Annotated in this window: 102 protein-coding genes, 1 tRNA gene and 2 riboswitches (2 of these 105 running past the window's edge); of the genes, 37 read left to right on the top strand and 66 right to left on the bottom strand. The window is 71.1% G+C overall.

Annotated elements, in window-relative coordinates; all coding sequences use genetic code 11:
- The 3 genes from J3486_RS19605 to J3486_RS19595 all read right to left on the bottom strand — a co-directional run.
- A protein-coding gene (locus J3486_RS19605; RefSeq protein WP_207821805.1) for an ABC transporter permease crosses the window boundary here: on the bottom strand, window positions 1-664 show its 5' portion. 161 nt of this gene lie to the left of the window's left edge; only the first 664 of its 825 coding nucleotides appear in the window; its start codon is at window positions 662-664; its stop codon lies off the left edge, out of view.
- Window positions 661-1671 (bottom strand): ABC transporter ATP-binding protein, encoded by a 1011-nt coding sequence (locus tag J3486_RS19600; protein ID WP_207821803.1) that lies wholly within the window; start codon window positions 1669-1671, stop codon window positions 661-663. The genes J3486_RS19605 and J3486_RS19600 overlap by 4 nt, the downstream gene beginning before the upstream one ends.
- A 370-nt stretch (window positions 1672-2041) precedes the next feature.
- Window positions 2042-3274, bottom strand: a complete 1233-nt coding sequence (locus J3486_RS19595) for an NYN domain-containing protein (RefSeq protein WP_207821801.1) — start codon at window positions 3272-3274, stop codon at window positions 2042-2044.
- A 256-nt stretch (window positions 3275-3530) separates the two neighbouring features.
- Between J3486_RS19595 and J3486_RS19590 the strand changes: the two genes are divergently transcribed.
- Window positions 3531-3695, top strand: a complete 165-nt coding sequence (locus J3486_RS19590) for a hypothetical protein (RefSeq protein ID WP_207821799.1) — start codon at window positions 3531-3533, stop codon at window positions 3693-3695.
- Between the two features lie 92 nt (window positions 3696-3787).
- On the opposite strand, the gene dnaE is transcribed toward J3486_RS19590, so the two are convergent.
- Entirely contained in the window at window positions 3788-7333 is a 3546-nt protein-coding gene (gene dnaE, locus J3486_RS19585) for a DNA polymerase III subunit alpha (protein WP_207821797.1), read from the bottom strand.
- 186 nt (window positions 7334-7519) lie between these two features.
- Here dnaE and J3486_RS19580 point away from each other — a divergent pair, with 186 nt between their 5' ends.
- From J3486_RS19580 to J3486_RS19560, 5 genes are all read left to right on the top strand, one after another.
- Window positions 7520-8851, top strand: coding sequence for a DUF2252 domain-containing protein (locus J3486_RS19580; RefSeq protein WP_207821795.1), 1332 nt, complete (start codon window positions 7520-7522; stop codon window positions 8849-8851).
- A 141-nt stretch (window positions 8852-8992) separates the two neighbouring features.
- Window positions 8993-9685, top strand: a complete 693-nt coding sequence (locus J3486_RS19575) for a hypothetical protein (protein ID WP_229378220.1) — start codon at window positions 8993-8995, stop codon at window positions 9683-9685.
- A 55-nt stretch (window positions 9686-9740) separates the two neighbouring features.
- Window positions 9741-10559, top strand: a complete 819-nt coding sequence (locus J3486_RS19570; RefSeq protein ID WP_207821791.1) for a thioredoxin domain-containing protein — start codon at window positions 9741-9743, stop codon at window positions 10557-10559.
- 88 nt (window positions 10560-10647) lie between these two features.
- Window positions 10648-12327, top strand: coding sequence for an alkaline phosphatase (locus J3486_RS19565; RefSeq protein ID WP_207821789.1), 1680 nt, complete (start codon window positions 10648-10650; stop codon window positions 12325-12327).
- A 302-nt stretch (window positions 12328-12629) separates the two neighbouring features.
- Window positions 12630-13631 carry a zinc metalloprotease gene (locus J3486_RS19560; protein WP_207821787.1) on the top strand — a complete coding sequence of 334 codons (1002 nt, stop codon included), beginning with the start codon at window positions 12630-12632 and terminating at the stop codon, window positions 13629-13631.
- 5 nt (window positions 13632-13636) lie between these two features.
- Here the strand turns inward: J3486_RS19560 and J3486_RS19555 are convergent, their stop codons facing one another.
- Window positions 13637-14206 (bottom strand): dienelactone hydrolase family protein, encoded by a 570-nt coding sequence (locus tag J3486_RS19555; RefSeq protein ID WP_207821785.1) that lies wholly within the window; start codon window positions 14204-14206, stop codon window positions 13637-13639.
- A gap of 69 nt (window positions 14207-14275) precedes the next feature.
- On the opposite strand from J3486_RS19555, the gene J3486_RS19550 reads away from it, so the two are divergent.
- Window positions 14276-15370 carry a mechanosensitive ion channel family protein gene (locus J3486_RS19550; RefSeq protein ID WP_207822008.1) on the top strand — a complete coding sequence of 365 codons (1095 nt, stop codon included), beginning with the start codon at window positions 14276-14278 and terminating at the stop codon, window positions 15368-15370.
- Here J3486_RS19550 and J3486_RS19545 read toward each other — a convergent pair.
- Both J3486_RS19545 and J3486_RS19540 read right to left on the bottom strand, forming a co-directional pair.
- The gene (locus tag J3486_RS19545; protein ID WP_207821784.1) at window positions 15367-16119 is read right to left on the bottom strand and encodes an SDR family NAD(P)-dependent oxidoreductase; all 753 of its coding nucleotides are present in this window, start codon (window positions 16117-16119) and stop codon (window positions 15367-15369) included. The two genes, J3486_RS19550 and J3486_RS19545, sit on opposite strands and share 4 nt — an antisense overlap.
- 54 nt (window positions 16120-16173) lie before the next feature.
- Window positions 16174-17760, bottom strand: a complete 1587-nt coding sequence (locus tag J3486_RS19540; protein WP_207821781.1) for a Na+/H+ antiporter — start codon at window positions 17758-17760, stop codon at window positions 16174-16176.
- Between the two features lie 287 nt (window positions 17761-18047).
- Here J3486_RS19540 and J3486_RS19535 point away from each other — a divergent pair, with 287 nt between their 5' ends.
- Both J3486_RS19535 and J3486_RS19530 read left to right on the top strand, forming a co-directional pair.
- The gene (locus J3486_RS19535; protein WP_207821779.1) at window positions 18048-20357 is read left to right on the top strand and encodes a hypothetical protein; all 2310 of its coding nucleotides are present in this window, start codon (window positions 18048-18050) and stop codon (window positions 20355-20357) included.
- 80 nt (window positions 20358-20437) lie between these two features.
- A complete protein-coding gene (locus J3486_RS19530; RefSeq protein ID WP_307804865.1) occupies window positions 20438-21061 on the top strand; it encodes a hypothetical protein in 624 nt (207 codons plus the stop codon).
- A 2-nt stretch (window positions 21062-21063) separates the two neighbouring features.
- Here the strand turns inward: J3486_RS19530 and J3486_RS19525 are convergent, their stop codons facing one another.
- The 4 genes from J3486_RS19525 to J3486_RS19510 all read right to left on the bottom strand — a co-directional run bounded on the left by J3486_RS19525 (window position 21064) and on the right by J3486_RS19510 (window position 24371).
- Window positions 21064-21534: a GNAT family N-acetyltransferase gene (locus tag J3486_RS19525; RefSeq protein ID WP_207821777.1), complete on the bottom strand. Its 471-nt coding sequence runs from the start codon at window positions 21532-21534 to the stop codon at window positions 21064-21066.
- Entirely contained in the window at window positions 21531-22472 is a 942-nt protein-coding gene (locus J3486_RS19520) for an RluA family pseudouridine synthase (protein WP_207821775.1), read from the bottom strand. The genes J3486_RS19525 and J3486_RS19520 overlap by 4 nt, the downstream gene beginning before the upstream one ends.
- Window positions 22473-22535: 63 nt before the next feature.
- On the bottom strand, window positions 22536-23114 hold the full coding sequence (gene lspA, locus J3486_RS19515; RefSeq protein WP_207821773.1) for a signal peptidase II: 579 nt from the start codon (window positions 23112-23114) through the stop codon (window positions 22536-22538).
- A 126-nt stretch (window positions 23115-23240) separates the two neighbouring features.
- On the bottom strand, window positions 23241-24371 hold the full coding sequence (locus J3486_RS19510; protein ID WP_207821771.1) for a TraR/DksA C4-type zinc finger protein: 1131 nt from the start codon (window positions 24369-24371) through the stop codon (window positions 23241-23243).
- 627 nt (window positions 24372-24998) lie between these two features.
- Here J3486_RS19510 and ileS point away from each other — a divergent pair.
- Entirely contained in the window at window positions 24999-28169 is a 3171-nt protein-coding gene (gene ileS / locus J3486_RS19505; protein WP_207821769.1) for an isoleucine--tRNA ligase, read from the top strand.
- Between the two features lie 93 nt (window positions 28170-28262).
- On the opposite strand, the gene J3486_RS19500 is transcribed toward ileS, so the two are convergent.
- The 17 genes from J3486_RS19500 to rsmH all read right to left on the bottom strand — a co-directional run bounded on the left by J3486_RS19500 (window position 28263) and on the right by rsmH (window position 46357).
- Window positions 28263-28336: transfer RNA gene (locus J3486_RS19500), tRNA-Ala, on the bottom strand.
- 140 nt (window positions 28337-28476) lie between these two features.
- Complete coding sequence (locus J3486_RS19495; RefSeq protein ID WP_207821767.1) at window positions 28477-29640, bottom strand: DivIVA domain-containing protein; 1164 nt, start codon at window positions 29638-29640, stop codon at window positions 28477-28479.
- Between the two features lie 55 nt (window positions 29641-29695).
- A complete protein-coding gene (locus J3486_RS19490) occupies window positions 29696-29980 on the bottom strand; it encodes a YggT family protein (RefSeq protein ID WP_188339419.1) in 285 nt (94 codons plus the stop codon).
- 75 nt (window positions 29981-30055) lie between these two features.
- Window positions 30056-30700, bottom strand: coding sequence for a cell division protein SepF (locus tag J3486_RS19485; RefSeq protein WP_207821765.1), 645 nt, complete (start codon window positions 30698-30700; stop codon window positions 30056-30058).
- Between the two features lie 127 nt (window positions 30701-30827).
- The gene (locus J3486_RS19480) at window positions 30828-31565 is read right to left on the bottom strand and encodes a YggS family pyridoxal phosphate-dependent enzyme (RefSeq protein WP_207821763.1); all 738 of its coding nucleotides are present in this window, start codon (window positions 31563-31565) and stop codon (window positions 30828-30830) included.
- A gap of 6 nt (window positions 31566-31571) precedes the next feature.
- Window positions 31572-32321 (bottom strand): peptidoglycan editing factor PgeF, encoded by a 750-nt coding sequence (gene pgeF / locus J3486_RS19475; RefSeq protein ID WP_207821761.1) that lies wholly within the window; start codon window positions 32319-32321, stop codon window positions 31572-31574.
- Between the two features lie 31 nt (window positions 32322-32352).
- Window positions 32353-33585: a cell division protein FtsZ gene (gene ftsZ, locus J3486_RS19470; protein ID WP_207821759.1), complete on the bottom strand. Its 1233-nt coding sequence runs from the start codon at window positions 33583-33585 to the stop codon at window positions 32353-32355.
- Between the two features lie 297 nt (window positions 33586-33882).
- On the bottom strand, window positions 33883-34680 hold the full coding sequence (locus J3486_RS19465) for an FtsQ-type POTRA domain-containing protein (RefSeq protein WP_207821758.1): 798 nt from the start codon (window positions 34678-34680) through the stop codon (window positions 33883-33885).
- Between the two features lie 30 nt (window positions 34681-34710).
- Window positions 34711-35799 carry an undecaprenyldiphospho-muramoylpentapeptide beta-N-acetylglucosaminyltransferase gene (gene murG, locus J3486_RS19460; protein WP_207821756.1) on the bottom strand — a complete coding sequence of 363 codons (1089 nt, stop codon included), beginning with the start codon at window positions 35797-35799 and terminating at the stop codon, window positions 34711-34713.
- A 6-nt stretch (window positions 35800-35805) separates the two neighbouring features.
- The gene (gene ftsW, locus J3486_RS19455) at window positions 35806-37122 is read right to left on the bottom strand and encodes a putative lipid II flippase FtsW (RefSeq protein ID WP_207821754.1); all 1317 of its coding nucleotides are present in this window, start codon (window positions 37120-37122) and stop codon (window positions 35806-35808) included.
- A gap of 86 nt (window positions 37123-37208) precedes the next feature.
- A complete protein-coding gene (murD, locus tag J3486_RS19450; RefSeq protein ID WP_207821753.1) occupies window positions 37209-38639 on the bottom strand; it encodes a UDP-N-acetylmuramoyl-L-alanine--D-glutamate ligase in 1431 nt (476 codons plus the stop codon).
- Complete coding sequence (gene mraY / locus J3486_RS19445; protein WP_207821751.1) at window positions 38621-39694, bottom strand: phospho-N-acetylmuramoyl-pentapeptide-transferase; 1074 nt, start codon at window positions 39692-39694, stop codon at window positions 38621-38623. The genes murD and mraY overlap by 19 nt, the downstream gene beginning before the upstream one ends.
- Window positions 39691-41094: a UDP-N-acetylmuramoyl-tripeptide--D-alanyl-D-alanine ligase gene (murF, locus tag J3486_RS19440; RefSeq protein WP_207821749.1), complete on the bottom strand. Its 1404-nt coding sequence runs from the start codon at window positions 41092-41094 to the stop codon at window positions 39691-39693. Before murF ends, mraY begins: the two co-directional genes overlap by 4 nt.
- 4 nt (window positions 41095-41098) lie before the next feature.
- Window positions 41099-42754, bottom strand: a complete 1656-nt coding sequence (locus tag J3486_RS19435) for a UDP-N-acetylmuramoyl-L-alanyl-D-glutamate--2,6-diaminopimelate ligase (RefSeq protein WP_207821747.1) — start codon at window positions 42752-42754, stop codon at window positions 41099-41101.
- Between the two features lie 59 nt (window positions 42755-42813).
- Complete coding sequence (locus J3486_RS19430) at window positions 42814-44778, bottom strand: penicillin-binding protein 2 (protein ID WP_207821745.1); 1965 nt, start codon at window positions 44776-44778, stop codon at window positions 42814-42816.
- A gap of 4 nt (window positions 44779-44782) precedes the next feature.
- The gene (locus J3486_RS19425; RefSeq protein WP_207821743.1) at window positions 44783-45364 is read right to left on the bottom strand and encodes a septum formation initiator family protein; all 582 of its coding nucleotides are present in this window, start codon (window positions 45362-45364) and stop codon (window positions 44783-44785) included.
- Window positions 45365-45400: 36 nt separating this feature from the next.
- A complete protein-coding gene (gene rsmH / locus J3486_RS19420) occupies window positions 45401-46357 on the bottom strand; it encodes a 16S rRNA (cytosine(1402)-N(4))-methyltransferase RsmH (RefSeq protein WP_267878209.1) in 957 nt (318 codons plus the stop codon).
- 410 nt (window positions 46358-46767) lie between these two features.
- Between rsmH and J3486_RS19415 the strand changes: the two genes are divergently transcribed.
- The 4 genes from J3486_RS19415 to J3486_RS19400 all read left to right on the top strand — a co-directional run bounded on the left by J3486_RS19415 (window position 46768) and on the right by J3486_RS19400 (window position 52390).
- The gene (locus tag J3486_RS19415) at window positions 46768-47310 is read left to right on the top strand and encodes a carbonic anhydrase (protein WP_207821740.1); all 543 of its coding nucleotides are present in this window, start codon (window positions 46768-46770) and stop codon (window positions 47308-47310) included.
- 222 nt (window positions 47311-47532) lie between these two features.
- A complete protein-coding gene (locus J3486_RS19410; RefSeq protein ID WP_207821738.1) occupies window positions 47533-48576 on the top strand; it encodes a MoxR family ATPase in 1044 nt (347 codons plus the stop codon).
- Window positions 48576-49976, top strand: coding sequence for a DUF58 domain-containing protein (locus J3486_RS19405; RefSeq protein WP_229378219.1), 1401 nt, complete (start codon window positions 48576-48578; stop codon window positions 49974-49976). Before J3486_RS19410 ends, J3486_RS19405 begins: the two co-directional genes overlap by 1 nt.
- Window positions 49973-52390 (top strand): DUF3488 and transglutaminase-like domain-containing protein, encoded by a 2418-nt coding sequence (locus tag J3486_RS19400; protein WP_207821736.1) that lies wholly within the window; start codon window positions 49973-49975, stop codon window positions 52388-52390. The genes J3486_RS19405 and J3486_RS19400 overlap by 4 nt, the downstream gene beginning before the upstream one ends.
- 133 nt (window positions 52391-52523) lie before the next feature.
- Here the strand turns inward: J3486_RS19400 and J3486_RS19395 are convergent, their stop codons facing one another.
- The 3 genes from J3486_RS19395 to J3486_RS19385 all read right to left on the bottom strand — a co-directional run bounded on the left by J3486_RS19395 (window position 52524) and on the right by J3486_RS19385 (window position 54690).
- The gene (locus J3486_RS19395) at window positions 52524-52928 is read right to left on the bottom strand and encodes a DUF3040 domain-containing protein (protein ID WP_207821734.1); all 405 of its coding nucleotides are present in this window, start codon (window positions 52926-52928) and stop codon (window positions 52524-52526) included.
- A gap of 275 nt (window positions 52929-53203) precedes the next feature.
- A complete protein-coding gene (locus J3486_RS19390; protein ID WP_207821733.1) occupies window positions 53204-53974 on the bottom strand; it encodes a methyltransferase in 771 nt (256 codons plus the stop codon).
- Between the two features lie 131 nt (window positions 53975-54105).
- Window positions 54106-54690, bottom strand: coding sequence for an SAV_6107 family HEPN domain-containing protein (locus J3486_RS19385; protein WP_207821732.1), 585 nt, complete (start codon window positions 54688-54690; stop codon window positions 54106-54108).
- A 176-nt stretch (window positions 54691-54866) separates the two neighbouring features.
- Between J3486_RS19385 and J3486_RS19380 the strand changes: the two genes are divergently transcribed.
- The 5 genes from J3486_RS19380 (at window position 54867) to J3486_RS19360 (ending at window position 60918) form a co-directional block, all read left to right on the top strand.
- Window positions 54867-55697, top strand: coding sequence for an ATP-binding cassette domain-containing protein (locus tag J3486_RS19380; protein WP_207821730.1), 831 nt, complete (start codon window positions 54867-54869; stop codon window positions 55695-55697).
- A complete protein-coding gene (locus J3486_RS19375; RefSeq protein ID WP_207821728.1) occupies window positions 55669-57753 on the top strand; it encodes a YhgE/Pip family protein in 2085 nt (694 codons plus the stop codon). The genes J3486_RS19380 and J3486_RS19375 overlap by 29 nt, the downstream gene beginning before the upstream one ends.
- A gap of 35 nt (window positions 57754-57788) precedes the next feature.
- Complete coding sequence (locus J3486_RS19370) at window positions 57789-58415, top strand: TetR/AcrR family transcriptional regulator (RefSeq protein ID WP_207821726.1); 627 nt, start codon at window positions 57789-57791, stop codon at window positions 58413-58415.
- A gap of 351 nt (window positions 58416-58766) precedes the next feature.
- Window positions 58767-59378 carry a DUF4126 domain-containing protein gene (locus J3486_RS19365; protein WP_207821724.1) on the top strand — a complete coding sequence of 204 codons (612 nt, stop codon included), beginning with the start codon at window positions 58767-58769 and terminating at the stop codon, window positions 59376-59378.
- Window positions 59379-59421: 43 nt separating this feature from the next.
- On the top strand, window positions 59422-60918 hold the full coding sequence (locus tag J3486_RS19360) for an NAD(P)/FAD-dependent oxidoreductase (RefSeq protein WP_207821722.1): 1497 nt from the start codon (window positions 59422-59424) through the stop codon (window positions 60916-60918).
- 28 nt (window positions 60919-60946) lie between these two features.
- Here J3486_RS19360 and J3486_RS19355 read toward each other — a convergent pair whose 3' ends face one another.
- The 7 genes from J3486_RS19355 to J3486_RS19325 form a co-directional block, all read right to left on the bottom strand.
- Entirely contained in the window at window positions 60947-61816 is an 870-nt protein-coding gene (locus tag J3486_RS19355; RefSeq protein ID WP_207821720.1) for a hypothetical protein, read from the bottom strand.
- A gap of 45 nt (window positions 61817-61861) precedes the next feature.
- Window positions 61862-62782, bottom strand: a complete 921-nt coding sequence (gene metF / locus J3486_RS19350; protein ID WP_207821718.1) for a methylenetetrahydrofolate reductase [NAD(P)H] — start codon at window positions 62780-62782, stop codon at window positions 61862-61864.
- An 86-nt stretch (window positions 62783-62868) separates the two neighbouring features.
- Window positions 62869-63516 (bottom strand): thiamine phosphate synthase, encoded by a 648-nt coding sequence (thiE, locus tag J3486_RS19345; RefSeq protein WP_207822000.1) that lies wholly within the window; start codon window positions 63514-63516, stop codon window positions 62869-62871.
- Between the two features lie 88 nt (window positions 63517-63604).
- Window positions 63605-63970, bottom strand: coding sequence for an Rv2175c family DNA-binding protein (locus J3486_RS19340; protein WP_207821716.1), 366 nt, complete (start codon window positions 63968-63970; stop codon window positions 63605-63607).
- A 59-nt stretch (window positions 63971-64029) separates the two neighbouring features.
- Window positions 64030-65727, bottom strand: coding sequence for a peptide-N4-asparagine amidase (locus tag J3486_RS19335; RefSeq protein WP_207821714.1), 1698 nt, complete (start codon window positions 65725-65727; stop codon window positions 64030-64032).
- 105 nt (window positions 65728-65832) lie between these two features.
- A complete protein-coding gene (locus tag J3486_RS19330; protein ID WP_229378291.1) occupies window positions 65833-67053 on the bottom strand; it encodes an NAD(P)/FAD-dependent oxidoreductase in 1221 nt (406 codons plus the stop codon).
- Window positions 67054-67190: 137 nt separating this feature from the next.
- A complete protein-coding gene (locus J3486_RS19325; protein ID WP_207821710.1) occupies window positions 67191-67538 on the bottom strand; it encodes a hypothetical protein in 348 nt (115 codons plus the stop codon).
- Between the two features lie 52 nt (window positions 67539-67590).
- Window positions 67591-67704: riboswitch (TPP riboswitch) on the top strand.
- Between J3486_RS19325 and thiO the strand changes: the two genes are divergently transcribed.
- The 6 genes from thiO (at window position 67702) to J3486_RS19295 (ending at window position 73966) form a co-directional block, all read left to right on the top strand.
- On the top strand, window positions 67702-68913 hold the full coding sequence (thiO, locus tag J3486_RS19320) for a glycine oxidase ThiO (RefSeq protein WP_207821708.1): 1212 nt from the start codon (window positions 67702-67704) through the stop codon (window positions 68911-68913). It overlaps the preceding riboswitch by 3 nt.
- Window positions 68910-69110, top strand: a complete 201-nt coding sequence (thiS, locus tag J3486_RS19315) for a sulfur carrier protein ThiS (protein WP_207821706.1) — start codon at window positions 68910-68912, stop codon at window positions 69108-69110. Before thiO ends, thiS begins: the two co-directional genes overlap by 4 nt.
- Before the next feature lie 7 nt (window positions 69111-69117).
- Window positions 69118-69912 (top strand): thiazole synthase, encoded by a 795-nt coding sequence (locus J3486_RS19310; RefSeq protein WP_207821704.1) that lies wholly within the window; start codon window positions 69118-69120, stop codon window positions 69910-69912.
- 90 nt (window positions 69913-70002) lie between these two features.
- Window positions 70003-71964, top strand: a complete 1962-nt coding sequence (gene pknB, locus J3486_RS19305; protein ID WP_207821702.1) for a Stk1 family PASTA domain-containing Ser/Thr kinase — start codon at window positions 70003-70005, stop codon at window positions 71962-71964.
- Between the two features lie 485 nt (window positions 71965-72449).
- Window positions 72450-73313, top strand: coding sequence for a deoxyribonuclease IV (locus J3486_RS19300; RefSeq protein ID WP_207821700.1), 864 nt, complete (start codon window positions 72450-72452; stop codon window positions 73311-73313).
- An 83-nt stretch (window positions 73314-73396) separates the two neighbouring features.
- A complete protein-coding gene (locus tag J3486_RS19295) occupies window positions 73397-73966 on the top strand; it encodes a DUF4396 domain-containing protein (RefSeq protein ID WP_207821698.1) in 570 nt (189 codons plus the stop codon).
- A gap of 60 nt (window positions 73967-74026) precedes the next feature.
- Here J3486_RS19295 and J3486_RS19290 read toward each other — a convergent pair whose 3' ends face one another.
- Complete coding sequence (locus J3486_RS19290; protein ID WP_207821696.1) at window positions 74027-74659, bottom strand: sulfite oxidase-like oxidoreductase; 633 nt, start codon at window positions 74657-74659, stop codon at window positions 74027-74029.
- Between the two features lie 174 nt (window positions 74660-74833).
- On the opposite strand from J3486_RS19290, the gene bfr reads away from it, so the two are divergent.
- Entirely contained in the window at window positions 74834-75313 is a 480-nt protein-coding gene (gene bfr, locus J3486_RS19285) for a bacterioferritin (RefSeq protein WP_207821694.1), read from the top strand.
- Here the strand turns inward: bfr and J3486_RS19280 are convergent, their stop codons facing one another.
- Window positions 75314-75553 carry a bacterioferritin-associated ferredoxin gene (locus J3486_RS19280; protein ID WP_207821692.1) on the bottom strand — a complete coding sequence of 80 codons (240 nt, stop codon included), beginning with the start codon at window positions 75551-75553 and terminating at the stop codon, window positions 75314-75316.
- Window positions 75554-75720: 167 nt separating this feature from the next.
- Window positions 75721-77073 (bottom strand): class II 3-deoxy-7-phosphoheptulonate synthase, encoded by a 1353-nt coding sequence (locus J3486_RS19275; protein WP_207821690.1) that lies wholly within the window; start codon window positions 77071-77073, stop codon window positions 75721-75723.
- Between the two features lie 89 nt (window positions 77074-77162).
- On the opposite strand from J3486_RS19275, the gene J3486_RS45225 reads away from it, so the two are divergent.
- Window positions 77163-77234: a trp operon leader peptide gene (locus J3486_RS45225; protein ID WP_207821998.1), complete on the top strand. Its 72-nt coding sequence runs from the start codon at window positions 77163-77165 to the stop codon at window positions 77232-77234.
- Window positions 77235-77340: 106 nt separating this feature from the next.
- Window positions 77341-79245, top strand: a complete 1905-nt coding sequence (locus J3486_RS19265; protein ID WP_207821688.1) for an anthranilate synthase family protein — start codon at window positions 77341-77343, stop codon at window positions 79243-79245.
- Here J3486_RS19265 and J3486_RS19260 read toward each other — a convergent pair.
- From J3486_RS19260 to J3486_RS19240, 5 genes are all read right to left on the bottom strand, one after another.
- A complete protein-coding gene (locus J3486_RS19260; RefSeq protein ID WP_207821686.1) occupies window positions 79191-80195 on the bottom strand; it encodes a 2-hydroxyacid dehydrogenase in 1005 nt (334 codons plus the stop codon). The two genes, J3486_RS19265 and J3486_RS19260, sit on opposite strands and share 55 nt — an antisense overlap.
- Window positions 80196-80265: 70 nt before the next feature.
- Window positions 80266-81294, bottom strand: coding sequence for a 6-phosphofructokinase (locus J3486_RS19255; RefSeq protein ID WP_207821684.1), 1029 nt, complete (start codon window positions 81292-81294; stop codon window positions 80266-80268).
- A gap of 52 nt (window positions 81295-81346) precedes the next feature.
- Window positions 81347-82015, bottom strand: coding sequence for a response regulator transcription factor (locus tag J3486_RS19250; RefSeq protein WP_207821682.1), 669 nt, complete (start codon window positions 82013-82015; stop codon window positions 81347-81349).
- A gap of 41 nt (window positions 82016-82056) precedes the next feature.
- On the bottom strand, window positions 82057-83256 hold the full coding sequence (gene macS / locus J3486_RS19245) for a MacS family sensor histidine kinase (RefSeq protein ID WP_207821680.1): 1200 nt from the start codon (window positions 83254-83256) through the stop codon (window positions 82057-82059).
- 38 nt (window positions 83257-83294) lie between these two features.
- Entirely contained in the window at window positions 83295-84050 is a 756-nt protein-coding gene (locus tag J3486_RS19240; RefSeq protein ID WP_307804872.1) for a lysophospholipid acyltransferase family protein, read from the bottom strand.
- Window positions 84051-84262: 212 nt separating this feature from the next.
- On the opposite strand from J3486_RS19240, the gene J3486_RS19235 reads away from it, so the two are divergent.
- From J3486_RS19235 to J3486_RS19220, 4 genes are all read left to right on the top strand, one after another.
- Window positions 84263-85060, top strand: a complete 798-nt coding sequence (locus J3486_RS19235; RefSeq protein WP_207821678.1) for a carboxylesterase — start codon at window positions 84263-84265, stop codon at window positions 85058-85060.
- The gene (locus J3486_RS19230; protein WP_207821676.1) at window positions 85053-85721 is read left to right on the top strand and encodes a hypothetical protein; all 669 of its coding nucleotides are present in this window, start codon (window positions 85053-85055) and stop codon (window positions 85719-85721) included. Before J3486_RS19235 ends, J3486_RS19230 begins: the two co-directional genes overlap by 8 nt.
- 158 nt (window positions 85722-85879) lie before the next feature.
- Window positions 85880-86500 (top strand): RNA polymerase sigma factor, encoded by a 621-nt coding sequence (locus J3486_RS19225; protein ID WP_207821674.1) that lies wholly within the window; start codon window positions 85880-85882, stop codon window positions 86498-86500.
- The gene (locus J3486_RS19220; protein WP_207821672.1) at window positions 86493-87458 is read left to right on the top strand and encodes a CU044_5270 family protein; all 966 of its coding nucleotides are present in this window, start codon (window positions 86493-86495) and stop codon (window positions 87456-87458) included. Before J3486_RS19225 ends, J3486_RS19220 begins: the two co-directional genes overlap by 8 nt.
- Here the strand turns inward: J3486_RS19220 and J3486_RS19215 are convergent, their stop codons facing one another.
- The 6 genes from J3486_RS19215 to J3486_RS19190 form a co-directional block, all read right to left on the bottom strand.
- Window positions 87459-88211, bottom strand: coding sequence for an endonuclease/exonuclease/phosphatase family protein (locus tag J3486_RS19215; RefSeq protein ID WP_207821671.1), 753 nt, complete (start codon window positions 88209-88211; stop codon window positions 87459-87461).
- An 84-nt stretch (window positions 88212-88295) separates the two neighbouring features.
- A complete protein-coding gene (locus J3486_RS19210) occupies window positions 88296-89249 on the bottom strand; it encodes an ROK family glucokinase (protein ID WP_207821669.1) in 954 nt (317 codons plus the stop codon).
- 53 nt (window positions 89250-89302) lie between these two features.
- The gene (locus J3486_RS19205; RefSeq protein WP_207821667.1) at window positions 89303-89764 is read right to left on the bottom strand and encodes a DUF5304 domain-containing protein; all 462 of its coding nucleotides are present in this window, start codon (window positions 89762-89764) and stop codon (window positions 89303-89305) included.
- 79 nt (window positions 89765-89843) lie between these two features.
- Window positions 89844-90944: an ArsA family ATPase gene (locus J3486_RS19200; protein ID WP_207821665.1), complete on the bottom strand. Its 1101-nt coding sequence runs from the start codon at window positions 90942-90944 to the stop codon at window positions 89844-89846.
- Between the two features lie 31 nt (window positions 90945-90975).
- Window positions 90976-91416: an SRPBCC family protein gene (locus J3486_RS19195; protein WP_207821663.1), complete on the bottom strand. Its 441-nt coding sequence runs from the start codon at window positions 91414-91416 to the stop codon at window positions 90976-90978.
- A gap of 104 nt (window positions 91417-91520) precedes the next feature.
- Complete coding sequence (locus J3486_RS19190; RefSeq protein WP_207821661.1) at window positions 91521-92282, bottom strand: metallophosphoesterase; 762 nt, start codon at window positions 92280-92282, stop codon at window positions 91521-91523.
- A 292-nt stretch (window positions 92283-92574) separates the two neighbouring features.
- On the opposite strand from J3486_RS19190, the gene J3486_RS19185 reads away from it, so the two are divergent.
- Window positions 92575-94371: a long-chain fatty acid--CoA ligase gene (locus J3486_RS19185; RefSeq protein ID WP_207821659.1), complete on the top strand. Its 1797-nt coding sequence runs from the start codon at window positions 92575-92577 to the stop codon at window positions 94369-94371.
- Between the two features lie 140 nt (window positions 94372-94511).
- Here J3486_RS19185 and J3486_RS19180 read toward each other — a convergent pair whose 3' ends face one another.
- Complete coding sequence (locus J3486_RS19180; RefSeq protein ID WP_207821657.1) at window positions 94512-95663, bottom strand: glycosyltransferase family 4 protein; 1152 nt, start codon at window positions 95661-95663, stop codon at window positions 94512-94514.
- Between the two features lie 92 nt (window positions 95664-95755).
- Between J3486_RS19180 and J3486_RS19175 the strand changes: the two genes are divergently transcribed.
- On the top strand, window positions 95756-96997 hold the full coding sequence (locus tag J3486_RS19175; protein ID WP_207821655.1) for a glycosyltransferase family 87 protein: 1242 nt from the start codon (window positions 95756-95758) through the stop codon (window positions 96995-96997).
- Here the strand turns inward: J3486_RS19175 and J3486_RS19170 are convergent.
- Window positions 96961-98280, bottom strand: coding sequence for an MATE family efflux transporter (locus tag J3486_RS19170; RefSeq protein WP_207821653.1), 1320 nt, complete (start codon window positions 98278-98280; stop codon window positions 96961-96963). The two genes, J3486_RS19175 and J3486_RS19170, sit on opposite strands and share 37 nt — an antisense overlap.
- Before the next feature lie 123 nt (window positions 98281-98403).
- Here J3486_RS19170 and J3486_RS19165 point away from each other — a divergent pair, with 123 nt between their 5' ends.
- The gene (locus J3486_RS19165; protein ID WP_207821651.1) at window positions 98404-98931 is read left to right on the top strand and encodes a PadR family transcriptional regulator; all 528 of its coding nucleotides are present in this window, start codon (window positions 98404-98406) and stop codon (window positions 98929-98931) included.
- Window positions 98932-98941: 10 nt separating this feature from the next.
- Here the strand turns inward: J3486_RS19165 and J3486_RS19160 are convergent, their stop codons facing one another.
- The 5 genes from J3486_RS19160 to J3486_RS19140 form a co-directional block, all read right to left on the bottom strand.
- Window positions 98942-100147, bottom strand: a complete 1206-nt coding sequence (locus J3486_RS19160; protein WP_207821649.1) for a hypothetical protein — start codon at window positions 100145-100147, stop codon at window positions 98942-98944.
- 222 nt (window positions 100148-100369) lie between these two features.
- Window positions 100370-101395 (bottom strand): NlpC/P60 family protein, encoded by a 1026-nt coding sequence (locus tag J3486_RS19155; RefSeq protein ID WP_207821647.1) that lies wholly within the window; start codon window positions 101393-101395, stop codon window positions 100370-100372.
- A 436-nt stretch (window positions 101396-101831) separates the two neighbouring features.
- The gene (locus tag J3486_RS19150; RefSeq protein ID WP_207821645.1) at window positions 101832-102863 is read right to left on the bottom strand and encodes an NlpC/P60 family protein; all 1032 of its coding nucleotides are present in this window, start codon (window positions 102861-102863) and stop codon (window positions 101832-101834) included.
- A 286-nt stretch (window positions 102864-103149) separates the two neighbouring features.
- Window positions 103150-104502 (bottom strand): NYN domain-containing protein, encoded by a 1353-nt coding sequence (locus tag J3486_RS19145; RefSeq protein ID WP_207821643.1) that lies wholly within the window; start codon window positions 104500-104502, stop codon window positions 103150-103152.
- Between the two features lie 33 nt (window positions 104503-104535).
- Entirely contained in the window at window positions 104536-104775 is a 240-nt protein-coding gene (locus J3486_RS19140) for a hypothetical protein (RefSeq protein ID WP_207821641.1), read from the bottom strand.
- 115 nt (window positions 104776-104890) lie between these two features.
- Between J3486_RS19140 and J3486_RS19135 the strand changes: the two genes are divergently transcribed.
- A complete protein-coding gene (locus J3486_RS19135; protein ID WP_207821639.1) occupies window positions 104891-105634 on the top strand; it encodes a rhomboid family intramembrane serine protease in 744 nt (247 codons plus the stop codon).
- On the top strand, window positions 105631-105912 hold the full coding sequence (locus tag J3486_RS19130) for an Lrp/AsnC family transcriptional regulator (protein ID WP_207821637.1): 282 nt from the start codon (window positions 105631-105633) through the stop codon (window positions 105910-105912). The genes J3486_RS19135 and J3486_RS19130 overlap by 4 nt, the downstream gene beginning before the upstream one ends.
- Window positions 105913-105921: 9 nt before the next feature.
- Here J3486_RS19130 and J3486_RS19125 read toward each other — a convergent pair whose 3' ends face one another.
- The 7 genes from J3486_RS19125 to J3486_RS19095 form a co-directional block, all read right to left on the bottom strand.
- On the bottom strand, window positions 105922-108117 hold the full coding sequence (locus J3486_RS19125) for a PQQ-binding-like beta-propeller repeat protein (RefSeq protein WP_229378216.1): 2196 nt from the start codon (window positions 108115-108117) through the stop codon (window positions 105922-105924).
- A 51-nt stretch (window positions 108118-108168) separates the two neighbouring features.
- Window positions 108169-109563, bottom strand: a complete 1395-nt coding sequence (locus tag J3486_RS19120) for an aminotransferase class V-fold PLP-dependent enzyme (RefSeq protein ID WP_207821635.1) — start codon at window positions 109561-109563, stop codon at window positions 108169-108171.
- A gap of 185 nt (window positions 109564-109748) precedes the next feature.
- A riboswitch (SAM riboswitch) is annotated at window positions 109749-109882 on the bottom strand.
- A gap of 90 nt (window positions 109883-109972) precedes the next feature.
- On the bottom strand, window positions 109973-111037 hold the full coding sequence (gene trpD / locus J3486_RS19115) for an anthranilate phosphoribosyltransferase (protein WP_207821633.1): 1065 nt from the start codon (window positions 111035-111037) through the stop codon (window positions 109973-109975).
- Between the two features lie 145 nt (window positions 111038-111182).
- On the bottom strand, window positions 111183-112844 hold the full coding sequence (locus J3486_RS19110) for a cytochrome bc complex cytochrome b subunit (protein ID WP_207821631.1): 1662 nt from the start codon (window positions 112842-112844) through the stop codon (window positions 111183-111185).
- Window positions 112841-113896: a ubiquinol-cytochrome c reductase iron-sulfur subunit gene (locus J3486_RS19105; RefSeq protein WP_207821629.1), complete on the bottom strand. Its 1056-nt coding sequence runs from the start codon at window positions 113894-113896 to the stop codon at window positions 112841-112843. The genes J3486_RS19110 and J3486_RS19105 overlap by 4 nt, the downstream gene beginning before the upstream one ends.
- On the bottom strand, window positions 113893-114702 hold the full coding sequence (locus J3486_RS19100) for a c-type cytochrome (protein WP_207821627.1): 810 nt from the start codon (window positions 114700-114702) through the stop codon (window positions 113893-113895). The genes J3486_RS19105 and J3486_RS19100 overlap by 4 nt, the downstream gene beginning before the upstream one ends.
- Window positions 114703-114783: 81 nt before the next feature.
- Window positions 114784-115343 carry the 3' portion of a heme-copper oxidase subunit III gene (locus tag J3486_RS19095; protein WP_026246331.1) on the bottom strand. It continues 61 nt past the right edge of the window, so 560 of the gene's 621 nt are visible here — the last part of the coding sequence; the start codon falls outside the window, past its right edge; the stop codon is at window positions 114784-114786.

Genomic DNA, 115343 nt, shown 5'->3' with positions numbered 1-115343 from the left:
CACGCGCGTACTGCACGGCCTCGGGCATCCGGTCGGCGGGCAGCACGCCGAGGAGCAGCGCCGCGGACATGCCCAACTGGCCGAGCAGCGTGGCCAGTTCCGGGCGCGGCGCGAGCAGGCCGAGCGCGGCGCCGAGCCCGGCGAGAGCGGCACCGGCGAGCGGGATCACGGCCACGAGCACCCACAGGTGGGTGAGCGGCAGGTCGAACATCAGGCAGCCGGCGACCGCGGTGACCACGGTGCCCGGCGCGGTGAACGAGGCGTACGCGCCGGCCGCGCCCAGCACCACCGACGCGGGCGGCACCGGCAGCGTCGCGTAGTGGTCGAGGCCGCCCGCGGCCCGCAGCTGCCCGAAGTACTGGGCGAGCAGGTTGAGCGCCACGAACGCCACGACGAGCACGGCCGACCCGGCGACGACGGCCCGCGCCTCGCTGCCGCCCCGGTCGACGACGCCACGCATCAGGATCATGATGCCGATGGACTGGAACGTCGCCACGAACAGCAACGGGATCCGGGCCACGCGGGCCCGGGAGAGCTGGGCGCGGTAGACGGCGGCGAGCGACGGCAGGAACCGGGCCCGCGGCGCGAGCCCTTCCATGCCGTCCCCGGCGGTCTCCACCGGCTGCTCCACACCCCGCACCACGTCGGCGGACACGGCACTCATGCCTTCACCAGGCCCTTCACGGAGCTGCGGCTGCCGCCGAGCGCCAGGTACACATCCTCCAGGCTCGGCGTCGCGAGCGTGAAGTCGTCGAGGTGGTCGAAGGCCGGGCCTCCGGTGACGGCGGCGACGGCGCGGCGGGCCTCGTCGGGGGCGAGCCGCAGCGACCAGCGCCGCCCGGACTCGACGGCGTGCTCGCGCAGCCGGGCCACCTCGGCCAGTTCCACCGGCGCCTTCTCCCTCCACACCAGTTCGACCCGCACCTCTCCGGCGACGCGCTCCTTGAGCCCGGCCGGGGTGTCGCAGGCGATGACGCGGCCCTGGTCGATGACGGCGACCCGGTCGAGCACGGTCTCCGCCTCGATGACGTTGTGGGTGACGAGCAGGACGGTCGTGCCCCGCTCGGCGCGCCTGCGGTCCACGGCCGCCCACACGGCCCGCCGTGCGACGGGGTCCATCCCGGTGGTCGGCTCGTCGAGGACCAGCAGCGGCCGCTCGCCGACCAGCGCGGCGGCGAAGCAGGCCAGCCGCCGCTGCCCGCCGGACAGCTTCTTCAGGGGACGGCCCGCGAGCCGGGTCAGACCCAGCTCTTCGAGTACGTCGTCCCGCGCGGCCCGCGCCTCCTTGAGAGGGAGCCCGCGCAGCCGTCCGGTGGTCTCGGCGGCGAGGGAGACGGTCAGCTCGTCGAGCGCGGTCGACTCCTGACCGAGGTAGGCGAGGATCCGCGCGGCGCGTTCCGGGTACCGCACGATGTCGTGCCCGAGGATCTCCACGCTTCCGGCGTCGGGGCGCATCAGCCCGGTCAGCTGCCGTACGAGGGTGGACTTCCCGGCGCCGTTCGGCCCGAGCAGCCCGAAGATCTCGCCGCGCCTGATGTCGAGCCGGACGTCGTCGGTGGCCCGCACCTCGGGCGTCCCGGGGGCCCCACGGCGCCCGCGCGCGGCGGGGTACGTCTTCTTCAGCCCGCGCACCGCGCAGACGACAGCACCCCTGTCCCGGTCCGTACTCACGAGGAACGAGGGTACGGGGTCAAGGCCCCCACTTTGCGCCCGGGGCCGGACATAGAGGGCGACGCGCCGCCCCAATCACCCCTCGCCCCCCTCGAACACTCCGCCGCCCACCACGGCCCCCTCGGACAATCTGCCGCCCGACGCAGCCGCCTCGGGCAATCTGCCGCACGCCCCACCCGCCTTGGGCAATCTGCCGCCTGGGGCGGCAGGGTGGGCAAGGCGGCACCCCGGCGCCGGGCAGGCGCTCCAGCAGGCCCCGGCCCACGGCCCCGCCGGAAACCCACGGCCCCGCCGGAAACACACGGCCCCGGCCACAACCGCACGGCCCGGCCCGGCCCTGCCCGGAGACCCGTCCGACCCGCGCCCCCGCTCAGTCCCCCGCGGCAGCGTGCTCCGCCGAGGTCCGCACATCGATCTCCCGCCAGAACCCGGCCCGGATCGCATACCGGTCGTGCTCGTCGATCTGATCGTCCTTGTGCGCGAGCAGCCCGAACCGCGCCGCGTACCGCAGCAACTCCCCGTCGATCCGGTGCGGCACCCGCGGATACATGGTCGACAGCTTCTGGAGCAGCCCCTGATCGGCGAGCCGCCCCATCCACCGCCGCGCGAACACCTGCCCCACCTCGTACGGGTCCCCGCCGACCGCGGTGATGTCCTCCTCGCGGTCGGCCCACCGCTGCTCGGCGGTGGTGAGCTGGGCCAGCGTCGGCAGCGAGGCCGCCTCGGGCGGCTCACCGCCCCCGCCGGGCCGCTCGACCCATCCCTTGTCGGAGGACCACCGAAGCGTCGCGTTCGCCGGGTGCTGCGCGGCCTGCGCGCCGGGACCGCGCAACGCGGCGAGGTCCTTCGGAGTGGGCACGCCCTTGCCCGCGCCGCTCCGGTCCTCGGCGTCGCTCCCGGCCCGCGCGGCCGGCGTGTGCTGGTCCGACGGTGCGTCCGTGGTGTCGTCGGTGGGGCGGCCCGCCGACGAGAGCGCCGACTCGGGCAGCGGCGCGGAGAGGATCGCGGCGATCTCGGGGCGCGGCACGGGCGGCGGCGAGCAGATGCCGCCGAACTCCTTGGCGCGGACGGCCTTGGTGATCCAGGTCCGGTCCAGCACGCGCCGCTCGTCGGCCTCGGCGACCAGGTCCTCGGACTGGTTGTAGTCGCCGTCGGCGGCCTGCACGGCCCACAGGTGGACGGCGACGCCGTGCTCCTTGGCGGCCATCATGCCGGGCAGCAGATCCCCGTCACCGGTCACAAGGACCACGTCCGAGCAGGCACGGTTGCGGGCCAGCTCGGTCAGCTCGGCGTGCATGGCGGCGTCGACGCCCTTCTGTGCCCACCGCCCGTCCGAGCGGGTCAGGGCGCCGAGCCGCACGGTGACCCGGGGCATCACGCGCAGCCTGCGGTGCTCGGGCTGCGGAACCCGGTCGGGGGCGCCGTCGAACCAGTAGATACGCAGCAGCTCGCGCTCGGTCTCCGACTCGGCGCGCTCGCGCAGCCCCTGGATGAGGGCGGTGTGGTCGACATGGATCCGGGACCGGGACGGTTCTCCCGCGAGGAGACTCGCGGCCGCTCCCAGCAGGTACCCGGCGTCCACCAGGACGATGCAACGGTCCACGCGATCCACCCTCTTTCGCCGACACGCCCGTGCGTTCGCTTCGGGTTTCCTTCGAGTCTGCCCGACAGTGCGAGCCTTAACGGCCCGAACTCGATCTTCGGCGTGGCGGATACGGCGACAGGTTCCGTGAAAGCCGGGCGAACACGCCCCGATCCCCCTCGTCACGCACGGTAATGATCCGAAATGCGGTCTTCTGCACCCTATGTGAGTCTGAAACCGGCCCTGGCCCCTAGTTCCCCCGCAGGAGGCAATCACCATGGCCAAGAATCGCAAGCAGAACCGTAATCAGCAGCAGAAGTCGGCGCAGGCCCAGGAGCAGGCCCGGTCGTCCGCCATGGAGGCCGAGGCGAAGTCGGCCGTCCAGGCCACGCCGGGGGATGTGGCCCGCAAGCACCGCGAGCGCCGCTTCGGGCACAACTGACGTATGAACTGAGGCAGTTGCGGCACGGCGAGGGCCCCACCCGGGATTCCGGGTGCGGCCCTCGCCGTGCGTCCGGTCCGGTCGGCTCCGGATCAGCCCGCCAGGCAGGACGGGCCGAGCAGCACCTTCAGGTCGCCGTAGAGCGCCGGGTCCGGCTTGACGCGGTGCCGGTCGAGCCGGAGCACCGTGGTCTTGCGCGGGCCCTGGAGCTTGATCCGCACCTCGCTGTCGCCCCGGTGGTTGGAGAGGATCTCGCCGAGGCGGCTGACCATCGGCGGGGTCACCTTCAGGGCGGGGATGGTGAGGATCACCGGCGCGTTGGTGCCCGCGTTCGACAGGTCGGGGACCTGCATCTCCATGGCGACCAGGCGCGGCACGTCCTCACGCTTGTCGAGGCGTCCCTTGACGAACACCACGGCGTCCTCGACCAGCTGGGTCGACACCAGCTGGTACGTGGCCGGGAAGAACATGCACTCGATGGAACCGGCGAGGTCCTCGACGGTGGCGATCGCCCATGCGTTGCCCTGCTTGGTCATCTTGCGCTGCAGGCCCGAGATGATGCCGCCGACCGTGACGACCGCACCGTCGCCGAAGTCACCGCCGGTGAGCTGCCCGATGCCCGCGTCGGCCTTGTCGGACAGCACGTGCTCCAGGCCGAACAGCGGATGGTCGGAGACGTAAAGGCCGAGCATCTCGCGCTCCTGGGCGAGCAGGTACGTCTTGTCCCACTCGTCGGTGGAGAACTCGACGTCGAGCCCGAAGCCCGGCTCGTCGGTGCCGCCCTCGTCCCCCATCCCGCCGAAGAGGTCGAACTGGCCCTCGGCTTCCTTCCGCTTGACCGCGACGACGTTGTCGATCATCGGCTCGTACTGCGCGGTCAGACCCTTGCGGGTGTGGTTCATGGTGTCGAACGCACCGGCCTTGATGAGCGACTCCGTCGTCCGCTTGTTGCACGCCGCGGCCTCGACCTTGTCGAGGTAGTCGGGGAACGAGGCGAACTTCCCCTTCGCCTTGCGCGAGCGGATGATCGCGTCCACCACGTTCGTACCGACGTTGCGGACGGCCTCCAGGCCGAACAGGATCACGTCGTCGCCCTGGGCGGCGAAGTTGTGCACCGACTCGTTCACGTTCGGCGGCAGGACCTTGATCTTCATGCGCCGGCACTCGTTCAGGTACACGGCCGACTTGTCCTTGTCGTCCTTCACGGACGTCAGGAGCGCCGCCATGTACTCGGCCGGATAGTTCGCCTTCAGATAGGCGGTCCAGTAGGTGACCAGGCCGTACGCGGACGAGTGCGCCTTGTTGAACGCGTATCCGGCGAAGGGGACCAGCACGTCCCACAGGGCCTGGATCGCCTGGTCGGAGAAGCCGTTCTTACGGGCTCCCGCCTGGAAAATGGTGAAGTTCTTCGCCAGTTCCTCGGGCTTCTTCTTGCCCATCACGCGGCGCAGGATGTCGGCCTCGCCGAGCGAGTACCCGGCGACGATCTGCGCGGCCTTCTGCACCTGCTCCTGGTACACGATGAGGCCGTAGGTGAGACCCAGCGTCTCCTTCAGGGGCTCTTCGAGCTCCGGGTGGATCGGCGTGATCTCCTGCCGGCCGTTCTTGCGCTCGGCGTAGTTCGTGTGCGAGTTCATGCCCATCGGGCCCGGCCGGTACAGGGCCGAGACGGCGGAAATGTCCTCGAAGTTGTCGGGCTGCATCTGGCGCAGCAGCGAGCGCATCGGGCCGCCGTCGAACTGGAAGACGCCGAGCGTGTCACCGCGGCAGAGCAGTTCGTACGTCTTGGGGTCGTCCAGCGGCACGGAGAGGAGTTCGAGCTTGATGCCCTTGTTGGACTCCACCATCTTCACGGCGTCGTCCATGATCGTCAGGTTCCTGAGGCCCAGGAAGTCCATCTTGATCAGGCCGAGCGACTCGCACTGCGGGTAGTCCCACTGCGTGATGGTGACGCCGTCGGTGTGCCGCACCCAGATCGGGGCGTGGTCGACGATCGGCTCGCTGGACATGATGACGCCGGCGGCGTGCACGCCCATCTGCCGGACCAGGCCCTCCACACCCTTGGCGGTGTCGATGACCTTCTTGACGTCCGGCTCGTTCTCGTACATCCCGCGGATCTCGCCCGCCTCGCTGTAGCGCGGGTGCGAGGGGTTGGTGATGCCGTCGAGGTCGATGCCCTTGCCGAGGACGTCGGCGGGCATCGCCTTGGTGAGGCGGTCGCCCATCGCGTACGGGTAGCCGAGCACGCGCGCGGAGTCCTTGATCGCGTTCTTGGCCTTGATCTTGCCGTAGGTGCCGATCATGGCGACCTTGTCGGCGCCGTACTTCTCTGTCACGTACCTGATGACCTCGACGCGCCTGCGCTCGTCGAAGTCGATGTCGACGTCGGGCATGGAGACGCGCTCGGGGTTGAGGAACCGCTCGAAGATCAGTCCGTGCTCGATCGGGTCGAGGTCGGTGATGCCCATGGCGTACGCGACGATCGAACCGGCCGCGGAGCCTCGGCCGGGGCCCACCGCGATGCCGTTGTTCTTCGCCCACATGATGAAGTCGGCGACGACGAGGAAGTAGCCCGGGAACCCCATCTGGATGATGATGTCCATCTCGTACTCCGCCTGCTTCTGGCGGTCCTCGGGCACCCCGCCGGGGAAGCGGCGCAGCATGCCGCGGCGCACTTCCTCCTTGAACCAGGTGGTGTCGGTGTAGCCCTCTTCCGGGATGTCGAACTTCGGCATGAGGTTCTTGGCCTCGAACATGCCGGTCGTGTCGATCTGCTCGGCCACCAGGAGCGTGTTGGCGCAGCCCTCCTGCCAGGCGTCCGAGGAGTCGATGGCGTACATCTCGTCCGTGGACTTCAGGTAGTAGCCGGTGCCGTCGAAGCGGAAGCGGTCCGGGTCGGAGAGGTTCTTGCCGGTCTGGATGCACAGCAGGGCGTCGTGGGCGGCGGACTCGTGCGCGTACGTGTAGTGCGAGTCGTTCGTGACCAGCGGCGGGATGCCGAGCTTCTTGCCGATCTCCAGGAGGCCGTCGCGGACCCGGCGCTCGATCTCGATGCCGTGGTCCATCAGCTCCAGGAAGTACCGGTCCTTGCCGAAGATGTCCTGGTAGTCGGAGGCGGCCTTCAGGGCCTCGTCGAACTGGCCGAGGCGCAGGCGCGTCTGCAGCTCACCGGAGGGGCAGCCGGTGGAGGCGATCAGGCCCTCGCTCCACTGGGAGATCGTCTCCTTGTCCATGCGCGGCCACTTCTGCAACCAGCCCTCGGCGTACGCGTCCGAGGACAGCTTGAAGAGGTTGTGCAGTCCCGTCTTGTTCGCCGCCCAGATCGTCTTGTGGGTGTAACCACCGGAACCGGAGACGTCGTCGCGCTTCTGGTGCGGCTGGCCCCACTGGATCTTCCGCTTGTTGCGCCGGGACTCCGGGGCGACGTACGCCTCGATGCCGATGATCGGCGTGACGCCGGCCTTCTTGGCGCTGTGGAAGAAGTCGTACGCCCCGTGCAGGTTGCCGTGGTCGGACATCGCGATGTGCGTCATGCCCATCTCGTTGCACGCCTTGAACATGTCGCCGAGCCGCGCGGCACCGTCCAGCATCGAGTACTGGGTGTGGACGTGCAGGTGCGTGAAGGGCGGCTTTGACACGGTTGGGGCCTCCATTGGCGACAAGGACGAACACCGGGCGACAGTCGGGGGACAGCTTGGAAGTCTACGACCGGTCACTGACAACCGGCGGGCACTCCGGAGTACGGTCGGGCGTTGGACAGGGCAGAACACCTGTCCTGCGTGTCACACATCTCACGCACCACCCGTACCAGGAGGCACCCCGCGATGCCGGACCCGCAGCCCACCGCCGAGCAGCGCGGCGAGCAGATCCTCGCCGTCTTCGACACCGCGTTCGGCGAGCTGCTCGCCGCGGACCCCGCCGCGTTCCGGGTCAAGTTCCGCAAGATGGCGGCCTCGGCCTTCGCGTTCTACCGCGGTACGGCGTGCCTCTTCTACCAGGACCTGGAGCGCGAGCAGCACGGCGGACCGTACCTGGACGACCGCACCAGCCGGGTGTGGATCCACGGCGACCTGCACGCGGAGAACTTCGGCACGTACATGGATGCCAACGGCCGCCTGGTGTTCAACGTGAACGACTTCGACGAGGCGTACGTCGGTCCCTTCACCTGGGACCTCAAGCGCTTCGCGGCCTCCGTGGCGCTGATCGGCTACGCGAAGGCGCTCAGCGACGAGCAGATCACGGCCCTGGTGCGCACGTACGCGGCGGCCTACCGCGAGCGCGTCCACTCCCTGGCGACCGGCGCCAAGAGCGACGAGGTGCCGCCCTTCACGCTGGACTCGGCCGAGGGCGCGCTCCTGGACGCGCTGCGCGACGCACGCGCGCGCACCCGCTTCGAGCTGCTCGACTCCATGACGGAGATCCGTGACTTCGAGCGCCGCTTCGCGCCGGGCGGCGGCTCCATCGAGCTGGACGCGGCGACGCGGTACAAGGTGCTTGCGGCCTTCGACGGCTACCTGGAGACGCTGCCGGAGTCCTCCCTGGCCCGCCCGGACTCGTACCGGGTGAAGGACGTGGTGGGGCGGCGCGGCATCGGGATCGGCTCGGCGGGCCTGCCCTCGTACAACATCCTTCTGGAGGGCAACAGCGACGCCCTCGAGAACGACGTGATCATCTACATGAAGCAGGCGCAGACCCCGGCGGTCTCGCGGCACATCACGGACCCGGCGGTGCGCGACTACTTCCAGCACGAGGGCCAGCGCACGGTGATCTCGCAGCGCGCGCTCCAGGCCCACGCCGACCCGTGGCTGGGCTGGACCGAGCTGGACGGCGCGGGCCAGCTGGTGGCCGAGGTGTCGCCGTACGCGGTGGACCTGGACTGGTCGGACATCGACGACCCGGAGGAGATCGCGGCGGTCGTCGCGGACCTCGGCCGGGCCACGGCGACGATGCACGCGGCGGCCGACGACACCTCGGGCGAGTCCCTGGTCCCGTTCTCCACGGAGCGCGCCATCGACGCGGCGATCGCCGCCGACGAGGACGGTTTCGCGGACCTGCTGGTCGACTTCGCGCACGAGTACGGGGCACGCGCGCGTGCGGACCACCAGATCTTCGTGGACCTGTTCCGCAACGGCCGCATTCCCGGTCTGGCCGCGTGATCCCGGGGGATGCCCCCCGGCCCCCCACCCGGACACCCTCTTCGCAACCGGGACGGCCGACACCGTCCCGCAATGCATTTCCGTAACGCACAGGCACCCTTTAGGCATCGCTTACAGCAAGCCATGGCACACTCCTCGGCGATGGACGAGATATCCGGGGCCATGTCCGGGGCCCAGCTCAGAGCCGTACGCGCGGCGCTCTTCACGGCCGTGGTCGTGACGCTGTCCGCCGCGTCGCACGTGCTGCTGTCCCGGGCCCCGCTGCCGCTGCCGACGGTCGGCGCGATCGCCGCCGCCGTCTTCGTGATCGCGTACGCGCTCGCGGGCCGGGAGCGCGGCTTCGGGCGCATCGCGGCGCTGCTCGTCCCGCTGGAACTGGCCGCGGACACGGTCTTCACCACCGGCCAGCACGTCTGTTACGGCGAGACGGGCGGCCCCGTCGCGGGGACGCTGCGCTCGTTCGGGTTCGACGTGCTGTGCGCCGGGAGCGTGGGCACCCCGCTGGCCCGGATGACCGGCGGCTCCGGCGACCGGACCGTCGCGCTGCTGGCCCACACCGACCCGGCGGCCTCCTGGCTGCTGCTCGGCGCGCATGTCACGGTCGGTCTCCTCGCGGCCGCCTGGCTGCGCCGCGGCGAGCAGGCCCTGCACCAGCTGCTGCGCGCGGTCGCCGCGTTCGCGTTCCGCCCGCTGCTGATCGCCTGGGCCACGGTCACCGCCCTGCTGGAGCCGGTGGCCCGCAGGCCGCGCCCGGCCGCCGCCGCCCGGATCGCGCGCACCCGCGTCTGGGTGCACTCCGTGGGACGGCGCGGACCGCCGTGCCCGGCTCTCTGAGCCGACCGCACGACAGTCCCCGCCCCCTTTCTCACCACTACGGAGCACGAACATCATGAGCAAGCGCAACAGCCAGCAGGCGAAGACAGCGGCCCGCGAGCGGCTGCGCGTCGAGCGCGAGCGCCAGGCGAAGCGGGACAAGGCGAAGAAGAACGCGATCGTCGCGAGCTCCATCGTCGGTGTCCTCGCGATAGCCGGCGTGGCCAGCTACTTCGTCGTCCAGGGCAACAAGCCCTCCTACTGGGAGGCCGCCAAGAACGACGCCCTGGTCGCCCCGAAGAACACCACGGGCAAGAACCACACGACGGTCACCATCGGCAAGGACTCCGCCGACAAGACCATCAGCGCCTTCGAGGACCCGCGCTGCCCGGTCTGTGCCTCCTTCGAGCAGACGGTCGGCTCGACGGTGCAGAAGGACCTCGACGACGGCAAGTACAAGATCCAGTACATCGGCGCCACCTTCCTCGACACCAACCTCCAGGGCGAGGGCTCGAAGAACGCGCTGAGCGCGCTGGGCGCCGCCCTGAACGTGTCGAAGGACGCCTTCTGGCAGTACAAGGAGGCGATGTACTCCAAGAAGTGGCACCCGGAGGAGACGGACGACAAGTTCAAGGACGACGCGTACCTCCTGAAGATCGCGAACACGATCCCCGCGCTGAAGAGCGACAAGACCTTCCAGAAGGACGTCAAGGACGGCACCTTCGACAAGTGGGCGATCGAGATGTCGAAGAACTTCGACAACAACAAGTTCGGCGTCCAGGGCACCCCGTCCTTCGTCTACAACGGCAAGAAGATCACCGGCTCGGACGGCGACAACGCCCCGATGACGGTCGCCGAGTGGAACACCGCGGTGGACAAGGCGCTCAAGGGCTGATCGCCGGACCGACGCTCCGCTGAAGGGCGGGCGAACTCTTGGGAGTTCGCCCGCCCTTCGCGCGTACCGGTCAGTAATGTGATCACCCGTGACCAGTCGATCTCTGCCAGTTCCGCCAGATCCCGTAGCCCCGCGCCGCCGTACGGTCGTCAAGGCCGCGGCCGCCGGTGCCGTACTCGCCGCCCCGCTGCTCGCGCCGTCCGCGGCGCGGGCCGCCGAGGCGCCCGCCTTCCTGCACGGCGTCGCGTCCGGCGACCCTCTGCCCGACGGTGTCCTGTTGTGGACCCGCCTGACGCCGACCGCCGAGGCCGAGCCCGGCTCCGGCAAGGGGCCCGACACCCAGGTGAGCTGGGAGATCGCCGAGGACAGCGCGTTCCGTACCGTGGTGGGCCGGGGCACCACGACCGCGAGCGCCGCCTCCGACCACACCGTGAAGGCGGATGTGAGGGGCCTGCGCCCGGCGAGCGCCTACTACTTCCGCTTCTTCGTGGGCGACCCGTCCGCGCCCTCGGCCACGCCCACGTACTCCCCCGTCGGCCGTACGCGCACGGCGCCCGCCGCCGACAGCCGGGCGAACCTGCGCTTCGGCGTCGTCTCCTGCGCCAACTGGGAGGCCGGCTGGTTCTCCTCGTACCGGCACCTGGCCGCCCGCGCCGACCTGGACGCGGTACTCCATCTCGGCGACTACATATACGAGTACAAGACGGGCGAGTACCCGGACGCGAAGTACACCGTCCGACAGCACCGGCCCGCCCACGAGATCGTCTCGCTCGCCGACTACCGGATCCGGCACGGCCTGCACAAGACGGACGACGACGTGCGGGCGATGCACGCCGCGCACCCGATCGTCGCGATCTGGGACGACCACGAGTTCGCCAACGACGCCTGGTCGGGCGGCGCCGAGAACCACTCCCCCGACACCGAGGGCTCCTGGGCGGCGCGCCAACAGGCCGCCAAGCAGGCCTACTTCGAGTGGATGCCGGTGCGCCCGTCCGTCGCGGGCACCGTCTACCGCCGGCTGCGCTTCGGCGCGCTCGCCGATCTGCATCTGCTCGACCTGAGGACGTTCCGCTCGCAGCAGGCGGGCGTCGGCAGCGGCGCCGTGGACTCCGCGGACCGTACGATCACCGGCCGCGCCCAGCTCGACTGGCTCAAGTCCGGGCTCGCCGCGTCCGACGCGCAGTGGAAGCTGGTCGGCACGTCGGTGATGATCTCGCCGGTGGCCTTCGGCTCGCTGCCCGCCCATCTGCTCGGCCCGCTCGCGGAGTTGCTCGGCCTGCCCCAGGAGGGGCTCGCGATCAACGTGGACCAGTGGGACGGCTACACGCACGACCGAAAGGAACTCATCGCGCACCTGCGCGACCACGGCATCCGCGACACGGTCTTCCTGACCGGCGACATCCACATGGCGTGGGCCAACGACGTGCCGGTGACCGCGGGCACGTACCCGCTCTCGCCGTCCGCCGCCACGGAGTTCGTGGTCACGTCGGTGACGTCGGACAACCTGGACGACATCCTGCACGTCGCCCCCGACACCGTCTCCACGGTGGCCGAGGGCGCCATCAAGGCCGCCAACCGGCATGTGAAGTGGCTCGACATGGACTCCCACGGCTACGGCGTCCTGGACGTGACCGCCGAGCGGGCGCAGATGGACTACTACGTGATCTCCGACCGGGCCGACAAGAACGCCACGTCGGCCTGGGAGCGTTCGTACCGGACGCGCACCGGCACCCAGAAGGTCGAGCGCGTCCAGACGCCTGTGCTGTGAATTCCGGCCAGCCGTACGGACGTTAAGGGCGGATGACGGCGCTCACGGTGGGTGGTGCGGACGCGCTCCGGCGCGAGCCCTAATACGGACACACCACCCACCCAGTGCCGACTGCCGTTACGTCCACGTCTCAAACTCCGGACGGGCACCGAATTTCTTATCCCCCTTGCCCCGGTTCGCCCGGTGCGACTGCGCGATCAATGAGGCCAGTTCACCGCTCTCTCCGGGGTGACATGGCCACGTAATCTCCCCGCGGCGGCGAGGAAGTCCCTCCCCGCCTCCCGTCCGCGAGGAGCCCCGAAATGACCTCCCCCGCCCGGAAGACCCCCATAACCCCGCGTCTGCGCCGTCGGCTGCTCGGTACCGCGATGATGGCCGGAACCCTGGCCCTGGTGCCGCTCTCCGCCCCCACCGGCAGCGCGGCGGCGAAGACGACGACCGCGGCCGCGGAGAAGTGCGCGAGCGACGCGAACGCGGTGGCCCGCGTGAAGAAGGGCGCCCACGCCGACAACGAGCCCAACCAGCTCACCGACGCGCAGGCCAGGTCCATGGACGCGGCGCTGCAGAAGAGACTCGACGCAATGCGCGCCGCGGGCACCCTGGACAAGGGCCTCGCCGCCGCGTCGACCACGATCCCCGTCTACGTCCACGTCATCCACGACGGCAGCACCGGCATGCTGTCCTCTTCGGACATCTCGTCGCAGATCAGCGTCCTGAACGCCGCGTACAGCGGGCAGGGCACCGGGAACACCGACTCGGGCTTCCAGTTCCAGCTGGCGGGGACCGACTACACGGACAACGCCTCCTGGTACAACGGCATCACCCCGGGCTCCGCCGCCGAGAAGTCCATGAAGACCACGCTGCGCAAGGGCGGCGCGAACGCGCTGAACTTCTACACCGCGAACCTGGGCCAGGACCTGCTCGGCTGGGCCACGTTCCCGTCCTCGTACAAGTCGAACCCGTCCGACGACGGCGTGGTCATCCTCGACACCTCGCTGCCCGGCGGCTCGGCCACGAACTACAACGAGGGCGACACCGGCACCCACGAGATCGGCCACTGGCTGGGGCTGTACCACACCTTCCAGGGCGGCTGTAACGGCAACGGCGACTACGTCTCCGACACCCCGGCCGAGAAGAGCGCCGCGTACGCCTGCCCGACCGGGCGCGACACCTGCACCAACAAGACGGGCGTCGACCCGATCCACAACTTCATGGACTACACGTACGACTCCTGCATGTACCAGTTCACCGCAGGTCAGGTGCAGCGCATGAAGGACAGCTGGACGGCGTACCGCGCCGGTTGAGGGACCTAGAGGCTGTCCAGGAAGCCGAGCGCCACCCGCCAGGTGGCCTCGGCGGCCTCCTCGTCGTAGTCCGGCAGCTCGGGGTCGGTGTACAGGTGACCGGCCCCGGCGTAGCGGTAGATCTCCACGTCGGCGCCGGTGCGCCCCATCTGGAGGTACCAGGTGTTCAGCCAGTCGTCCGTCTCGAACGGGTCGGGCGCGGCGACGTGCAGCTGGACGGGGAGCTCGTCCACGGAGGCGGTCTCGGCGATGTCCGAGGTGCCGTGCAGGAGCAGCAGCCCGCGGGCCTTCTCGTCGCCGAGGGCGAGCGTCTGGGCGATCGAGGCGCCGAGCGAGAAGCCCGCGTAGACGAGCCCCCGCTCGGAGTAGGGAGCGGCGGCGAGCACGGCCCGCTTGAGCAGCTCGTCCTTGCCGATCTCCTCCTTGTGGGCCATGCCTTCCTCGGCGCTGTCGAAGGTGCGGCCCTCGTAGAGGTCAGGGGTCCACACCTTGTGGCCCGCGGCGCGCAGCCGCTCGGCCGCGGCCTCCACCGCGGGCCGCAGACCGTACATCGAGTGGAAAAGCATGATGTTCATGGGGTCCATGGTGCCAGGAAGGCCGCAGGTTAGCCGTGGCCGATCCCGGTTACGGTCGAGAGCATGGAGATGGAGAACGTACTGCGCCCACTGATCGTCGTCGGTGGCTCGGTCCTGATCACCCTGCTCGTCGGGTGGGGTGTGGACCGTCTGCTGCAGCGCGCCGACCGGCGTCACCACGAGACCCCGCTGTGGGGCCTGCTGCGCCGCTGCCGACTGCCCCTCCAATTCGTGCTCTGCACGGCCCTGTTGCGGGGGTCGTACGACCAGGCGCAGATCGCGCCCGAGCGCTCCGCCGGGATCGGCCGGATCCTCAGCCTGGTCCTGATCGGCGCCAGCGCCTGGCTGGTGATCCGGATCGCCGCGGCGATCGTCGAGTCGTCCTACGCCCGGTACGCCACCGCCCACCGCGATCCGGCCCGGGTCCGCCGGGTACGCACCCAGGTCACGCTCATCCAGCGGGTCGTCACGGCGATCGTCGGCGTGGTGGCCGTCGCGGCGATGCTGCTGACGTTCCCCGCGTTCCGCGCCGCCGGCGCCTCGCTGCTCGCCTCGGCCGGCATCCTCGGCATCGTCGCCGGTGTCGCCGCCCAGTCCACGCTCGGCAACCTCTTCGCCGGGCTGCAGATCGCCTTCGGCGACATGGTCCGGATAGGGGACACGGTCGTCGTCGACGGCGAGTGGGGCACGGTCGAGGAGATCACCCTGACCTTCCTCGCCGTGCGCACCTGGGACGAGCGCCGGATCACCATGCCGGTGTCGTACTTCACGTCGAAGCCGTTCGAGAACTGGTCGCGCGGCGGCGCCCAGATGACCGGCACGGTCTTCTTCCACCTCGATCACGGCGCGCCCGTGATCGAGATGCGCGAGAAGCTCCACGACATCCTGCGCGACTGCGGCGCCTGGGACGGCCGCGACTGGGGCCTGGCCGTCACCGACACCACACCGTCCACCATCCAGGTCCGCGCCGTGGTCACGGCCAAGGACGCGGACGACATCTGGACGGTGCGGGTCACGGTCCGCGAGCAGCTGATCCGCTGGCTGACGGAGAACCATCCGTACGCGCTGCCGCGGATCAACACGGCGACGGCCCTGTTCGCCCCGGACGGCGAGACCGTCTCGCTGTCCAAGGACGGCCGCGCCCCGCGCACCGGCCGGGGTTAGCGCCCCGTCATCTCTCCACCGTTGACCTGCACGATCTGCCCGGTGACATGGCCCGCGCCGGGCGACGCCAGCCACACGAGGGTGGCGGCGATGTCGGCGGGGGTGCCGGCCCGGCCGGTGGGGATCGCGCCGACCCGGCGCCGGTACTCCTCCTCGGGCATCGAGGGCCCGAAGAACTCGGTGTCCTCGATGTAGCCGGGCGCGACGGTGTTCACGGTGATACCGCGCGGCCCGAGCGCCTTGGCGAGGTCGTACGTGTACGGGTGCAGGGCCGCCTTCGCGCCGCCGTAGGCGCCGCCCCCGCCGGAGCCGCGCAGCGCGGCGATGGAGGTGATGAAGAGGATCCGGCCGCCGGGCGAGGCGAGGTTCTCGCGCAGCGCCTCGGTCAGCAGGACCGAAGTGAGCGTATTGATCCGGAAGTTGGAGTTCCAGTCGTGGGCCACGGCCTCCAGCGGGTCGTCCCCGTCGGGGCTTTGGAACATCCGGCCGCCGATGCCGCCCGCGCTGTGCACGAGCACGTCGACCTTGCCGTCCAGCGCCTCGCGCGCGAACTCGGCGGCAGCGCGGGCCCCTTGGACCGTACTGAGATCGGCGGCGAAGATCATCTTGCCGCCGGGTACATCGGCCTTCTCCAGGACCTCGACGCGCCGGCCGAGGATGAGCACCCGGTCCCCCTCCGCGGCGAACGCCCGCGCCGCCGCGAGCCCGATCCCCGTACCGCCACCGGTGACTATCACGTTGCGTGCCATGCACATCAGCCTAGGACCTGGAGCGGACTCCAACCCGGGCCCTTTTGCGGCCCGCTACCGCAGGCTCCGCACGTCCAGCTGCCGCAGCACCCGGTCCACGACCTCCGGGTCGGCCCCCGGCTCGCTGCGCGCCGCCAGCACCTCGTGGCGCGCCGCCGACATCATCTCGGCCTGGATGCGCCGGATCCGCTTGATCCTCTTGTACCGCTTGGCCTGCGACTCGCGGCGCTCCTCGGCGCCCATCTCGGGGTTGATGCGCAGTCCGATGTCGTAGGCCCTGCGCAGCATCTGCTCGGCCACCTCCTCCGGCAGTTCCTCGACCTCCTCGATCTCCTTGAACCGCCGCTTGGCAGCCTTCGCGGCGCGCAGGGCGAGCTCCTTCTCGTACTCCTGCTCGGCCTCGGTGTCGGCCCGCACCTTCAGCTTCTTCACCAGCCAGGGCAGGCTGAGCCCCTGGAGCACGAGGGTCGCCATGATGACGCCGAAGGCGATGAAGACGATCTCGTCGCGGTCGGCGAAGGGCGATCCGTCGTCCATGGTCAGCGGAATGGCGAGCGCCAGCGCCACCGACGCGACGCCCCGCATCCCGGACCACCACATGACGACGGTCTCGCGCCAGCTCACCGGGATCTCCTCCTCGACGTCGCGCCGCGCGTGCAGCCGCCGCGTCACCCACGTCATCGGCAGCAGCCACAGCAGCCGTACGACGATGACGACAGCGACGACCGCGGCCGCCCAGCCCAGCATCTCGCCCCAGCGGCCCTGCGCGGTCCTGACGACGTTGTGCACCTCCAGGCCGATGAGACCGAAGGCGACACCGGTGACGAGGGTGTCGACGACGTCCCAGAAGGCGCGGCCGGTGAGCCGGGTGAGCACGTCGTCGGCGTCGAAGGCGTGCTCGGCGAGGAAGAGCGCCGTGGTCAGGACGGCGAGCACGCCCGAGCCCTTGAGCTCCTCGGCGAGGACGTAGGAGGCGTACGGGATCAGGAGGGTCAGGCCGATCTGGAGGGTGGCGTCGCCGAGGTAGCCCATGAGCTTGTTGGCGGCCCAGCCGAGCCCGAGGCCGACGGCGACGGCGACGACGGCGGACAGCACGAGTTCCATGGCGGCCCGCGGCAGCGAGAAGGTGCCGCTCACGGCGGCGGCGATGGCGACGTGGTAGAGCACGATCGCGGTCACGTCGTTGAACAGCCCCTCGCCCTCCAGGATCGACACCATGCGCCGGGGCAGCCCGAGTTGACCGGCGACGGCGGTCGCGGCGACCGGGTCGGGCGGCGCCACGAGCGCGCCGAGCGCGACGGCCCCGGCGATCGGCAGCCCCGGCACGACCGCGTTCGCGACGAAGGCGACGGCGGCCGTGGTGACGAAGACGAGGGCGACGGCGAGCAGGAAGATGGGCCGCTTGTTCGCCGCGAACTGTCGCCAGGACGTGCGGTGCACGGCCGCGTAGAGCAGCGGTGGCAGCACCAGCGGCAGGATCAGATCGGGGTCGATGTCGACGTTCGGGACGGCCTGGATCAGGGCGAGGACGATGCCGAGCAGGGTCATGAGCACCGGCGCGGGCAGCTTGAGCCGGTCGCCGAGCGGCACGCTCAGGACGGCCCCGAGCAACAGCAGGAACAGCAGGGCCAATTGATCCACGGGTGCTCCGACGAGGCTCGACGATCTGGGACGTTCCAGCGTCCAGGGTGCCACGCGATCCTGGGCAAAACGGCATCGCCGACCGGCCGCCCATCCGATGTCTGTGGCTTTCGTGCCCCCTGAAGTCGTGCGCGAGGTCTTCCGGTACGGCGGAGGCGCGGGCACCATGCGGGGTGCGCAGGTTCACGGATCCGAACGCTCACTACGTATCTGACCCGTGTTCGTAGTCGGGAACTTCCACAGCCCCCTGGTACGGCGCCGCCGGACCGCGACTCCAAGGAACCCGCATGCCACTCCGCCCGAACCGCAGACACTTCCTCGCCGCCACCGCGGCGGCCACGGCCACCGCCGCCTGGACGGCCGCCTCCCCCACCGCCTGGGCCGCTCCCGCTGCCGCCGGCCCGGCCGCGGTCCCGTACGAGCGGACGGTCCGCGCGGCCGCCATGAAGTGGCGCCGTCCGCCCACGAGTTGGCAGGACGCCCCGTTCCTCGCCAACGGCCGGCTCGGCGCCCAGCTCTACCGGGGCAGCGCGCCGAACACCCTCAAGCTGATGCTCAGCCACACCGAGGTCCAGGACCAGCGCGGCCAGTGGCGCGGCGGCATCGGCTACTCCCGTCTGCCCATCGGGTACCTCCTCCTCACCCTCGCCGGTGACGTCACGGCGGTCGACTGGACCCTGGACCCGTACGACGCCGAGCTGCGCGGCACCGTCACCACAACCCGCGGCAGCCTGAGCCTCGCCGCGCTGGTCCACAACGACACCTCGACGCTGCTCGTCTCCACCCGCCCGAGCCCCGGCGAGGAGTCCGCGGCCTGGACGTTCACCTGGCTGCGGGCGGCCACCACCCGCACCTCCGGCAAGCCGGACGACTACACCGCGAACCCCGATCCCACGGTCACGGCCACGCATGTGCGGCAGCCGCTGATCGCGGGCGGCGGCTGGACCACGGCCTGGCGCGAGCGGACCGCGGGCACCGGCCGGCTGCTGGCCGCGCACGTCGCGTACGCCGCGTCCGGCGACGTGTCGCGCACCACGGAAGCGGCGCACGCCGCGGTCGACCGCGCCCTGACCGCCGACCCCGACGACCAGACGGCCCGGCACCGCCGCTGGTGGCACCGCTTCCACCACCGCAGCCTCGTCTCGCTCCCCGACAAGCGCCTGCAGTCCTTCTACATCCTCCAGCTCTACAAACTCGCCGCGTCCACCCGCGCGGGCGGCCCGACGATCTCCGAGTGGGGCCCGTGGTTCCCGGAGGTCGGCAACAACTGGACGGCCGTGTGGTGGAACCTGAACGTGCAGATCGGCATGGCCCCGGTGCACGGCTCCAACCACCCCGAACTCGACTCGGTGACCAGCACGTTCGCGAGGTACGAGAAGAACCTGCCGACGTCCGTCCCGGCGGCCTGGCGGGACGGCGAGAGCTACGCCCTCGGCCATCCCTCGGACTGGCAGCTGCGCGCGGGCGACACGTACGACGTCGGCGCGCCCGGCAGCGACCACGTCTCCGACAACTTCGGCAATCTGACCTGGGCGATGCACAACGTGTGGCAGTCCTACGCCCACACCCGCGACACGGCGATCCTGCGGGACACGCTCTTCCCGGTCCTCACGAACGCGATCAACTTCTACGCCCATTTCCTGCACGAGGGCCCGGACGGCAAGCTTCATCTCCTCAAGACCCGCTCCCCCGAGTACGCCGACGCCGAGGACTGCACGTACGACCTGTCGCTGATCCGCTGGGGCGCCCGCACGCTCCTCGACGCCGCCCGCATCCTGCGCACGGACCATCCCAAGGCCCCCCTGTGGCGCGACATCGCGGCCCGGCTCACCCCGTACGCCGAGGACCCGACGGCCGGCGTCATGATCGGCAAGGACGTCCCGCTGGCCGACTCCCACCGCCACCACTCGCACCTGCTGTGGCTGTACCCGCTGCGCGAGCGCACCTGGGACCGCACCGCCGACCGTGACGTCATGGCGCGCAGCATGGCCCACTGGGTCTCGATGCAGTCCGCCTGGCACGGCTACAGCTACGCGACCGCGTCGTCCATGTACTCGGTCATGGACGATCCGGAGAAGGCCCTCGACTTCCTGACCTTCTTCACGGACCTGAACGTCGTCGCGGACTGCGCGATGACGCCGAACACGATGTACCGGGAGGGCAGGAACTTCGCGCTGGAGAGCCCGCTGTCCGCCGCGCAGTCGCTGCTCGACATGGCGGTGCAGGGCCACGAGGGCGTGGTGAAGGTCTTCCCGTCGGTCTCGGCGCGCTGGCCGGACGCGTCGGTCGCGTCGCTGCGCACCCAGGGCGCGTTCCTGGTGGACGCGGACCGCGCGGCGGGGGCGACGCGCTGGGTCCGGGTGCACAGTGAGGCGGGGGCGCCGCTGACGCTGGAGCACGGCATCCCGGGGGACGTGACGGTACGGGAGGAGAAGGGACGGCCACTGCGCTGGCGGGAGACGGGGCCCGGCCGCATCGCCGTCCAACTCCCGCGCGGGGCAACGGCATTGATCGCCCCGAAGGGCTCCTCACCGGCCGCCCCGGGCCCGCGGGACGTACCGTCCCTGGGCGACTGGACGGGCTGGGGTCTGCCGTAGCCTGCACGGCAGAGACTGAGAGACTTGCGGGCCTGCGGGCTTGCGGGCTTGCGGGCTTCCTGGGTGAAGGCGGGTGGCGGGTGGCCGGGGCGAGACCAGCGGTCGGCGCGGCCGTGCGCCGCTGCACGGAATGCGGTGGCTACGTGTACGGGGGCGCTCCCGCCTGCGTCACCTGCCGCGCCCTGGTGGACGGCATCGTCGAGGCGGAGTGGGCCGCCTTCCTGCGCGCCTGGGACCCCGGCGGCGCCACGACCGCTCCGGACCAGGAAGCCGAGCTCGCCGCCCTGGTGGCCGCCGAGCCGGACCGGCACGACTGGCGGGTGGTCGACGCCGCCCTCGACCGGCTGCCCTGCCCCGACTGCGGTGGCCGGCTGGGGCGCGGCCCGGTCGGCTGCCACCCCTGCGACCAGGCGCACGGCTTCCGGTACGCGGCGATCGAGACGGACCGCCCGGGCTCCGCGCCGGGCAACGAGCACGCGGTGCGGGTGAACGTCTCGGTCGTGCGCAGGCCGCAGGGCGTCTCGCCGGACGAACTGCTCGTACGGCGCCTGCTGCTGCCCGCGCTGCTCGTGGGTCTGCTGCCGACGACGGCGCAGGCCCAGCGGGTGAGCGCCCTCCTCAAGCGGAGCGGCGGCGGCGCGCCGAAGCGGCTCGTCGCCGAGCGGGCCGTCGAGGAACTGCTGCGCGCCGCGGGACTCGGCTGACGTCAGCCGATGGCCTTGCGCATCGCCCGGTGCGGAATCCCGGCGTCCGGGAACTCCGGGCCGTACACCTCGTACCCGAGGCGCTCGTAGAACCCCAGGGCATGGGTCTGCGCGTGCAGGTCGACCGCGCTGAGCCCGCGCTCCTTGGCGGCCTCCTCGATGGCGCCCACCAGCGCGGCGCCGACGCCGAGCCCACGCGCGGCCTTCGCCACGGCGAGCCGGCCGAGGGCGCCGACGTCCTGCGCCCCGCCGTTCTTCACCGCGGCGGCCTCGCCGGTCAGCAACCGGCCGGTGCCGAGGGTCACCCCGTCGTCCCGGACCGCGATGACGTGCACCGCCCCGGCGTCGTACGCGTCGTACTCCAGCTCCTCCGGCACCCCCTGCTCGACGCAGAAGACCTCACGCCGTACGGCGAAACAGGCCTCCCGGTCCGCCTCGGACTCGGCGACGCGCAGCACGAACCCGGCGCTCACGAGCTCTCCGCCCGGACACGGTCGAGCGCGATCTGCAGGTCCTCGGGGTACTGGCTCTCGAACTCGACCCACTGCCCGTCCGCGGGGTGCTCGAAGCCGAGCCGCACCGCGTGCAGCCACTGCCGCGTGATGCCGAGCCGCTTGGCGAGCGTCGGGTCGGCGCCGTACGTCAGGTCGCCGACGCAGGGGTGCCGGTGCGCGGACATGTGCACCCGGATCTGGTGGGTGCGGCCGGTCTCCAGCTTGATGTCGAGCAGGGAGGCGGCGCGGAAGGCCTCGATGAGGTCGTAGTGCGTGACGGACGGCTTGCCGTCGGCGGTCACGGCCCACTTGTAGTCGTGGTTCGGGTGGCGCCCGATGGGGGCGTCGATGGTGCCGCTCATCGGGTCCGGGTGGCCCTGCACGAGCGCGTGGTAGCGCTTGTCCGGCACGCGCTCCTTGAACTGGCGCTTCAGCGATGTGTAGGCCCGCTCGGACTTGGCGACGACCATCAGGCCGGAGGTGCCGACGTCGAGCCGGTGCACGATGCCCTGGCGCTCGGCGGCGCCGGAGGTGGAGATCCGGTACCCGGCGGCGGCCAGGCCGCCGATCACGGTGGTGCCGGTCCAGCCGGGGCTGGGGTGCGCGGCGACGCCGACCGGCTTGACGATCACGACGATGTCGTCGTCGTCGTGCACGATCTCCATGCCCTCGACGGGCTCGGCGACGATCTGCACCGGAGCGGGCGCCTGCGGCATCTCCACTTCCAGCCAGGCGCCACCGTGCACCCGCTCGGACTTGCCCACGACCGAACCGTCGACCTGGACCTTCCCGGCGGCGGCGAGCTCGGCGGCCTTGGTGCGGGAGAAGCCGAACATGCGGGAGATGGCGGCGTCGACGCGCTCGCCCTCCAGGCCGTCGGGCACGGGCAGGGTTCGGATCTCGGGAATCGTGCTCACGCATCGAGTATGCAGGAGCCCGCCGACACTCCCGCACCAGAGGCCGCGGGCGCGGCCTCTGGCTCAGTCCTTGTGGACGGTCCCGTCGGGGTCGATCCCGCGGAAGGAGAGCAGCACGATCAGGATGCCGCCGCACACGATCGCCGAGTCGGCCAGGTTGAACACCGGGTAGTGGGCCGGCGCGATGAAGTCGACCACGGCGCCCTTGAACACACCGGGCGCCCGGAAGATCCGGTCGGTGAGATTGCCGAGGGCTCCGCCCAGGAGCAGCCCGAGCGCGATGGCCCAGGGGGTGCTGTAGAGCTTCTTCGCGAGCCGCACGATGACCACGATCACGGCCGCCGCGATCACGGTGAAGACGATCGTGAACGCCTCGCCCACGCCCCAAGCGGCACCCGGGTTCCGGATCACCTCGAGCTGGAGCCAGTCACCGAGGATCTGCACCGGGTCGTGGTGCTCCAGCTTCGCGACCACGATCAGCTTGCTGATCAGGTCGAGGGCGTACGCGCACGCGGCCACGGCGAACAGCGCGACGAGGCGCCGCCTGCCCCTGGGCCGCTCTGCGGCGGCCTCCTGCTCCGGCTCGGCTGCACCCGTCTCGGGGGAATCCGGCGTACTGATGACGCGCTCCGCTTCTGCCACGTGAGTCCCTCAACCTCGGTACCTGACTGTGGACGAGAGTACGGCACACGTGTGCGGCCGTACGAGGACGGTACGGCCGGTACACCCGCTGCAACCACGACCCGGTTGCTTCCCCGAAGGGGAGGCTCAGTAGCGCCGCTCCTGCTTCTGCTTGCACTCCACGCACAGGGTCGCGCGCGGAAAGGCCTGCATACGGGCCTTGCCGATCGGGTTGCCGCAGTTCTCGCAGAGCCCGTAGGTCCCGGCGTCCAGCCGCTCCAGGGCGCGCTCGGTCTGGGAGAGCATCTCGCGCGCGTTGGCGGCCAGCGCCATCTCGTGCTCGCGCGTGATGTTCTTCGTGCCCGTGTCCGCGTCGTCGTCCCCCGCGCCGTCCCCCGAGTCCCGCATCAGGCCCGCGAGCCCCTCCTCGGCCGCGGCGATCTCGCTGCCGAGGCGCAGCACCTCGCTCTGCAGTTCGGCGCGCGCCTCCTCGACCTCGTCCGGGGTCCACGGCTCCTCGCCGGGCCGGACGGCCAGCTCACCGGGTTCCACGGCCGCTCCCCGTGCCTTGGGAACCGCGCCGGGCTTCTTCGCCGCCGTGGCCGTGCCCTGAGTCTTCTTCGCAACCACCGTCGTGGCTCCCGTCGTCTTCGCGGCCTCGGCCGCGTCCTCGGCCGCGGAGGCGACCGCCTTCTTCACCGCGCTCTTGCGCCCAGCGGCCTTCTTGCCGTCGTCCCCGGCGCCGGTCCTCTTGCTCGTACGTTCCCCGGCCGCCGTCTCCTCAGCCCCTTGCCCGGCCTCGGAAGCCGCCTGGGTGGTGCGTGTGCTGCTCTTCGCCTTCGCGGCGGCGCCCCGCGGCGCGGTCTTGTCCGCGGCCGGCGCCCCGGCGGCCTCGGCCCCGGCGCTCTCCTTGGCCGCAGCCTTCTTGGCCGGACTCTTCTTCGCCAGGGTCTTCTTGGCCGGGGTTCTTTTGGCCGCGGCCTTCTTGGCTGCGCTCTGCACGGGCGCGGCCTCCTCGGTCACGTCCTCGGCCGCGGCGGCCGACCCGGCAGCCTCGGCCGCCTTGGCCGCCTTGGCCGCCTTGGCCGCCTTGGTCGCCTTCGCGGCCTTGGCCGTCTTCCGCGGCACCGAGGCCGACCCCGACTGCGTGCTCTTCTTGCCCCCCACGTCCTTCCCGGCCCCGCCGGAGGCAGTGGCACGGGCCGCTCCACCGGAGGCACCCGAGCCCGTGGATCTGCCGGACGTCGACTGCTGAACGGCGGTCTTTTTCGCCACCATGGCCGCGGCCCCTTCACAAACTGTGATCTTGCTCGCGAATCGTGCTGGGACGATAAATCGACTCACGGCCCGCGGCAACGGGACGCCCACCCCGATCCACCCCCTCCGGCACGGCCCGCCGACCGCCTCGCGACGAACCTGCAAGCGTTGTGCCCAGCTCCCCGCCTGGTAATCCGCCCACCGGCCGCCCGCGCGGCCCCCGGGGACCGGCCGGCCGGGATCGGACACCGTACGTATCGCCATTCGGGTCACAGGACGCAGCCGCGCCCGCCCGCCGCCGCCCCGCGAAATCCGGTCGGCCGCGCCCTCCCGGGCGCCGTACACTGGGCGGAGCGAGAAGCATGGATGGGGACGAGTAGCGGCGTACGCAGCCCAAGAGCGATCCGGGGACGGTGGGAGCCCGGAGGCGAGCGCGACGCGAAGATCACCCCGGAGCCGCCGGAAGAAGACCCTCGGGTTGGTAGACCCGGCATCGCGACCCCAATGAGGGGGCTCACCGAAGCGCGTACCGGCGCCCAGGGGAGCCAAGGAGGGTGGTACCGCGGGAGCGCGCCGCACACGGCGTACGGCAAAGCCGAGGCTCTCGTCCCTCCGACGGAGAGAAGCACGTCCGCCGGAGGAAGACTGATGACGCAGTACCGCCAGGTGCCCGCCCAGGTCGACCTGCCCGCCCTCGAGCACGCGGTGCTCGACTTCTGGCGCGAGCAGAAGATCTTCGCGAAGAGCCTTGAGCAGTCCGAAGGGCGCCCCGAGTGGGTGTTCTACGAGGGCCCGCCCACGGCCAACGGCATGCCGGGTGCCCACCACATCGAGGCCCGCGTCTTCAAGGACGTCTTCCCGCGCTTCCGCACCATGCGCGGCTACCACGTGGGCCGCAAGGCGGGCTGGGACTGCCACGGCCTGCCGGTGGAGCTGGCGGTCGAGAAGGAGCTCGGCTTCAACGGCAAGAAGGACATCGAGGCGTACGGCATCGCGGCCTTCAACGACAAGTGCCGCGAGTCCGTGACCCGCCACACCGACGCCTTCTCCGAGCTGACGACCCGGATGGGCTACTGGGTCGACCTCGACGACGCGTACCGGACGATGGACCCGGAGTACGTCGAGTCGGTCTGGTGGTCGCTGAAGGAGATCTTCAACAAGGGCCTGCTGGTCCAGGACCACCGCGTCGCCCCCTGGTGCCCGCGCTGCGGCACCGGCCTGTCGGACCACGAGCTGGCGCAGGGCTACGAGACGGTCGTCGACCCGTCGGTCTATGTCCGTTTCCCCCTCACCTCCGGTCCGCTGGCGGGCCAGGCCGCGCTCCTGATCTGGACGACGACCCCCTGGACCCTGGTGTCCAACACGGCGGTCGCGGCGCACCCCGAGGTCCGCTACGTCGTGGCGACCAACGGCGAGGAGAAGGTGGTCGTCGCCGAGCAGCTCGTCGAGAAGGCACTCGGCGAGGGCTGGCAGACGACCGGCGAGTCCTTCACCGGCGCCGAGATGGAGCGCTGGAAGTACCAACGCCCGTTCGAGCTGGTGGAGTTCCCGAGCGTCAGCGAGGGAACCGACAAGCACAGCCCGGCGGAAGCCCACTACGTGGTGAACGCCGAGTACGTCACGACCGAGGACGGCACCGGTCTCGTCCACCAGGCCCCGGCCTTCGGTGAGGACGACCTCAAGGTCTGCCGCTCGTACGGCATGCCGGTGGTCAACCCGGTGCTGCCCGACGGCACGTTCACGCCGGAGCTCGACCTCGTGGGCGGTGTCTTCTTCAAGAAGGCGGACGAACAGCTCACCGAGGACCTCAAGGACCGCGGTCTGCTCTTCAAGCACCTCCCGTACGAGCACAGCTACCCGCACTGCTGGCGCTGTCACACGGCGCTCCTCTACTACGCGCAGCCGTCCTGGTACATCCGCACCACCGCCGTCAAGGACCGTCTCCTCCAGGAGAACGAGAAGACGAACTGGTTCCCGGAGACCGTCAAGCACGGCCGCTTCGGCGACTGGCTGACCAACAACATCGACTGGGCGCTGTCCCGCAACCGCTACTGGGGCACGCCGCTGCCGATCTGGCGCTGCGAAGAGGGCCACCTCACCTGCGTCGGCTCGCGCGCCGAGCTCTCCGAGCTGACCGGCACCGACCAGTCGGAGCTTGAGCCGCACCGCCCGTACATCGACGACGTCACCTTCCCCTGCACCCACGAGGGCTGCTCGGCGACGGCGACGCGCGTGCCCGAGGTCATCGACGCCTGGTACGACTCGGGTTCGATGCCGTTCGCGCAGTGGGGCTACCCGTACAAGAACAAGGAACTGTTCGAGTCCCGCTACCCGGCGCAGTTCATCTCCGAGGCCATCGACCAGACGCGCGGCTGGTTCTACACGCTGATGGCGGTCGGCACGCTGGTCTTCGACAAGTCGTCGTACGAGAACGTGGTCTGTCTCGGCCACATCCTCGCCGAGGACGGCCGCAAGATGTCCAAGCACCTGGGCAACACGCTGGAGCCGATCCCGCTGATGGACCGGCACGGCGCGGACGCGGTGCGCTGGTTCATGGCGGCCGGCGGATCCCCGTGGGCGGCCCGCCGCGTCGGCCACGGCACGATCCAGGAGGTCGTCCGCAAGACGCTCCTCACGTACTGGAACACGGTGGCCTTCCAGGCCCTGTACGCCCGTACGTCCGAGTGGGCGCCCAGCGAGGCGGACCCGGCCCCGGCCGACCGCACGGTCCTGGACCGCTGGCTGCTGTCGGAGCTGCACCAGCTCACCGACGAGGTCACCCAGGCCCTGGAGGCGTACGACACCCAGCGCGCCGGCAAGCTGCTCTCGGCGTTCGTCGACGACCTGTCGAACTGGTACGTGCGCCGCTCGCGCCGCCGCTTCTGGCAGGGCGACAAGGCCGCGCTGCGCACCCTGCACGATGTGATCGTCACGGTGACGCAGCTGATGGCGCCGATCACGCCGTTCATCACGGAGCGGGTCTGGCAGGACCTGGTCGTGCCGGTCACCCCGGGCGCCGCCGAGTCGGTCCACATGTCGTCGTGGCCGGAGGCCGACACCTCGGCGATCGACCCGGCGCTGTCGACGCAGATGGCGCTGGTGCGCCGCCTGGTCGAGCTGGGCCGCGCCACGCGCGCGGAGTCGGGCGTCAAGACGCGTCAGCCGCTGTCGCGCGCGCTGGTCGCCGCGGCCGGTTTCGAGACCCTCTCCCCCGAGCTGCACGCGCAGATCACGGAGGAGCTGAACGTCTCGTCGCTGGCCACCCTCTCGGAGGTCGGCGGCTCGCTGGTCGACACGACGGCGAAGGCCAACTTCCGTGCGCTGGGCAAGCGTTTCGGCAAGCGCGTCCAGGACGTGGCGAAGGCGGTCGCGAACGCGGACGCGGCGGCGCTCTCCCTGGCCCTGCGCGAGGGGACCGCCTCCGTGGAGGTCGACGGCGAGAAGGTCGACCTGGCCCCCGACGAGGTCATCATCACCGAGACCCCGCGCGAGGGCTGGTCGGTGGCCTCCGACTCCGGCGCCACGGTCGCCCTGGACCTGGAGATCACCGAGGAGCTGCGGCAGGCGGGCCTGGCGCGTGACGCGATCCGCCTGATCCAGGAGGCCCGCAAGAACAGCGGCCTGGACGTGGCGGACCGGATCGCCCTGCGCTGGACGTCGACGGACCCGGCGGTGATCTCGGCCCTGACCGAGCACACCGAGCTGATCGCCGACGAGGTCCTGGCGACGGCCTTCACTCAGGGCGAGGCGGACGCCGCCTACGGCGAGCCGTTCACGGACGAGGGCCTGAGCCTGGAGTTCCGCCTCCGCAAGGCGTAGGACCGCAGGCACAGCGCGCAGGGCCGGCCCCCACCCGTTCGTTCTGGTGGGGCCGGCCCTTCGGCGTTTCATCCGCTCGCACAGCTGACGCACCGGGGCGGGCCGGATTCGAACCGGCGTCCTCCCACATGCGGTGAAGGCGCGACGACCACTGCGCTACGCACCCCGGCACTGCCCGCACGCTATCTGCCGCCCACACGCGGCCACCAGTGAGTATCGCCCGCAAAAGACCCTGGCCCGGATCGCAGAAACGATCCGGGCCAGGGCCTGAATGAACGCCGACGCCTCTAGGGCGCTACAACCGGGCTCAGTTGTCGTCCTCGTCGATGAGGAAACCGCGCATCGGCGACGGAGCCTGCCCCATCGGCTGCGGACCCTGCGGCCGCACCGGAGCCATCGGCTGCGTCATCGCGGGCGACATCTGCTGCTGGCCACCGTAGGACGGGGCCGACGGCTGGTTGCCACCCATGGTCTGGTTGCCGCCGTAGGACGGGGCACCCGCACCGGCCGGGGCCATCGACGGCGCCGGGGACGGCGGCAGCGAGGCGGTGGCCGGAGTGCGCGGCGGAGCGAGCGAGTCGTCGGACTGGGACTCCAGCTGACGCAGCTGGGACTCCAGGTACGACTTCAGGCGCGTGCGGTACTCGCGCTCGAAGCCGCGCAGGTCCTCGACCTTGCGCTCCAGCGTGGCGCGGGCGGACTCCAGGGAGCCCATCGCGACGCGGTGCTTCTCCTGCGCGTCCCGCTCCAGGGCGTCGGCCTTGGCACGGGCGTCACGCTCGAGACCCTCGGCGCGGCTGCGGGCCTCGCCGACGATCTTGTTGGCCTCGGAGCGGGCCTCGGCGATCGCCTGGTCGGCGGTCTGCTGGGCCAGCGAGAGGACACGGGCGGCGCTGTCGCCACCGGGGCCCTGACCGGGCTGCTGCATCTGCGGCGGACCACCGTGGCCGCCCATGGGGCCGCCCATCGGACCACCGAGCTGGGGCTGCTGACCCATCGGACCCTGACCCATCGGACCCTGGCCCATGGGGCCGGGACCCTGCGGGCCGCCCTGCGGACCCTGACCCATCGGGCCGCCCGGACCGGCCGGAAGCTGCGGGGCACCGCTCGGCAGCTGCGGCGGGCCACCCATGGGACCGCCCATCTGCTGCTGCGGCGGGCCCGATATGCCGGCGGGCACCGGGGCGCCCGGGCCGCGCATACCCTGCGGGGGACCCTGCTGATCCTGCGGGCCACCGGGGCCCTCGGGGCCGCCGGGGCCCTTGCGCATGCCACCCTGCTGCTGGTTCTGCGCGGCAGCGCGCGTAGCAGCGGCCAGCTTGGCGCGCAGGTCCTCGTTCTCACGAAGGAGACGGGTCAGTTCGGCTTCGACCTCATCGAGGAAGGCATCGACCTCGTCCTCGTCATAGCCTTCTCGGAGGCGGACGGTCGTGAACTGCTTGTTCCGCACGTCCTCGGGGGTCAGCGGCATCTCTTCACCTCAACGTTGTCGTCGGCATTCGGCAAGACCGTAGTTGACATCGCGCTCACAGCCGGCTCACGACGGAGATCAGGATGTAGACGATGATCATCAGTACGAAGAAGGACAGGTCGAGCGCCACGCCCCCGAGACGCAACGGCGGAATGAACCGCCGCAGAAGCTTGAGCGGTGGATCAGTGACAGTGTAGGTGGCCTCCAGAACGACCACCATCGCCTTGCCGGGTTGCCACGAGCGGGCGAACTGGAAGACGTAGTCCATGACCAGCCGGAAGATCAGCACGATGAGGAAACACATCAGCGCGATGTAGACCACATCCAAAACCACGCCCATGTCGGTGGTTCCCTCTCCCCTGTGACTCGTGCCTCATGACTAGTACATAGCTAGTCGTTGAACTAGTGCTGCGTCTCAGCTCTGGTTGAAGAACCCGCCCTCTGCGATGCGGGCCTTGTCCTCCGCCGTGACATCGACGTTAGCAGGCGACAACAGGAACACCTTCTGAGTCACCCGCTCGATGCTCCCGTGAAGACCGAAGACGAGACCAGCGGCAAAGTCGACAAGTCGCTTCGCGTCGGTGTCGTCCATCTCCGTCAGATTCATGATCACCGGAGTGCCCTCGCGGAAGTGTTCCCCGATGGTACGGGCCTCGTTGTAGGTCCGGGGGTGCAACGTGGTGATGCGGTAGGGCTCCCGCTCGGACACGACCTTGGGCATGATCACCGGTGCGTTCTTCTCCAGGCTCTGACGTTCAGGTGTGATGGATGCCACGGGGGCGATTCGCGCCGGACGTCCGGATTCAGCGGGGAGCGAAGCCGCGGGGCGAACCGGCTCGCGCTGGGCGGGCGGCTGTACTACTCGTACCGGTTCGTCCTCTTCGACCACCGCACGCGAGTTGTGTGACACATGCGACTGTTCGTGCCGTCGGTGGTCACGCTCGGGCTCCGGGTCGAGCTCGGGTTCGAAGTCGTCGTCGGGGTCGAACCCCCGGCCGTCGTACCCATCGTCCTCCACGAGGCCGAGGTAGACCGCCATCTTGCGCATCGCGCCGGCCATGCTCTGAGTCCTCCGCTCTGTGGTGGATCGGCTGACGTCAACCAAAGGTGCCCGCGATCCACGTGATCTCCCCGCCCATCAGCGAGAATGACCATATTTTCTGCTGTGGTCCGACTTCTTGGCGACGTTACCCGAGCCTCGGCCGGACTCCGAGGACCGCCGTACCGACGCGTACATGTGTCGCCCCGGCCGCCACAGCCTGTTCGAGGTCCGAACTCATCCCTGCCGAGACCATGTTCGCAGCCGGATGAGCCACGCGCAGGTGAGTCGACAAATCCATGAGCCGCTCGAACGCCGCCTGTTGCCGCCCCGCGTAGGCCCCGGTGAGCGGCGCGACGGTCATCAGTCCGTCGAGTCGCAGCCCCGGCGCTTCGGCCACGCGCGCGGCCAACTCCTCCACTCCGCCCACTCCCACGCCGCCGCGCTCACCGCGCCCGTTCTCCTCGGCGTCGAGAGCGACCTGGATCAGGCAGCCGAGCTCGCGCTCGGCCCGTACCGCTTCCTTGGACAGCGCCGTGACGAGCTTCGCCCGGTCCACGGACTGCACCAGATCGGCATAACTCACCACGGACCGCACCTTGTTGGTCTGCAGCTGACCGACGAAGTGCCAGGTGAGAGGCAGATCCGTGGACTGTGCAGCCTTGGGGGCGGCGTCCTGGTCGCGGTTCTCGGCGACATGGCGCACACCGAGGTCGGACAGGATCCGCACATCGCTCGCGGGATAGGTCTTGGTGACCACGATGAGGGTCACGTCCGCCCGCTTGCGCCCGGCCGCCGCACAGGCCGCGGTGATACGTTCCTCCACCTTGGCCAGGTTCGCGGCGAGTTCGTCCCTGCGCACTCGAAGGTCCTGAAGGTCCGTCATGTCGTTTCAGTCCAGCCAGACATAGCTCGCGAGGCGACCGGTGGTGCGCTCGCGGCGGTACGAGAAGTGGTCGTGCGACTCCAGCGTGCACACCGGCGACTGCTGCCGGTCGTGCACCCCGAGCCGTTCCAGTTGCGCGTGCACACCGGCGGTCACATCGACGGCCGGAGTGCCCCAACGGGTCTCGGCGTACGCCGCGGGCTCGACCGCTGCGACCTCGGCCCGCATGTCCTCGGGTACTTCGTAGCAGCGTCCGCAGACCGCGGGTCCGGTGCGGGCGACGATCCGGCCCGGCTGCGCGCCGAGCTCCACCATCGCCCCGACCGCGGCGGGCACCACTCCCGCGACCATGCCGGGCCGCCCCGCGTGTGCGGCGGCAACGACTCCGGCGACCGGGTCGGCGAGCAGTACGGGCGTGCAGTCCGCGGTGAGCACGGCGAGGGCGAGTCCCCGCCGGGCGGTGACCAGGGCGTCGACACTCGGGATGTCGGCGTCCGTGGCCCAGGGCCCGTCCACCACCGCGACGTCGGGGCCGTGCACCTGGTTCATCCAGACGACCCGGGCCGGTTCGAGACCGAGGGCCCCGGCGGCCAGCTCCCTGTTGCGGAGCACGGCTTCGCGGTCGTCTCCCACGGCGCCGCCGAGATTGAGCTCCTCGTACGGAGCGGCGCTCACCCCGCCCCACCGGTCGGTGAAGGCGAAGTGCGCGCCGCTTTCCGGGGCTGCCGAGGCAACAGCGTCGCGCTGTCCTATCACGTCGCTGACGTTCCCATCGGGCTCCGGAACGTCACTTCAGGAAGTCCGGGACGTCCAGCTCCTCGGCCTGGCTGTCCGGGTAGGACGGCCGGGGCACGTGGGGCGGGGCGACCGGCGCCGCCGGGGCCTCGTTGACCGGGGCGGGCGCCTCGACCGGCTCCGGCTTGGGCTCCTCGCGCGGCGTGACGCTGCCGAGGCTGCCGAAGGTCGGGCGCGAGGTCTGTTCGGCGGCGGCCGACGCGGCGCGGGCGGCCGCGGCCGGGTCCTCGCGCTTGACGGACGACGAGCTGATCACGTTCTCCCGCTTGGCCGGGGGCTGTCCCCCGTCGAAGCCGGCGGCGATCACCGTGACCCTGACCTCGTCACCGAGTGCGTCGTCGATGACGGCGCCGAAGATGATGTTGGCCTCGGGGTGGGCCGCCTCGCTGACCAGCTGCGCGGCCTCGTTGATCTCGAAGAGACCGAGGTCCGAGCCACCGGAGATGGAGAGCAGCACCCCGCGGGCGCCGTCGATGGACGCCTCCAGGAGCGGCGAGGAGATCGCCATCTCGGCGGCGGCCACCGCGCGGTCGTCGCCGCGGGCCGAGCCGATCCCCATCAGCGCCGAACCCGCCTCGGACATCACGGACTTGACGTCGGCGAAGTCGAGGTTGATCAGCCCCGGGGTGGTGATGAGGTCGGTGATGCCCTGGACACCGGAGAGCAGGACCTGGTCCGCCGACTTGAAGGCGTCGAGGACGGAGACCTGGCGGTCCGAGATGGACAGGAGCCGGTCGTTCGGGATGACGATGAGGGTGTCGACCTCTTCGCGGAGCTCGGCGATGCCGTCCTCCGCCTGGTTCGCCCGGCGTCGTCCCTCGAAGGTGAACGGCCGCGTGACCACACCGATCGTGAGGGCGCCGAGCGAGCGCGCGATGTTGGCCACGACGGGTGCGCCGCCGGTGCCGGTGCCGCCACCTTCACCGGCGGTGACGAAGACCATGTCGGCCCCCTTGAGGACCTCCTCGATCTCCTCGCGGTGGTCCTCGGCCGCCTTGCGTCCGACGGCCGGATTGGCTCCGGCGCCGAGTCCGCGGGTGAGTTCACGGCCGACGTCGAGCTTGACGTCCGCGTCGCTCATCAACAGGGCTTGCGCGTCGGTGTTGATGGCGATGAACTCGACGCCCTTGAGACCGACCTCGATCATCCGGTTGATGGCATTGACACCACCGCCGCCGACACCGATGACTTTGATGACTGCGAGGTAGTTCTGCGGTGCTGCCACGTCGAAGGCCTCTCGCCTCGAGTTACGTGTCGTCACTCGCGTCCTGCGATGTGACGACTGATGCCGAATTGGGGCGGTCCGGACTACTAGTTGACTACTAGTCGACTGCCGACCCGAACCCTAACGCTGAAGTTTAGGGTTACCAGTGTGTCTGTTCCCTGGACTCTTCCGAACCTGACACTAAGTCGACAAGTGGCGCCCGTTCAACGAACACGCCGAACCTCCCGTTTTTCTTTTCACCCTATGTGATCAGCCGTAGCGCTGCCCAACCAGGGTGCTGGCCTGCACTGATGCGCGTCAACTCCCGGCTGACGCAGGGGCGGTGGGAACGCTCACGTCGAAGTGCCGTGCCTTCGGGGCGGCTTTCATGAGTGCGGCGAGAGCGCGCGCTTTCTGCCCGCTCTGCTCGCCACTTCCCCAGGCGACGGTCCGTCCGTCGGCGAGCACCAGCGAGATGTCGTCGTACGAACGGACCTTGACGGTACGGGTGTCGCCCGCGATCGCCTTCGGGAGCCGCCCGGCGATCCGGACGGCCTCCCTGGTCAGCCGCTCGGGGCCGAAGCGCCGCAGGCTGGCCGCCGCACCCTCCTGATCGGGTGTCAATTCCAGGCGGGGAACGCCCTTCAGGGCCTTCTCGATCGTCGCGAAACGCACGCCTTCGCGGTCGACTTCGACGAACTTGCCCGAATTTCGCTCGTCCTCGGCCATCAGAACCGGCTTGCGTTCCGTCACTTTCAACCTGATTCCGTGCGGCCAGGAACGCACCACATCAACCGAGTCAATTCGGGGCAATTTCTGGCGCAGCCGGTCTTCAATGGCACCCGTGTCGACGGAAATCAGCGGCGCACCGACCGGTACGGCGGCGGCGTCCCGGACCTCCGCGGGCGTCAGCACCTCGGTCCCGGAGGTCGTGACGCGCTCCACGCGCAGCCACTGGGAGCCGTAGAGCAGCCAGGTACCGCCCGCCCCGATCAGAACGAGCAGCACCCCGGTCACGACGAGGGTGCGGACGCGCGGCACCCGGAAGCGGCGCGACGGCGGGCCGGACTCGGACGCCTCGGTGTCTTCTCGATCCGTCAGAGCCGGTCCCGCCACAGCTTGCCTGCCTTTACGTCCGTATGCGCGCTAACGGCGAGCGTTGATCGCCTCGTACACCATCCCGACGAGCAGGTCGTCGGCGTCCCTGCGGCCGAACTCGGAGGCGGCGCGGGACATCTCGTACAGCCGGTGCGGGTCGGCGAGCACGGGCAGGACGTTGCCCTGGACCCACTCGGGGGTCAGCTCCGCGTCGTCGACCAGCACACCGCCGCCGGCCTTGACCACCGGCTGGGCGTTCAGCCGCTGTTCGCCGTTGCCGATCGGCAGCGGGACGTACGCGGCCGGCAGCCCGACGGCGGAGAGTTCGGCGACGGTCATCGCGCCCGCGCGGCAGAGCATCATGTCGGCCGCGGCGTACGCGAGGTCCATCCGGTCCACGTACGGTACCGGGATGTACGGGGGCATTCCCGGCATCTGCTGGACCTGCGGCAGTTCGTTCTTCGGACCGACCACGTGCAGGATCTGGATGCCGGACTGCTGGAGCAGCGGCGCGACGCGCTGCACGACCTCGTTCAGGCGGCGCGCGCCCTGGGAGCCGCCGGAGACCAGCAGCGTCGGCAGGTTCGGGTCGAGGCCGAACGCGGCGCGGGCCTCCGGGCGCACCTGGGCGCGGTCCAGCATGGCGATGGTGCGGCGCAGCGGGATGCCGATGTAGCGGGCACCCCGCAGCTTGCTGTCCGGGCTGGAGACGGCGACCTGGGCCGCGTACCGCGAGCCGATCTTGTTGGCCAGGCCCGGCCGGGCGTTGGCCTCGTGCACGATGATCGGCACGCCGAGCCGCTTGGCGGCCAGATAGCCGGGCAGCGCCACGTAACCGCCGAAACCGACGACCGCGTCCGCCTTCGTGCGCTCCAGGATCTGCTCCGCGGCCTTGATCGTGCCGCGCAGCCGCCCCGGGACCGTGATCAGTTCGGGGGTGGGCTTGCGCGGCAGTGGCACGGCGGGGATCAGTGCCAGTTCATAGCCGCGCTCGGGTACGAGCCGCGTCTCGAGCCCCTTCTCCGTGCCGAGGGCCGTGATGCCCACGGTCGGGTCCTGCCTGCGCAGGGCGTCCGCGAGGGCGAGCGCCGGCTCGATGTGGCCGGCGGTCCCCCCACCGGCGAGTACGACATGCACCGAAATTCACCGCTCTCCGGACGAACGCGCCGAGACGCGCCGTCGCATCGTGTTCCATCTCATCCCGCGCTCCCCCGTGGTCCGCCGCATGGCGAGTGCCGCCCGCGCCGCGGGTTCGTCCCGCGCGAACGCGATCAGAAGTCCCACGGCGAACATGGTCGGCAGCAGCGCGGAGCCTCCGTACGAGAACAGCGGGAGCGGGACGCCGGCGATCGGCAGCAGGCCGAGCACCGCACCGATGTTGACCACGGCCTGCGCCGTGATCCAGGTCGTCACGCCACCCGCGGCGTATCGAACGAAGGGGTCCTCCGTGCGTCCGGCCACGCGGATACCCGCATAGCCTAGAGCCGCGAACAGGGCGAGCACCGACAGCGTCCCCGCCAGGCCCAGTTCCTCACCGGTGATGGCGAAGATGAAGTCGGTGTGCGCTTCGGGAAGTTGACCCCATTTTTCCACACTCGCCCCGAGACCGGAACCGAAGAATCCGCCGGAGGCCAGAGCGTAGATCCCGTGCAGTCCCTGCCAGCACATGTCGTCGGGGCCTGCGTCCGCGCGGCCCAGACAGGCCAGGCGTGCCATGCGGTTCGGGCTGGTCTTGATGAGCATGACGCCGATGGCGCCCGCGACGGAGAGCACCCCGACGAAGAGCCGGGTGGGTGCTCCCGCGAGCCACAGAAGGCCGAAAAGGATGGCCGTCAGCAGGATCGCGGTGCCCATGTCACCACCGAGCATGATCAGACCGAGCAGCAGAAACGCGACCGGGACCAGCGGCACCAGCATGTGTTTCCACTGGGTCAGCAGACGCTTGTCGTGTTTACGCGCCAGCAGATCGGCGCCCCACAGGACCAGCGCCAGCTTCCCGAACTCGCTGGGCTGCAGCATGAACGGGCCGCCGAGCGAGATCCAGTTCTGGTTGCCGTTGATCGACACTCCTATCCCCGGCACCTGCACGAGGACCATCATGAAGACGCTGACGGCGAGGATCGGATAGGCGAGCGCGCGGTGCAGCTTCACCGGCATGCGCATGGCGACCAGGAGCAGGATGCCGCCGATGACCGCCGCGATGAACTGCTTGCGGAAGAAGTACGAGCCGGTCAGCCCCATCTGCAGGGCCGTGATCATCGATGCCGAGTACACCATCACCAGGCCGAGCCCGGTGATGAGCAGCGCGGAGCCGAGGATCAGGTAGTACGCGGTGAGCGGACGGTCCCAGGCCCGCCTGGCCTGGGCGTACAGGCGGCGTGCGGGGTTGGCGCGGGCCCGGTAGACCTTGCTGGTCTTCCTGGGCGGTGCGGCGGGGCGCTTGGTGGTGCTACCGGCCATCACGGACCCCCGCCCCGCCGTCGCTGTGCGCTGCCACGTTCCCCTCCCGAAGGGTGCCCGGCGTCACCGGGCACCCGCGGGTCCCGTCAGACGCTGGTGGCGCCGAGTTCGCGGACCGCTTCCGCGAACGCCTCGCCACGCTTGTTGTAGTTGGTGAACATGTCCATCGACGCACAGGCCGGGGCCATCAGCACGGTGTCCCCCGGGCGGGCGAGCCGTGCCGCCTCCTGGACCGCCGCCGACATCGCCCCAGTGTCGGTCCGGTCGAGGTCGACGACGGGTACTTCCGGCGCGTGTCGCTGCAGGGCTTCACGGATCAGGCCACGGTCCCGGCCGATCAGCACGACCCCGCGCAGCCGCTGCGCGGCGCCCGCGACCAGCTCGTCGAAGGTGGCACCCTTCGCGAGGCCGCCCGCGATCCACACGATGGACTCGTACGAGGCCAACGACGCCTGCGCGGCATGGGTGTTGGTCGCCTTGGAGTCGTCGATGTACGCGACCTCGTCGACGTCGGCGACGTGCGCGATGCGGTGCGCGTCCGGCGTGAAGTTGCGCAGCCCGTCGCGTACGGCGGTCGGCTCGACGCCGAAGGCGCGGGCCAGGGCGGCCGCGGCGAGGGCGTTGGCGATGTTGTGCGGGGCCGGCGGGCGGACGTCGGAGATCTCGGCGAGTTCCTGTGCGGACTTCTGCCGGTTCTCGACGAAGGCGCGGTCGACCAGGATGCCGTCCACGACGCCGAGTTCGGAGGGACCGGGGGTGCCGAGCGTGAAGCCGATGGCACGGCAGCCCTCCTCGACGTCGGCCTCGCGGACCAGGTTCTCGGTGGCCTTGTCGGCGACGTTGTAGACGCAGGCGACCTGGTTGCCCTCGTAGATGCGGCCCTTGTCGGCGGCGTACGCCTCCATGGAGCCGTGCCAGTCGAGGTGGTCGGGCGCGAGGTTCAGGACGGCGCCGGAGTGGGCGCGCAGCGAGGGCGCCCAGTGCAGCTGGTACGAGGACAGCTCGACGGCGAACACGTCGTACGCGTCGTCCCCTTCGAGGACGACGTCGATGATCGGCGTGCCGATGTTGCCGACGGCCGCCGTGCGCAGGCCGGCCGCCTCCAGGATCGAGGCGAGCATCTGCGTCGTGGTGGTCTTGCCGTTGGTGCCGGTGATCGCGAGCCAGGGCGCGGCGTCCGGGCCGCGCAGGCGCCAGGCGATCTCCACGTCGCCGACGACGTCCACGCCACGCGCGCGTGCGGCCTCGAACAGCGGCGAGGAAGGCTTCCAGCCGGGCGAGGTGACGACCAGGTCGGTGCCCTCGGGAAGCGTTTCGGCGTCCCCGAGGCGGACGGAGATGCCCTCCTTCTTGAGGAGGTCCGCCTTTTCGTGGTGGGCGGGGCTGTCGCCGCCGTCCACCACGGTCACCGACGCGCCGAGGCCGGCCAGGGCGCGGGCGGCGCTGAGGCCGCTCACGCCGAGACCGGCGACGGTGATGTTCTGCCCGCTCCAGGAGGTCACTTCTTGGCTGCCCATCCTGCGTAGAAGAGGCCGAGTCCGACGATCACGCACATGCCCTGGATGATCCAGAACCGGACCACGACAAGGACTTCGGACCACCCCTTGAGTTCGAAGTGGTGCTGCAGTGGTGCCATCCGGAAGACGCGCTTGCCGGTCATCTTGAAGGAGCCGACCTGGATGACCACGGACATCGTGATCATCACGAACAGACCGCCGAGCAGGGCGAGGAGAAGCTCCGTACGGGAGCAGATCGCGAGACCGGCGAGCGCGCCACCGAGGGCGAGCGAGCCCGTGTCACCCATGAAGATCTTGGCCGGTGAGGTGTTCCACCACAGGAAGCCGAAGCAGGAGCCCATCAGGGCCGATGCCACGACGGCCAGGTCGAGTGGGTCTCTGACCTCGAAACAGGCACCCGGGTTGGTGAGGGTCTGCGCGTTGGCGCAGGACTCCTGGAACTGCCAGACACCGATGAAGGTGTAGGCGCCGAAGACCATCACGGAGGCGCCGGTGGCGAGGCCGTCGAGGCCGTCGGTCAGGTTCACGCCGTTCGACATCGCGAGGATCATGAACAGCGCCCAGACCACGAAGAGCACCGGGCCGATCGTCCAGCCGAAGTCCTCGACGAAGGAGAGCTTGGTGGAGGCCGGGGTGTTGCCGCGGACGTCCGCGAAGTTGATGGCGAGCAGCGCGAAGGCGATACCGACGATCAGCTGTCCGGCCATCTTCGCCTTGGCCCGCAGACCCAGCGAACGGCGCTTGACGATCTTGATGTAGTCGTCGAGGAAGCCGACCAGGCCCATGCCCGCCATCAAGCCGAGCACCAGCAGGCCCGACAGGGTCGGGGCCGCGCCGGTGATCAGCTTGCTGAGGAAGTACGCGATGAGCGTCGCCAGGATGAAGGCGATACCACCCATGGTCGGCGTACCGCGCTTGCTGTGGTGCTCGCGCGGGCCGTCGTCACGGATGTACTGGCCGTAGCCCTTGCGGGCCAGGAGCTTGATCAGCAGCGGAGTGCCGACCAGGGTCAGGAAGAGACCGATGACACCCGAGAAGAGGATCTGCTTCATCATCGGGCATCAGCCCCGCCCTGCACGTCGTCAAGGAGAGCCTGCGCAACGCTCTCCAGGCCCACCGACCTGGACGCCTTCACGAGCACGACGTCTCCCTCGCGCAGCTCGCTGCGCAACAGGTCGACCGCCGCCTGTGCGTCGGACACGTGCACCGACTCCTCACCCCACGAACCCTCGTTATAGGCGCCCAGTTGCAACCAGGACGCTTCCCTGCCCCCGACTGCCACGAGCTTGCTGACGTTGAGCCGGACGGCGAGCCGTCCGACCGCGTCGTGCTCGGCCAGCGCCTCGTCACCGAGCTCGGCCATCTGCCCGAGCACCGCCCACGTACGACGCCCCTTGCCCATGGCCACGAGCGCGCGCAATGCCGCTCGCATGGACTCGGGGTTCGCGTTGTAGGCGTCGTTGACGATCGTGACGCCGTCCGGGCGCTCGGTGACCTCCATCCGCCAGCGGGACAGGGTGCCCGCCTCGGAGAGCGCGAGGGCGATCTCCTCCACGGCCATGCCAAGGTCATGGGCGACGGCGGCCGCGGCGAGCGCGTTCGACACGTGGTGCTCACCGTACAGGCGCAAGGTCACTTCGCTGCACCCGGAGGGTGTGCGAAGACTGAAGGCGGGCCGCCCGTTCTCCGTGAGACGGACATTCTCGGCACGTACGTCGGCTTCGGCGGACTCTCCGAAGAAGAGCACCTTCGCCTTCGTACGGGAGGCCATGGCCTTCACCAGCGGGTCGTCGGCGTTGAGGATCGCGGTGCCGTCGGCGGGCAGCGCCTCGACGAGTTCGCCCTTGGCCTGCGCGATCTGCTCGCGGCCGCCGAACTCGCCGATGTGCGCGGTGCCGACGTTCAGGACGACGCCGACCTTCGGGGGCGTCAGGTCCGTCAGGTACGCGATGTGGCCGATGCCGCGGGCGCCCATCTCCAGGACGAGGAAACGCGTCTCGTCGCCGGCGGAGAGGGCGGTGAGCGGCAGGCCGATCTCGTTGTTGAGCGAGCCGGGTGTGAAGACCGTGGGGGCCTTGCGCTGCAGCACCTGCGCGATCAGGTCCTTGGTGCTGGTCTTGCCGGCCGAGCCGGTCAGCGCGACGAGCGTGGCGCCGAGCCGCGCGACGACGTGCCGGGCGAGCGCGCCGAGCGCCGCCTGGACGTCGACGACGACGACGGCGGGCACGCCGACGGGGCGCGAGGCGAGGACCGCGACGGCGCCCTTGGCGACCACGTCGGCCGCGTAGTCGTGGCCGTCCACCCGCTCGCCGACGAAGGCGGCGAACAGGCTTCCGGTCTCGACCTTGCGCGAGTCGATGACGACCGGCCCGGTGACCCGGACCTGCGGATCCGGTATGTCGTACGTCTGCCCGCCGACGACTGTGGCGATCTCGGCGAGGGAGAGGGCGATCACAACTTCATCCCTGGGTTTGCTCGATGGCTTCGCGAAGCACCAGGCGGTCGTCGAAGGGACGCACCACCCCGGCGATGTCCTGGCCCTGCTCGTGGCCCTTGCCCGCGACGAGCACCGTGTCGCCGGGCTCGGCGCGCGCGACCGCGGCGGCGATGGCGGCGGCCCGGTCCTCGAAGACCTGGACCTCGCCGCGCTCGTGCGCGGGCACGTCGGCGGCGCCGGCGAGCATCGTCGCGAGGATCGCGAGGGGGTCCTCGGAGCGGGGGTTGTCGGAGGTGAGGATGGCCGTGTCGGCGAACCGGGCGGCCGCGGCGCCCATGGGCATCCGCTTGGTCCTGTCCCGGTCGCCGCCGCAGCCGAGCACGATGTGCAGCTTGTTCTCGGTGACCTTGCGCAGCGCGCGCAGGACCGATTCGACGGCGTCGGTCTTGTGTGCGTAGTCGACGACGGCGAGGTAGGGCTGGCCCGCGTCCACGCGCTCCAGGCGCCCGGGGACGCCGGGTACGGCGGCGACGCCGTCGGCCGCGGTCTGCGGGTCGATCCCGGCGACGGCGAGGGTGACGATCGCAGCGAGGGTGTTCGCGACGTTGAACGGTCCGGGCAGCGGCGCCTTGGCGGTGATCCGCTCGCCCTGGGGGCCGACGACGGTCAACGTGGAGCCGAGCGGACCGACTTCGACGTCTTCGGCGCGCCAGTCGGCGTCCGGGTGGCCCTCGGCGGAGAAGGTCACGACGGGCACTTCGGACTCGTCGACCAGTCGACGCCCGTACTCGTCGTCGAAGTTCACGACGCCCTGTTTGCTGCGTGCCTTCGTGAACAGCTGTGCCTTCGCCCGGAAGTAGTCCTCCATGTCGGAGTGGAACTCCATGTGCTCCGGGCTGAGGTTGTTGAAGACGGCGACGTCGAAGACGCAGCCGTCGACCCGGCCGAGCACGAGGGCGTGGCTGGAGACCTCCATGGCGACGGCGTCGACGCCGCGCTCGCGCATCACCGCGAACAGCGCCTGGAGGTCGGTGGCTTCGGGGGTGGTGCGCTCGGACTTGATGCGCTCGTCGCCGATGCGCATCTCGACCGTGCCGATGAGCCCGGTGCTGCGGACCTTTTTCAAGCCACCTTCGACGAGGTACGCCGTGGTGGTCTTCCCGGACGTGCCGGTGATGCCGATCTGCAGCAGATCCTTGCCGGGGCGGCCGTAGATGGTGGCCGCCAGCTCGCCCATGCGGCCGCGCGGGTTCTCGACGACCAGTGCGGCGAGCCCGGCGGCGGTGACGCGGTCGGCGCCCGCCGGGTCGGTCAGCGCGGCGACGGCGCCCAGCGAGGCGGCCTGCGCGGCGAAGTCGGCGCCGTGGGCACGGGCGCCGGGCAGGGCCGCGTACAGGTCGCCGGGGCGCACCGCACGGGAGTCGTGGGTGATGCCGGTGACCTCGACCGTGGCCTGGGGCGCGGGGACCCCCAGCTGACCGGCGAGTTCCGCGAGGGGTGTGGCGGAGACGTCGGCCGGTCGCGGCGGCCCGGGGTATGTCACGGGTGCGCCCTTCTGGGTGGTTTGGGACTGATCAGCGTGTGGCACGGCGGTGAGCGTACCGGGCGCAGCCCCCGGCGGGCGAAGCGAGGGGCGTGGCGCGGGCTGGTTCCCTGGATCGGGGGTGATGGTTGTCACGGACTCTTCAGGATGTCTTCACTGTGTGTGGTGATCATGGTCACGGCTCGTCCCGTCCGTCATGGCTTGAAAGTGACGGGCAGCTTCGCGGACTTGGCGCCCGTGGGCGGCACTTGAAGGCTCTTCAGGGCGAACTCCATCACCTTCTTGTAGATGGGGCCGCAGATCTGGCCGCCGAAGTAGCTGCCCTTGGTGGCGTTCTGGATGGCGCAGTAGACGGTCACGCGCGGCTTGTCGGCGGGCGCGAACCCGGCGAACGACGACGTGTACCCCTTGTAGCGGCCGGTGGCCGGGTCGACACGGTTGGCCGTGCCGGTCTTGCCGGCGACGCGGTAGCCCGGGATCCGGGCCTTGGTACCGGTCCCCTCCTCGTCGTCGACGACGGACTCCAGCATCTGCGCGACGGTCTTCGCGGTCTTCGTACTGACGACGCGGGTCTGCTTGGGCTTGGCCGCGGCGACGAACTTGCCGTCGGCGCCGGTGGAGCCGCGCACCAGCGTGGGCTCGATCCGTACGCCGTCGTTGGCGATGGTCGCGTACACGGAGGCCGCCTGCAGGGCGGTGAGGGAGAGGCCCTGCCCGAACGGGATCGTGTACTGCTGCGAGGTCGACCACTTGTCCGCGGGCGCGAGAATGCCCGCCGTCTCGCCCGGGAAGTCGAGCCCGCTCTGCTGTCCGAGGCCGAACTTGCGCAGATACGAGTAGAGGACCTGGTTCGCCTCCGGCTGCGTCTTGCCGAGCTGACCGGTCGCCAGGATGGTGCCGATGTTGCTGGACTTGGCGAGCACGCCGTTGAGCGTGAGGTGCCAGGTCGGGTGGTCGACGTCGTCCTGGAAGAGGCGGTCGCCGCGGTGCAGCCGGTTGGGCACGGTGACATGGGTCGTCGGCGTGGCCGCGTTCTCCTCCAGGACCGCCGCCATCGACATGACCTTGGCGGTGGAGCCGGGCTCGAAGGCGTACTGGACGGCCGCGTTGCCCAGGGCCGACGGGTTGGCGTCGGACAGGTCGTTCGGGTCGAAACCGGGCGCGTTGGCCATGGCCAGGACCTCGCCGGTCCGGTTGTCCATCACTATCACCGAGCCGCTGTCGGCCGCCGACTTCCTGACCTGCTCGGTGATCGCGTTCTGCGCGGCCCACTGGATGTCGCGGTCGATGGTCAGCTCGACGTTCGCGCCGGGCACCGCGGGCTGCTCGGTGGAGCCGGCCGTGGGGACCTGCCGGCCGCCGGACTGCGCGTACCGGATCTTGCCGTCCTTGCCGGAGAGCTCCTTGTTGAGCTGCTGCTCGATTCCGCCGCCGCCCGCGCCGTCGGCGTTGACCCAGCCCAGTATCCCGGCGGCGAGGTCCCCGTTCGGGTACACGCGCTTGCTGCTGGGGTCGGCGAGGACGCCGGAGAGCACGCTCGCCTCCCGGCCCTCGGCGTTGGCCTTGTCGTTCAGCGTGGACCTGAGGTCCTTGATCTGCTTCCAGACCTGCGGCGTCTGGCGCGCGGCGAGACGTACGTACCGGGTGTTCTTCGTCCTGAGCTTCTTGGTCAGCGTCGTGGCGTCGACCCCGATGATCGGCGAGAGGAGCGCGGCCGCCTGATCGGGGGCGTCGGGCACCTTGGTGATCTTCTCGGTGAACATCGTCGGGTCGGCCGTGATGTCGTACGCGTCCACGCTCGTCGCCAGCGCGACGCCGCCGCGGTCGGTGATCTGTCCGCGCTCGGCGGCGATGGTGTGGCTGACGTAGCGATTCAGCTGGGCCTTGGCCGCGTACGCGCTCGCGTCGACGCCCTGCACCTGGAGGAGCCGCACGACGAAGACCATGAGGACGAGCGTGAGGCCCAGGCTCACCATGCGCAGGCGGGGCCGTGGACTGCCCAGGCGCAGTGGGGCGGACGCCTTCGCGGGCGCGGGGCGCGGGCGCCGTGCGGCGGGGCGCGCACCCGGGGCCTGGCGCCGCTGCGGGGCCGGCCGCGAGGGCCTGGCGGAGCGCGCGGGGCCCGGCACGCGGCGGCGCGGGGGCTGCCTGTCGGTCATGGCGTCACCTGCCGGAGCTCGAAGGGGCGGGGGCGGCGGGCGTGCCGGGCTTCGCCGAGGCGCTCGGTCCTGGCCGCGCGGAGGGTGCGGTGCTCGGGCCGGGGGTGGTGCGGACGGCCTCGGGCGGCCTGGCCGGCTGTCGCAGCGGCGAGGGCAGCGAGGCCGGGCTCGGCATGCCGCGGATCGTGCCGTCGGGGTTGAGGAACGCCGGGTCGCCGCCGGGGACCATGCCGAGCTCGCGGGCGCGGCGCTGCAGGGCGTCGGGCGCGGAGTAGGAGTCGACCTCGCGCTGGAGCTCCTGCTCGTCGTCGGTGAGCTCGGTGGTCTGCTTCCTGAGCTTGCTGAGCTTGAACGATCCTTCGTTGAGCGAGGAGTTCAGCATCAGCAGCGTGATGAGCCCGCCGCCGAGCAGCAGCACGACGAGGAGCACGAACGGGGTGCGGGCGGCCTGCGCGCCGCCGGAGGGCGTGACGGGCAGGAAGCGCGTCAAGCGCCCCGCCCGGCCGCGCAGGCCCCCCTTGGAGCCCTGGGAACGCTTGGCCCCCTTGGAGTTCTTGGTTCCTTTCGAGCCGCCCTTGGCGCTCATGACCACCCCTCCACGCGCGCGTGCCTCACTCGACCGTCATCCGTTCACGTCCTCGCGGATCCGCTGCGCACCCCGCAGCCGTGCCGGGGCGGCCCGGCGGTTCTCGGCGACCTCTTCCTCGGTGGGGAGTTCGGCGCCGCGCGTGAGCAGCTTCAGGCGGGGCTGGTACTGCTCGGGGACGACCGGCAGGCCGGGCGGCGCCGTGGTCGCGGCGCCGGCCGCGAAGACCTGCTTGACCAGGCGGTCCTCCAGCGAGTGGTAGGAGAGGACCGCGACGCGGCCGCCGACGGCGAGCGCCTTCACCGCGGCCGGGATCGCCCGCTCCAGGACGCTCAACTCGCCGTTGACCTCGATGCGCAGGGCCTGGAAGGTGCGCTTGGCCGGGTTGCCCCCGGTGCGCTTCGCGGCCTGCGGCAGCGCGTCACGGATCAGCTCGACGAGCCGGGCGCTGTTGCTGAACGGCTCCCTGTCGCGCTCGCGCACGACGGCCGAGACGATCCGCTTGGCCTGCTTCTCCTCGCCGTACTGGCGCAGGATCCGCACCAGTTCGCCCGCGGGGTACGTGTTGAGGACCTCGGCGGCGCTCATCCCGGTCGTCTGGTCCATGCGCATGTCGAGCGGCGCGTCCTGCGCGTACGCGAAGCCGCGGTCGGCCTCGTCGAGCTGCATCGAGGAGACGCCGAGGTCGAACAGGACGCCCTGCACGCGCGGGATGCCCAACCGGTCCAGGACGTCGGGCAGTTCGTCGTAGACGGCGTGCACGAGCGTGGCTCGGTCACCGAAGGGAGCCAGCCGCTCGCCCGACAGACGCAGCGCTTCCTTGTCGCGGTCGAGCGCGACGAGACGGCACGCGGGGAACGTGGAGAGCAGCGCCTCGCTGTGGCCACCGAGGCCGAGCGTGCAGTCGACGACGACCGCGCCCGGCTGCGCGAGCGCGGGAGCCAACATGTCCAAGCAGCGCTGGAGCATGACCGGGACGTGTCGCTGACTCAAGAGGCCCTCTCAGGTCCGGCGGGGCGGCGCGGACGCACTGCCGGGTCCCCGCCCGCTCGTGAAGGGGATGGTGGTCCGTCGGCGCCGGGGAAGTGACGCCGGCCGACCGGAGCGGGAGGAGGCCGAGCCGTACGTACGCGCCGCGCACGCGGGGAGCGTCCGGCAGCGCCGGGATCTCCGTGTTGCTTCGTTAATGGGGTTCGGCGTCACTTTAGTCCACCGTGACCCCCGGTCAATCAACCGGCCTGCGCGTCGCGGGCCGCGTCACGCGGAAGCCGCGCATCCGCCGAATTCACCTGTTCGGGCGAGGACTGCGCCCCCTGTGGGTTAGCTCACAACAAGCCTCGATGGCGTTCTTTGTCCCCTCTCACAGCGGGCCCTGCCGCACTGTGACCATTACCGTCGTCCCCATGACGACTTCCGCGCACCTCCCCTCCGAAGGCGCCATACCGGCCGACGGCACCGTCACCGACCGCCTCGTCGAAGCGAACGGCCAGTACGCCGCGGCGTTCACCGACCCCGGCATGGACGCGCGCCCCGTGCTCCAGGTCGCCGTCGTCGCGTGCATGGACGCCCGCCTCGACCTGCACAAGGCGCTCGGTCTCCAGCTCGGCGACTGCCACACGATCCGCAACGCGGGCGGTGTGGTGACCGACGACGTGATCCGCTCGCTCACCATCAGCCAGCGCGCCCTCGGCACCCGCAGCGTGGTCCTCATCCACCACACGGGCTGCGGCCTGGAATCCCTCACCGAGGAATTCCGGCACGAGCTGGAGCTGGAGGTCGGTCAGCGGCCCAGCTGGGCGGTCGAGGGATTCCGCGACGTCGACCAGGACGTACGGCAGTCGATACAGAAGGTGCGCACCTCTCCGTTCCTGCTGCACACCGACGACATCCGCGGATTTGTCTTCGACGTGAAGACGGGCCGGCTGCGGGAGATCACACCGGCCTGAGGTTCCCGGTCGATCGGCCGTCCACTCAAAAGGTTGTAAGCCCCGACATATCGCGGCCAGTTATCCACAGGCGAGTGACACGAACCGGTAACGCCAACAAGAATGCGTGTGTGACACCTCGCGCGAGCGTCGGAACCTTTCGTGCGTGGTGTCCGTGTTTCGGGGTGGGCCGGTCCGCGTCACAGAGCGTCGGCCCGGAAAGTACGGGCCGAGGAGGGCCGGGTGACGACCTATGACGATCGAGCGAGCCTCACAGATCTGACCACCACTGTGGAGCGTGTCCGCAGGTCGGTGGAGGGTGTGATCGAGGGCAAGCCGGAGGTCGTACGGCTTTCGCTGACGGTGCTCCTCGCGGAGGGGCACCTGCTCATCGAGGATGTACCGGGCGTCGGCAAGACGATGCTCGCCAAGGCGCTCGCGCGGTCCATCGACTGCTCGGTGCGCCGCATCCAGTTCACTCCCGACCTGCTGCCGTCGGACATCACCGGTGTGTCCATCTGGGATCAGCAGCGACGGGACTTCGAGTTCAAGCCGGGCGCGATCTTCGCGCAGATCGTGATCGGCGACGAGATCAACCGCGCGTCGCCGAAGACGCAGTCCGCGCTCCTGGAATCCATGGAGGAGCGCCAGGTCACCATCGACGGGAAGACCTACGAACTGCCCAGCCCCTTCATGGTGGTGGCGACGCAGAACCCGGTCGAGATGGAGGGCACGTACCCGCTGCCCGAGGCGCAGCGCGACCGTTTCATGGCCCGGGTGTCCATCGGCTATCCGAGCCCGGAGGCCGAGCTGCAGATGCTGGACATCCACGGCGGGGTGAGCCCGCTGGACGACCTGCAGCCGGTGGCGCACGCGCACGAGATCGTGAAGCTGATAGACGCCGTGCGCACGGTGCATGTCGCCGACCCGGTGCGGCGCTACGCGGTCGATCTGGTCGCCGCCACGCGTACCCACCCGGATCTCAGACTCGGCGCCTCCCCGCGCGCGACGCTGCACCTGCTGCGGGCGGCCAAGGCGTCGGCGGCGCTGAGCGGCCGTGAGTACGCGCTGCCCGACGACGTGCAGGCCCTGGCCGTCGCGGTCCTGGCGCACCGTCTGCTGCCCACCGCGCAGGCGCAGTTGAACCGGCGCACGGCCGAGCAGGTCGTCCTGGACATCCTGCAGCGCACGCCGGTCCCGGCCGCGGACACCCGCGCCCCGCAGCCCGGCTACAACACGACGCCTCCGTTGTACGGCCAGCAGCCGCCCGGCGCCCGGGGGCTGTGATGGCCTCGGGGGGGTATTACGGGGCGGATCCGGGGGGCTCCTTCGCGGATGACGACGGCGCGACGAACGACAAGGGCGACAAGAGCGGCCTGCGCACCGCGCTCGCCGGACTGACCACCCGCGGCCGTTCGTTCCTCGCGGCCGGCATCGCCGCGGCCATCTGCGCGTACGTCCTGGGGCAGAGCGATCTGCTCCGGGTCGGCCTGCTGCTCGCGGCGCTGCCGCTGGTCTGCGCGGGCGTGCTCTACCGCACCCGCTACCGGGTGGCGGGCAGCCGCCGCCTCTCCCCCGCGCGCGTGCCCGCGAGTTCCGAGGCCCGCGTGCACCTGCGGATCGACAACATCTCCCGGCTGCCCACCGGGCTGCTGATGCTCCAGGACCGGGTGCCGTACGTGCTCGGGCCGCGGCCCCGCTTCGTGCTCGACCGGGTCGAGGCGGGCGGCCGGCGCGAGGTGTCCTACCGGGTCCGCTCGGACCTGCGCGGCCGCTATCCGCTGGGCCCGCTCCAGCTGCGCCTGACCGATCCGTTCGGGATGTGCGAGCTGACCAGGTCCTTCGCCGCGTACGACACCCTGACGGTGATCCCGCGCGTGGAGCCGCTGCCCCCGGTGCGGCTGACCGGGGAGGCGAAGGGGTACGGCGACGGGCGCAACCGCTCGCTGGCGCTGGCCGGCGAGGACGACGTGATCCCGCGCGGATACCGCTACGGCGACGATCTGCGCCGCGTCCACTGGCGCTCGACCGCGCGGTACGGGGAGCTGATGGTGCGCCGCGAGGAGCAGCCGCAGCGGTCCCGCTGCACGGTGCTGCTCGACACGCGCGACATGGCCTTCCAGGGCGCGGGCCCCGACTCGGCCTTCGAGTGGGCGGTGTCCGGCACGGCCTCCGCCCTGGTGCACATGCTCGAACGAGGCTTCTCGGTCCGGCTGTTGACGGACACGGGCAGTTCGGTGCCGGGTGAGGGGGCCGACGGGTTCGCCGGCACCAGCCAGGAGTCGGCCGACGCCGCGGGCCTGATGATGGACACGCTCGCCGTCGTCGACCACTCCGACATGGCGTCGCTCTCGTCCGCGTACGACGTGCTGCGCAGCGGGAACGAGGGACTTCTGATCGCCTTCTTCGGCGACCTGGACGAGGCGCAGGCGTCCGTGGTCGCCAAGATGCGTCAGCGCAGCGGCGGCGCGATCGCGTTCCTGCTGGACAGCGAGACCTGGGCGCAGGGGCCCGGCGCGCAGCCGGCTCCGCGCTGCGCGGAGCGACTGCGGATGCTCCAGGAGGCGGGCTGGACGGCGGTGGCCGTACCGGCGGGCGCGTCCCTGGTGGACATGTGGCGGCAGGCGGACCGGGACCGCTCGGGAGCGCATCCGTCGAGTACGAGTACGGCTGGGGGTTGGGCATGAGTGGTGGGGCCCGTCTGTCGATCTGCGCGACGCTGGCCACGTTCCTGGCCTCGTGCGCACTGCTGCCCCTGGTCGACAAGTCGTCCTGGCTGCTGCAGGCCGCGATCCTGCTGGTGATCCAGGCCGGGGTGGGCGCGGCGGCCCGCAGGGTGCCGCTCGCGAGACCTCTGACGATCGGCGCGCAGGCGCTGGTGTCGCTGCTGCTGCTCACGCTGCTCTTCGCCCGCCAGCAGGCGTTCGGCGGGATCGTCCCGAGCCCGGACTCCGTCCGGCACTTCGGGCTGCTGCTCCAGGCGGGCGGCGACGACGTCGGGCGGTACGCGATCCCGGCGCCGCTGTCCGACGGTATCCGGCTGATGCTGGTGGGCGGCGCGCTGGTGATCGGGCTCGCGGTGGACGCGCTGGCGGTGACGTTCCGCAGCGCCGCCCCGGCCGGTCTGCCGCTGCTCGCGCTGTACTCGGTGGCCGCCGGGCTCTCCGAGGGCAGCGCCGACTGGCTGTGGTTCCTCCTCGCGGCCGGCGGCTACCTGCTGTTGCTGCTCGCCGAGGGGCGCGACCGGCTCTCCCAGTGGGGCCGGGTCTTCGGCGGCACGGGGCGCGGCGGCTTCGGTGCCGCGCCGACCGCCGACGGTCCGGGCGCCGCGACCGCTCCGGTCCGTACCGGACGGCGGATCGGTGCCGTCGCCCTGGGCATCGCCCTGGTGGTGCCGCTGGGCCTGCCCGCTCTGGACGGCGGCCTGCTCGGCCCCTCCGGCACGGGCGTGGGCAACGGCTCGGGCGGTGGCGGCGTCATCTCCGCGGTCAACCCGCTGGCCTCGCTGCAGAACAGCCTGAACCAGCCCGAGGACCGTACGGTCATGACGTACCGGACGAACGCCGAGCAGACCTCCGAGATGTATCTGCGGATCGTGGCGCTCGACGACTTCGACGGCACGGCCTGGCGTCCTTCGGTGCGCAGCATCACCGACGTCCCCTCGCCGCTGCCGAACCCGCCGGGCCTCGGCCCGGACATCCGCAGGACCGAGGTCCAGACGAACATCCAGGCGGCCGACAACTACGCGCAGGACTGGCTGCCCATGCCGTACCCCGCCGCCAAGGTGTCGATCGACGGGCGCTGGCGGTTCGAGGAGGTCGGCAGGACCCTCGTGGGCGACCACGGGGAGACGACGCAGGGCAAGCAGTACAGCGTCAAGAGCCTGATCGTGCAGCCGACGGCGCAGCAGCTGGCCAACGCCGGGGAGCCGCCGGCCGGTCTGCTGAAGGAGTTCACCAAGGTGCCGTCCTCGGTGCCGGACGTGGTGCGCACGACCGCGCTGCGCGTCACCAAGGGCTCGGCGAACAATTACGAGCGCGCGGTGAAGCTCCAGGACTACTTCGCGGTCAACGGCGGCTTCACGTACAACACCGAGGTGTCGGCCGGCAGCGGTTCGGTCGCCATCGCCCGCTTCCTGAAGCAGAAGGAGGGCTTCTGCGTCCACTTCTCCTTCGCGATGGCGGCGATGGCGAGGACGCTGGGCATTCCGGCCCGGGTCGCGGTCGGCTTCACCCCGGGCTCGCCCACCGGTGACGGCACGTACGCGGTGGGGCTGCGGGACGCGCACGCCTGGCCCGAGCTGTACTTCGAGGGCGTGGGCTGGACCCGTTTCGAGCCGACGCCGAACCGCGGCTACACGCCGGAGTACACGCAGGACAACACTCCGACGAGCGGTTCCAGCGACTCGGCGGCGCCCAGCGCCTCCAGCTCGAACGAACCGTCCGCGTCGCAGCCGTCGACGTCCGACAACTGCTCGGCGCAGCAGCGCAAGCAGGGTGAGTGCGGCAGCACGGCCCCCGCGCTGGTGACCGGCTCCACGGACGACGGGCCGCCGATGGGCACGGTCCTGCTGATGGCGCTCGCGGCGCTGCTGATCCTTGTGGTGCCCCTGTTGCCGATGATGTGGCGCATACGGATCAGGGCACTGCGCCTGGGATCCGGGGGCCGCACCGACGCCGACATCGCCGGGCGCACCCTGGCGGCCTGGCAGGAGGTGACGGACACGGCGTGGGACCACGGCATCCCGCCGGACGATTCGCAGACCCCGCGCAAGGCGGCGGCCCGCATCGTGCGGCTCGGTCATCTGGACTCGGCGGCCGCCGAGTCGGTGCACCGGGTGGCGGCGGCGGTGGAGCAGGTGCTGTACGCGCCGCGGCCGCAGCCGGTGTCGGGGATCGGCGAGGACGCGCGGCGGGTGCACGCCGGGCTGCACGGGACGGTGAGCCGTCTGACGCGGCTGCGGGCGACGCTCGCACCGCGCTCGGCCGTCCGGGTGGCCTGGGCGTTCGCGGAGCGCAGGGCGCGGTTCGCGGCGGGGCTGCGGGAGCGCTGGACGACGGCGCGTACCGCCCGGTCCCGGCCGTCCGGTCAGGAGGGCTGAGTTCCGCCGGGGCGGTGGGGCCGGGATGCCCGGCAGCGGCCGAAACGGTCGCGGCCGCATTACGCACAAAGGGTGACCGCATCATGCGGTCACCCTTCATAGATGTACGTCGATTCGCACGGCGTGCAGGCGCTCAGCGGCCACCCTGCTCGTCTCGACGGCGCTGCCAGCGCTCCTCGATCCGGTCCATCATCGAGCGCTTCGGCTTGCTCTGGCGACGGACGGTGGCGCCGCCCGGCACGGCTCCGGCCGGCTGTTCGCCCGGCTTGGGCGCCTTGCGCCAACCGGTGACAGCGAGCACTGCGCAACCCAGCATGACGAGGAACCCCACCACGCTGATCCAGATCTGCTTCGCGACCATTCCAGCCATGAGGAGCGCGATACCCACCAGGAAACCGGCAACGGCCTGGTAGACCCGACGTCGGGTGTACGTACGCAGCCCGCTTCCCTCAAGCGCTGTCGCGAACTTGGGATCTTCGGCGTACAGCGCTCGCTCCATCTGCTCGAGCATGCGCTGCTCGTGCTCCGAGAGCGGCACGGAGTCCTCCTCATCGTGCAGTCGCCGGGGCGACCGGGGGTCCCCTTCAGGATAGGCAGGGAATCGCCCCCGTGAAACCCGCCCCTCTACGCCAACTTCACCATTGCGGACCGCTTCACGCCGCTCCGGCTCACTGGGGCGTCATTCCCCGGTGGCCGGTCCGTCATGCCGGGCGGTCTACCCCGATCATACGGCGCCGGACGCCCGATCGGGGGGCCTGTGGCGTACTCCATCTGCCGCTGCGCCGCTGATCAGCGGTGCGGCACGGCGGTCGCTCAGGCGGCGCCGGGTGCCCGCTTCTCGCCGAGCACGTGCAGCTGGGTCGCGACGGCGTGGAAGGCGGGCAGCTCGGCGGCGGCCGCCTCCAGCTTCAGCAGCTCCTGAAGGGCGCCGGGCTCGGTGTCCACGAGGACGCCCGGGACCAGGTCCGCGAAGACCCGCACCCCGTGCACGGCGCCGACCTCCACGCCCGCGTCACCGACCAGCTGGGTGAGCTGCTCGGCGGTGAAGCGGTGCGGCACCGGGTCGCCCTCGCCCCAGCGGCCCGCCGGGTCGTCGAGCGCCTGCCGGGCCTCCCTGAAGTGACCGGCGAGCGCCCGCGCGAGCACGGCACCGCCGAGACCCGCGGCGAGCAGGCTGAGCACACCGCCGTCGCGCAGCGCGCCCACCGCGTTGCGCACGCCCTCGCCCGGCTCCTCGACGTACTCTAGGACGCCGTGGCACAGGACCGCGTCGTAGCCGTCGCGCTCGACGACGTCGAACAGGCCGGAGACATCTCCCTGGACGCCGCGCACCCGGTCGGCGACGCCGGCCTCGGCGGCCCGGCGCTCCAGCGCGAACAGCGCGTTCGGACTCGGGTCGACGACGGTGACGCGGTGGCCGAGGCGGGCGACCGGCACCGCGAAGTTGCCGCTGCCGCCCCCGGTGTCGAGGACGTCGAGCGTCTGACTCCCCGCGGCCTTGGCACGGCGGTCGAGGGCGTCCTTGAGGACCTCCCAGACCACGGCGGTACGGAGAGAAGCGCGGGGGCGGGTCGGGTCCGACACTGCAGATGGCTCCTCGGCGTGGCTCCGGCTGGTGGCGGAGCGTGAACTGGTTCGGGCGCCTCCACCCTAATGGGCCCCGACCCACGTCCATGCCATCCCCGCACGTCGCCCCGGGGTCGCCGCGCACGCGCTCACCCGGCGTCGGGCACGTCCGGCTCCCCCGTGCGCCGGTCTCCCTCGCGCCGCTCCCGTCCCTCCCCCCGGGGTCCCGGCAGTACCGGCTGCAGGACGAGCATCCGCTCGACCAGGCGCAGGAACATCGCCACGTCGCGCAGCAGGTCGTCGGCGTCGCGGGCGGTGGCCGCGCCGCGTATGCCCGCCTCCGCGCGGGCGCGCCGGGCGGCCCCCGCCGCGAAGAGCGCGCTCCACTCCGCGAGTTCGGGCGCTATCTCGGGGAGCACTTCCCAGGCGCTGCGGATCCTGGCGCGGCGCTTGGGCGTGGCCTCGGGGCGGCCGCGGGCGGCGAGCACGGCGGCGGCCGTGCGCAGGGCGGCGAGGTGCGCCGTCGCGTACCGCTCGTTCGGCGCTTCGAGGAGCTCCGCCTCGTCTAGGCCCGCGCGGGCCTGGGAGAGCAGGTCGAGGGCGGCGGGCGGGGCGCCGGCCCGGCGCAGCACCGGGTGGACGTCGCTCGCCGGTCCGGTCGGTGAGGGGGCAGGGCCGGTGGTGGCGCGGCGTCGGGCGGCAGCTGCCGCGGTGGATGCGCGATGTCCAGCCATGACGAACCTCCTGTCGTCTGTGACGGCTCTGTGGCCGTATGTGCCCATCGTGAAGTACGGCACTGACAATCGGCTCTGACCTGGGGCTTTGCTTCGATCGAAGGTTCGGGCTAGTTTTTTGCACTGACCAGTCAGTTCAAAAGTGGGCCGTCGTCGGCCCGCCGAGGGGGAGGGCCATGGACGGGCCGGAGGGACCCGGGGGACCCGGGGGACCTGAGGGGCCTCAGGGGCAGGCGTCCGAGGGCGGGGCCGCCGTCATCGCCGCGGGGTTCGGGGTGAAGGGGCCGCGCGGCTGGGCGTTCCGGGACGTGGACGTCGACGCGGGGCCCGGGGCACTCGTCGCGGTCGAGGGCCCGTCCGGCAGCGGCCGCACCTGTCTGCTGCTCGCGCTGACGGGGCGGATGCGTCCGGCGGCGGGCGAGGCCCGGGTCGCCGGGTTCCGGCTGCCGAAGCAGATGAGCGCCGTGCGGCGGGTGAGCGCGCTCGCGCACGTACCGGGCGTGACGGATCTCGATCCGGCGCTGACCGTCACCGAGCACCTGCGGGAGCGGGCGCTGCTGCAGCGCCGGTTCGACGGGTCGTGGCGCGGGCTGCTGCGCTCGCGCGACGAGCGGGTGGCCGAGGCGAAGCAGCGGATCGAGGCCGCGCTGACCGGCGCGGGACTCGACCCGGACACGCTGCCCAAGGCAGGCCGCACGGCCGTGCGCGACCTGGAGCGCGTCGAGGCGCTGCGTCTGTCTCTGGCCCTCGCCCTCATCGGCCGGCCGCGGCTGATCGGCGTCGACGACACCGATCTCAAGCTCTCGGACACCGAACAGGCCGACGTATGGCGCCAGTTGAAGGCCGTCGCCGACGCGGGCACCACGGTGGTCGCCGTGTGCAGCAAGGCCCCTGCGGGCGCCGTCGTCGTGTCGACCGCCCCCGCGCCCACCAAGGCGACCGCCCCCGACCGGGACGACACCGACAAGGAGACGGCCGATGCGCTCGCCGAAGCTGGCCGCGCTTGAGCTCAGGCGCTTCGGCAGGGGGAAACTGCCGCGCGCCGCGCTCGTCGCACTTCTGCTGCTGCCGCTGCTCTACGGGGCGCTGTACCTGTGGTCCTTCTGGGACCCGTACGGGCGGCTCGACAAGATCCCCGTGGCGCTCGTCAACGACGACAAGGGGGCGAGCGCCGCCGGGCAGAAGATCCACGCGGGCGACGACATCACGAAGGGCCTGTACGACAGCGACACCTTCCAGTGGCACGAGCTCAGCGCCGCGCAGGCCCGCGCGGGCGTGGAGGACGGCACGTACTACCTGTCGCTGACCATGCCGAAGGACTTCAGCAGGCGCATCGCTTCCAGCTCCGGGGACTCCCCCGAGACGGGCGCGCTTCAGGTGCGTACGAACGACGCGAACAACTACATCGTCGGGCAGATCTCCCGGACGGTGTTCTCCGAGGTGCGCTCGGCCGCGTCCACGCACGCGTCGCGCTCGTTCCTCGACAAGATCTTCATCTCCTTCTCGGACATCCACGACGCGACCAAGAAGGCGGCCAAGGGCGCGGACGACCTCAAGGGCGGCATCGGCAAGGCCAAGAAGGGCTCCAAGGACCTGGCCGACGGCCTGAAGGACGCCAAGAAGGGCAGCGGTGACCTGGCGAGCGGCCTGAAGAAGCTCGACAAGGGCGCCGGCGATCTGGAGACGGGCTCGCGACAGGTCGCCGCCGGCACCCAGCTGCTCGCCGACAAGGTCGACGGAACGGCCGGCCAGGTGCTGCCGTTCCTGAAGGACAACAAGAAGGCGATCGGTGACACGGCGCGGTTCGTGGCCGACTCCGCCGCGGGCGTGCGCCACAACCTGGCCACCCTGGTGAAGCTCGCGCCCACCGCGCGCGAGGGCGCCCACGCGGGCTCCGACATCCTGGACACGATCTACGAGCGCCGCTGCGAGAAGGCGCTCATCGCCGATCCGGCCTGCCCCGACCTGAAGAAGGCCAGAACGGCGGCCGCGGACGTCGCGACGGTCTCCGACGACCTGAACACGCTGATCCAGGACGAGAACGGCGACCTGGACACCATGGACCGGCATCTGGCGACGCTCCAGAAGCAGTCCGCGGCGCTGGCGCAGCGCGCCCCGACGCTCGACAAGGACGTCGCGGACGCCGTCGCGCAGATCGACAAGCTCAACAAGGGGGCCGGAGAGGTCGCCGCGGGCGCCAAGAGGCTGCACACGGGCCTCGGCACGGCGTCGACGGGTTCCACCACGCTCGACTCCGGAGTGGGCCGGCTGAAGACCGGGGCGCAGGACCTCGACGGCGGCATGTTCAAGCTGGCCGACGGCTCGGGGAAGCTGGCCGGCGGGCTGCACGACGGGGTGGCGCAGATCCCCGACTACGACAAGAAGGACCGCGACCGGCGCACCGAAGTGATGGCGGACCCGGTGCGGCTCGCCTCCCAGTCGCTGCACAAGGCGCCCAACTACGGGACGGGGTTCGCCCCGTACTTCATTCCGCTCTCCCTGTGGGTGGGCGCGATGGTCGCCTACATGCTGATCGCCCCGCTGAACCGGCGGGCGCTCGCCGTCGGCGCCTCCTCCTGGCGGGTGGCGCTCGCGGGCTGGCTCCCGGTGGCGGCGCTCGGCCTCCTTCAGGTGGCGGCCCTGATGTCCGTACTGCACTGGGCGCTCGGGCTGCAGATGCTGCACGCGGCGGGCACCATCGCGTTCCTGTGCCTGGTCACGGCGTGCTTCGCGGCTATCGTGCAGTGGCTGAACGCACGCTTCGGGGCGGCGGGCCGCATCCTTGTGCTCGCTTTCCTGATGCTGCAGCTGACGTCGGCGGGCGGCACGTACCCCGTGCAGACGAGCCCGGGCTTCTTCAACGCGATCCACCCGTTCCTGCCCATGAGCTACATCGTGGAGGCGCTGCGCCGGCTGATCTCCGGCGGCGGGCTCGGGCCCGTGTGGCAGGCGTGCGCGGTGCTGGCCGCCTTCACCGCGGGCGCCCTCGCGCTCACCGCCGTGACGGCCCGCCGCAAGCAGGTGTGGACGCTGGACCGGCTGCACCCCGAGCTGAGCCTGTGACGGCGGCTGCGGAGCGGCCTGTGAGAATCAGGGGCATGGAAAGCAGCACACGGCGCCAGGCCACCCGGCAGAAGCTGTACGAAGCCGCTGTCACCCTCATCGCGGAGCAGGGGTTCTCGGCCACCACGGTCGACGAGATCGCCGAGCGGGCCGGGGTGGCGAAGGGCACGGTCTACTACAACTTCGCCAGTAAGTCGGTCCTCTTCGAGGAGTTGCTGCGGCACGGCGTCGGTCTGTTGACCGCCTCCCTCCGGGAGGCGGCACAGCAGGCGGACGAGAAGGGCGGCAGCAAGGTCGACGCCCTGGACGCGATGATCCGCGCGGGGCTCGTCTTCATCGACCGGTACCCGGCCTTCACCCAGCTGTACGTGGCCGAGCTGTGGCGCACCAACCGCGCCTGGCAGTCCACGCTCGCCGTGGTCCGCCAGGAGGCGGTCGCGGTCGTGGAGGGGGTGCTGCGCGCCGCCGTCGACAGCGGCGAGCTGAGCGAGGAGATCGACGTGCCGCTCACGGCGGCCGCCCTCGTGGGGATGGTTCTGGTGGCCGCCCTGGACTGGCAGGCGTTCCAGCCGGAGCGCTCGCTGGACGATGTGCACGCGGCGCTGTCGCTGCTGCTGCAGGGACGGGTGGGCGGCGGACAGCCCCTCACCGGCACGGCCTGACGCACACGTGAAGCGCCGGTCCGGCAGGGCCTGTGATGGTTCTCAGGCTCCACCGGACCGGCGCATCCCCCGTTGTTCCCCCGTCGGACCCCCGTGCGGTCTCCCCCGGGTCCCCCGTGCCTCGCTCCCACCCTCGCGGGCGAGAGGAGCGGCCAAGGACGCTGCTTCCGTTCCGCCGCCCCGTGTCGGCGGTGCCGGGCGCCGCGTCCCCCTCCGTGGTCTCCACTCTTCCGTCTGCGCAGGTGGGACCCCATCCGCGCAATTACTCATCTCCGTAGCTAGGTACGGATACTCAGACATGGGCACTCACCCCCAGGCACGCAGAGTTCCCTACTGGTTACGATCTTTTCCGTGTCCGTACTCCCCCTGGTCTTCACCAGTGGCTGGGCGAGTGGCATCAACGCGTACGCGGTGGTCCTGCTGCTCGGCGTCTTCGGCGCGACCGGGCTCACCGACGAGGTGCCCGAGTCACTGCAGCGCCCCGACGTGCTGATCGTCGCGGGAGTGCTCTTCCTGTGCGAGGCCGTCGCCGACAAGATTCCGTACGTGGACTCGGTCTGGGATTCGGTGCACACCGTGATCCGGCCGGTGGCGGGAGCGGTCGTGGGTGCGCTGCTCGCGGGGCAGAGCGGGTCGCTGTCGGATCTGGCGGCGGGCGCGATCGGCGGTTCGACGGCGCTGGCCAGCCATGCCGTGAAGGCGGGCACCCGGATGGCGATCAACACGTCGCCCGAGCCCGCGTCGAACTTCCTGATGAGCACCGCGGAGGATCTCGGCGTCGCCGGCGTCGTGACGTTCGCGATGTTCCATCCGGTGGCGGCCGCGGTGATCGCGGCGGTGCTGCTCGTCCTCGGCCTGGTGGTCCTGGTCTTCCTGATCCGACGCATCCGCAGATTCCTGCGCAGACGTGCGCAGCGGCGCGAGGAGAAGCGGATCGCCCGCGAGGAACCGCCTCCGCCCTGACCTGGCGGCGGCGTTGTCAGTGGGGGCCTATACAGTCCCTGGCATGGCACGAATTGCGGTGATCGGCGCGGGGATGGGCGCCATGGCGGCCGCCGCTCGGCTGGCCGTCGCGGGCCACCGACCGGTGGTCTTCGAGCGCGCGTCGACGTACGGCGGGGCGGTGGGTCTCCTGGAGCGCGACGGCTTCGCGTTCGACACGGGCCCCGGCCTGCTCCACCTGCCCGCGGTCTACCGCGACCTGTTCATCAAGACCGGCAAGGAGCCCCTGGAGGACCTCGTCGGGCTGACGCAGGTGGAGCCCGCGGTGCGGCACGTCTTCGCGGACGGCACGGCGACGGACCTGCCGAACGCACGGCGGGCGGGCGTCGCCGAGGCATTGGACGCGGCAGTCGGCGCGGGCGCGGGTGCCCGCTGGTCGGCGTTCATGGACCGGGCCCGGGAGGCGTGGGACCGCTCGCGCCGCCCCCTGCTCGAAGAGCCGCTGTGGCCGAACTGGCAGGTGCTGGCCGACCGCGAGCCCTACCCGGCGGTGACGCAGAAGCGCCTGCTGCGCAAGGCTCGCACGGCGGCGACCCTCGCCGACATCGGCGAGCTGGAGCTGGGCGGGGATCCGCGGCTCGTGGCGCTCCTGGAGCAGTACGCGCTCGCGCACGGCCTCGATCCGCGCACGGCCCCGGCGAGCGCGGCCGTGCTGCCCTACATGGAGCAGACCTTCGGCACCTGGGCGGTGACCGGCGGCCTGCGCGCGCTGGCCGACGCGGTGCACGCGCGCTGCCTGAAGCGGAAGGTCGAGTTCAGATTCGGTTCGGCCGTGACGCGGATCGTGGAGAAGGACGGCCGGGCGGCGGGCGTCGAGCTCGCCGACGGCACCGTGGAGGACGCCGAGTTCGTGGTGGCGGGGGTGGCGCCGCCGGTGCTCGACGGGCTGCTCCCGGGGCGTCCGGTGCGGGACGGGGGCCCGGCCCCGACCGGGACCGCCCCGCCCAGTCGGCTGACGGTGCACCTCGCGCTGCGGGGGGCGCGCCCCGAGGGGACCCCGCACCGCACGGTCGTGCACGGCTCGGGCCGGGACGCCGAGCTGGCCTGGCTGTTCGACGGTGCCGCACGCCCGCACCGGCCGACGGTCACGGTGCTGCGCCCCGGCGGCGCCGGGCAGGTGCCGGACGGTGAGCACGAAGGAGTGACGCTCACCGTGACGGTGCCGTCGCACGCGCGCGTGACGGACGCGGACGTGGAGGCGGTCGTCGCCGCGGCCGAGAGGGCCGTCCCGGATCTGCGCGAGCGTCTGTTGTGGCACGAGGCCCGCACCCCGCAGGACATCGCCGAGGCGACCGGCGCCGACGGCGGGGGCGTACCGGCGCCCGCTCTCGCGGCGGCGGGCGGACGGCTGCTGCACCCGGCGAACAGCACGGCGCTGCCCGGCCTGTTCGCGGTCGGCGGCTGGTCGCACCCCGGCGGCGGGCTGCCGCACGCGGGCATGTCGGGGGCGCTGGTGGCCGGACTGATCGTGGAGGGGCCGGAGTTCCGCGGCTCGCAGTGAGCCGCGGCGGCCGGAGCCTTCCGGCGGCTCAGTAGCGGTACTGCTCCTGCTGGTAGCCCGTGTCGTACCCGGTGTTCGGATCGTGCTGCGGGTACGCGGGATAGGGCTGCTCGGGCGGCAGTTCGCCGCCGTACTCGTCCCCGTTGCGCTGCTGCGGCACCCAGACCCCGCCGGGCGGGGTGTCCGATCCGTACCCGGCGGCCGTCGCGTACGGGTCGGAGTACTGCTGCTGCCCGGTGGCGTACGGGTCGCCGTACTGGGGCTGCGCCGGATACGTCTGCGCGCCGATGTACGGGTCGGAGTAGGGGGCCGCGTAGGGCTGCTGCCCGGCGTCGTACCCGTACGCGGCGTTCTGGTCGTAGCCGTAGGACCCGGTGTCGTAGCCGTAGCCGCCTTCGGAGCCCTGCTGGGCCTGGGCGTACGCCGCGTCGCTGTAGACGCCGTACTGGCCGGTGTCCTCGGGCATCGGCTCCGGGGCGTACACGGCGGTCGACTCGGCGGCGCTCTGCGGCATCGGCGGGTAGTCGTCCGGGGCGGCGGCGGGGGCCTGCTGGTACTCCAGGTCCGAGACCTCGAGCGTGGGGTCCTGCCGGACCGTTTCCCTGCGGCGGCGCTTGCTCGTCGGGGCCTCGTCGGCACCGGGGCCGCCCTTGAGCGCCCAGCCCGCCGCGAAACCGCGGCGGAACGACAGCGTGACGTACGTCTGCCCGATGGCGAACGCGATCGCGCCGGCCCCGATGACGTACACCGAAGGCATCAGGACGCCGAGCACCACGCCGAGAAAGCCCACGAAGGCGAGCAGCCGCCAGCGCAGCCGTGCCTTGTACTGCAGCAGCACCTCACCGAGGAGCCACAGCGCCACCAGTCCGAACGCGATATAGAGGACCGCCCAGCCCATGTACGCCCCTCTCGTACGGCCGCAGCCCCCGGCGGGTACGGCCCATCAGGCCCGCTGGTCGTGCAGGCCCAGGTTTTCGTAGATTTCCAACGTCGCAGTCGAGTTGTTGAGCGTAATGAAGTGCAGACCCGGCACTCCCTCGTCAAGCAGCTTGGCGCAAAACTCCGTAGCGAACTCGATGCCAATGGAGCGTACAGCGGCCGGATCGTCTTTTGCTGTGAGGATCCGCTCTTTCAGCGCCGGAGGGAAGTCCGCATTGCTCAGCTTGGGCAGGCGTTCGAGCATCCGCACACTCGTCACAGGCATGCATTCCGGGATGATCGGGGTGTCACAGCCTGCCGCGGCGACCCGGTCGCGCAGCCGCAGATACTCCTCCGGGTCGAAGAACATCTGCGTGATCGCGTAGTCGGCGCCCGCGCGGCACTTGTCCACGAAGTGCCGTACGTCGCTGTCCCAGTCCGCGGAGCGCGGGTGCATCGAGGGGAACGCGGCGACGCCGACGCAGAAGTCGCCGGACTCCTTGATCAGCTCGACGAGCTCGGCCGCGTACGTCAGGCCCTCGGGGTGCGCGATCCAGTCGCCCATCGGGTCGCCCGGCGGGTCACCGCGCACCGCGAGCATGTTCCGGATCCCGGCGTCCGCGTACTGGCCGATGATGTTGCGCAGCTCCGCGATCGAGTGCTCGACGGCGGTGATGTGGGCGACCGGCGTCAGCGTCGTGTCGGCGACGATCTGCTGGGTCTCCTTGACGGTGCCCGCCCGCGTCGAGCCGCCCGCGCCGTACGTCACGGAGACGAAGTCGGGGGCCACGGCCTCGACCCTGCGCAGCGCGTTCCACAGGTTGCGCTCGCCCTTCGGGGTCTTCGGCGCGGAAAACTCGAACGAGTACGTCGTCTTGCCCGGGGCGAGCATGTCGCTCACCCGGCGGGCGCGATCAGTCCTGGTGGTAGCGGTGCCAAGGGCCATACCGGCAGGTTACTGAGGGAATCCGGTTGACCCTAATCCCCGTCCACCCTGCGGACAGCGGTACTCGACAGGTGGTGCGGACAGGGTCAGAGCGAGCGCAGACGCTTGGCGAACTCGGCCGCCGCGGCGCCGGGATCGTCGGCCTCGGTGATCGCCCGGACGACCACGACGCGACGGGCGCCGGCCTCGATCACCTCGTCCAGGTTCGCCAGGTCGATGCCGCCGATGGCGAACCAGGGGCGGTCGGTGCCGAGCGCGGCGGTGTGGCGCACGAGGTCCAGACCCGGGGCGTACCGGCCCGGCTTGGTGGGGGTCGGCCAGCAGGGCCCGGTGCAGAAGTAGTCGACGCCCTCCTGGACGGCGGCGGCCTCGGCCTCGGCCTCCGCGTGCGTGGAGCGGCCCATCAGGACGTCCTCGCCGAGGATGGCGCGGGCGGCGGGGACCGGCAGGTCGCCCTGGCCCAGGTGCAGCACGTCCGAGCCGGTCGCGTGGGCGACGTCCGCCCGGTCGTTGACCGCGAACAGCTTGCCGTGGCGGGCGGCCGCCTCGGCGAACACGGCGAGGTGCTCCAGCTCCTCGCCGGCCTCCATGCCCTTGTCGCGCAGCTGGACGATGTCCACGCCGTTCGCGAGCACGGTGTCGAGGAACTCCGGCAGGTCCCCTTGGCGCTTGCGGGCGTCGGTGCACAGGTACACGCGTGCGTCGGCGAGCAGGGCGCGCTTCGGATCGGCCAGGTGATCGGCCACAGGAGTCCCCCGGTGGTGTCGGTGGCGTGCGCACCCCACACGCTGGGGGGGGTGCGCACGCCGGACGGTTGTCAGGTCAGACGGCGAGCGCCTGGGCGCGGCGCTTCACCTCCGTGCCGCGATTCTCGCTCAGGGCCTGCGCGGGCGTGCCCGGCAGGGTCGGGTCGGAGGTGAAGAGCCACTCCAGCATCTCTTCGTCGCTGAAGCCGTCGTCCCTCAGCACCGTCAGGAGGCCGACGAGCCCCTTGACGATCTTGTCGCCGTCGATGAAGAGGGCGGGCACGTGCAGCGCCCGGTTCTCACCACGACGTACGGCGATCAGCTGGCCTTCCTTCACCAGCTGCCGCACACGGGTCACCTCGACGTCCATCTTCTCGGCGATGTCCGGGAGGTTGAGCCACTCGGGGACGAGAGCATCGATCTTTGCGTCAATCTCGGTCACGGGACAAGCGTGCCATCCCGGACTGACAGTCGGAAGCCGGGGCCGTCTGACCAGGTGTTTCAGTGGCGCGGCAGACGGCAGGACGACTGCTGGTCCGCGGTCACCCAGCCGTGGGCCGTGGTGATGTCGCGGGCGTAGCAGGCGCCGTCGTCGGTGGTGCCGCGGTACGTCTCGTGCGAGGTGCCGTCGGCGTGCTGCACGGCGCCGTCCTTGCGGGCGAGGTCGCCGGTGGCGTCCAGGGAGTCGTCGGTGAAGGCGTCCAGGTGCCAGCGGCCGGATCCGGTGCGGTGGCTGTCCCGGAGCTGACGGCCCTGGGTGACGGCGGCGCTGAGCTCGTAGTTGTTGTAGTCGCCGTAGAGCGGGATGCTCATGTCCACGTCGATCGGGTACGACCAGGCGTGCCGCTGTGCACTCTCGCGGCCGTCCGCGCGCGTGGTGACGACGGTGGCCCCGTGGTCGCGCTGGTGGACGATCTGGTCCTGGCCGGTCCTGGAGACGGTGCCGGTGCTGCTGTAGGCGAAGTCCTGCTCGACGGTCGTCGTGACGCGGCCGTGCGAGGTGTTCACGTAGCCGGAGATCTTCCAGGAGCGGCCGGTTCTCACAAAGACGTCGGTGCCGCCGTCCGTGCGTGCGGTCTGCCGTGTGCTGACGTCAGGGGCGAGGCCGAGGGTGTTCGTGGTGACCTTGCCGGTGGTCCGCGCGGCGTGCGCGTCGGTGTCCAGGAAGAGCGAACCGTCCACGATCCAGCCGTCGTCGGCACCGTAGGGCGTGATGCTCACCTTGTGCGGCTGCCCGTCGGACAGCAGGCCCGCGAACGGCGTCAGGTCGACGTCGTACGCCTCGGTCCTGAACTGGTCGATCGCCGCGACGGGCCGCCACAGGGTGGGCACGATGCCGCCGGAGTAGACGACGGGGTACGGCTGCGCGAGACCGGCCGGGGTGCCGTCGACGGAGACCTGAACCTCTCGGTAGGGGCCGCCGCCGCACAGGTAGTCGGGCGCGGTGGCGGCGAGGTCGCTGGGCACGGCGTCGAACCACTGCTCGTCGCAGCCGCCACCGCGCGCGTACACCTCCAGACGCGCCTTGGTGATGTTGCGCGGCAGGGTCACCTCGCGCGTGGCGGTGCCGCCCTTGTCGACGTTCAGCCAGGGGGCGCTGTCGGTGCTGTCGCTGCCGAGGGGCACCACGCGGTCGGCGGTGGAGGCGGCGGGGTGCTTCTTGTCGGCCATGTAGTACGTGACCTGAAGCTTCATCCTGTAGGTGCCGGTGTACGTGTCGTTGACAACGTTGCCCAGCTCGATCTGGAGCTTGTGCGGGTCCTTCAGGAGCGGGGCGAACTCCGTGACGTCCTTGGAGACGGACCACTTGATGCCGTCGTCGTCGGGCTCGGGAGTGGACGTACGGAAGATCTCGGCGCCGCCCAGGAAGACGCCCGCGAGACGGTCGTACTGGCGTCCCTTGACGCTGCCCGACCAGTCGAGGACGACCTTGTTCCAGGGGCCCGCGCAGTCGGCGGGCGGGGCGAGCGTGGTGGCGTACGGGGGCCGGCCCAGGGTGTTGCCGAAGTCGTGCTCGATCGTGGTGGTGCAGGACCTGGTGTCGGGGCGCGTGACGTCGGGGACGGCGCTGACCGGGTCCTGGTACGAGACCGCGGGGTTCGACGTGTCGGTGGCCTGGGCGGTGGGGGCGGCCGCGAAGAGGCCGCCTACAAGTGCCGCGGCACCGCACAGGGCGGTGCCGAGTCTGCGGGAGTGCACGGATGTCCTCCGGGTCCGGTGACGGATTGAGGGGTGCAGCGAACGCTGCACCCTGCATCCGTCAGCCCGCGCCCGACAAGAGGTCGTCCGCAATCCGGACCGGGATCACGCCACAGCGGACTTCAACGGGCGGGCGGGATCGGCCAGTTGCTCCGGGTTCAGCACGGTCCCGGCCTCGATGAGCTTGCGTCCCTGGGCGAGGTCCCGGGGCTTGCCGACCGCCAGGACGGCCACCAGGGCGCCCTCGCGCAGCCAGCACACCGACCAGGCCGCGCCCGCCGGGTCGCCACGCCACACGGCCGTGTCGGCGCTTTGGTGGTGGCCCGCGTACTGCACGAAGCGGCCGAACTGCTCGGACCAGAAGTAGGGCACCGGGTCGTACACGGCGGGGGTCTCGCCGATGATGTTCGCCGCGACCGTGCGCGGCCCCTGCAGGGCGTTGTCCCAGTGGTGGACCATCAGGCGCTCGCCGTAGCGGGCCGAGGGGAACGACGAGCAGTCCCCGACCGCGTACACGTCGGGCACGGACGTACGGAGCCTCTCGTCGGCCAGCACCTCACGGTGGACGCCGAGTTCGATGCCGGAGCCGGCCAGCCAGCGGGTAGCGGGGCGGGCGCCGATGCCGACCACGACGGCCCCCGCGGGCAGCCGCGTGCCGTCGTCGAGGACCACGACGCCCGGCTCGATGCGCTCCACGCGCGCGCGGGTGCGCAGTTGGGCGCCCGCGTCGGCGTACCAGGCGGCCATGGGGGCGGCGATCTCGGCGGGCAGCGCTCCGGCCAGCGGACGCTCGGCGGCCTCCACGACGGTGACCTTGCAGCCGGCCTCGCGCGCGGCGGTGGCGAACTCGGCGCCGATCCAGCCCGCGCCCACGACGACCACGTCGTGCTGCTCGGCGAGGACGGGCCGCAGCCGCTCGGCGTCGTCGAGGGTGCGCAGCAGGTGGACCCCGGGGACGCCCGCCCGTCTCCCACCACCGCCCTCAACCGACTGCGCTTCGCGCACACCGCACGGCCCTTCCGTACCCGGCAGCCGAACCGGTTCGGCACCGGTGGCGACGACCAGCACGTCGTACGGGACCGGCCCCTCGGCCGTGTCCAGCTCGTGGTCGTCCGGGCGCAGCCCGGTGACCTCGCGGCCCAGTTCCAGGGTGACGCCGAGCGCCTCGAAGTCGACGTCGAAGGCGGAGCCCTCCGCCTTGCCCAGCAGCACCGCTTTGGACAGCGGCGGCCGGTCGTACGGCTGATGGGGCTCGGCACCGATCAGTGTGACCGTGCCGGTGAAGCCCTGTTCGCGCAGCGCCACCGCCGTCTGCACGCCTGCCATGCCGGCGCCGACAATGACCGCGTTCGTCCTCTGCTGCTCGCTCACGGGGTCACCTTAGGCACCTGATCTTGTGTCAGTCAGCGGCGCGGGCCACTCCCGCGCCGTGACGTCCTGCACACGTGTCACCGGTTTAGTGATCAACTCCCGTCGGGGAGCTCCTCGACGACGCTGGTGCCGCTGCCGTCCTGCGACTCCCATTGCCAGGTCTCGTCGAGCCGCACCCGGCCGTCCGGCAGCTCGGACACGACGGACACGCAGTGGCCCGACGACGTGGTGCCGTCGGTCTTCAGCTGGACGTAGCGGAAGTCGAGCCGGTCACCCGCGCGCGTGCCCACCAGGTGCCCCTGGACGACGTCGCCGCCTTCGTAGTCGGCCCAGATCCGGCCGTCCTTCTCGTGGTAGGCGAAGCGGGTCCGCGTCCCCACCTGGCCGGGGGCCTGGTCGGCGACAGGGGCGAGGAGGAGACCGTCGAGCGATCGGGCCACGGGGGAAGGCTCCCTTACTGGGGCTGGAGGCGAAGAGCTAGGGTGGCCAACGTAAAGCACTCGCGGGAGCCCGTACGCAGCGGGCTGAGAGGGAGGCTGGAGCGGCCTCCGACCGTACGAACCTGATCCGGGTCATGCCGGCGAAGGGAGGGCCTTGACACCCATGTCGCGTACGCCATCCGATCCACCCAGCAGCACCGACGCGATCGTCGTCGGAGGCGGCATCATCGGTCTGGTCACCGCGTGGCGGGCCGCGCAGCGCGGTCTGTCCGTCGCGGTGGTGGACCCCGATCCGGGCGGCGGGGCCGCCCAGGTCGCGGCCGGAATGCTGGCCGCGGTCACCGAACTGCACTACGGCGAGCAGACGTTGCTCGCCCTGAACGTCGCGTCCGCGCGGCGCTACCCCGATTTCGTCGCCGAGCTGTCCGAGGCCGCGGGCCAGGATCTCGGCTACCGCGCGTGCGGCACGCTCGCCGTCGCGCTCGACGCGGACGACCGGGCTCATCTACGGGAACTGCACGCGCTGCAAACGAAGTCGGGGCTCCAGTCCGAGTGGCTGTCGGGCCGGGACTGCCGGCGTCTGGAGCCGATGCTCGCGCCGGGCGTGCGCGGGGGCCTGCGGGTCGACGGCGACCACCAGATCGACCCGAGAAGGCTCGCGAGCGCCCTCGTGACGGCCTGTGAGCGTGCGGGCGTGATCTTCCACCGGACGTGGGCCGAGCGGCTCCGTGTCATACGGGACCGGGCGCGCGGCGTCACCCTCGCAGGGGGTAACTCGCAGGCTTTCGGCTCCGGGGGCGGCACGGAGCTCGACGCCGGGCAGGTCGTGCTGGCCGCGGGCAGCCGCAGCGGGCAGCTCGCGGGCGTCCCGGACGAGGTGCTGCCGCCGGTCCGCCCGGTCAAGGGGCAGGTGCTGCGCCTGACGGTGCCCAAGCGGTACGCGCCGTTCCTGAGCCGCACCGTGCGCGCGGTCGTGCGCGGCGGCAACCTCTACCTGGTGCCGCGCGTCAACGGCGAGCTCGTGGTCGGCGCCACCAGCGAGGAGCTGGGCTGGGACACCACGGTCACCGCGGGGGGCGTGTACGAGCTGCTGCGCGACGCCCACGAGCTGGTGCCCGGCATCACGGAGCTGCCGCTGACGGAGACCCGCGCGGGGCTGCGGCCCGGCTCCCCCGACAACGCGCCGCTCCTGGGCCCGACCACGCTGCCGGGCCTGCACCTGGCCACCGGGCACTACCGCAACGGCGTCCTGCTCACGCCCGTCACCGGCGACGCCATGGCGCACGTCCTGGCCACCGGTGAACTCCCGGAAGAAGCCCGCCCGTTCAGCCCCAGGCGCTTCGGCGCCCTGGCATCCGTGGAGCAGCCCGCATGAACGTGTCCCTCAACGGCGAGCCGCACGCGGTGACCTCCGGGATCACGCTCGACGCACTCGTCGCCACGCTCACCACCGCCCACTCCGGCGTCGCCGCCGCCCTCAACGAGACCGTCGTGCCACGCAGCCAGTGGCCGGTCACCGCGCTCTCCGAAGGAGACCGCGTCGAGGTTCTCACCGCCGTACAAGGAGGCTGACTCATTCATGGCTGACGACGCTTTCGTCCTCGGCGGCACCACCTACTCCTCGCGCCTGATCATGGGCACGGGAGGGGCGCCGAGCCTCGACGTGCTGGAACGCTCCCTGGTGGCGTCGGGCACGGAACTCACCACGGTGGCCATGCGCCGGGTGAACGCCGACGTGCACGGCTCCGTGCTCTCGGTCCTGGAGAAGCTCGACATCCAGGTGCTGCCGAACACCGCGGGCTGCTTCACGGCCGGAGAGGCGGTGCTCACGGCCCGCCTCGCGCGCGAGGCGCTCGGTACGGACCTGGTGAAGCTGGAGGTCATCGCGGACGAGCGGACGCTCCTGCCGGACCCGATCGAGCTGCTCGACGCCGCGGAGACCCTGGTCGACGACGGTTTCACGGTGCTCCCCTACACCAACGACGACCCCGTGCTGGCCCGCAAGCTGGAGGACGTGGGCTGCGCCGCGGTCATGCCGCTGGGCTCCCCCATCGGCTCCGGGCTCGGCATCCGCAACCCGCACAACTTCCAGCTGATCGTCGAGCACGCGCGCGTACCCGTGATCCTGGACGCGGGCGCGGGCACCGCATCGGATGTGGCGCTCGCCATGGAACTGGGCTGCGCCGGTGTGATGCTCGCCTCGGCGGTGACCCGCGCGCAGGAGCCGGTCCTGATGGCGGAAGGCATGCGGCACGCGGTGGAGGCGGGGCGTCTGGCGCACCGCGCGGGACGCATCCCGAAGCGCCATTTCGCCGAGGCCTCCTCGCCGTTGGACGGTCGTGCGCGGCTCGATCCCGAACGCCCCGCGTTCTGATCGCACGCCCGGTCACAGCTCTGCTGCAGTACGGGTCCGGTCCTGCCGCACAGGACCGGCCTGTCAGTCACTCCTCGTACACTCGCCTGCGTGGACACGACCCTTCAGGACCCGTTGCTCGGGCACGTGCTCGACGGCCGGTACCGCATCGACGCACGCATCGCGGTCGGCGGGATGGCCACGGTCTACCGGGCCGTGGACACCCGCCTCGACCGCGTGCTCGCGCTCAAGGTGATGCACCCTTCCCTCGCGGCCGACGCCTCGTTCGTCGAGCGCTTCATCCGCGAGGCCAAATCGGTGGCCCGGCTCTCGCACCCCAACGTGGTGGGCGTCTTCGACCAGGGTGCCGAGGGCGCGTACGTGTATCTGGCGATGGAGTACATCGCGGGCTGCACGCTGCGCGACGTTCTGCGCGACCGCGGGGCGCTGCGCCCCCGCGCGGCGCTCGACATCCTGGAGCCGGTGCTCGCCGCGCTCGGTGCCGCGCACCGTGCGGGCTTCGTGCACCGCGACATGAAGCCTGAGAACGTCCTGATAGGGGACGACGGCCGGGTCAAGGTGGCGGACTTCGGTCTCGTACGGGCCGTGGACACGGTCACCAACACGACCGGGACGATCCTCGGCACGGTGTCGTACCTGGCACCGGAGCAGATCGAGCACGGCACGGCCACCCCGGCGGTGGACGTCTACGCCTGTGGCGTCCTCCTCTACGAGATGCTCACCGGCGGCAAGCCACACTCGGGCGACACCCCCGCGCAGATCCTCTTCAAGCACCTCAACGAGGACGTGCCGCCGCCCTCGGCCGTGGTCCCCGGGCTCCCCTACGAGCTCGACGAGCTGGTCGCGTCGGCGACGGCGCGCAACCCCGAGGTCCGCCCGCACGACGCGGTGGCGCTGCTCGCCCAGGCCCTGGGCGCCAGGGCGGCGCTGTCCGACGCTCAGTTGGACGCGGTGCCGCCGCAGGCCCACGAGGTGGAGCACGCGGGCGCCGACGACCGTACGAGTGTGATCCCGCGCGCGGTGCGCACCGGGGGCGCTCCCGTGCAGCTGCCGCTGCCCGCGGAGTACGGCGCGAGCGAGGAGCCGCTGCACCGCACGAGCCGGCTGGAGACCCCTCCGCCGCCGGTCGCTCCGCAGTCTCCGGAGCGCCGTCGGGGTGGCGGGGCTCCGCGGCGCCGCCTCTACATGATCGTCGTAGCGGTCGTGCTGGCCCTCGGGATCGGTACGGGCGTCTGGTACATCAACTCCGGCCAGTTCACGAAGGTCCCGACGATCCTGCAACAGAGCCAGGCCCAGGCCGAGCGCCGTATCGAGTCGGCGGGGCTGCAAGTCGGCCACACCGCCCTGAAGTACAGCGACGTGTACAAGCGCGGGACGGTCATGGGCAGCGACCCGGAGCCCGGCGCGCGCATCCGGGACAACGGCACGGTGAACCTGACGGTGTCCAGGGGGCCCGAGACGGTGAAGGTCCCCGACCTCAAGGGGACCGCCCTGTCGAAGGCGAGGAGTGAGCTCAAGGATGCGGGGCTGGTGCCGGGCATGGTCACCAGAGCGTTCAGCGAGGACATTCCGCGAGGCTCCGTGATCAGTACGGATCCGGACGCGGGCACGACGCGTCACTCGGGTTCCGCGGTCGCCCTCGTCGTCTCCAAGGGGTCGCCGGTCGACGTTCCCGATGTCGTCGGGGAGTCGCAGGACGAGGCGGTGGCCGACCTGGAGGACGCCGGGCTGAAGGTGAAGATCGCGCAGGAGCGGGTCAACTCCGACGAGGACAAGGGCAAAGTGGCCCAGCAGTCGCCCGAGGAGGGGAAGCAGCTCGCCGAAGGGGACACGGTGACGCTGACGATCTCCAAGGGGCCTGTGATGGTCGACGTCCCGGATGTCACGGGGATGAGCGTCGACGACGCCACATCGACGCTGGAGGACGCCGGGTTCCAGGTCGATGAGGACCGGGGGTTGCTCGGGCTCTTCGGGGACACGGTGAAGAGTCAGTCGCCGGGCGCGGGCGACAGCGCGCCCAAGGGGTCGACCGTCAAGATCACGATCCGCTGACCGGCGCCCCGGGCCCCACCCGGGGTGCGGGGCTGTATCGATGCGCGACTGTGGCCGGGCCCCGTAGGGGCGCGGGGCTGTATCGATCTGCGGCTACGGTCGGGCCCCGTAGGGGCGCGGGGCTGTATCGATCTGCGGCTGCGGTCGGGCCCCGTAGGGGCGCGGGGAACTGCGCGACCAGCCGAGACGGCGCTGCACCCGGCGATGGCGCGACCGGGACCGAGCTGGACGCCGGACGGAGCGCTCACCCCGCGCCGGGGCGCCGCCTTGCCCACCCTGCCGCCCATGGCGGCAGATTGCCCAAGGCGGCGCGGCAGCCGACCGGGGCGGGAAAGCCCAAGGCGGCAGATTGCCCAAGGCGGCGCGGCAGCCGACCAGGGCGGGAAAGCCCACGGCGGCGGGGCGACCGGCGGCGGATCGGCCAAGGCGGGGGCGACCGGCGGCCGGGGCCGAAGGGTGCGGGTGGGGCATGGCAGTCTGGGGCGGTGAACAGCAGTCTTCGTAATCCGATCGGCGGACACGTCCCCGTGGCCGGCGGCCTCGCCTCCGTAGGACTCTCCTACGCGCGTGAACTCAAGGCCGAAACCGTCCAGGTCTTCGTCGCCAACCCGCGCGGCTGGGCCACCCCGTCCGGCAACCCCCAGCAGGACGAGGCCTTCCGTGCGCAGTGCGCCGAGGAGAACATCCCGGCGTACGTGCACGCGCCGTACCTGATCAACTTCGGCTCGCACACCGAGGCCACGGTCGAGAAGTCCGTCGAGTCGCTGCGCCACTCGCTGCGCCGCGGCCGCGACATCGGCGCCCTCGGCGTCGTCGTGCACACCGGCTCCGCCACCGGCGGCCGTGAGCGCGAGGTCGCGCTCGCCCAGGTCCGCGCGTACATGCTGCCGCTGCTCGACGAGCTGACCCATGACGACGACCCGTTCCTGCTGCTGGAGTCGACCGCCGGGCAGGGCTCGTCGCTGTGCTCCCGCACCTGGGACTTCGGGCCGTACTTCGACGCGCTCGACCGCCACCCCAAGCTCGGGATCTGCCTGGACACCTGTCACATCTTCGCGGCGGGCCACGACCTGACCGGCCCGGCCGGCATGAAGCAGACCCTCGACCTGCTCGTCGACACCGTCGGCGAGGACCGTCTCAAGCTGATCCACGCCAACGACTCCAAGGACGTCGCCGGCGCCCACAAGGACCGGCACGAGAACATCGGCTCCGGGCACATCGGCACCGACCCGTTCCGCGAGCTCATGGCCCACCCGGCGACCGAGAACGTCCCGCTGATCATCGAGACGCCCGGCGGCAAGGAAGGTCACGCCGCGGACATCGTCCGCCTCAAAGAGCTGCGCGCCTGAGATCCCCCACCCATTGAGGAATACCCCCTGGGGGTATACGGTTCTTGTCAGCGACAGGAACCGCTACTGACGTTGGGGGAACCATGCAGCACGACACGCACGCCGAGCACCACGGGACTCACGAGGCTCATGGGACTCACGAGACCCACGCCCACCACCAGGGCCACGACGGCCACGAGGACCACGCGCACCACGGCCACGGCAACGGCGGCGGCAAGGTCAGCTGGGCCATGGCCGCGCAGGCGACCCTGCACTGCCTCACCGGCTGCGCCATCGGCGAGATCCTCGGCATGGTGATCGGCACCGCGCTCGGCTGGGGCAACCTGCCGACGATGATCCTGGCGATCGCGCTCGCCTTCGTCTTCGGCTACTCGCTCACGCTGCGCGGCGTCCTGAAGGCCGGCGTCGACTTCCGGACCGCATTCCGGGTCGCCCTCGCCGCCGACACCCTGTCGATCGCCGTCATGGAGCTGATCGACAACGGGGTCATCGCCCTGTGGCCGAGCGCCATGGACGCCCACCTCGACGACGCCCTGTTCTGGGGCGCCCTCGCCGCCTCACTCGCCCTGGCCTTCGTGGTGACGACGCCGGTCAACCGCTGGATGATCGGCCGCGGCAAGGGCCACGCAGTGGTGCACCAGTACCACCACTGACCGCACCGGCACCACCGGCACCACCGGCACCACCGGCACCACCGGCACGTACCGACAGGATTAGAGCTCGGGGCCTTCCCCGGGCTCTTCCTGGTACGAATAGCGCTGCTCGCGCCACGGGTCCCCCACGTTGTGGTAGCCGCGCTCCTCCCAGAAGCCCCGGCGGTCCGCGGTCATGTACTCGACGCCGCGGACCCACTTGGGGCCCTTCCACGCGTACAGGTGCGGCACCACGAGCCGCAGCGGGAAACCGTGCTCGGCGGTGAGCAGCTCACCGTCCTTGTGGGTGGCGAAGATGGTCCGCTCCGAGGCGAAGTCGCCCAGTCGCAGATTCGAACTGAAGCCGTACTCGGCCCAGACCATGACGTGCGTGACATCGGGCGCGGGCGGCGCCAGTTCCAGGACGGTGGAGGCGCGCACGCCGCCCCATTCGGAGCCGAGCATGCTGAACTTCGTGACGCAGTGCAGGTCACCGACGACGCTCCCGTACGGCAGCGACGAGAACTCCTCGTGGTTCCAGGTGTGCTTCTCACCGTCGGCGGTGGCGCCGAAGACCCGGAACTCCCAGCGCTCGGGGCGGAACTTGGGCACCGGGCCGTAGTGCGTGACCGGCCAGCCGCGCTGCAGGCGCTGCCCCGGCGGAAGCTCCGGCTGCACTGCTCCTTCAGACTCGCGACCCACCGGATGACCCATGCCTCCATCCTGACAGACCGCGAGGAGTGGACGTGACCACGCCTCCTGAGCACCCCGGATCGATCATGAATTCGGGCAAGCCGTACTAAGCATGCACTTACTGGACGCGTTTCGGTGCCGATGCAAAGATGCGCGCAACCTGCCCAGTTCACCCGCTTGGAAGGAGCCTCTGCGATGCAGGGCGACCCCGAGGTCATCGAATTTCTCAACGAGCAGCTGACTGCCGAGCTGACGGCCATCAACCAGTACTTCCTGCACGCGAAGATGCAGGAGAACTTCGGCTGGACCAAGCTCGCGAAGTACACGCGCTCCGAGTCGATCGACGAGATGAAGCACGCGGAGGTGCTCACCGACCGGATCCTGTTCCTGGACGGTCTGCCCAACTACCAGCGGCTCTTCCACGTCCGGGTCGGCCAGACGGTCACCGAGATGTTCCAGGCGGACCGGCAGGTCGAGGTCGAGGCGATCGACCGTCTGAAGCGCGGCATCGAGGTGATGCGCGGCAAGGGCGACATCACGTCAGCAAACATCTTTGAGTCGATCCTCGAGGACGAGGAGCACCACATCGACTATCTCGACACGCAGCTGGAGCTGGTGGAGAAGCTCGGCGAGCCGCTCTACATCGCGCAGCTCATCGAGCAGCCGGAGAGCTGATCAGGCCGCTTCCGGGAGATCGGCCCGCGGGGCGAGGGCGGCCACCGTCTCGCCCTGCTCGACGAGTTCGCGGCGCGGGCACGCGCCCCGGCCGAGCAGCGCCTGGATCCGGCGCACGCACGAACCGCAGTCGGTGCCGGCCTTGCAGGCCGACGCTATCTGCCGAGGAGTGCAGGCGCCGTCCTCCGCGTGCTTCTTGACCTGCGCCTCGGTGACACCGAAGCAGTTGCAGACGTACACGCGGGTTCACCTCCCGGTCGGGATGAATCGAGACTGATCAGTACTGCCGTCCCGATTGATCGGTGAGGCTAACCTAACCTTACCCGGACCGCCGGGAGCACAAAAGTGCCGTGGGGGGCGGATCGTTGTGATCCGCGCCCCACGGCGTTGCTCAGAGCGAACAGTCGTTACTGATCGCGGTACATCTCCGCGACCAGGAACGCCAGGTCGAGCGACTGGCTGCGGTTCAGGCGCGGGTCGCAGGCCGTCTCGTAGCGCTGGTGCAGGTCGTCGACGAAGATCTCGTCGCCGCCGCCCACGCACTCGGTGACGTCGTCACCGGTGAGCTCGACGTGGATGCCGCCCGGGTGGGTGCCGAGGCCCTTGTGGACCTCGAAGAAGCCCTTGACCTCGTCGAGCACGTCGTCGAAGCGGCGGGTCTTGTGGCCGGAGGCCGCCTCGAAGGTGTTGCCGTGCATCGGGTCGGTCACCCAGGCCACCGTCGCACCGGACGCCGTGACCTTCTCGACCAGCTCCGGGAGCTTGTCCCGGATCTTGTCGGCGCCCATGCGCACGATGAAGGTCAGCCGGCCCGGCTCGCGGTCCGGGTCGAGGCGCTCGATGTACTGGAGCGCCTCCTCGGCCGTCGTCGTCGGGCCCAGCTTGATCCCGATCGGGTTGCGGATCTTCGAGGCGAACTCGATGTGCGCGCCGTCCATCTGGCGGGTGCGCTCACCGATCCACACCATGTGGCCCGAGACGTCGTACAGGTTGCCCGTGCGCGAGTCGACGCGGGTCAGCGCCGACTCGTAGTCGAGCAGCAGCGCCTCGTGCGACGCGTAGAACTCGACCGTCTGGAACTCGGCCGGGTCGGTGCCGCAGGCGCGCATGAAGTTCAGCGCGTTGTCGATCTCGCGCGCCAGCTGCTCGTAGCGCTGACCCGACGGGGACGACTTCACGAAGTCCTGGTTCCAGGCGTGCACCTGGCGCAGGTCCGCGTAGCCACCCGTGGTGAAGGCGCGCACGAGGTTCAGGGTCGAGGCGGACGCGTGGTACATCCGCTTCAGGCGCTCGGGGTCCGGGATCCGGTCGGCCTCGTTGAACGCGAAGCCGTTGACGGAGTCGCCGCGGTACGTCGGCAGGGTGACGCCGTCGCGGGTCTCGGTGCTCTTGGAGCGCGGCTTGGAGTACTGGCCGGCGATCCGGCCGACCTTCACCACCGGCACCGAGGCGGCGTACGTGAGCACGGCGCCCATCTGAAGCAGGGTCTTGAGCTTGTTCCGGATGTGATCTGCCGAGACGGCGTCGAAGGCCTCGGCGCAGTCGCCGCCCTGGAGCAGGAACGCCTCTCCCTTGGCGACGGCCGCCAGTCGGGCGCGCAGCTGGTCGCACTCGCCGGCGAAGACGAGCGGCGGATACGACTCGAGGTCCGCGATCACATCGCGCAGAGCCTCGGCATCGGGGTACTCGGGCTGCTGCGCCGCGGGCAGGTTTCGCCAGGTGTTGCCAGCGCTCTCGCTGGTCTTAGCGTTCACGGTCACCTCGCCAACATTACGGGGTCGTGTCGCGTGTCCATGCCGCCGCTCATCTTTTGAGACGGACGAGACACGCATGAGCCGCCCCTCGGGGTATGGTTCGGAACATGTTCGCGCAGCTTCAGACCCGCACCTGGTGGTGGACCGCACATCCGGCGGCCCACTGACTGCGCGTATCCGAATCCGCGAAGGCCGCCCGAGGGGCGGCCTTCAGTGTTTCTACCGGACACAGCGGCTGTTCCTCCCCGAGATCGCTCCCTGGAAGGAACAGCCGTGCCGCATTCCCTGGACTCCCTGCTCACCGACGACCGCCCCTTCGCCCTCCTGCGCCGCCACACACCGGGCCGCGCCGCCGAACAGACCGAGACCGTCGAGGTCCTGATCGGCGAGGTCGGCACGTACGAGAAGCTCGCCGACATCCCCGAGGGCCTCGCCCTGGTCCCGTTCCGGCAGATCCGCGAGCGCGGCTTCGACGTCCGCGACGACGGCACCCCACTCATGGTCCTGCGCCCCGAGACGTCGTACGAGATCCCGCTCGCCGCCGCCCTGGAGCAGCTGCCCCGGCACGCCGTCGACGTCCGTGACGGCGCCTTCGACGTCGACGACGACACGTACGCGGAGATCGTCGGGCGGGTGCTGCGCGAGGAGATCGGGCGGGGCGAGGGCGCGAACTTCGTGATCCGCAGGACGTACGAGGGTGAGATCCCGGGGTTCTCCCGGGCCGACGCGCTCGCGCTGTTCCGGCGACTGCTCGACGGGGAGCGCGGCGCGTACTGGACGTTCGTCGTGCACACCGGGGACCGGACGCTCGTCGGCGCCAGCCCCGAGGTGCATGTGCGGATGTCCGGCGGGACCGTCGTCATGAACCCGATCAGCGGGACGTACCGCTATCCGGCCGCCGGGCCCACCCCCGACGACCTGCTCGGCTTCCTCGCCGACGGCAAGGAGATCGAGGAGCTGTCGATGGTGGTCGACGAGGAGCTCAAGATGATGTGCACCGTCGGCGACCAGGGCGGTGTCGTGATCGGGCCGCGGCTGAAGGAGATGGCGCACCTCGCGCACACCGAGTACGAGCTGCGCGGCCGCTCCACGCTCGACGTGCGGGAGGTGCTGAAGGAGACGATGTTCGCGGCGACCGTCACCGGTTCGCCCGTGCAGAACGCCTGCCGGGTCATCGAGCGGTACGAGGTCGGGGGACGCGGCTACTACGCGGGGGCCCTGGCCCTCGTCGGGCGGGACGCCGGCGGGGCCCAGACCCTCGACTCGCCCATCCTGATCAGGACCGCCGACATCGACACGGCGACCGGCCGGCTCCGGGTGCCGGTCGGCGCGACGCTCGTCCGGGGATCGGACCCGCACGGCGAGGTCGCCGAGACGCACGCGAAGGCCGCCGGGGTCCTTGCCGCTCTGGGGGTGCGTCCGGCACGGCCGCGCGAGGAGAGCGGGCGCCCGGCGCTGGCCGACGATCCGCGCGTGCGGGCCGCGCTCGACGAGCGCCGGGCGGCCCTGGCCCCGTTCTGGCTGCGGATGCAGGAGCGGGCCGCCGAACTGAGCGGGCACGCGCTGGTCGTGGACGGCGAGGACACGTTCACCGCGATGCTGGCGCACGTGCTGCGCTCGTCGGGGCTCGACGTGACCGTGCGGCGCTACGACGAGGAGGGCCTGCGGGAGGCGGTGCTCGCGCACGAGGGGCCCGTCGTGCTCGGCCCGGGGCCCGGCGACCCGTCGGATCCGGCCGACCCGAAGATGCGGTTCCTGCGCGGACTGGCCGCCGAGGTGATCCGCACCCATGAGCACGGCGTCCTCGGCGTCTGCCTCGGGCACGAGCTGATCGCGGCGGAGCTGGGCCTGGAGATCGTCCGCAAGGACGTGCCGTACCAGGGGGCGCAGACCGACATCGATCTGTTCGGGCGGACCGAGACCGTCGGGTTCTACAACAGCTTCGTGGCGCACTGCGACGACGAGGCGGCCCGCGAGCTGGCCGCGCACGACGTGGAGGTCAGCCGGGACCCTGCCAACGGTGAGGTGCACGCGGTGCGCGGGCCCGGTTTCGCCGGGGTGCAGTTCCACCCCGAGTCGGTGCTGACGCTGCGCGGCGCCGCGATCGTGCCGGAGCTGCTGGCTCAGGTGCTCGCCGCGGCCGGGACCAGGACGTTCTCGGAGCGGCGGCCCGCCTGATAGTCCAGGACGTTCTGCACCGTGGTCTCGATGATCTGCCCGACCGCGTCCACGGTGTAGTACGCCTGGTGGGACGTGACCATCACGTTGGGGAAGGTGACGAGGCGGGCCAGGGTGTCGTCCTCGACGACGTCGAGGGACTTGTCGAGGAAGAACAGGCCCGCCTCGGCCTCGTACACATCGAGGCCGACGCCCGTGAAGCGGCCCGCGCGCAACTCGGTGACCAGGGCCTTGGTGTCGACCAGGGCGCCGCGGCTGGAGTTGATGAGGATCGCGTCGTCCTTCATCGCACGCAGGGCCGAGGCGTCGACGATGTGCTGGGTGGACGGGAACAGCGGCACATGGAGGCTGATCAGGTCGGCCTCGGCGAAGAGCTGCTCCTTCTCGACGTACTTCATGCCGAGCTCGACGCAGTCCGGGTTCTCGGCGACGTCCCAGCCCAGCAGGTTCATGCCGAAGCCATGGGCGATCCGGGTGAACGCCTCGCCGATCTTGCCGGTGCCGAGGACGCCGACGGTGCGGCCGCGCATGTCGCGGCCCATCAGGCCGTCGAGGCGGAAGTCGAAGTCGCGGGTGCGGGTGCTCGCCCGGACGATGCGACGGTTCACGGCCATCGCGAGCGTCCAGGCGAACTCCGCCACCGAGTACGGCGAGTAGTAGGAGACCCGGGAGACGGTGAGGCCGAGGCGCTCGGCGACCTCCAGGTCGATGTTGTTGAAGCCGGTGGAGCGCTGGGCGATCATCTGCGTGCCACCGGCCGCGAGGGTCTGCAGCACGCGGTTGTTCAGGGTCGCGTTGACGCTGGTGGAGATGATCTCGTAGCCCGCCGCGATGGGGGCGGTGTCCTCGTTCAGGAAGACGTCCAGGCAGCGGACCTCGTGATGGCCGGCGAAGGCCTTCTCGATCAGCGGCTTTTCGTCGGATTGCACACCAAATGCGAGAATCTCCATGGCGCGAGTCTAGGCCCAGTGAGCCCCTCCGGCGATTGAGGAGCCGGGACCGGGGCAGAGCCCCGCGACCTCAGCCGAAAAAGACCCCCACCTCGCGATACAGGTCAGGATCGACGGTCTTCAGGCGGGCCGTCGCCTCGGCGATGGGCACGCGCACGATGTCCGTGCCGCGCAGCGCGACCATCTTCCCCCAGTCCCCGTCCCGCACCGCGTCGATCGCGTGCAGCCCGAACCGCGTGGCCAGCCACCGGTCGAAGGCCGACGGAGTGCCCCCGCGCTGCACGTGCCCGAGGACCGTGGTGCGGGCCTCCTTGCCGGTGCGCTTCTCGATCTGTTTCGCCAGCCACTCCCCCACCCCGGAGAGCCGGACGTGGCCGAAGGAGTCGAGGGACTCGTCCTTCAGGACCAGCTCGCCGTCCCGCGGCATCGCCCCCTCCGCGACGACCACGATCGGCGCGTACGAGGCCTTGAAGCGGGAGGTGACCCAGGCGCAGACCTGGTCGATGTCGAAGCGCTGCTCGGGGATGAGGATGACGTTGGCGCCGCCGGCGAGCCCGGAGTGCAGGGCGATCCAGCCGGCGTGCCGGCCCATCACCTCCACCACCAGGACCCGCATGTGGGACTCGGCCGTGGTGTGCAGACGGTCGATGGCCTCGGTGGCGATGCCGACGGCGGTGTCGAAGCCGAAGGTGTAGTCGGTGGCGGAGAGATCGTTGTCGATGGTCTTGGGTACGCCGACGGCCTGGACCCCGTACTCGTCGGTGAGACGGGCCGCGACCCCCAGGGTGTCCTCGCCGCCGATCACGATGAGCGCGTCGACCTCCTGCTTGGCGAGGTTCTCCTTGACCCGGCGGATCCCGTGCTCCGCCTGGAAGGGGTTGGTGCGGGACGAGCCGAGGATGGTGCCGCCGCGCGGCAGGATGCCGCGGACCGCGGGGATGTCGAGGCGGACGGTGTCGTTCTCCAGCGGACCCCGCCAGCCGTCCCGGTAGCCGACGAAGTCGTATCCGTACTCCTGCACGCCCTTGCGGACGATGCCCCGGATGACGGCGTTGAGCCCGGGGCAGTCACCGCCTCCGGTCAGAACTCCGACCCTCATCGCGTAACTCCCTTGTCACGGTGGGCAGTTCACAGAACTGTCCCGCGAGGGGTCACTCGTCGTCCAGACCCCGCTCGATCGCGTACCTGACGAGCTCGACGCGGTTGTGGAGCTGGAGCTTGCCGAGGGTGTTCTGCACGTGGTTCTGCACCGTGCGGTGCGAGATGACCAGGCGCTCGGCGATCTGCTTGTAGCTCAGGCCCTTGGCGACCAGCCGCAGCACCTCGGTCTCGCGGTCGGTGAGCTGGGGCGCCTTCGGCTCGTCGGTGTCGGTGGCGGGGGCGGGCTCCGAGGCGAGGCGGCGGTACTCGCCGAGGACGAGGCCCGCGAGGCCCGGCGTGAAGACCGGGTCGCCGACGGCCGTGCGGCGCACCGCGTCGATCAGCTCGTCCGTGGACGCGGACTTCAGGAGATAGCCGGTGGCCCCGGACTTCACGGCCTCCAGGACGTCCGCGTGCTCCCCGCTCGCGGAGAGCACCAGGACGCGCAGCGCCGGGAAGGCGGCGACGAGCTCCTTGCAGACCTGGACGCCCGGCTTGGCCGGCAGGTTCAGGTCGAGGACGAGGACGTCGGGGCTCACGGCCTGCGCGCGGCGCACCGCCTGCTCGCCGTCGCCCGCCGTGGCGACGACGTCGAATCCGGCGGCGGCCAGGTCGCGGGCGACGGCGTCGCGCCACATCGGGTGGTCGTCGACCACCATGACCTTGATCGGTTCACTCATCGTTCGTGTCCTGCCTTCCCCCGTGACCCCGGCGGAGTCGCTCACTGCTTCTTCTTCGGTACGTGCAGTTCGACCTCGGTGCCCTGGCCGGGCACGGAGATCAGCTCGGCGGTGCCGCCGATGTCGCGCAGTCTGCCCCTGATGGACAGGGCCACGCCGAGCCGGCCCTCGCCCTCGGCCTGCGCGAGGCGGCCCTCCGGGATGCCGGGCCCGTCGTCCCGTACGGTCACGATCACCTCGTCCGGCTCGTCCTCCAGCAGGATCCAGGCCCGCGCGTCCTCCCCCACGTGCCGTTGCACATTGTCCAGCGCGGCACTGACAGCGGCGGCCAGCTCGCGGGCCGCGGCGGGCGGCAGCAGCACCGGGGCACCGGGGTCGGAGACGGTGACCCGGGCGCTCGCGTGCGAGGTGAGCAGTGGACGCAGGTCGTGGGGTTCGCCGGGTGTGGCGTCCGGCTCGTCGACGACCTGGACGACCGCGCCCAGCGAGGCGTCGTCCGAGGCGCGGGACGGCCGGCGCAGGCCCCCGGCGACCAGGCTGCGCAGCGCGATCTCCTGCTCGCCCGCCATCCGGCCGAGCTCGGCGGCCTCGCCGCCCAGGGCGGTGCCGCGCCGCTGCACCATGGCCAGGACCTGGAGGACGCTGTCGTGGATGTCGCGGGCCAGGCGCTCCCGCTCCCGGGTGGCGGCCTCGATCTCCAGGGCGCGGGCGAGGGCCCGCTCGGAGGCGCGGGCCACCTCGACGACGTAGCCGATGGCGATGGCCGCGATGCACACGAGCAGCACGTTGTGGATGACGCTGCGGCTGATCTCGCCGCGCTGCACCACGTTGGCCACGCCTACCAGCACGGACGCGGAGGCCGCCCAGCGCCAGCCGCCCTTGAGCGCCCAGGCGAGGACCGCGCCCGCGGTCCAGATCGAGGGCAGGGTGGAGCCGCCGGTGACGGCCCGGTGGTGGTCGGCGAGCGGTGAGAGCAGGATGCCGCCGACGGCCAGGGCGAGGTCGACGGTGAGGAACCGCTTGGTGCAGCGCCGGGCCCCGGAGACCTGCGGCAGCGTGGCCAGGGTCCACACCGTGAGGACGACGAAGTAGCCGATGCCGACCCACGGGTGCGCGTACACCTCGTACGCGGAGGCGAAGAGCCCGATCGCGTAGAGCAGGGTGAGCACCCGGTAGGCCATGAGGGCACGCCACAGCGGCTGCTCCACCGACATGCGTACCACGCGTTCACGCTTGGCCATCTGTCCCCCACCCCACCGGCACGCAGAGAACGACGCGCTTAGGAGCCGCCCCGTTCCCCGCTCTTCCCCGCCGCCTTGTCCGCCGACTTCTGCGCTTCCTTCTCGGCCTTCGCCGCATCCGCGATCTGCCGCTTGGCGGCGGTCGCGTACATGTCGACGTACTCCTGGCCCGAGAGCTTCATGATCTCGTACATGACCTCGTCGGTCACGGCCCGGAGCACGAACCGGTCGCCCTCCATGCCCTGGTAGCGGGTGAAGTCGAGCGGCTTGCCGATGCGGATGCCGGGGCGCATGAGCTTCGGCACGACCTTGCCCGGGGGCTGGATCTTCTCCGTGTCGATCATGGCGACCGGGATGACGGGCGCGCCGGTGGCGAGCGCCACGCGCGCGAGGCCGCCCGGCTTGCCCCGGTAGAGACGGCCGTCGGGGGAACGCGTCCCCTCCGGGTAGATACCGAAGAGCTCGCCGCGCTCCAGGACCTCGATGCCGCTCTTGATGGCGGCCTCGCCCGCGCCGCGCGAACCGGAGCGGTCCACGGGCAGCTGTCCGACGCCCTTGAAGAAGGCGGCCGTGAGCTTGCCCTTCACGCCGGGCGTGGTGAAGTACTCGGCCTTCGCGATGAAGGTGACCTTGCGGTCGAGCACGGCCGGCAGGAAGAACGAGTCGGAGAAGGAGAGATGGTTGCTGGCCAGGATCGCCGGGCCGGTGGCGGGAATGTTCTCCAGACCCTCCACCCACGGCCTGAAGCCGAGCTTCAGCGGCCCCCCGATGGCCACCTTCATTGCGCCGTAGATCAACCCTCTGCCTTCCCTCGTTCTCGGACCTCGTACACGGACTCGTACGCGGATCGGCCCGAGGAACAGACCTTAACCCGCAGGGCCGCCGACGGGCCCGACGACCCTGGTCGGTGTCAGTCCGGTCGCGTACGGTGAGGACCACATCCCGAAGTCCCGATGTGCCCGATGTCCTGATGCCCCCCGTCGTATCCACGAACAGGAGACCGAAGGTGCCGGTCCTTCCTGGAGCCGAGCCGTACCGCCACGAAGGCGGCGAGGTCGGTGTCCTCCTCTGTCACGGCTTCACCGGAACGCCTCAGTCGCTGCGCCCCTGGGCGGAGTATCTGGCCGAGCGCGGGTTCACGGTCTCGCTGCCGCTGCTGCCCGGCCACGGCACCCGCTGGGAAGACCTGTCGGTCACGGCCTGGCAGGACTGGTACGCGGAGGTGGACCGCGCCCTGCGCGACCTCAGCGAGCGCTGCGACAAGGTCTTCGTCTTCGGCCTGTCGATGGGCGGCGCGCTGGCGCTGCGCCTGGCGGCCAGGCACGGGGACGAGGTGGCGGGCCTGGTCCTGGTGAACCCGGGGAACAAGGTGCACGGCCTGGCCGCGCACGCGCTCCCCGTCGCCCGGCACCTGGTGCGCACGGTCGCGGGCATCGCCAGCGACATCGCCAAGGAGGGCTCGCAGGAGGTCGGGTACGACCGGGTGCCGCTGCACGCGGCGCACCAGCTGCGCATGTTCTTCCGGACCGTGGACCGCGAACTGCCGCAGGTGACCCAGCCGTTGATGGTCCTGCACAGCGTGAACGACCACGTGGTGCCGCCCGTCGACTCCGCGCGCGTGCTCGGCCGGGTCTCGTCCACGGACGTCACGGAGATCCTGCTGGAACAGAGCTACCACGTCGCGACGTTGGACCATGACGCGGACCGGATCTTCGACGAGAGCGTCGCCTTCGTCGACCGGCTCGCCCCAGGTGCGGGAAAGACCCCCAGCGAGGGCGTGGAAGGGACGGCCAGCGGTGGCTGAGCAGGAGCGTCGGGAGCCCGAGAGCCCCGAGCCGGAGGAGCAGCAGGGCGGTCAGTCGCGCGACCCTTTCCTCCCGCCCGACGAGGACGCCGCGTGGGCCGCGATCGTCGCGGGGTACGGGGCGGAGCCGCCGGACCCGCCGGGCGCGAAGCCGTTCAAGTCCGTGGAGGACCTGGCGCTGCCGCCCGAGGTGAACGAGCCCCCGGACGCCGCGTCGCCGCGGGAGCGGACCGAGGAAGGGCCAGGGGACAGGGAGCGCGAGGACGGCGAGAAGGGCGGGGAAGAGGGCAAGGAGGGCGGGCCCAGGGGTCCGCTCGGTTCCTCGATCTCCTTCGCCCCGGGCGTCGCCGCGACGCCCGGCCCGCGTGACTACACGACGCCGGAGCCCTCGGACGACGATCTGGGGGACGACGACGAGGGCCACTTCGTCCAGCCCGACCCGCCGCTCCCGGAGGCCGACGTCACGGCCAAGTTCGCCTGGCTGGCCGTGGTCGGCGGCCCGGTGCTGCTGCTCCTCACGGTGCTGCTCGGCTGGGACATGACGTGGTGGCTGGCGACGCTCTGCATCGGCGGCTTCCTGGGCGGCTTCGCGACGCTGGTCGCCCGGATGCAGCCGGGTGACGACGAGGACGACGATCCGGGGCGCGGCGCGGTCGTCTGACCTTCTCGTACGTGCTTCAGGGCCCGGCCGGACCACTCCGGCCGGGCCCTCGCGCGTACGGGCATGGAACCCGTTCGCGGCGAGCGGCGAAGTACCGGTGAACACAGGTTGCACCAGCCCAAGTCTTCAGGACGTTCACACGGACGAAAGGAGCCCCGATGGCCGCCAGACCCCGGGAGCATCTCGGCAGCGACGACGCCGGGGCCATCGAGCGGTCACGGGACGAACCCGAACAGTTCGCCGCGCTCTTCGACCGGTACGCCGACGCCGTGCACCACTACGCGGCGCGGCGGCTCGGCCCGGAGGCGGCGGAGGATGTGATGGCGGAGACCTTCACCACCGCGTTCCGGCAGCGCCACCGCTACGACCTGTCCAGGCCCGACGCCCGCCCCTGGCTCTTCGGGATCGCCACCAACCTCGTCGGCCGGCACCGCAGGGCGGAGGCGCGCCGCTTCAAGGCGCTGTCCCGGGTCCCGGAGCCGGTCGAGCACGAGGAGCCGGTGGCCGATCTCGCGGTGTCCCGGGCCGGGGCGCGTGGCCTGCGCCGGGAACTGGCGGCGGCGCTCGCCGCGCTGCCGCGCCGACAGCGGGACGTCGTCCTGCTGGTGGCCTGGACCGACCTCAGCTACGAGGAGGCGGCCGAGGCCCTGGGGATACCGGTGGGCACGGTCAGGTCCCGTCTGAGCCGGGCTCGCAGCACATTGCGTGAAGCACTGGGTGGTACCGATCCGACCGCTCCGACCGCGACCGCCCTCCGGGAGGCACACGCCCATGACTGACGACCACACGACGGACGAACTCGACCTGCTCCGCGCGTGGGAGGAACCCCCGCTCGACGACGACGCGCGCCACCGCACGCGGGTGGCGCTCTTCACCGCGATGAACGAACAGTCCTCCGCCGTGGGCTCACCGCGGCGCCGCACGGTTCTGCGGATCGGCCTCACCGGGGCGGTGACGGCGGCGGTGGCCGCGACCGTCCTCGTCCAGATCGACGGCGAGCGGGACGGACAGCGGGCGGGCGGTTCGCCGCACCTGGCCTCCGTCGGCGCGCAGCGCGTGCTCAACGGCGCGGCAACCTGGGAGCGCAAGCACGCCAAGAAGCACGGGGTGCCGCGTGACGACCAGTTCATCTACTCCAAGCGGATCATCAAGGAGACGGAGGAGGGAACCGGCAAGGTCACGTCCTACACGGACGAGATGTGGGAGTCGGTGGACGGGACCAAGCGCTCCCTGTCCATGGAGTTGGGCAGGACCATGTGGGAAGAAGCCAATAACTCGGGCGGAGGGGTGTGGCCGCCCCGGAGGTGGCGAGACCTGAAGAAGCTGCCCACCGATCCGGAGAGGCTCGTCCCTGCCATTATCTCCTTCGGCAAGTCCGACAGGCCGATCAGCGAGTTCGACGAGGACGAGCGGTCGGAGGCGTACTTCATGCTCGGCGAGCTCCTGAAGTGGCCGGCGCTGCCCTCGGAGCTGCGCGCGGCGGCGTACGAAGGGCTCGCTCTCGTGCCCGGCGTCACGACGGTGCCCGGAATGAAGGACTCCGCCGGGCGGACCGGCGTGGGAATCGGAGCTCCGAAGGGCCACTTCAAGGACAAGGTCCTCATCTTCGATCCGACGTCCTACGAGTTCCTGGGCTTCCGGGACAGGCGGATCTCGGCCTCCGGCAAGAAGTCCTACGTCCAGCTGTCGCACACGGTGGACTGGGCGATCGTCGACAAGGTCAGGCAGCGCCCATAGCTAGACGGGAATCCTGAGGGCGGCCAGGACCGGCAGATGGTCCGTGGCCGCCCTCAGTTCGTTCTCGTCCAGGAACGGCGGCACCCCGCAGCCGAGCACCTCGATCCCCTTGGTCGCCAGGATCGCGTCGATCCGCTGATGGGGGTCGTCCGGCGTCGAGGTGTGCTCGCGGCCCCAGGGGGCCACCGCCCAGCAGTCGTTGAGGACACCGGCCAGGCGGCGGAACGTCCGCCCCCCGGGCCGCTCGTTGAGATCGCCGCCCGCGACGACGTGCTCCACGCCCATCGCCGCGACCCGGTCGAGCAGCAGCCCGCCCTGCGCGTACCGCTCGTCCTTCTGCAGGCTGAGATGGCAGCTGACCACGCCGAGGCGCGCTCCCCCGAACCGCACCACCGCGGTCGCGAAGCCGCGCCGGTGCAGCCCCGGGGTGAGCGGGAGCAGCACGTCCTCGGTCCGCTCGACGGTGGCGCGCAGGGAGCAGAGCAGGGCGGGCCCCGCGGCGCTGCCGCCGCCCGAGAGGATCACCAGGTCCGCGGCGCGCGCCAGCCGGGCCAGCTTCTTGCGCCACCGGAAGAACCGGGGCGCCTCCTGGATCAGGACGAGGTCGGGAGCGCACGCCTTCATCACCCGGGCGAGGGCCACGGGGCTGTCCCGCATCGAGCGGATGTTGTAGCTGAGGACGCGGATGACGGCCGAACCGTCGGCTTCCGTACGGGAGTTGGGCAGAGGCGCGAGCGTGGCGTCGGTCGGCATGGTGATCAAGATACGCCGGTGCCCGCCGTCCCCGAGGGGAACGACGGGCACCGAGCGCTACGAAAAAGCGTCAGAAGAAAGGCGTCACATGACCGGGTCGGGCTCCCGCGCCAGGTCGGCGGCGCCGACCAGACCGGCCTTGTTGCCCAGCTGGGCCGCGATCACGTCGGCGACCGGGCGCCAGTTCCCGCCGACCAGCCAGCGCTTGTACGACTTGCGGATCGGGTCGAGGACCAGCTCGCCCTCGTCCGACAGGCCGCCGCCGACGATGAACGCCGACGGGTCGAAGAGCGAGGCCAGGTCGGCGAGGCCCGCACCGGCCCAGCGGGCCAGCTCGCGGTAGGAGTCGACGGCCACCAGGTCGCCCTGACGGGCGGCCATGGAGATGTGCTTGCCCTCGATGCCGTCGGGGGTGCCGTCGCCCAGGGAGAGCAGGTACTCCGCGTTCTCCGGGGTGGCGTTGGCACGCTGCTTGGCGTAGCGGACGAGCGCGCGGCCCGACGCGTACTGCTCCCAGCAGCCCTGCGAACCGCAGCCGCACAGCAGGCCGTCCGGCACCATGCGGATGTGGCCGAACTCGGCGGCGACGCCGAAGTGGCCGCGGCGCAGCTTGTTGCCGATGATGATGCCGCCGCCGAGGCCGGTGCCGAGCGTGATGCAGATGACGTTGCGGTGGCCCTTGCCGGCGCCGAACTTGTACTCGCCCCACGCCGCCGCGTTGGCGTCGTTCTCCACGACGACCGGCAGGCCGACGCGCTGCTCGACCTTCTCCTTCAGCGGTTCCTGGCGCCAGTCGATGTTCGGCGCGAAGTACACGGTGGAGCGCTGACGGTTGACGTATCCGGCGGCACCGATACCGACACCGACGATCTCGTGTCCGGCCCTGGCGCCCTCCACGGCAGACGCGATCGCGTCCACGATCCCGTCAGGCGTGGAAGGAGTCGGCACCTTGAACGTCGAGAGGATGTTGCCTTCCTCGTCGACCACGCCGGCCGCGATCTTCGTGCCGCCGATATCGACGCCGATGGTGAGTCCCATGAATCCCTCAGTTCGGTCGAGCCCCGCTATGGCCCACCGTACCCGAGCGAACTTCAGTCCAGGTCGATGTGTTCCCCGCCGGGGCCTTCGTCCTCGCCCTTGCGGGGCTTCGGCGGGGCCGGGTCCTGGGTCCGCTGGGTCCAGCGGCGCTCCTGACCCTCGACGGCGGACCGGTACGCGGCGAGCAGCTCGGAGCCTGCGGCGGCGAGGTGGTCGAAGACGTCGGAGTTGCGCTCGATGACCGGTTCCACGACGTTGCGGACCTGGCGGACCACCTGCTTGGCGGCCTGCTCGGCGGTGCCCTGCGCGACGGCGCCCAGGAACGGGGCCTGGCCGCCGGAAAGGCCGGCGATCTTGTCGGTGACCGCGTCGACGAGCTTCTTCAGCTCTTCGGCCGCGGAGCCGGGCGGCGGCCCGTGCTGGGCGCGGCGGCGGGCCTTCTCCTCCGCGAGGTCCTCGGCGCACGCCGTCTCCCACGCATCGGCGTCTACGGGCTTCTCGGTGGCGTCGCTCATGGCGGCTGACTCCTGCGGAGAGCTGAAGATGTCCTGAACAGGTTGCGCCTTCGACGTTACCCGAACGGGTGCATGCGGTTCACCGCCCTTGCGGCCACAGATCCGGGTCGGGCGCGAACCGGACGCACAGCTCCCCGTCGACCAGGCCGGCCCCGGCCACGGTGCAGCGGCGGGGCGCGGAGGGCAGCGGCACGATGCGGCGGAACGGTCCCGCGCCGACGACGAGTTCATCGCCCCTGCGCACCAAGCTGAGCTCCTCACGCACGGCGCCGGGCAGCGAGATGCGCCAGACCAGGACCCCGTCGGCCGCGAGCCGGTCCTCGACGGGCCAGGTCGCGCGGGCCGCGGGGGTGGCGGGCGGGGGCACGTCGAGGTCGTCGCCGTGCGGATCGCGGCCCAGGTGCGGGAGCTCGTGGGCCGGGTGCTCCCACGCGGCGATCACCTTGCGCTGCCGGGCGGCGGCGTCGGCGAGCCAGGGGTCGGTGGAGCCGTCGGGCAGCACGCGGTTGGCGAGGACGCTCTCGACGCGCAGTCCGTGCAGGGCGAGTCCGGCGCGGGTGGTGCGCAGGGTCGCGGTGGCGGCCGGGGTGGGCTCGACGACGAGGCGTACGGAGGTGGTGTCGGCGTCGATCACGGCCTGGGCGGCGGCGAGTTCGGTGTCCCAGCGGGCCGCGGCCTCGTACAGCCACTCGGTGGGCATCGGCACCCCGGCGAGCCGGCCGAGGACGGGGCGCAGGGCGCGGGCCGCCTGCCGTTCGGCGGGCAGCAGCCGGCGCAGATAGCGGCGCAGCTGCTCGGGCAGGGCGAGCAGGGAGACGGCGCGCGGGGCGGCGGGCAGGTCGACGACGACCAGGTCGTGGGGGCCCTCGGCGCTGTCGCGCAGGGCGCGCAGCAGCGCGAGCTCGTCGCTGCCGGGCAGCGGGGTGAGCTCGTCGCTGTCGAGCCGGGAGGCGCCGAGGAGGTCGAGTCCGGAGGCGGCCCGCTCCTGGAGTGCGAGGAAGTCGGTGCGGAAGTCGTCGGCGGGGGTGAGGCGGGTGACGGTGACGCCGGGCGGGTCGGCCACGGCGTCACCGGTGACGAGAAGGGTGCGCAGCCCGTCACGGGCGGCCTTCAGGGCGGTGGCGGAAGCGATGGCCGTCTTGCCGGAGCCACCGGGGCCGGTGACGAGAAGGGTGCGCATGAGCCCTGAGGCTACCTGGAGCCCCCGGGGACTACTTGGCCCCGGACTCCACCCACTTCTTCAGGCCCGCGAGCGCGCGGTCCGTGATGACCTTCTCGGCCTTGCGCTTGATCATCCCGAGCAGCGGGATCTTGACGTCCACGGTCAGCGAGTAGGTGACCTCGGTGCCCGTGCCGGTGGGCTTGAGCACGTACGAGCCGTCGAGGGAGCGCAGCATCTGCGACTTCACGAGGGACCACGACACCTCGTTCTCGCCGACCCAGGTGTACTTGAGGACCTGGTCGTCCTTGATCGCGCCGGCGTCCATGACGAGGCGGACCTGCTCGGCGCGGCCCGCGTCGTCGGTCTCCAGGACCTCGGCCTCCTTCACCTCACCCGTCCAGTCCGGGTAGCGGGCGAAGTCGGCGATCACCCCCATGACGTCGGCCGGTGCCGCCTCGATCGTGATGCTCGAGCTGGTGTGTTCCGCCATCGCCGTGGCTCCTCCAGATACCGGTCAGGGGTCGGTGCGCCGTGCAGACGTACGTGCATACATGCGTGTCGCGTGAAGGCTATCGCGCGTGAGCGGCCGCGCTGTCACCACTCCAGGGCCCAGGGCCTGCCCGAGCCCGCGAAATGGCCGACGTTCACGCACTCAGTGGCCCCGATCCGCATGCGCCGGGCGAGCGGCTGGTGGACGTGGCCGAACAGCGCGTAGCGGGGCCTGGTGCGCTTGACGGCCGCCAGGAGGGCGCGGCTGCCCCGCTCGAAGCGGCGGGCCACCGTGTCGTAGACCAGCTCGGGCACCTCTGGCGGGATATGGGTGCACAGCACGTCCACCTCGCCCACGGCCTCGATCTTGGCGGCGTACTCCTCGTCGTCGATCTCGTACGGGGTCCGCATCGGCGTGCGCAGCCCGCCCCCGACGAATCCGAAGACGCGTCCGCCGATCTCGGCCCGCTGTCCGTCGAGCACGGTGGTGCCCGGCCCGGCGTACTCGTCCCACAGGTGGGGGATGTCGACGTTGCCGTAGGTCGCGTACGTAGGAGTGGGGAAGGCGGCGAACAGCTCCGCGTACTGCTTGCGCACCGCTTTTTCGATGGCGGGTCCGCGGTCGATGCCGTCCCACAGCCGCGCCCCGAAGGCGCGGGCCTCCTCGAAGCGGCGGGCGGTGCGCAGCTCCACGATCCGCGTGGCGTTCGCCTTTCCGAACAAGTCGGGGAAAATGCCGCGCGAGTGATCCGCGTAGTCGAGGAAGAGCACCAGGTCACCGAGGCAGACGAGGGCGTCGGCACCATCTCCGGCCCGTGCGAGGTCGGTGGAGTTTCCGTGCACATCGCTGACCACATGTACGCGCATGCGATCACCCTAGGCCGACCCCGCCTAGGGTGGGTAGAGCCCGCCGGACCTGCGGTTACTTCCGAGTCGGGAAACTCCTGGACTACTGTGCGCAGAGCACCGCCATGGCGTGTGACGCAGCGAACATCTGGCCTGGACCCCCTACCGAAAAAGCAGTACTGGTGGGTAACGTCCGGGCAGTCCAGTCGTGCTCAGTTCAATCAGTTCCGGTCCTGAGCACCTGCCCGATCTTGGACCGCACCGACGCAGCACACAGAGTCGTGGCGCCGGCGCCCTATGAGGAGCAGCAGTCTTGCGCGAGTTCAGCCTTCCGGCTTTGTACGAGGTCCCTGCCGACGGCAATCTGACCGACATCGTCCGCAGAAACGCCGCGCAGCATCCGGACGTCGCCGTCATCGGCCGCAAGATCAACGGCAGCTGGCAGGACGTCACCTCCACCGTCTTCCTCGCCGAGGTGCGCACGGCCGCCAAGGGCCTGATCGCGTCCGGCGTGCAGCCGGGCGACCGCGTGGGCCTGATGTCCCGTACGCGCTACGAGTGGACGCTGCTCGACTTCGCGATCTGGAGCGCGGGTGCCGTCACCGTCCCCGTGTACGAGACGAGCTCGCCGGAGCAGATCCAGTGGATCCTCGGCGACTCGGGCGCCGTCGCGATCCTGGTCGAGTCGGACGCGCACGCCGCGGCCGTCGACTCGGTGCGCGGCACCCTGCCCCAGCTCGCCCACGTCTGGCAGATCGACGCGGGCGGAGTCGAGGAGCTGAACCGGGCCGGCACCGGGATCGACGACGCGGTCGTGGACGAGCGCAGCGCCGTGGCCAAGGCCGACGACCCGGCGACGATCGTCTACACGTCCGGCACCACGGGCCGCCCCAAGGGCTGTGTGCTGACCCACCGCAGCTTCTTCGCCGAGTGCGGCAACGTGGTGGAGCGCCTCAAGCCCCTCTTCCGCACCGGCGAGTGCTCGGTGCTGCTCTTCCTCCCGGTGGCGCACGTCTTCGGCCGCCTGGTGGAGGTGGCCTCCCTGATGGCCCCCATCAAGCTGGGCCACGCCCCGGACATCAAGAACCTCACGGACGAACTGGCCGCGTTCCGGCCCACGTTGATCCTGGGCGTCCCGCGCGTCTTCGAGAAGGTCTACAACTCGGCGCGGGCCAAGGCGCAGGCCGACGGCAAGGGCAAGATCTTCGACAAGGCGGCCGAGACCGCGATCGAGTACAGCCGCGCGCTCGACACCCCCAAGGGCGCGTCCCTCGCGCTCAAGCTCAAGTACAAGACCTTCGACAAGCTGGTCTACAGCAAGCTGCGGGCCGTCCTCGGCGGGCGCGGCGAGTACGCGATCTCGGGCGGCGCCCCGCTGGGCGAGCGCCTGGGCCACTTCTTCCGCGGCATCGGCTTCACGGTCCTGGAGGGCTACGGCCTCACCGAGTCCTGCGCGGCCACGGCCTTCAACCCGTGGGACCGCCAGAAGATCGGCACGGTCGGCCAGCCGCTGCCGGGGTCCGTGGTGCGGATCGCCGACGACGGTGAGGTGCTGCTGCACGGCGAGCACCTGTTCACCGGCTACTGGAACAACGAGGGCGCCACCGAGGAGGCCCTGGCCGACGGCTGGTTCCACACCGGGGACATCGGCACCCTCGACGAGGACGGCTACCTCCGGATCACCGGCCGCAAGAAGGAGATCATCGTGACGGCGGGCGGCAAGAACGTCGCCCCGGCCGTCATCGAGGACCGGATCCGTGCGCACGCGCTGGTCGCCGAGTGCATGGTCGTCGGCGACGGGCGGCCGTTCGTCGGCGCCCTCGTCACCATCGACGAGGAGTTCCTCGGCAAGTGGGCCGCCGACCACGGCAAGCCCGCGGGGGCCTCCGTGACGTCGCTGCGGGACGACCCGGATCTGCTGGCCGCGATCCAGTCGGCGGTGGACGACGGCAACGCGGCGGTGTCCAAGGCCGAGTCGGTCCGCAAGTTCCGGATTCTGGGGACGCAGTTCACGGAGGAGTCGGGCTATCTGACGCCCTCGCTGAAGCTCAAGCGGAACGTTGTGACCAAGGACTACGCCGACGAGATCGAGGCGATCTACCGGGGCTGACGCGGCTCGGCGCCGCCCCGCGCAGTGCAGCGCAGTGCCCCGCGCCCCTGAGACGCCGCACCGCAGGTGCCCGTCTCAGGGGCGCGGGGCACTGCGCGCACAAGCGCCACCACGCACCCCACACGGCACCCCGGTCGGCGCTACAGAAGCTCCTTGAGGCGCTCGGCCAGCAGGTCCCAGCGCCACTTCTCCTCCACCCAGGCGCGCCCCCGCTCCCCCATCCGGGCCCGCAGCTCCGGGTCCAGCAGCAGCGGCACGATGCGATCCGCCGCCGCCTCGGGAGAGCCGCCACGAACGACCCAGCCGGTCTCCCCGTCGAGGACCGCGTCGGGCGCCCCGCCCGAGTCCCCGGCGACGACCGGCAGTCCGGTCGCGGAAGCCTCCAGGTACACGATGCCGAGCCCCTCGACGTCCAGGCCCCCGCGGCGCGTCCGGCACGGCATCGCGAAGACGTCCCCGGCGCCGTAGTGCGCGGGCAGCTCCGCCCACGGCACCGCCCCCGTGAAGCGGACCGCGTCGGCGACCCCGGTCTCCTCGGCGAGCTTGCGCAGGTCACCCTCGTACGGACCGCCACCCACGATCAGCAGCACCGCGTCCGGCACCGTGGCCAGGATCCGTGGCATCGCCAGGATCAGCGTGTCCTGTCCCTTGCGCGGCACGAGCCGCGAGACGCACACGACGACCGGCCGGTCGCTCAGCCCCAGGCGCGCACGCACCTCGTCGCCACCCGACCCCGGGTGGAACGTCTTCTCGTCGACGCCGGGCGGCAGTTGCACCATCCGCGCCGCCGCCTGGGGGGTCAGCGCGGCCGCGATCCGCGAGCGCGTGTACTCCCCGAGATAGGTGATGGTGTCGGTCGACTCGCCGATCCTGCGCAGCAGTTGGCGGGAGGCGGGCAGCTGCGCCCACCCCGCCTCGTGCCCGTGCGTCGTGGCGACGATCCGCTCGGCGCCCGCCTTGCGCAGGGCCGAGCCCATCAGACCGAGCGGCGCGGCCGCCCCGAACCACACCGACGTACAGCCGTGCTCCTTCAGCAGGCCCACCGCGCGCCGGGTGACGCGCGGCGTCGGCAGCAGCATCGTCGTACGGTCGCGTACGACCGTGAACGGCTGCTCGGCGTCGAACGCCGCAGTCGCCTCGACGCCCTCCCGGCTCCGCTTCCACGTCGACGCGTACACGACGAGCCGCTCGGGATCGAGCCGCAGCGCCATGTTGTGCAGAAATGCCTGGATGCCGCCGGGGCGGGGCGGGAAGTCGTTCGTCACAAGCAGAATCTTGTTTGTCTGGTGCATCGCCGCAGACAGTACCGAACCATCCCAACGGGGCGCGCCACGCCGCCGCACTCCATGGCCAGGGCACAGTTCTCCCCGGCATGATGAGTCGAATGAAGACGCGAAACCCCGCCGCCCTCCTGCTCACCTGGGCCCTGACCAGGACTCTGCTTCTGCTGTGCGTCTTCAAGGTCGTCGTGGTTCCCGGGCCCGATGTGACCAGCGATGTCTCCGTGATCTACCACGGCTGGTACGACGTCCTGCGCACCGGGACGTTCCCGCTGGACGACGTGACGTGGCAGTACCCGCCGGCCGCCGCGGTCGCGATCCTCTCCCCGGCGCTGCTGCCCTTCCTCTCGTACGCCTCCGCGTTCTTCCTGCTCGCGTTCCTCGCCGACGCGGCGGTCTTCCTGATGCTCCTGTACGTGGCCGACCGGCACGGCAAGTCGCGGCGCGGCGTGTGGGTCTGGGTCGCCGGTCTGCCGCTGCTCGGGCAGACCGTCTACGCGCGCTACGACGTGATGGTGACCGCCGTCGCGGTCGCCGCGCTGCTGGCCGCGGCCCGGCACCCGAAGGCCGCGGGCGTGCTCGCCGCGATCGGCGCCCTGCTGAAGGTGTGGCCGGCGCTGCTGCTGCTCGGCACCCGGCGCGGCCGGGCCACCCGTGAGGCGTGGAGCGCGGCCGCGGCGACGGCGGGCGGGCTGCTGATCGCCTTCACCATCGCGATGCCGGGTGCCATGGCGTTCCTGACGTTCCAGCGGGACCGGGGCACGGAGGTCGAGTCGCTCGGCTCGCTCGTCTTCCATGTGGCGCGGCAGTTCGGCTGGCCCGGCACGGTGCAGCTGAACTACGGCTCGGTGGAGTTCCTCGGTCCGTACGTGGACGTGGTGAGCGCCGTCGCGCAGGGCCTCACGCTGCTGGCCTTCGGCTGGCTGCTGCTGTGGCGCTTCAGGGCGCGGGCCTGGCGGTCGGGCACGCTCGCCGACGCGGCGTTCACGGCGGTACTGCTGTTCACCACGACCAGCCGCGTCATCAGCCCGCAGTACATGCTGTGGCTGGTCGGGCTCGCGGCGGTCTGTCTGCTGTTCCACGACAGCCGGATGACGCTGCCGACGTGGCTGCTGCTCGCGGCGACGTTCGTGACCTTCCTCGAATTCCCGGTCTGGTTCTCGCACGTGGTGGCCAGCGACTCGCTGGGCCTGGCCCTGCTGCTCGTCCGCAACGGCCTGCTGGTCGCGGCCTCGCTCTCGGCCTGCCGCCGCCTGTGGCGCGCGACGATCACCGAGCCGCGGCGCGCCGAGCGCAGCCCGCTGCCCTCTCAGGCGGCCCGCGAGAACTCGGTGATCGGTTCCTGAACCGCGGCCGTCAGGGCCAGCGCCGCGCACTGCACGGCCATCGCCGCCGCCATGGCGAGGCACACGCCGGGCAGCCCCCACAGCCCTGACAGCCAGAGCGCGCCCGGGAGTTGCAGCGCGGTGCCGAGCAGGGTCACGCGCAGGGTGCGGGCCGCTCCCCCGCTGCCCTCGAAGACGCCGCCGAGCGCGATGAAGGCGGCCATCAGCACCAGGTACGGGCCCACGCAGCGCAGGAACAGGGTGCCCTCGGCCGTGACGGCGGGCGGCGCCCCGAAGGCCCGCATCAGCCACGGCGCGAGCAGCAGGAAGGCGCAGGCCGCGACGAGCGCCACCGCCGCGGCGACCAGGACCGCCTGCCGTCCGATGGGCCGACGCTCGTCGTGCCCGGCGCCGCGCCGGTGCGCGGTGTGGATGGAGGCGGCCTGGCGCACCGCGTAGGCGGCCATCGTGGCGACATAGAGGATCTTGTACGCGACGGCGTACGCGGCGACCGCCGTCACCCCCAGCCGCGCCACCACCGCGACCAGTCCGAGCGCGCCGGCCTGCCGCACGGTGAAGTCGGCCGCCATCGGCAGCCCGGTGCGCAGGGTCCGCCGCACGGCGGCCGCCGCCCCCTCGGCGGGAGCGGCCCCGGCGGCCGCCCGCAGCACGGCGTTCCGGCGCGTCACGACCACGCCGACGGCGAGCGCGATCAGCCGGGCCGCCACCGTGGAGACGGCGGCGCCCACCACCCCGTACGCGTGGATGAGCAGCGGGTCGGCGACGAGGATCAGCCCGTTCGCGAGCAGTGCCAGCCGCATCGGGGTGCGGGTGTCGCCCGCGCCCTTGAGGACGCCGTCGACGAGCTGCTGCGCGAAGAAGACGGCCATGCCCGGCATGGAGACGGCGAAGTACGACGAGGCGAGCCCCAGGGAGCCCGCGTCGCCGCCGCCGAGCACGAGCCGCGCCACGTCCTCCCGCAGCAGCCACCCGCCGGCCACGACCACCGGCACCACCAGCGCGCACAGCCCGAGCCCGCCGCGCACCGCGGCCCGCACGGCGCCCGGATCCTCGGCGCCCCGGGCGTGCGCGACCAGCACCGTCGTGCCGGAGCCGAACACGAGGGCCACGCCGAGCAGCACGTTCTCCACGTTCGTGGCGACGGCGACCGCGGCCACGGCATCGCCGCCGAGCCGGGCCACCCAGACCGTGTTGATGATCCCGGCCGCCACGGAGGCGAGCAGCGAGAAGTAGACGGGCCGTGCGAGCCCGATGAGCGTCCTACGGTGTTCGGCGCCGGTCATGCCGGGTCACCCTCCCCCACCTATGCCTCTTTTCGAGGTATCGATTACCTCGAAAAGAGGTAGCATGGCCGCACCGGCCCCGCAACCCCCTTCCCGGGCCACCCGACCAGCGAAGGAGCCCGCATGCTGGAGCTGCCGATCCTCGGCTTCCTCTACGAACAGCCGCTCCACGGCTACGAGTTGAAGGAGCGCATCAAGGCGCTGAGCGGCCACGTCCGGCCGGTGAGCGACGGCGCGCTCTACCCGGCGATCACCCGGCTCGCCACGGCGGGCCTGCTCGACGAGCACACGGAACCGGGCACGCGGGCCGCCGCCCGCCGCGTCCTCACGCTCACGGCGGCGGGCCGCGCCGCGCTCCTCGACCGGCTGCGCGGCCCGAAGGACATCGAGATCAGCGACCACGTGCGCTTCAACACGCTGCTGGCGTTCCTGCGCCATCTGCCCGGCCCCGCCGAGCAGGCCGCCGTCCTGCGCCGCCGCCTCGACTTCCTGGAGACGCCCGCGAGCTTCTTCTACGACGCCGAGGGCCGGCCGGTGCGCGCGGAGGAGCCCGACGACCTGTTCCGGCGCGGGATGCTCACGGTGGCGCGGGCCACCGGCAAGGCCGAGCGGGCGTGGCTGCGCGAGGCGATCGCGGAGCTCGGCGGCTGAGGAGCCCGGTTCAGCCCAGCTCGTCGCCGACGTAGGCCCGCCAGCGCGCCAGGAACTCCTGCTCGTCGATGCCGAGCACGCCGCGCAGCGCGCCGTCCACGGCCCCGGCCCGCTGCCGGTGGCCGCCGACCGCCTTGTAGAAGGCGTTGAGCTTGGCCTCGCCCCAGGTGCCGGCGATCATCCGGCAGGCCATCCAGCCGCTCTCGTACGCCCGTGCCAGCTTGCCGGAGTCGCCGCTGAAGCCGAAGTCGGCGTCGTCGGGGAGCGAGCCGGGCGCGGAGCCCGACCGCACCGCGCGCTGGAGCTCGGGCGCCGCCTGGGCGGGGGTGCGGCCGCTGCCGCGGTACCCGGCCCAGTCCGCGTACCCCTCCGACAGCCACAGCGGGGTCGCCGCCGAGGTCACCGCCCGCGTCGCCACGTGCGCCGTCTCATGGGTGAGGACGACCTGCTTGCCGAACGCGCCGAGGACGCTGTACGCATCCGGGTTGACGATCACCCGGTCCGCGGGCGCGCTGCGCGAACCGCCCGCCTCGCCCGTCGTCACCGCGGCGATCCCCTGGTAGCCGGAGGCCGGGGCGCCGAGCAACTCGCCCATCCCGTCGAGGGACTTGGGGACGATGACGACCACGCGCCGCGCCCAGTCGGCGCCCCAGGCGTCCACCACAGCGGGCACCGCGTCGTCGGCGTCGTCCGCATAGGCCCGGAGGGTGGAGCGCTCCCGGCCGACGCCGAGGACGAGGCTGTGCTCCCCCTTCACCGCCGTGACCCTGCCCTGCTCCCACAGCTGCTCGGCGGACTTCTGCGCGGGCCGGTCGGCGGTGACGTACCAGTGTCCGCTCCGGTGCCGGAGCGTGAGGGTGCGCTCGGTGACGACCGGGGCCCTGTCGTAGCCGCGGAAGCGGTAGCGCAGTTCGGCGGTGGCCGTGGCCCGCTCGCCCCGGGTCGGGCCGACGCGGGTCAGCCGGTACGCCCAGGACGCGAGCGGGACCTCGGCGAGGTCGGACAGGAGCGTCGGCTCCGCGTCCCCCGTGGCCCGGTACGCGGACGCGTCCTTGGTCAGGACGGCGTCCGCCCGGCGGTCCAGGACGCGCTGCACGGCGGCCGAGCGGCCGTCCGCCCGCGTCCCGTCCGCGCCGCACCCGGACACGCCGACGAGCAGGGCCCCGAGCACCGCGAAGGAGCCCGCCCTGCTCATCGCACGCCGTCGACCAGCCATCCTTCCGATCGTACGGTGCGCCGCACGAAAGGTCCCCAGAGTCTGCCCGGCGGATCGGGTCGCATCCGTGCGGCCCGCGCCTTTCGTGGCCGGTGAGCGGGGTCCGGCGCGTCGAGACGCAAGCCGCGGGAGGGCGCCGACGCGGAGCGTGGGCGACCGACGGCAACACCGCGGGTCGGCGTGCCGGCCCCCGCGCCCGCGACAAGGTCCGCCGGGCACGCCCTAGGGTCGCGTCACGGATGAGACGGGCATCATGCCGACCGGGTCGTAGCGGACCGGGGCGCCGGGGTACGGGGCGTGGATCACCTGGCCGTTGCCCGCGTAGATGCCGACGTGGCTGGCGTCGCCGCGGTAGATGACCAGATCGCCGGGGCGTGCCTCGGACAGCGACACCTGCCGCCCGGCGTACCGCTGCTCCTGCGAGGTGCGCGGCAGGCTGACGCCCGCGCGCGCGTACGACCACTGCATCAGGCCCGAACAGTCGAAGCCCGAGGGCCCGTTGCCGCCCCAGACGTACGGGCGGCCGAGCGCGGACTGGGCGGCGGCCAGGGCCGCGGCCGCACGGGACGAGGAGGCCGGGCCCGCGCCCGACAGATCGGGGCGGGCGCCGCCGCGCGAGGCCTGCTCGTACGCGGCCCGCTCCGGGGCGGCCATGGAGTTCAGCAGCCGCCGCGCCTTGGCCAGCTTGGTCTCGACGGTGCGCTTGTGCCGGGCGACGGCCTTGCGGCTCTGCTCCAGCTCGCCGAGCTTGCGCCGGGCCTCGGCCCGCTCCTGCGCCAACTCCCGCTGCGCGTCCTGAAGTTCCGCCAGCTCGTCCGCCTGCCGCGCGCTGATCCGGTCCATGGTGCTGGCCCGGTCGAGATAGCCGTCCGGGTCGGAGGAGAGCATCAGGGCGAGCGAGGGGTCCATGCCGCCCGAGCGGTACTGGGCGCCGGCCACCATGCCGAGCGCCTGCCGCATCTTGTTGATCCGCTCCTGCCCGCGGGCCACCTCGTCCTGCGTCCTGGCCAGGTCCTTGCGGAGCTGTCCGGCCCGCTCGTCGGCCTTGTTGTACGACTCGGTGGCCTGCTCCGCCTGCTCGTAGAGGCGGTCGACCTCGGCCTTGGTGTCGGCCGGCCTGTCCTGCGGAGCGGCGCCCGCGGGAACGGCGCCGAGCGCCGCGGCGGCTCCGGCCGCGGCAACGGTCAGGACGGTGACGCGCGTGCTCAGCTCGAACCCTGATGGCGCGATACGGCGATGGGACCCCACGGGTGTCGGTGCTCCTTCCGTGCCGTCCCGCCCCCACCGTCCGACGCGGGCGGCGAGGCTGCGGAGTGCGGGCCGACATGGACGTCCGTCCGGCATACGCCGGGCCCGGCCTGCCGGCCCGCGGTGCGGGCCCGCTTCCGGCGGGTTCCTGCTTCACGGGCCCCTGCCGGAGATCGGAACTCCGGTCCGGCGCGGGCCTCCACAGACATCACTTCCCGCCCGTCCGGCGGTAGGTCCGCGGGCTGACGCTCACGAACAGCGCGGAAGCTATCACGCAGTGCGACCGCGGGAACGAGGCGCGAAAACCCCGCGCCCCGGCATCGAAGCAGGTCGATGCCGGGGCGCGGGGTCAGCGGAAGATGTCGGAATTCGCCCGAACGGGCGCGTTTCTGAATCTCGTAGGGCTGTCGTGCCGAAGGTCGGACGCAGGGCCCGGTCAGCCGGCGATACGGACGCCGAACATGAAGGTGCCGACGGTGCTCATCGACTCGTAGCGGACGACGGCGCCGGGGTGCGGGGCGTGCAGGACCTGACCGTTGCCCGCGTACAGGCCCACGTGCGCAAGGTTGTTGAAGAAGACGAGGTCACCGGGCTTGAGCTGGCTCATGCCTATCTTGGTGCCGTCGTTCTGCTGGGTGTACGTGGTCCGGGTGATGCCGACCCCGGCCTGGTTGTACGACCACTGGGTCAGGCCCGAGCAGTCGTAGGAGTTGGGGCCCGTACCGCCGGAGACGTAGGGCTTGCCGAGCTGGGTGGCGGCGGCGCTCAGGGCGGCGGCACCGAACTTGGAGGCGGCCGCCTCGTTGCCGAGGTCGACGCGGCTGGCGGAGGAGCGGCTGGCGCGCGCGTCGTCCGCGGCCATGGCCTCGCGCTCGGCGGCGGTCAGGGAGTTGAGCAGCTTCTGCGCCTTGCTGAGCTTGCTCTGGACTTCCTTCTTCTTCTTGCCGAGCTCGGTGCGGGTGTCGGCGAGGTCCTTGAGCTTCTCCGTGGCCTCGGCGCGCTCCTGGGCGAGCGTGCGCTGCTTCGCCTGGACCTTCTTGAGCGACTCCAGCTGCTGCGCGGAGAGCGAGTCGAGCGTGGACGCCTTGTCGAGGTAGTCGTCCGGGTTCGAGGAGAGGAACAGCTGGACCGAGGGGTCGATGCCACCGGAGCGGTACTGCTGGCTGGCGAGCGAACCGAGGCCCGTGCGCAGCTTGTTGAGCTCCTCCTGCTCGCGGGCGACCTTGTCCTGAAGCTCGCCGATCTCCTTCTCGAGCTTCTTCTGCTTCTCCTTGGCCCCGTTGTAGTGGTCGGTGGCGAGACCGGCCTCTTCGTAGAGCTTGTCGACCTTGGCCTTGACCTCGCTCTTGGTGGGCTTCGGCGCGGCGCTGGCAGCCTGCGAAGTGAGGGCCACGGCAGCGGCGGCGGTCGCGGTGAGCACGGTCACACGGGTGCGGCTCGGCTGCTTGGGTCGACGGTGGGACGCCACGAAGGCGAGCTCCTTCTTCCTCCAGCCGCCCACAGAACACCCGATGGGCGGTGCCCCTCCACCGTCACTCACCTCATGTGAGTGATCACCCGAGCGGAGGTTCGAGGCCCGACCCTAGTGACCTTCTTGTGATCAGTTCAAATCCTGACGAGAAAAATCTCGGTCACCCACTGCATTCTTTGCACTCAACTCACATGCAGTGATGTCGCTTTGACGCTACGTTGCGTGAAGGTTTCGCCAATTCGGGCAAGCGGAATGGAAGTTGCGGTTCCGGTCAAGCCGGACATCAGCCGCGTGACAGCCGCTTCAGGAGCATCACTGACGCAACCGGACGTGCGCCGGCCTTCGCGACCCCGTCGGCGACCTCGCGGTCGGTCGAGACGACGATCACCGGCCGGCCCGGGGGCTCGGCCCGCACCAGCTGACGGATCAACTCGTCGGCGGTGACCCCGGCCTTGGAGAACAGCACCCGGACGCCGCGCGGCGGCGCGAGCAGCACCGGAGCGGCCAGCTCGGCCCCGTCGAAGACACAGGTCACCTCGGCGCCCGTCTGCGCGGCGAGCTGCGAGAGCGACCCGAGCAGTCTGAGCCGCTGCTTCTCCAGCGGCATCGTGGGATAGCCGGTCTTCGTCACGTTGTAGCCGTCGACCACGAGATGGGCCTGCGGCAGCGCGAGCAACTGGTCGAGGATCGCTGGGTCGTGCTCGTGCAGGGCGCGGGCCGCGATGTCCTTCGGGGTCATCTTCCCCGGCTCCACGGCGTCCACGGAGTCGGCCGGCCGCACGGAGACCGGCGGCAACGCCAGCTCCCTGCGCAGCCCCTGGGCCGCGTCGAGCACCGTGTCGAGCAGCAGGCGGACGCGCATGTCCTCGACGCTGCGCCCCTCGCGGGCCGCCCGCCGGGACGCCTCCAGGGCCGCCTCGGTCTCCCCGAGCCGCGCTTTGAGCCGCCGGGTCTCGCTCTCCGCGGCGGAGACCTGCGCCTGCGCCTCGGCCCGCGCCCCGTCGATCTCGGCCTGCGCCTTGCGCACCGCGGCCTCGCCGCGCTTCACGTCGCTCAGGGCGGAGCGCAGCTTGCGCTGCACGGAGTCCACCTCGCGCCGGGCGGCGTCCAGTTCGGTGCGCAACCGTTCCGTCTCGGTCCTGGTCTGCCGCTGCGCCTCGGCGAGCTGCGCGCGCAGCCGGTCCAGTTCGGCCCGGGTCTCCTCGTCGACGCGCTCGGCGTCGGCGCGCTGCGCCTCCTCGCCCGCGGCGGCGACGAGCTTGACCCAGCCCGTGGGGCGCAGCACGTACGCGGCGGCGGCGACATCGAGCGGATCGGCGGCGGGCGGCGGCGAACCGGCCTCCAGGGCGCCCGCCAACTCCGGCTGCGCCTCCCGGAACCGCTCGGCGATCCGCTGCCGGAAGAGGGTGTCGCTCTCCACGGCCGCGGCCATCGCGTTCCCGGCGAACTTGGCCCGACGACTCGGGGTGAACCGGGCATACTGCCTCAATTGGGCCGGAAGTTCACCGACGGTCAGACCGCCGAATCCGTCCGAGACGATCTGCACGACGCGACGCCGCACACCTTCGGGCAACGGCCGGTCGAGCACCTCGGCGGCACCGCCGTCCCCGGCCTCCCCGCCCGTGCTCTCCACCATCCGTCACCCCAACTGTCGTGTGGGGCCGCTCCCTCAGGAGTCGGCGCCCGGCCTGTCCACAAGTTCCACCTGGTCCACCGCGTTGCACCAGCGGCAGCGCACGGACTCGATGGTCTCACTGACCACCTCGCGTTCCTCGACCTTCGGCTCACCGGCCAGGTCGAGGTGGAGGTACTCGACGACCTTCGACGAGCGCGTCACATCGAACCGCGTCAGGTTGCCGCAGAGCGTGCAGCGCCAGCGGGTGGTGGCGGTCGGCAGGGGAACCGTCATCTCAGAGCGTCTCTTCCTCGCGTGCACGGCGTGGTGCGTGGTGCTTGCTTTATTGCCCGTAACCCTACGGCCTGCCGTACGCCGCCCGCTCCCCGCCTTGCGTCATGCTCTCCCCATGATCGGCAACGGGCGCGACGCGATCGCAAAAGTGACCGCATTCCTCAGGGGCCACCCGGCCCCGGTCACGTACGGAATCATCGCGCTCTGCTGCGTGGTCTTCGTCCTCTCCCCCACCTCGGGGCTGAACCCCTCCTACGGCACGGGCGCCCGGCTGCTCACCGAGCAGACCGCCTACTTCAACCGCTGGGGCGTGGTCCCCGTCGAACTCTTCGGCGGATCCCCACGGGCTCTGCTCACCCCGCTCACGGCCCTGTTCGTGCACGGCAGCTGGCTGCACCTGCTGGGGAACATGCTGTTCCTCTACGTCTTCGGGGCGATGGTCGAAGAGCGCATGGGGCACGTCCCGTACGCACTCTTCTACCTGGTCTGCGGATACCTGGCGCTGCTCGGCTACGCGGCCGCGCACGCCGAGTCCGACCAGAGCCTGGTCGGCGCCTCGGGGGCGATCTCGGCGGTCCTCGGGGCGTTCCTGTACCTGTTCCCCGGAGCGCGGGTGACGAGCCTGTTCCCGTTCCTGTTCTTCCTGCCGCTGCGCTTTCCGGCGTGGGTGGTGCTGCCGTTCTGGGTGGCGCTGCAGTGGGCGGCGGCGGAACAGGACCACCAAGGGCCGGCCGTGGCGTATCTGGCACACCTGGTGGGCTTCTCGCTGGGGTTCCTGTACGCGTGGGTGCGTTATCGGGGCCGGGCTACAGTGAAGGCGACCCATGCCACGGCCACCGAGGGAGACAGCCAGCCGTGATCACCGCGATCGTGCTCATCAAGACCAGCGTGGACCGGATCCCCGAGATCGCCGAGTCGATCGCGGCCCTGGACAACGTGAGCGAGGTCTTCTCCGTCACCGGCACCTACGACCTGATCGCCATGGTCCGGGTCGCCCGCCACGACGACCTGGCCGAGATCATCCCCGGCCGGATCAGCAAGATCCCCGGCGTCGAGGGCACGGACACGCACGTCGCGTTCCGCACGTACTCGCAGCACGACCTGGAGGCCGCGTTCTCGATCGGCCTCGACGGCTGACGCGCAAGCTCAGCGCGGGAGACGGACGGCCGTGACGCCGTAGCCGTCCGTCACGTAGACCCGGCCGTCCCTGACGACCGGGCTGTGCGTCCCGCCCTGCGGCGGCGCCCCGCCGCTCAGCTTGCTGCTCCATGTCTTCACGGCCTTGGCGGCCTTCGCGCCCTTGGCGTTCACCGCGAAGACCTCGGCACCCTGCCGCACGTAGAGGGTGCCGCCCGCGACCACGGGATCGCTGTACTGGCTGATGCTGTCGCCCGAGCCGCTGGTGTCGCCGATGGGGAGCCGCCAGGCCGTCGAGCCGTCGGCGGGGTCGAACGCGACGAGCGCGTTGTCGGTGGAGCCGACGGCGAGGCCGCCGAACGCCACCGTGGTGGTGTAGCGGCCACCGCCCAGGACGTCGTCGGCCTGCTGGTCCCACAGGACCTTCCCGCCCCGGCCGATGCCGTGCAGCATCTGCGGGCCGCCCGACCCGACGACGAGGGTGTCCCCCACCAGCGTGGGCCGTCCGGTGTCGATGCCCGCGGGCGCCGCCCACAGCTTCTTGCCGGTCGTCGCGTCCAGCGCGAGCACCCGGTCCCCGAACGTGCCGACGTACACCGTGCCGCCCGCGACCACCGGCTCGCTGGTGGGCGCGGGCCCGGTCGGGGTGTCCCAGGCGACGCCGCCGTCGGCGGTGTGGGCGCGCACCCCGCCGGTGTCCGCCGAGGCCCCGTAGGACACCAGGACCAGCTTCCCCGCGGCGACCGGGAACTGACTGTTGCCCGCGGCCTTCCGGCGCCAGAGCACCTTGCCCGCCGGGTCGAGGGCGCACAACTGGGTGGCGCCCTCCCCGTTGTCGTACAGCAGGCAGTACACGCCGCCGGCCGTGACGAGCGGGGACATCACCGGGGCGCCGAGCCCGGTCCGCCAGAGCGTGGCGCCGTGGACGTCCAGGGCGCGCAGCGCGCCGTCGGAACCGCCGACGTACACCTGCGACCCGTCGCGCGAGAAGGCGGCGCACGGGCCGCGCTGTCCGCCGAGCCCCCTGACCTTGACCGGCCAGCCCGCCGTACGTGCCGTGGACGAGGACCCCTGCCCGGTTCCGCCGCCGCCCGCGCCCCGCGTGTCCCGCTCCCCGCCCGGTTCGCGCAGCCACAGCCAGCCGCCGACGCCCGCGCCCACCACGGCGGCGCCGCCTCCCGCGGCGAGGGCGAGGAACCGGCGCCGGGAGGGCGGCTCCTGCGGGGCGGGGGTGTTGGTCACCGTCTGCGGCGCCACGTACTCGACACGGCTCTCGCGCTCCTGGGCGCCGCTCTCCGGCAGCCAGCGCTGCGGCTCGGCCTCGGGGCCCTGCGGCTCCTCGGGCGCCAGCCAGCCGGGCCGGGTCCGCTCGCGCAGGGTGCGGTCGGTGTGCCCGGTGGCCGCGAGGACGTCGGCGGGCGTCGGCCGCTCGGCGGGCTCCGCGCTCAGACAGGCCTCGACGAGCGGCCGCACCCGTGCGGGCACCGCGCTCAGATCGAAGTCCCGGGTGAGGATGCGCAGCAGGACCACCGAGTCCTGCCCCTCCCCGAAGGGCGCGCGCCCGGTCGAGGCGTACGCGAGGACGGCGCCCAGCGAGAAGACGTCGCTCGGCGCGGCCACCTCCGCGCCGTTGCGGATCTGTTCCGGCGAGACATAGCCGACCGAGCCGACGATGGTGCCGGTCCGGGTCAGGGCCGTCGCCTCCAGGGCCCGTACGATCCCGAAGTCGATGACCCGGGGGCCGTCGGGGGCGAGCAGGATGTTGGACGGCTTCAGGTCCCGGTGGACCATGCCCTTGGCGTGGATGGCGGCGAGCGCCTCGGCCAGCGCCGCCGCGAGGGTGAGCACCGTCGTCTCGGGCAGCGGCCCGTGGTCGAGGACGGCGTCGCGCAGATTGGGCCCGTCGACGAACTCCGTCGCCATCCAGGGGCGTTCGCTCTCGGTGTCGGCGTCGACGACCCGGGCCGTGTACGTGCCCGTGCCGCCCACCGACTGGGCGGCCTGCACCTCCTGGCGGAAGCGCGCCCGGAAGGTCCGGTCCTCGGCGTGCTCGGCCCGCACCACCTTCACGGCCAGGCGCAGGCCCGCCTCGGTCCGGGCGACGAAGACCTCGCCCATGCCGCCGGACCCGAGCCTGCCGACCACCTCGTACGGCCCGATCCGGCGCGGATCCGACTCCCGCAGCACGTCCACGTCGTCCCCCATCAGCGTGTATCCGCAGAGGGAAGGATCGTACGACGTACTGCCGTGCGGGGATCAGGCGGTCGTGGTGTCGGGCACGCAACGCCCGTCCTCGGTGCGGTAGTTCCAGCGCGCGCCGTCCCGCACCAGCTCGGTCACGGCGGACACGAACCGCTCCACGTGCTCGTCCGGCGTACCGGCCCCGAAGCTGACCCGGATCGCGTTCAGCGACTTCTCGCCGGGCGCGGCCTCCGGCGCCCCGCACTCGCCCTGCGTCTGCGGGTCCGAGCCGAGCAGCGTGCGCACCAGCGGGTGGGCGCAGAACAGGCCGTCGCGGACCCCGATGCCGTACTCGGCGGACAGGGCGGCGGCGAAGTGCGAGGAGTTCCAGCCCTCGACGACGAAGGAGATGACGCCGACGCGCGGGGCGTCGTCGCCGAACAGCGAGAGGACCTTCACCTCGGGCACGGCGGCGAGCCCGTCCCGCACCTTGCCGATCAGGTACTGCTCGCGCTCGACGAGGCTCTCGAACCCGGCTTCGGTGAGCGCCTTGCAGGCGGAGGCGATGGAGTAGACGCCGATCACGTTCGGGGAGCCGGCCTCGTGGCGGGCGGGCGTGGTGTGCCACTCGACGTCCACGCCGCCGTCCGTGCGGCGGGCGACCTTGCGGGAGGCGCCGCCGCCGGCGAGGTACGGCTCGGCCTCGGTCAGCCAGTCGGCGCGGCCGGCGAGCACGCCGGACCCGAAGGGGGCGTACAGCTTGTGGCCGGAGAAGGCGACCCAGTCGACGTCGAGGTCCTGCACGGAGACCGGGTGATGGGGCGCCAGCTGGGCGGCGTCGAGCACGATGCGGGCACCGTGCGCGTGAGCGGCCGCCGCGAGCTCGCGCACCGGCCAGAGCTCACCGGTGACGTTGGAGGCACCGGTGACACAGACGAGGGCGGGCGCTGTGTCGGTCGCCTGGGCGGCGCGGTCGGCGAGGGCCCGCTCCAGGGTGGCGACGGCCTCGCCGGGGGTGCGCGGCGCGTTCAGGTACGTCACCTGCGCGTCGCGCCACGGCAGCAGCGAGGCGTGGTGCTCGGTCTCGAAGACGAAGACCTCGCAGTCGGCGGGGAGCACGGCGGCGAGCAGGTTGAGCGAGTCGGTGGTGGACCGCGTGAAGACGACCTGGTCGCCCTCGCGGCAGTCGAGGAACTCGGCGACCGTCCTGCGGGAGTTCTCGAAGAGGTCGGTGGAGAGCTGCGAGAGGTACCCGGCGCCGCGGTGCACGCTGCCGTAGTACGGGGCGTACGCGGCGACGTCGTCCCACACCCGCTGCAGGGCCGGGGCGCTGGCCGCGTAGTCGAGGGCCGCGTACGTCACTTCGCCGCCGGTGACGAGCGGCACGGTGACGTCCCGGCCGAGCACGGCGAGCGGGGCGGCGATGTCGGCGGAGGCGGCGGTGCAGGCGGCGTCGGCGGAAACAGACATGGTGAACTCCCTGGCGAGTCAAGCGAATTGACCATGCCGGAGCCACGTCTGAGCGCTACGGAACAGGGCTCGACGGCATGGAAAGAAAAGGAAAACGGTACGCAGAGGCGGGGCCGAAACGCCCTATCGCATTCGCTTGCTCACGAGACTGCTCCCTTGAGGACCAGGACCCCAGGGTTGCGAGGGGTCCGCGCTTGCCGTGCGCCTTGCTGCGTACGGCCTGGTCTTCACCCAGGGCACCCCGCCACGGACGGAGGGTTGCCGGACAGCGGGCTGGGGCCTTCTGCAGTGGATGAACACAGCGCTGTCACTCATGACCTTGGACAGCATCCTGCCACACGTCCGGGATACGGCAAGGGCGCAGTCCAACTCTTGAGACAGAGAAGTCGGACTGCGCCCTGCGTCGTGCTCAGCGGTTGGAGGCGACGACCCAGCGTTCCAGGGTGCCCTTCGCGGCGCCGGAGTCGATCGACTCGGCGGCCCGCTCCATGCCGGCCGCGATCTGCTCGACGAGCGTGCCGCTGCCGGGGCGTACGGCGACGAGCGCGGCGGCGGAGTTCAGCAGGACGGCGTCACGGACCGGCCCGCGCTCCCCGTCGAGCAGCCGCCTGGCCACCTCCGCGTTGAACGACGGGTCGCCGCCGCGCAGCGCCTCGATCGGCACCGGGGTGATGCCGACGTCACGCGGGTCGAAGACCTCCTCGCGCACGGCGCCGTCGCGCACCACCCAGACCCGGGACGTCCCGGTGACGGTCAGCTCGTCGAGCCCGTCGTCGCCGCGGAAGACCAGCGAGGAGTTGCCGCGCTCGGCGAAGACGCCGGCCACGACGGGCGCCATCCGCGGGTCGGCGACACCGACCGCCTGCGCCTTGACGCGGGCCGGATTGGTCAGCGGGCCGAGCAGGTTGAACACGGTCCGGATGCCGATCTGGCCGCGGGCCGCGCCCGCGTACCGCAGCGCCGGGTGGAACTTGATCGCGAAGCAGAACGTGATGCCCGCTTCCTCGGCGACCTGGGGGACACGGGCCGGGGCCAGGTCCAGATTGACGCCCAGCTTCTCCAGGACGTCCGAGGAGCCCGAGGCCGAGGAGGCGGCCCGGTTGCCGTGCTTGACGACCTTGGCTCCGGCGCCCGCGATCACGATGGCGGACATGGTGGAGATGTTGACGGTCTTCGCGCCGTCGCCGCCGGTGCCCACGATGTCGACGGCCTCGCCCGGCACCTCGATGGTGTTGGCGTGCTCGTACATGCCGCGGACCAGGCCGGTGATCTCCTGGACCGTCTCGCCCTTGGCGCGCAGCGCGACCACGAAGGCGGCGATCTGAGCGTCGGTGGCCTCACCGCTCATGATGCGGTCCATCGCCCACGCGGTGTCGTCGGCGCTCTGGTCGTGGCCCTCCAGCAGACCGTTCAGCACGGTGGGCCAGGAACGGCCCGCCGCGGTGTTGCCTCCAGCGGGGGTCAAAGCGCTCATGGCCGCTCCTGTTGTTCACATGGGAAAGAGGATGAAGAAAAGCAGTCCCACCTTACCGAGGTCCTGGGACGGCAAAGAGCCCCCGTCCAGTGCCTGGACGAGGGCTCCTGCCGTGGCAGTACAGCGATGACTGTCAGATCAGAGATCAGTGGTGGCCGTGGCCGCTGGTGATCTCCTTGTACTCCTCGGCGGTGGGCTTGGGGATCTGGTTGTTCTCCCCGTAGTAGCCCTTCGAGAGCTTGGCGCGCAGCTTCTGCGAACGCGACACCTTGCGCTCCACACCGTTCTCGTCGACCTCGGGGCCGATCTCGACGGGCTCGTACTGGTGGTGCGCCGTGAGCGTGTGCAGGGCCTCGGAGCCGAGCGGCTCGTGGACCTCGATGAACTCACCGTGCGGCAGGCGCTTGATGATGCCGGACTCGCGTCCGTGCAGCACCTTGTCCTTGTCGCGACGCTGCAGGCCGAGGCAGATCCGCTTGGTGACGATGAAGGCGATGACCGGTCCCACGAAGAAGAAGATCCGGACGAACCAGGAGATCGCGTTCAGCGACAGGTGGAAGTGCGTGGCCCAGAGGTCGTTACCACCACCGACGAGCGTGACCATGTACATCGTGATCCAGGCGACGCCCAGACCGGTGCGGACCGGGGCGTTGCGCGGACGGTCCAGGATGTGGTGCTCGCGCTTGTCACCGGTGACCCAGGACTCGATGAACGGGTAGACCGCCATCGCGCCGAGGACGAGTCCGAAGACGACCAGCGGGATGAACACACCCAGGACGAGCGTGTGACCCCACAGGTTGATCTCCCAGCCCGGCATCACACGGATCAGGCCTTCGGCGAAGCCCATGTACCAGTCGGGCTGGGCGCCGGTGGACACCTGGTCCGGGCGGTACGGGCCGATGGCCCAGATCGGGTTGATCGAGGCGATCGCCGCGATGACCGCGATGACACCGAAGACCAGGAAGAAGAAGCCACCCGCCTTGGCCATGTAGACCGGGAGCAGCGGCATGCCGACGACGTTCTTCTCGGTCTTTCCGGCACCCGCGAACTGCGTGTGCTTGTGGTAGAAGACCAGGATCAGGTGCGCCACCATCAGGCCGAGCATGATGCCCGGCAGCAGCAGGATGTGGATCGAGTAGAACCGCGCGACGAAGTCGCCGCCCGGGAACTCGCCGCCGAAGAGGAAGAACGAGATGTACGTGCCGACGATCGGCGTGGACAGGATCGCGCCCTCGGTGAAGCGGACACCGGTGCCGGAGAGCAGGTCGTCCGGGAGCGAGTAACCGGTGAAACCGGTGAACATGCCCAGGACGAACAGCAGGAAGCCGAACAGCCAGTTGATCTCACGCGGCTTGCGGAACGCGCCCGTGAAGAACACGCGCATCATGTGCACGAACATGCCGGCGAGGAAGATCAGCGCGGCCCAGTGGTGGATCTGACGGATCAGCAGGCCACCGCGCACATCGAAGGAGATGTGCATGGTCGAGTTGAACGCCTCCGACATCAGCTGGCCCTTGAGCGGGACGTAGCTTCCGTCGTACACCACCTCGTTCATCGAGGGGTGGAAGAACAGCGTCAGGTACACACCCGTGAGGATGATGATGATGAAGCTGTACATGCAGATCTCGCCGAGCATGAAGGACCAGTGGTCCGGAAAGATCTTGCGCATGTTGGACTTGGCCAGGGAGTAGATCCCGAGGCGTCCGTCCGCCCAGTCGGCGACGCGCTCGCCGGCCGGGGCCTTCTCGCGCGAAGGCCCCGGTGCGTCAGCACCAAATGACTCTGTGTTCGTGGTTGCAGTACTCATCCGCGCTCCCAGAAGGCAGGACCGACGGGCTCTTCGAAGTCGCCGAGGGCCTGGAGGTAGCCCTCCTCGTCGACACCGATGCGCAGCTGCGGCAGCGCGTGGCCGGCGGGGCCGAAGATGACCCGGGCACCGTCGGAGAGGTCAAAGGTGGACTGGTGGCAGGGGCACAGCACGTGGTGCGTCTGCTGCTCGTACAGGGAGATCGGGCAACCGACGTGGGTGCAGATCTTCGAGTACGCGACCACACCCTCGTGCGACCACTCGAGCTCCTGCTTGTCCTTGATGTTGTCCGGCTGGATACGGACGATCATCAGGGCCGCCTTGGCCATGACGTTCTGGAAGTCCTCGTCGTGCTCCTCCACGCCCTCGGGCTTGGCGAAGGTGAGCGAACCGACCGCGATGTCCGAGGGACGCAGCGGCAGGTTCGTGTTCATGTTGACGAGCTTGAGGCCCTTCTTCCAGGCCGTCGTGCGCAGCTTCTTCTCGGGCAGCGGCCCGAGGTCGCGCAGCAGGACGACACCGGAGAGGGGCACCAGGGCGAGCGCACCGAACATCGTGTTGCGGATCAGCTTGCGACGGCCGAACTGCGACTCGCGGGCACCGTCGGCGAAGTCCTGCAGGACCTTCGCCTTGACCTCGGGCTCCGCCTCGATCGGGTGGCGCTCCTGGATGACCTCTTCGTCGGACATCAGGGTGCGGGCCCAGTGGACCGCGCCCGCGCCGATGCAGAACAGGGCCACGCCCAGCGTCAGGCCCAGCGCGAAGTTCAGCGCGCTGATGTGCCCGATCGGGAAGACGTAGATGCTCTTGTCGACGTCGAGGGTGACGTACGACGCGATGAAGCCGATGGTGGCCAGCATCGAGATCGTGAACAGCATGGCCACGACGCGCTCGGACCGCCGGGCGGCCCGCTCGTCGATGTCCTGGATCCGGTGCTCGTGCGGGGGCAGCCCCGGGTCGGCGAAGGGGTTGTCCTTCACCGCTACCGAACCGTGCTCGGCGTCCTGCTCCGTGGCGGGCAGGTTCTCTTCTGGAATGTCTTGGCTAGTCATGACTTCTTGGCCTTTGCGGTCCGAGCGGCAACCCAGATGGCGACGGCGATCAGACCGCCGAGACCGAAGATCCAGGCGAACAGACCCTCACTGACCGGGCCGAGCCCGCCCAGCTTGAGACCACCGGGACTCTCGGTCTTGTCGCCGTTGACCGCGTCGAGGTACGCGATGATGTCCTTCTTGTTCTGCTTGGTCATCGTCGTGTCCGGGAACGACGGCATGTTCTGCGGGCCGGTCTGCATGGCCTCGTAGATGTGCTTCGGGTCGACGTCCGCGAGGCTCGGCGCGAACTTGCCGTGCGTCAGCGCGCCACCTTCACCGGTGAAGTTGTGGCACTGGGCGCAGTTGGTGCGGAAGAGTTCGCCACCCTTCGCGACGTCGGCGCCGCTCGGGTCGTAGTCCTCCTTGGTCGGCGCGACCGGACCGGCGCCGAGGGAGGCGATGTACGCGGCGAGCTGGTCGATCTCGGCCTGCGAGTAGATGACCTTCTTGCGCGGGATCTGAGCGCCCGGCTGCTGGGCCGGCATACGGCCGGTGCCGACCTGGAAGTCGACGGCGGCGGAGCCGACGCCGACCAGGCTAGGACCGTCAGTGGTGCCCTGACCGCCGGTTCCGTGGCAGCTGGCGCAGCCGACGGAATAGAGCTTCTTGCCCTCGTCGATGGCGAGGGACTGGGCGGTTTCATCGGCCTGCGCCTTGCTCGCGGGTGCGAACGCGGCGTACAGCCCCCCGGTGGCCGCCAGCGCGAGGAGTAGGACGACGACCGCCGCCAGCGGATGGCGTCGTCGTGCGGAGAGCTTTTTCACGGATTACCCCGGTGTCAGGATCTTCTGCGTCGGTGCTGCGGGAATGTGTCGGGTGCTTCGCCCGATGCTGCGATCTGCGAACTACTTGATCAGGTAGATCGTGGCGAAGAGGCCGATCCATACGACATCGACGAAGTGCCAGTAGTAGGACACGACGATGGCCGCGGTCGCCTGCTCGTGGGTGAACTTCCGGGCCGCGTACGTCCTGCCGAGGACGAACAGGAAGGCGATGAGGCCACCTGTCACGTGCATGCCGTGGAAGCCGGTGGTCAGGTAGAAGACCGAGCCGTACGGGTCGGACGAGAGCGAAAGCCCGTCCTTCTTGACCAGCTCGGTGTACTCGAAGACCTGACCGCCGATGAAGATCGCACCCATGATGAAGGTGACGATGAACCACATCCGGAGCTTCTTCACGTCCCCGCGCTCGGCGGCGAAGACGCCGAGCTGACAGGTCAGGGAGGAGAGCACCAGGATCGTGGTGTTCGTCGCGGAGAACGGAAGGTTCAGGCTCGACGCCATTTCCTTCCAGTGATCCGGTCCGGTCACCGATCGCAGGGTGAAGTACATCGCGAAGAGGGCCGCGAAGAACATCAGCTCGGAACTCAGCCAGATGATGGTTCCGACGCTGGTGAGGTTCGGTC

The sequence above is a fragment of the Streptomyces sp. VRA16 Mangrove soil genome, assembly GCF_017377775.1.
Lineage (GTDB): Bacteria > Actinomycetota > Actinomycetes > Streptomycetales > Streptomycetaceae > Streptomyces.
The sequence above is the reverse complement of the archived record's forward strand: the minus strand, read 5'-3'. Positions and strand labels throughout refer to the sequence as shown.

Excerpts from the sequence above, each read along its gene's own strand:
- J3486_RS19590 (WP_207821799.1), top strand. The coding sequence starts at position 3,531 with ATGGCCAAGAATCGCAAGCAGAACCGTAATCAGCAGCAGAAGTCGGCG.
- J3486_RS19580 (WP_207821795.1), top strand. The coding sequence starts at position 7,520 with ATGCCGGACCCGCAGCCCACCGCCGAGCAGCGCGGCGAGCAGATCCTC.
- J3486_RS19575 (WP_229378220.1), top strand. The coding sequence starts at position 8,993 with ATGGACGAGATATCCGGGGCCATGTCCGGGGCCCAGCTCAGAGCCGTA.
- J3486_RS19570 (WP_207821791.1), top strand. The coding sequence starts at position 9,741 with ATGAGCAAGCGCAACAGCCAGCAGGCGAAGACAGCGGCCCGCGAGCGG.
- J3486_RS19560 (WP_207821787.1), top strand. The coding sequence starts at position 12,630 with ATGACCTCCCCCGCCCGGAAGACCCCCATAACCCCGCGTCTGCGCCGT.
- J3486_RS19555 (WP_207821785.1), bottom strand. The coding sequence starts at position 14,206 with ATGAACATCATGCTTTTCCACTCGATGTACGGTCTGCGGCCCGCGGTG.
- J3486_RS19550 (WP_207822008.1), top strand. The coding sequence starts at position 14,276 with ATGGAGAACGTACTGCGCCCACTGATCGTCGTCGGTGGCTCGGTCCTG.
- J3486_RS19545 (WP_207821784.1), bottom strand. The coding sequence starts at position 16,119 with ATGGCACGCAACGTGATAGTCACCGGTGGCGGTACGGGGATCGGGCTC.
- J3486_RS19535 (WP_207821779.1), top strand. The coding sequence starts at position 18,048 with ATGCCACTCCGCCCGAACCGCAGACACTTCCTCGCCGCCACCGCGGCG.
- J3486_RS19510 (WP_207821771.1), bottom strand. The coding sequence starts at position 24,371 with ATGGTGGCGAAAAAGACCGCCGTTCAGCAGTCGACGTCCGGCAGATCC.
- ileS (WP_207821769.1), top strand. The coding sequence starts at position 24,999 with ATGACGCAGTACCGCCAGGTGCCCGCCCAGGTCGACCTGCCCGCCCTC.
- J3486_RS19495 (WP_207821767.1), bottom strand. The coding sequence starts at position 29,640 with ATGCCGCTGACCCCCGAGGACGTGCGGAACAAGCAGTTCACGACCGTC.
- J3486_RS19490 (WP_188339419.1), bottom strand. The coding sequence starts at position 29,980 with ATGGGCGTGGTTTTGGATGTGGTCTACATCGCGCTGATGTGTTTCCTC.
- J3486_RS19485 (WP_207821765.1), bottom strand. The coding sequence starts at position 30,700 with ATGGCCGGCGCGATGCGCAAGATGGCGGTCTACCTCGGCCTCGTGGAG.
- J3486_RS19480 (WP_207821763.1), bottom strand. The coding sequence starts at position 31,565 with ATGACGGACCTTCAGGACCTTCGAGTGCGCAGGGACGAACTCGCCGCG.
- ftsW (WP_207821754.1), bottom strand. The coding sequence starts at position 37,122 with ATGGCCGGTAGCACCACCAAGCGCCCCGCCGCACCGCCCAGGAAGACC.
- murD (WP_207821753.1), bottom strand. The coding sequence starts at position 38,639 with ATGGGCAGCCAAGAAGTGACCTCCTGGAGCGGGCAGAACATCACCGTC.
- mraY (WP_207821751.1), bottom strand. The coding sequence starts at position 39,694 with ATGATGAAGCAGATCCTCTTCTCGGGTGTCATCGGTCTCTTCCTGACC.
- J3486_RS19430 (WP_207821745.1), bottom strand. The coding sequence starts at position 44,778 with ATGACCGACAGGCAGCCCCCGCGCCGCCGCGTGCCGGGCCCCGCGCGC.
- J3486_RS19425 (WP_207821743.1), bottom strand. The coding sequence starts at position 45,364 with ATGAGCGCCAAGGGCGGCTCGAAAGGAACCAAGAACTCCAAGGGGGCC.
- J3486_RS19415 (WP_207821740.1), top strand. The coding sequence starts at position 46,768 with ATGACGACTTCCGCGCACCTCCCCTCCGAAGGCGCCATACCGGCCGAC.
- J3486_RS19405 (WP_229378219.1), top strand. The coding sequence starts at position 48,576 with ATGGCCTCGGGGGGGTATTACGGGGCGGATCCGGGGGGCTCCTTCGCG.
- J3486_RS19400 (WP_207821736.1), top strand. The coding sequence starts at position 49,973 with ATGAGTGGTGGGGCCCGTCTGTCGATCTGCGCGACGCTGGCCACGTTC.
- J3486_RS19385 (WP_207821732.1), bottom strand. The coding sequence starts at position 54,690 with ATGGCTGGACATCGCGCATCCACCGCGGCAGCTGCCGCCCGACGCCGC.
- J3486_RS19380 (WP_207821730.1), top strand. The coding sequence starts at position 54,867 with ATGGACGGGCCGGAGGGACCCGGGGGACCCGGGGGACCTGAGGGGCCT.
- J3486_RS19375 (WP_207821728.1), top strand. The coding sequence starts at position 55,669 with ATGCGCTCGCCGAAGCTGGCCGCGCTTGAGCTCAGGCGCTTCGGCAGG.
- J3486_RS19370 (WP_207821726.1), top strand. The coding sequence starts at position 57,789 with ATGGAAAGCAGCACACGGCGCCAGGCCACCCGGCAGAAGCTGTACGAA.
- J3486_RS19360 (WP_207821722.1), top strand. The coding sequence starts at position 59,422 with ATGGCACGAATTGCGGTGATCGGCGCGGGGATGGGCGCCATGGCGGCC.
- J3486_RS19355 (WP_207821720.1), bottom strand. The coding sequence starts at position 61,816 with ATGGGCTGGGCGGTCCTCTATATCGCGTTCGGACTGGTGGCGCTGTGG.
- metF (WP_207821718.1), bottom strand. The coding sequence starts at position 62,782 with ATGGCCCTTGGCACCGCTACCACCAGGACTGATCGCGCCCGCCGGGTG.
- J3486_RS19330 (WP_229378291.1), bottom strand. The coding sequence starts at position 67,053 with ATGGCAGGCGTGCAGACGGCGGTGGCGCTGCGCGAACAGGGCTTCACC.
- thiO (WP_207821708.1), top strand. The coding sequence starts at position 67,702 with ATGTCGCGTACGCCATCCGATCCACCCAGCAGCACCGACGCGATCGTC.
- thiS (WP_207821706.1), top strand. The coding sequence starts at position 68,910 with ATGAACGTGTCCCTCAACGGCGAGCCGCACGCGGTGACCTCCGGGATC.
- J3486_RS19310 (WP_207821704.1), top strand. The coding sequence starts at position 69,118 with ATGGCTGACGACGCTTTCGTCCTCGGCGGCACCACCTACTCCTCGCGC.
- J3486_RS19295 (WP_207821698.1), top strand. The coding sequence starts at position 73,397 with ATGCAGCACGACACGCACGCCGAGCACCACGGGACTCACGAGGCTCAT.
- J3486_RS19290 (WP_207821696.1), bottom strand. The coding sequence starts at position 74,659 with ATGGGTCATCCGGTGGGTCGCGAGTCTGAAGGAGCAGTGCAGCCGGAG.
- bfr (WP_207821694.1), top strand. The coding sequence starts at position 74,834 with ATGCAGGGCGACCCCGAGGTCATCGAATTTCTCAACGAGCAGCTGACT.
- J3486_RS19260 (WP_207821686.1), bottom strand. The coding sequence starts at position 80,195 with ATGGAGATTCTCGCATTTGGTGTGCAATCCGACGAAAAGCCGCTGATC.
- J3486_RS19255 (WP_207821684.1), bottom strand. The coding sequence starts at position 81,294 with ATGAGGGTCGGAGTTCTGACCGGAGGCGGTGACTGCCCCGGGCTCAAC.
- J3486_RS19250 (WP_207821682.1), bottom strand. The coding sequence starts at position 82,015 with ATGAGTGAACCGATCAAGGTCATGGTGGTCGACGACCACCCGATGTGG.
- macS (WP_207821680.1), bottom strand. The coding sequence starts at position 83,256 with ATGGCCAAGCGTGAACGCGTGGTACGCATGTCGGTGGAGCAGCCGCTG.
- J3486_RS19225 (WP_207821674.1), top strand. The coding sequence starts at position 85,880 with ATGGCCGCCAGACCCCGGGAGCATCTCGGCAGCGACGACGCCGGGGCC.
- J3486_RS19220 (WP_207821672.1), top strand. The coding sequence starts at position 86,493 with ATGACTGACGACCACACGACGGACGAACTCGACCTGCTCCGCGCGTGG.
- J3486_RS19215 (WP_207821671.1), bottom strand. The coding sequence starts at position 88,211 with ATGCCGACCGACGCCACGCTCGCGCCTCTGCCCAACTCCCGTACGGAA.
- J3486_RS19210 (WP_207821669.1), bottom strand. The coding sequence starts at position 89,249 with ATGGGACTCACCATCGGCGTCGATATCGGCGGCACGAAGATCGCGGCC.
- J3486_RS19205 (WP_207821667.1), bottom strand. The coding sequence starts at position 89,764 with ATGAGCGACGCCACCGAGAAGCCCGTAGACGCCGATGCGTGGGAGACG.
- J3486_RS19200 (WP_207821665.1), bottom strand. The coding sequence starts at position 90,944 with ATGCGCACCCTTCTCGTCACCGGCCCCGGTGGCTCCGGCAAGACGGCC.
- J3486_RS19195 (WP_207821663.1), bottom strand. The coding sequence starts at position 91,416 with ATGGCGGAACACACCAGCTCGAGCATCACGATCGAGGCGGCACCGGCC.
- J3486_RS19190 (WP_207821661.1), bottom strand. The coding sequence starts at position 92,282 with ATGCGCGTACATGTGGTCAGCGATGTGCACGGAAACTCCACCGACCTC.
- J3486_RS19180 (WP_207821657.1), bottom strand. The coding sequence starts at position 95,663 with ATGCACCAGACAAACAAGATTCTGCTTGTGACGAACGACTTCCCGCCC.
- J3486_RS19175 (WP_207821655.1), top strand. The coding sequence starts at position 95,756 with ATGAAGACGCGAAACCCCGCCGCCCTCCTGCTCACCTGGGCCCTGACC.
- J3486_RS19170 (WP_207821653.1), bottom strand. The coding sequence starts at position 98,280 with ATGACCGGCGCCGAACACCGTAGGACGCTCATCGGGCTCGCACGGCCC.
- J3486_RS19165 (WP_207821651.1), top strand. The coding sequence starts at position 98,404 with ATGCTGGAGCTGCCGATCCTCGGCTTCCTCTACGAACAGCCGCTCCAC.
- J3486_RS19160 (WP_207821649.1), bottom strand. The coding sequence starts at position 100,147 with ATGGCTGGTCGACGGCGTGCGATGAGCAGGGCGGGCTCCTTCGCGGTG.
- J3486_RS19145 (WP_207821643.1), bottom strand. The coding sequence starts at position 104,502 with ATGGTGGAGAGCACGGGCGGGGAGGCCGGGGACGGCGGTGCCGCCGAG.
- J3486_RS19140 (WP_207821641.1), bottom strand. The coding sequence starts at position 104,775 with ATGACGGTTCCCCTGCCGACCGCCACCACCCGCTGGCGCTGCACGCTC.
- J3486_RS19135 (WP_207821639.1), top strand. The coding sequence starts at position 104,891 with ATGATCGGCAACGGGCGCGACGCGATCGCAAAAGTGACCGCATTCCTC.
- J3486_RS19125 (WP_229378216.1), bottom strand. The coding sequence starts at position 108,117 with ATGGGGGACGACGTGGACGTGCTGCGGGAGTCGGATCCGCGCCGGATC.
- J3486_RS19120 (WP_207821635.1), bottom strand. The coding sequence starts at position 109,563 with ATGTCTGTTTCCGCCGACGCCGCCTGCACCGCCGCCTCCGCCGACATC.
- trpD (WP_207821633.1), bottom strand. The coding sequence starts at position 111,037 with ATGAGCGCTTTGACCCCCGCTGGAGGCAACACCGCGGCGGGCCGTTCC.
- J3486_RS19110 (WP_207821631.1), bottom strand. The coding sequence starts at position 112,844 with ATGAGTACTGCAACCACGAACACAGAGTCATTTGGTGCTGACGCACCG.
- J3486_RS19105 (WP_207821629.1), bottom strand. The coding sequence starts at position 113,896 with ATGACTAGCCAAGACATTCCAGAAGAGAACCTGCCCGCCACGGAGCAG.